Source organism: Paenibacillus sp. FSL H7-0943 (assembly GCF_037963265.1).
GTDB lineage: Bacteria > Bacillota > Bacilli > Paenibacillales > Paenibacillaceae > Paenibacillus_AQ > Paenibacillus_AQ odorifer.
Genome location: NZ_CP150148.1, coordinates 2,306,855 through 2,422,197, shown reverse-complemented (window position 1 = coordinate 2,422,197; position 115,343 = coordinate 2,306,855). Strand labels below are relative to the sequence as shown.

At 44.9% G+C, this 115,343-nt stretch carries 113 protein-coding genes, 1 other RNA gene and 1 riboswitch (1 of these 115 cut by a window edge); of the genes, 33 read left to right on the top strand and 81 right to left on the bottom strand.

Features of this window, described 5'->3' with window-relative positions:
- Window positions 1-1,397 carry the 3' portion of an RsmB/NOP family class I SAM-dependent RNA methyltransferase gene (locus NSQ55_RS10430; RefSeq protein ID WP_339173039.1) on the top strand. The gene continues 4 nt to the left of window position 1, outside the view, so only the last 1,397 of its 1,401 coding nucleotides appear in the window; the start codon falls outside the window, past its left edge; it ends in the stop codon at window positions 1,395-1,397.
- Window positions 1,398-1,509: 112 nt separating this feature from the next.
- Window positions 1,510-1,605: a sporulation protein YjcZ gene (locus tag NSQ55_RS10425; protein WP_081383126.1), complete on the top strand. Its 96-nt coding sequence runs from the start codon at window positions 1,510-1,512 to the stop codon at window positions 1,603-1,605.
- 70 nt (window positions 1,606-1,675) lie between these two features.
- Here NSQ55_RS10425 and NSQ55_RS10420 read toward each other — a convergent pair whose 3' ends face one another.
- The 3 genes from NSQ55_RS10420 to NSQ55_RS10410 are packed head-to-tail and all read right to left on the bottom strand — an operon-like array spanning window position 1,676 to window position 3,888.
- Complete coding sequence (locus NSQ55_RS10420) at window positions 1,676-2,266, bottom strand: class I SAM-dependent methyltransferase (RefSeq protein WP_339173036.1); 591 nt, start codon at window positions 2,264-2,266, stop codon at window positions 1,676-1,678.
- Between the two features lie 15 nt (window positions 2,267-2,281).
- Window positions 2,282-2,923 carry a histidine phosphatase family protein gene (locus NSQ55_RS10415; RefSeq protein WP_339173035.1) on the bottom strand — a complete coding sequence of 214 codons (642 nt, stop codon included), beginning with the start codon at window positions 2,921-2,923 and terminating at the stop codon, window positions 2,282-2,284.
- Between the two features lie 26 nt (window positions 2,924-2,949).
- Window positions 2,950-3,888, bottom strand: a complete 939-nt coding sequence (locus tag NSQ55_RS10410; protein ID WP_339173032.1) for a 2-dehydropantoate 2-reductase N-terminal domain-containing protein — start codon at window positions 3,886-3,888, stop codon at window positions 2,950-2,952.
- A 163-nt stretch (window positions 3,889-4,051) separates the two neighbouring features.
- On the opposite strand from NSQ55_RS10410, the gene NSQ55_RS10405 reads away from it, so the two are divergent.
- Entirely contained in the window at window positions 4,052-4,621 is a 570-nt protein-coding gene (locus NSQ55_RS10405; RefSeq protein ID WP_339173030.1) for a TetR/AcrR family transcriptional regulator, read from the top strand.
- Here the strand turns inward: NSQ55_RS10405 and NSQ55_RS10400 are convergent.
- The 22 genes from NSQ55_RS10400 to NSQ55_RS10295 all read right to left on the bottom strand — a co-directional run bounded on the left by NSQ55_RS10400 (window position 4,612) and on the right by NSQ55_RS10295 (window position 33,226).
- Window positions 4,612-5,610, bottom strand: coding sequence for an ATP-binding cassette domain-containing protein (locus NSQ55_RS10400; RefSeq protein ID WP_339173027.1), 999 nt, complete (start codon window positions 5,608-5,610; stop codon window positions 4,612-4,614). The two genes, NSQ55_RS10405 and NSQ55_RS10400, sit on opposite strands and share 10 nt — an antisense overlap.
- A 34-nt stretch (window positions 5,611-5,644) precedes the next feature.
- Entirely contained in the window at window positions 5,645-6,427 is a 783-nt protein-coding gene (locus tag NSQ55_RS10395; protein ID WP_036689373.1) for an ABC-2 family transporter protein, read from the bottom strand.
- The gene (locus NSQ55_RS10390) at window positions 6,424-7,245 is read right to left on the bottom strand and encodes an ABC-2 family transporter protein (RefSeq protein WP_339173024.1); all 822 of its coding nucleotides are present in this window, start codon (window positions 7,243-7,245) and stop codon (window positions 6,424-6,426) included. The genes NSQ55_RS10395 and NSQ55_RS10390 overlap by 4 nt, the downstream gene beginning before the upstream one ends.
- A 49-nt stretch (window positions 7,246-7,294) precedes the next feature.
- On the bottom strand, window positions 7,295-8,467 hold the full coding sequence (locus NSQ55_RS10385) for a serine hydrolase domain-containing protein (RefSeq protein WP_339173021.1): 1,173 nt from the start codon (window positions 8,465-8,467) through the stop codon (window positions 7,295-7,297).
- Between the two features lie 143 nt (window positions 8,468-8,610).
- Window positions 8,611-9,009: a hypothetical protein gene (locus NSQ55_RS10380; RefSeq protein ID WP_339173019.1), complete on the bottom strand. Its 399-nt coding sequence runs from the start codon at window positions 9,007-9,009 to the stop codon at window positions 8,611-8,613.
- A gap of 167 nt (window positions 9,010-9,176) precedes the next feature.
- Window positions 9,177-10,733: an extracellular solute-binding protein gene (locus tag NSQ55_RS10375; protein WP_339173017.1), complete on the bottom strand. Its 1,557-nt coding sequence runs from the start codon at window positions 10,731-10,733 to the stop codon at window positions 9,177-9,179.
- A gap of 57 nt (window positions 10,734-10,790) precedes the next feature.
- Window positions 10,791-13,085 carry a DUF4962 domain-containing protein gene (locus NSQ55_RS10370; protein WP_339173015.1) on the bottom strand — a complete coding sequence of 765 codons (2,295 nt, stop codon included), beginning with the start codon at window positions 13,083-13,085 and terminating at the stop codon, window positions 10,791-10,793.
- A gap of 2 nt (window positions 13,086-13,087) precedes the next feature.
- Window positions 13,088-15,166: a heparinase II/III family protein gene (locus NSQ55_RS10365; RefSeq protein ID WP_339173012.1), complete on the bottom strand. Its 2,079-nt coding sequence runs from the start codon at window positions 15,164-15,166 to the stop codon at window positions 13,088-13,090.
- On the bottom strand, window positions 15,163-15,924 hold the full coding sequence (locus NSQ55_RS10360; RefSeq protein WP_076304810.1) for a glucose 1-dehydrogenase: 762 nt from the start codon (window positions 15,922-15,924) through the stop codon (window positions 15,163-15,165). Before NSQ55_RS10360 ends, NSQ55_RS10365 begins: the two co-directional genes overlap by 4 nt.
- Before the next feature lie 47 nt (window positions 15,925-15,971).
- The gene (locus NSQ55_RS10355; RefSeq protein ID WP_339173010.1) at window positions 15,972-17,768 is read right to left on the bottom strand and encodes a histidine kinase; all 1,797 of its coding nucleotides are present in this window, start codon (window positions 17,766-17,768) and stop codon (window positions 15,972-15,974) included.
- Entirely contained in the window at window positions 17,768-18,799 is a 1,032-nt protein-coding gene (locus NSQ55_RS10350; protein ID WP_076186675.1) for a response regulator, read from the bottom strand. The genes NSQ55_RS10355 and NSQ55_RS10350 overlap by 1 nt, the downstream gene beginning before the upstream one ends.
- Before the next feature lie 64 nt (window positions 18,800-18,863).
- The gene (locus NSQ55_RS10345; protein ID WP_139329962.1) at window positions 18,864-19,748 is read right to left on the bottom strand and encodes a carbohydrate ABC transporter permease; all 885 of its coding nucleotides are present in this window, start codon (window positions 19,746-19,748) and stop codon (window positions 18,864-18,866) included.
- 21 nt (window positions 19,749-19,769) lie between these two features.
- Window positions 19,770-20,726: an ABC transporter permease subunit gene (locus NSQ55_RS10340; protein ID WP_076130130.1), complete on the bottom strand. Its 957-nt coding sequence runs from the start codon at window positions 20,724-20,726 to the stop codon at window positions 19,770-19,772.
- Window positions 20,716-20,922: a tautomerase family protein gene (locus tag NSQ55_RS10335; RefSeq protein ID WP_076130129.1), complete on the bottom strand. Its 207-nt coding sequence runs from the start codon at window positions 20,920-20,922 to the stop codon at window positions 20,716-20,718. Before NSQ55_RS10335 ends, NSQ55_RS10340 begins: the two co-directional genes overlap by 11 nt.
- A 103-nt stretch (window positions 20,923-21,025) precedes the next feature.
- On the bottom strand, window positions 21,026-25,279 hold the full coding sequence (locus NSQ55_RS10330; protein WP_339173005.1) for an alpha/beta hydrolase fold domain-containing protein: 4,254 nt from the start codon (window positions 25,277-25,279) through the stop codon (window positions 21,026-21,028).
- Window positions 25,280-25,353: 74 nt separating this feature from the next.
- The gene (locus NSQ55_RS10325) at window positions 25,354-26,907 is read right to left on the bottom strand and encodes an extracellular solute-binding protein (RefSeq protein WP_339173002.1); all 1,554 of its coding nucleotides are present in this window, start codon (window positions 26,905-26,907) and stop codon (window positions 25,354-25,356) included.
- Window positions 26,908-26,923: 16 nt separating this feature from the next.
- A complete protein-coding gene (locus NSQ55_RS10320; protein ID WP_339173000.1) occupies window positions 26,924-27,988 on the bottom strand; it encodes a GDSL-type esterase/lipase family protein in 1,065 nt (354 codons plus the stop codon).
- 222 nt (window positions 27,989-28,210) lie between these two features.
- Window positions 28,211-29,620 (bottom strand): extracellular solute-binding protein, encoded by a 1,410-nt coding sequence (locus NSQ55_RS10315; RefSeq protein WP_339172998.1) that lies wholly within the window; start codon window positions 29,618-29,620, stop codon window positions 28,211-28,213.
- A gap of 167 nt (window positions 29,621-29,787) precedes the next feature.
- Window positions 29,788-30,498 carry a Crp/Fnr family transcriptional regulator gene (locus tag NSQ55_RS10310; protein ID WP_051491610.1) on the bottom strand — a complete coding sequence of 237 codons (711 nt, stop codon included), beginning with the start codon at window positions 30,496-30,498 and terminating at the stop codon, window positions 29,788-29,790.
- A gap of 47 nt (window positions 30,499-30,545) precedes the next feature.
- Complete coding sequence (gene rd / locus NSQ55_RS10305) at window positions 30,546-30,728, bottom strand: rubredoxin (RefSeq protein WP_339172993.1); 183 nt, start codon at window positions 30,726-30,728, stop codon at window positions 30,546-30,548.
- A gap of 28 nt (window positions 30,729-30,756) precedes the next feature.
- A complete protein-coding gene (locus tag NSQ55_RS10300) occupies window positions 30,757-31,971 on the bottom strand; it encodes an FAD-dependent oxidoreductase (protein ID WP_076186683.1) in 1,215 nt (404 codons plus the stop codon).
- A 16-nt stretch (window positions 31,972-31,987) separates the two neighbouring features.
- Window positions 31,988-33,226, bottom strand: coding sequence for an FprA family A-type flavoprotein (locus NSQ55_RS10295; protein WP_339172990.1), 1,239 nt, complete (start codon window positions 33,224-33,226; stop codon window positions 31,988-31,990).
- A 269-nt stretch (window positions 33,227-33,495) separates the two neighbouring features.
- Between NSQ55_RS10295 and NSQ55_RS10290 the strand changes: the two genes are divergently transcribed.
- Entirely contained in the window at window positions 33,496-34,512 is a 1,017-nt protein-coding gene (locus NSQ55_RS10290; protein WP_076130122.1) for a CapA family protein, read from the top strand.
- A 78-nt stretch (window positions 34,513-34,590) separates the two neighbouring features.
- Here NSQ55_RS10290 and NSQ55_RS10285 read toward each other — a convergent pair whose 3' ends face one another.
- Together NSQ55_RS10285 and NSQ55_RS10280 are read right to left on the bottom strand one after the other, a co-directional pair.
- Entirely contained in the window at window positions 34,591-35,754 is a 1,164-nt protein-coding gene (locus NSQ55_RS10285) for an NADH-dependent flavin oxidoreductase (protein WP_339172987.1), read from the bottom strand.
- A gap of 112 nt (window positions 35,755-35,866) precedes the next feature.
- Complete coding sequence (locus NSQ55_RS10280; RefSeq protein ID WP_076186691.1) at window positions 35,867-36,715, bottom strand: DUF6612 family protein; 849 nt, start codon at window positions 36,713-36,715, stop codon at window positions 35,867-35,869.
- 117 nt (window positions 36,716-36,832) lie between these two features.
- A riboswitch (cyclic di-GMP riboswitch) is annotated at window positions 36,833-36,924 on the bottom strand.
- Between the two features lie 203 nt (window positions 36,925-37,127).
- On the opposite strand from NSQ55_RS10280, the gene NSQ55_RS10275 reads away from it, so the two are divergent.
- Together NSQ55_RS10275 and NSQ55_RS10270 are read left to right on the top strand one after the other, a co-directional pair.
- Window positions 37,128-37,646, top strand: a complete 519-nt coding sequence (locus NSQ55_RS10275; protein ID WP_076301217.1) for an RNA polymerase sigma factor — start codon at window positions 37,128-37,130, stop codon at window positions 37,644-37,646.
- Entirely contained in the window at window positions 37,630-39,243 is a 1,614-nt protein-coding gene (locus tag NSQ55_RS10270) for a DUF4179 domain-containing protein (RefSeq protein ID WP_339172984.1), read from the top strand. Before NSQ55_RS10275 ends, NSQ55_RS10270 begins: the two co-directional genes overlap by 17 nt.
- Before the next feature lie 152 nt (window positions 39,244-39,395).
- Here NSQ55_RS10270 and NSQ55_RS10265 read toward each other — a convergent pair whose 3' ends face one another.
- From NSQ55_RS10265 to NSQ55_RS10240, 6 genes are all read right to left on the bottom strand, one after another.
- Window positions 39,396-40,196, bottom strand: coding sequence for a Cof-type HAD-IIB family hydrolase (locus NSQ55_RS10265; protein WP_076186697.1), 801 nt, complete (start codon window positions 40,194-40,196; stop codon window positions 39,396-39,398).
- Window positions 40,197-40,457: 261 nt separating this feature from the next.
- Window positions 40,458-41,222 (bottom strand): pseudouridine synthase, encoded by a 765-nt coding sequence (locus NSQ55_RS10260; RefSeq protein ID WP_076186699.1) that lies wholly within the window; start codon window positions 41,220-41,222, stop codon window positions 40,458-40,460.
- Between the two features lie 2 nt (window positions 41,223-41,224).
- Window positions 41,225-42,745 carry an RsmB/NOP family class I SAM-dependent RNA methyltransferase gene (locus tag NSQ55_RS10255; protein ID WP_339172979.1) on the bottom strand — a complete coding sequence of 507 codons (1,521 nt, stop codon included), beginning with the start codon at window positions 42,743-42,745 and terminating at the stop codon, window positions 41,225-41,227.
- Between the two features lie 101 nt (window positions 42,746-42,846).
- Window positions 42,847-43,299 carry a DUF309 domain-containing protein gene (locus NSQ55_RS10250; RefSeq protein ID WP_076130116.1) on the bottom strand — a complete coding sequence of 151 codons (453 nt, stop codon included), beginning with the start codon at window positions 43,297-43,299 and terminating at the stop codon, window positions 42,847-42,849.
- Window positions 43,289-44,101 carry a GTP pyrophosphokinase family protein gene (locus NSQ55_RS10245; protein ID WP_036689325.1) on the bottom strand — a complete coding sequence of 271 codons (813 nt, stop codon included), beginning with the start codon at window positions 44,099-44,101 and terminating at the stop codon, window positions 43,289-43,291. The genes NSQ55_RS10250 and NSQ55_RS10245 overlap by 11 nt, the downstream gene beginning before the upstream one ends.
- Window positions 44,102-44,135: 34 nt before the next feature.
- Window positions 44,136-45,230 carry a quinone-dependent dihydroorotate dehydrogenase gene (locus tag NSQ55_RS10240; protein ID WP_036689322.1) on the bottom strand — a complete coding sequence of 365 codons (1,095 nt, stop codon included), beginning with the start codon at window positions 45,228-45,230 and terminating at the stop codon, window positions 44,136-44,138.
- A gap of 209 nt (window positions 45,231-45,439) precedes the next feature.
- Between NSQ55_RS10240 and NSQ55_RS10235 the strand changes: the two genes are divergently transcribed.
- A complete protein-coding gene (locus tag NSQ55_RS10235; RefSeq protein ID WP_167348489.1) occupies window positions 45,440-45,577 on the top strand; it encodes a hypothetical protein in 138 nt (45 codons plus the stop codon).
- Here the strand turns inward: NSQ55_RS10235 and NSQ55_RS10230 are convergent.
- The 3 genes from NSQ55_RS10230 to NSQ55_RS10220 form a co-directional block, all read right to left on the bottom strand.
- The gene (locus tag NSQ55_RS10230; RefSeq protein ID WP_248549260.1) at window positions 45,574-47,007 is read right to left on the bottom strand and encodes a L,D-transpeptidase; all 1,434 of its coding nucleotides are present in this window, start codon (window positions 47,005-47,007) and stop codon (window positions 45,574-45,576) included. The two genes, NSQ55_RS10235 and NSQ55_RS10230, sit on opposite strands and share 4 nt — an antisense overlap.
- A 134-nt stretch (window positions 47,008-47,141) precedes the next feature.
- The gene (locus tag NSQ55_RS10225) at window positions 47,142-47,384 is read right to left on the bottom strand and encodes a ferredoxin (RefSeq protein WP_036689316.1); all 243 of its coding nucleotides are present in this window, start codon (window positions 47,382-47,384) and stop codon (window positions 47,142-47,144) included.
- Between the two features lie 161 nt (window positions 47,385-47,545).
- Window positions 47,546-48,838 (bottom strand): DNA polymerase IV, encoded by a 1,293-nt coding sequence (locus NSQ55_RS10220; RefSeq protein WP_076130151.1) that lies wholly within the window; start codon window positions 48,836-48,838, stop codon window positions 47,546-47,548.
- A 156-nt stretch (window positions 48,839-48,994) separates the two neighbouring features.
- On the opposite strand from NSQ55_RS10220, the gene cimA reads away from it, so the two are divergent.
- On the top strand, window positions 48,995-50,614 hold the full coding sequence (cimA, locus tag NSQ55_RS10215; RefSeq protein WP_339172973.1) for a citramalate synthase: 1,620 nt from the start codon (window positions 48,995-48,997) through the stop codon (window positions 50,612-50,614).
- A gap of 590 nt (window positions 50,615-51,204) precedes the next feature.
- On the opposite strand, the gene NSQ55_RS10210 is transcribed toward cimA, so the two are convergent.
- Window positions 51,205-51,768 (bottom strand): TlpA disulfide reductase family protein, encoded by a 564-nt coding sequence (locus tag NSQ55_RS10210; RefSeq protein ID WP_076191350.1) that lies wholly within the window; start codon window positions 51,766-51,768, stop codon window positions 51,205-51,207.
- Between the two features lie 160 nt (window positions 51,769-51,928).
- Between NSQ55_RS10210 and NSQ55_RS10205 the strand changes: the two genes are divergently transcribed.
- On the top strand, window positions 51,929-52,408 hold the full coding sequence (locus tag NSQ55_RS10205; RefSeq protein ID WP_076125127.1) for a M67 family metallopeptidase: 480 nt from the start codon (window positions 51,929-51,931) through the stop codon (window positions 52,406-52,408).
- Here the strand turns inward: NSQ55_RS10205 and NSQ55_RS10200 are convergent.
- From NSQ55_RS10200 to NSQ55_RS10190, 3 genes are read right to left on the bottom strand one after another with little or no spacing between them, the layout of a single operon-like run.
- On the bottom strand, window positions 52,390-53,139 hold the full coding sequence (locus NSQ55_RS10200; protein ID WP_339172969.1) for an exonuclease domain-containing protein: 750 nt from the start codon (window positions 53,137-53,139) through the stop codon (window positions 52,390-52,392). The two genes, NSQ55_RS10205 and NSQ55_RS10200, sit on opposite strands and share 19 nt — an antisense overlap.
- Window positions 53,136-54,209 (bottom strand): DUF294 nucleotidyltransferase-like domain-containing protein, encoded by a 1,074-nt coding sequence (locus NSQ55_RS10195; protein ID WP_076125162.1) that lies wholly within the window; start codon window positions 54,207-54,209, stop codon window positions 53,136-53,138. The genes NSQ55_RS10200 and NSQ55_RS10195 overlap by 4 nt, the downstream gene beginning before the upstream one ends.
- Before the next feature lie 39 nt (window positions 54,210-54,248).
- Entirely contained in the window at window positions 54,249-55,643 is a 1,395-nt protein-coding gene (locus tag NSQ55_RS10190; RefSeq protein ID WP_339172966.1) for an ammonium transporter, read from the bottom strand.
- Between the two features lie 548 nt (window positions 55,644-56,191).
- Between NSQ55_RS10190 and NSQ55_RS10185 the strand changes: the two genes are divergently transcribed.
- Window positions 56,192-56,623, top strand: a complete 432-nt coding sequence (locus NSQ55_RS10185; protein WP_036689305.1) for a MerR family transcriptional regulator — start codon at window positions 56,192-56,194, stop codon at window positions 56,621-56,623.
- 35 nt (window positions 56,624-56,658) lie between these two features.
- On the top strand, window positions 56,659-57,330 hold the full coding sequence (locus NSQ55_RS10180) for a zinc metallopeptidase (protein ID WP_076125126.1): 672 nt from the start codon (window positions 56,659-56,661) through the stop codon (window positions 57,328-57,330).
- A 36-nt stretch (window positions 57,331-57,366) separates the two neighbouring features.
- On the opposite strand, the gene NSQ55_RS10175 is transcribed toward NSQ55_RS10180, so the two are convergent.
- Both NSQ55_RS10175 and NSQ55_RS10170 read right to left on the bottom strand, forming a co-directional pair.
- Complete coding sequence (locus tag NSQ55_RS10175) at window positions 57,367-58,281, bottom strand: LysR family transcriptional regulator (protein ID WP_076125124.1); 915 nt, start codon at window positions 58,279-58,281, stop codon at window positions 57,367-57,369.
- A 4-nt stretch (window positions 58,282-58,285) separates the two neighbouring features.
- Complete coding sequence (locus NSQ55_RS10170; protein ID WP_076125160.1) at window positions 58,286-58,921, bottom strand: rhomboid family intramembrane serine protease; 636 nt, start codon at window positions 58,919-58,921, stop codon at window positions 58,286-58,288.
- A gap of 117 nt (window positions 58,922-59,038) precedes the next feature.
- Here NSQ55_RS10170 and tpx point away from each other — a divergent pair, with 117 nt between their 5' ends.
- On the top strand, window positions 59,039-59,557 hold the full coding sequence (gene tpx, locus NSQ55_RS10165; RefSeq protein ID WP_076125122.1) for a thiol peroxidase: 519 nt from the start codon (window positions 59,039-59,041) through the stop codon (window positions 59,555-59,557).
- 189 nt (window positions 59,558-59,746) lie between these two features.
- On the opposite strand, the gene NSQ55_RS10160 is transcribed toward tpx, so the two are convergent.
- The 3 genes from NSQ55_RS10160 to NSQ55_RS10150 form a co-directional block, all read right to left on the bottom strand.
- Entirely contained in the window at window positions 59,747-60,136 is a 390-nt protein-coding gene (locus tag NSQ55_RS10160; RefSeq protein WP_036689295.1) for a DUF1499 domain-containing protein, read from the bottom strand.
- A gap of 159 nt (window positions 60,137-60,295) precedes the next feature.
- A non-coding RNA gene (ssrS, locus tag NSQ55_RS10155) (6S RNA) lies at window positions 60,296-60,487 on the bottom strand.
- A 104-nt stretch (window positions 60,488-60,591) separates the two neighbouring features.
- Complete coding sequence (locus NSQ55_RS10150) at window positions 60,592-61,428, bottom strand: DUF624 domain-containing protein (RefSeq protein ID WP_076125120.1); 837 nt, start codon at window positions 61,426-61,428, stop codon at window positions 60,592-60,594.
- A gap of 186 nt (window positions 61,429-61,614) precedes the next feature.
- Between NSQ55_RS10150 and NSQ55_RS10145 the strand changes: the two genes are divergently transcribed.
- Window positions 61,615-61,713, top strand: coding sequence for a hypothetical protein (locus NSQ55_RS10145; protein WP_036689290.1), 99 nt, complete (start codon window positions 61,615-61,617; stop codon window positions 61,711-61,713).
- 127 nt (window positions 61,714-61,840) lie between these two features.
- On the opposite strand, the gene NSQ55_RS10140 is transcribed toward NSQ55_RS10145, so the two are convergent.
- Entirely contained in the window at window positions 61,841-63,493 is a 1,653-nt protein-coding gene (locus NSQ55_RS10140) for a DEAD/DEAH box helicase (protein WP_036689288.1), read from the bottom strand.
- A 335-nt stretch (window positions 63,494-63,828) separates the two neighbouring features.
- On the opposite strand from NSQ55_RS10140, the gene NSQ55_RS10135 reads away from it, so the two are divergent.
- The 4 genes from NSQ55_RS10135 to NSQ55_RS10120 all read left to right on the top strand — a co-directional run bounded on the left by NSQ55_RS10135 (window position 63,829) and on the right by NSQ55_RS10120 (window position 67,983).
- On the top strand, window positions 63,829-64,662 hold the full coding sequence (locus NSQ55_RS10135; protein ID WP_036689285.1) for a YitT family protein: 834 nt from the start codon (window positions 63,829-63,831) through the stop codon (window positions 64,660-64,662).
- 180 nt (window positions 64,663-64,842) lie between these two features.
- A complete protein-coding gene (locus NSQ55_RS10130) occupies window positions 64,843-65,031 on the top strand; it encodes a hypothetical protein (RefSeq protein WP_036689649.1) in 189 nt (62 codons plus the stop codon).
- Window positions 65,032-65,262: 231 nt separating this feature from the next.
- On the top strand, window positions 65,263-66,474 hold the full coding sequence (locus NSQ55_RS10125; protein WP_076125118.1) for a putative glycoside hydrolase: 1,212 nt from the start codon (window positions 65,263-65,265) through the stop codon (window positions 66,472-66,474).
- Window positions 66,475-66,609: 135 nt separating this feature from the next.
- On the top strand, window positions 66,610-67,983 hold the full coding sequence (locus NSQ55_RS10120) for an MATE family efflux transporter (RefSeq protein ID WP_076301223.1): 1,374 nt from the start codon (window positions 66,610-66,612) through the stop codon (window positions 67,981-67,983).
- A 71-nt stretch (window positions 67,984-68,054) separates the two neighbouring features.
- Here the strand turns inward: NSQ55_RS10120 and pfkA are convergent, their stop codons facing one another.
- Together pfkA and NSQ55_RS10110 are read right to left on the bottom strand one after the other, a co-directional pair.
- A complete protein-coding gene (gene pfkA / locus NSQ55_RS10115; RefSeq protein ID WP_036689277.1) occupies window positions 68,055-69,026 on the bottom strand; it encodes a 6-phosphofructokinase in 972 nt (323 codons plus the stop codon).
- A gap of 66 nt (window positions 69,027-69,092) precedes the next feature.
- On the bottom strand, window positions 69,093-70,175 hold the full coding sequence (locus NSQ55_RS10110; RefSeq protein WP_036689648.1) for a tetraprenyl-beta-curcumene synthase family protein: 1,083 nt from the start codon (window positions 70,173-70,175) through the stop codon (window positions 69,093-69,095).
- Window positions 70,176-70,368: 193 nt separating this feature from the next.
- Between NSQ55_RS10110 and NSQ55_RS10105 the strand changes: the two genes are divergently transcribed.
- Window positions 70,369-71,619 carry an MFS transporter gene (locus tag NSQ55_RS10105; RefSeq protein ID WP_076125115.1) on the top strand — a complete coding sequence of 417 codons (1,251 nt, stop codon included), beginning with the start codon at window positions 70,369-70,371 and terminating at the stop codon, window positions 71,617-71,619.
- 214 nt (window positions 71,620-71,833) lie between these two features.
- Here the strand turns inward: NSQ55_RS10105 and NSQ55_RS10100 are convergent, their stop codons facing one another.
- Window positions 71,834-72,031, bottom strand: coding sequence for a cold shock domain-containing protein (locus NSQ55_RS10100; protein ID WP_036689272.1), 198 nt, complete (start codon window positions 72,029-72,031; stop codon window positions 71,834-71,836).
- A gap of 173 nt (window positions 72,032-72,204) precedes the next feature.
- Between NSQ55_RS10100 and NSQ55_RS10095 the strand changes: the two genes are divergently transcribed.
- From NSQ55_RS10095 to NSQ55_RS10070, 6 genes are all read left to right on the top strand, one after another.
- Window positions 72,205-72,438 carry a hypothetical protein gene (locus tag NSQ55_RS10095; RefSeq protein ID WP_036689271.1) on the top strand — a complete coding sequence of 78 codons (234 nt, stop codon included), beginning with the start codon at window positions 72,205-72,207 and terminating at the stop codon, window positions 72,436-72,438.
- Window positions 72,439-72,444: 6 nt separating this feature from the next.
- On the top strand, window positions 72,445-72,615 hold the full coding sequence (locus NSQ55_RS10090; RefSeq protein WP_036689267.1) for a hypothetical protein: 171 nt from the start codon (window positions 72,445-72,447) through the stop codon (window positions 72,613-72,615).
- A gap of 212 nt (window positions 72,616-72,827) precedes the next feature.
- Window positions 72,828-74,618, top strand: a complete 1,791-nt coding sequence (gene pepF / locus NSQ55_RS10085; RefSeq protein WP_076125113.1) for an oligoendopeptidase F — start codon at window positions 72,828-72,830, stop codon at window positions 74,616-74,618.
- Window positions 74,619-74,706: 88 nt separating this feature from the next.
- On the top strand, window positions 74,707-75,018 hold the full coding sequence (locus NSQ55_RS10080; protein WP_042126298.1) for a lipopolysaccharide assembly protein LapA domain-containing protein: 312 nt from the start codon (window positions 74,707-74,709) through the stop codon (window positions 75,016-75,018).
- Between the two features lie 2 nt (window positions 75,019-75,020).
- A complete protein-coding gene (locus tag NSQ55_RS10075) occupies window positions 75,021-76,061 on the top strand; it encodes a M42 family metallopeptidase (RefSeq protein ID WP_076184364.1) in 1,041 nt (346 codons plus the stop codon).
- Window positions 76,062-76,137: 76 nt separating this feature from the next.
- Window positions 76,138-76,875 carry a hypothetical protein gene (locus NSQ55_RS10070; protein WP_254857037.1) on the top strand — a complete coding sequence of 246 codons (738 nt, stop codon included), beginning with the start codon at window positions 76,138-76,140 and terminating at the stop codon, window positions 76,873-76,875.
- A gap of 354 nt (window positions 76,876-77,229) precedes the next feature.
- On the opposite strand, the gene NSQ55_RS10065 is transcribed toward NSQ55_RS10070, so the two are convergent.
- The 10 genes from NSQ55_RS10065 to hemE all read right to left on the bottom strand — a co-directional run bounded on the left by NSQ55_RS10065 (window position 77,230) and on the right by hemE (window position 87,686).
- A complete protein-coding gene (locus tag NSQ55_RS10065) occupies window positions 77,230-77,715 on the bottom strand; it encodes a tetratricopeptide repeat protein (protein WP_256716069.1) in 486 nt (161 codons plus the stop codon).
- A 42-nt stretch (window positions 77,716-77,757) separates the two neighbouring features.
- On the bottom strand, window positions 77,758-79,692 hold the full coding sequence (locus NSQ55_RS10060) for an ABC-F family ATP-binding cassette domain-containing protein (RefSeq protein WP_036689259.1): 1,935 nt from the start codon (window positions 79,690-79,692) through the stop codon (window positions 77,758-77,760).
- 87 nt (window positions 79,693-79,779) lie between these two features.
- The gene (locus tag NSQ55_RS10055; RefSeq protein WP_076098408.1) at window positions 79,780-80,349 is read right to left on the bottom strand and encodes a TetR/AcrR family transcriptional regulator; all 570 of its coding nucleotides are present in this window, start codon (window positions 80,347-80,349) and stop codon (window positions 79,780-79,782) included.
- 44 nt (window positions 80,350-80,393) lie between these two features.
- Window positions 80,394-81,197, bottom strand: coding sequence for a DUF92 domain-containing protein (locus NSQ55_RS10050; protein WP_076184351.1), 804 nt, complete (start codon window positions 81,195-81,197; stop codon window positions 80,394-80,396).
- 22 nt (window positions 81,198-81,219) lie between these two features.
- Window positions 81,220-81,843 (bottom strand): fumarylacetoacetate hydrolase family protein, encoded by a 624-nt coding sequence (locus tag NSQ55_RS10045; protein WP_339172941.1) that lies wholly within the window; start codon window positions 81,841-81,843, stop codon window positions 81,220-81,222.
- Between the two features lie 36 nt (window positions 81,844-81,879).
- The gene (locus NSQ55_RS10040; protein ID WP_254847631.1) at window positions 81,880-82,614 is read right to left on the bottom strand and encodes a glycerophosphodiester phosphodiesterase family protein; all 735 of its coding nucleotides are present in this window, start codon (window positions 82,612-82,614) and stop codon (window positions 81,880-81,882) included.
- An 18-nt stretch (window positions 82,615-82,632) separates the two neighbouring features.
- Entirely contained in the window at window positions 82,633-84,030 is a 1,398-nt protein-coding gene (locus NSQ55_RS10035; protein WP_339172936.1) for a CapA family protein, read from the bottom strand.
- Window positions 84,031-84,192: 162 nt separating this feature from the next.
- On the bottom strand, window positions 84,193-85,617 hold the full coding sequence (gene hemG / locus NSQ55_RS10030; RefSeq protein ID WP_339172934.1) for a protoporphyrinogen oxidase: 1,425 nt from the start codon (window positions 85,615-85,617) through the stop codon (window positions 84,193-84,195).
- Complete coding sequence (hemH, locus tag NSQ55_RS10025) at window positions 85,614-86,570, bottom strand: ferrochelatase (protein WP_076125099.1); 957 nt, start codon at window positions 86,568-86,570, stop codon at window positions 85,614-85,616. The genes hemG and hemH overlap by 4 nt, the downstream gene beginning before the upstream one ends.
- Window positions 86,571-86,624: 54 nt before the next feature.
- Window positions 86,625-87,686, bottom strand: coding sequence for a uroporphyrinogen decarboxylase (gene hemE / locus NSQ55_RS10020; protein WP_076125097.1), 1,062 nt, complete (start codon window positions 87,684-87,686; stop codon window positions 86,625-86,627).
- A 232-nt stretch (window positions 87,687-87,918) separates the two neighbouring features.
- Here hemE and NSQ55_RS10015 point away from each other — a divergent pair, with 232 nt between their 5' ends.
- Window positions 87,919-89,139 (top strand): MFS transporter, encoded by a 1,221-nt coding sequence (locus NSQ55_RS10015; protein ID WP_038569803.1) that lies wholly within the window; start codon window positions 87,919-87,921, stop codon window positions 89,137-89,139.
- Between the two features lie 4 nt (window positions 89,140-89,143).
- Here the strand turns inward: NSQ55_RS10015 and NSQ55_RS10010 are convergent, their stop codons facing one another.
- Window positions 89,144-89,773, bottom strand: coding sequence for an O-methyltransferase (locus NSQ55_RS10010; protein WP_076191324.1), 630 nt, complete (start codon window positions 89,771-89,773; stop codon window positions 89,144-89,146).
- A 202-nt stretch (window positions 89,774-89,975) separates the two neighbouring features.
- On the opposite strand from NSQ55_RS10010, the gene NSQ55_RS10005 reads away from it, so the two are divergent.
- The 3 genes from NSQ55_RS10005 to NSQ55_RS09995 all read left to right on the top strand — a co-directional run bounded on the left by NSQ55_RS10005 (window position 89,976) and on the right by NSQ55_RS09995 (window position 93,918).
- Entirely contained in the window at window positions 89,976-91,115 is a 1,140-nt protein-coding gene (locus NSQ55_RS10005; RefSeq protein WP_036689227.1) for a class I SAM-dependent RNA methyltransferase, read from the top strand.
- Window positions 91,116-91,320: 205 nt separating this feature from the next.
- Window positions 91,321-93,360 (top strand): LTA synthase family protein, encoded by a 2,040-nt coding sequence (locus NSQ55_RS10000; protein ID WP_339172929.1) that lies wholly within the window; start codon window positions 91,321-91,323, stop codon window positions 93,358-93,360.
- A gap of 393 nt (window positions 93,361-93,753) precedes the next feature.
- The gene (locus NSQ55_RS09995; protein ID WP_175617317.1) at window positions 93,754-93,918 is read left to right on the top strand and encodes a hypothetical protein; all 165 of its coding nucleotides are present in this window, start codon (window positions 93,754-93,756) and stop codon (window positions 93,916-93,918) included.
- A gap of 13 nt (window positions 93,919-93,931) precedes the next feature.
- On the opposite strand, the gene NSQ55_RS09990 is transcribed toward NSQ55_RS09995, so the two are convergent.
- The 9 genes from NSQ55_RS09990 to NSQ55_RS09950 all read right to left on the bottom strand — a co-directional run bounded on the left by NSQ55_RS09990 (window position 93,932) and on the right by NSQ55_RS09950 (window position 99,818).
- Complete coding sequence (locus NSQ55_RS09990) at window positions 93,932-94,171, bottom strand: DUF1450 domain-containing protein (RefSeq protein WP_036689224.1); 240 nt, start codon at window positions 94,169-94,171, stop codon at window positions 93,932-93,934.
- Between the two features lie 41 nt (window positions 94,172-94,212).
- Window positions 94,213-94,515 (bottom strand): heme biosynthesis protein HemY, encoded by a 303-nt coding sequence (locus NSQ55_RS09985; protein ID WP_036689223.1) that lies wholly within the window; start codon window positions 94,513-94,515, stop codon window positions 94,213-94,215.
- Between the two features lie 121 nt (window positions 94,516-94,636).
- The gene (locus NSQ55_RS09980; RefSeq protein ID WP_076125091.1) at window positions 94,637-94,891 is read right to left on the bottom strand and encodes a hypothetical protein; all 255 of its coding nucleotides are present in this window, start codon (window positions 94,889-94,891) and stop codon (window positions 94,637-94,639) included.
- Window positions 94,892-95,001: 110 nt separating this feature from the next.
- Window positions 95,002-96,210 (bottom strand): M14 family metallopeptidase, encoded by a 1,209-nt coding sequence (locus tag NSQ55_RS09975; RefSeq protein ID WP_076305914.1) that lies wholly within the window; start codon window positions 96,208-96,210, stop codon window positions 95,002-95,004.
- A gap of 305 nt (window positions 96,211-96,515) precedes the next feature.
- Window positions 96,516-97,322 carry a glutamate racemase gene (gene racE, locus NSQ55_RS09970; protein WP_036689641.1) on the bottom strand — a complete coding sequence of 269 codons (807 nt, stop codon included), beginning with the start codon at window positions 97,320-97,322 and terminating at the stop codon, window positions 96,516-96,518.
- A 255-nt stretch (window positions 97,323-97,577) separates the two neighbouring features.
- Window positions 97,578-98,057, bottom strand: coding sequence for a YtxH domain-containing protein (locus NSQ55_RS09965; RefSeq protein WP_339172923.1), 480 nt, complete (start codon window positions 98,055-98,057; stop codon window positions 97,578-97,580).
- Between the two features lie 101 nt (window positions 98,058-98,158).
- Window positions 98,159-98,824 (bottom strand): metalloregulator ArsR/SmtB family transcription factor, encoded by a 666-nt coding sequence (locus tag NSQ55_RS09960; RefSeq protein WP_076184345.1) that lies wholly within the window; start codon window positions 98,822-98,824, stop codon window positions 98,159-98,161.
- 58 nt (window positions 98,825-98,882) lie between these two features.
- Window positions 98,883-99,323 (bottom strand): HepT-like ribonuclease domain-containing protein, encoded by a 441-nt coding sequence (locus tag NSQ55_RS09955; RefSeq protein WP_076125085.1) that lies wholly within the window; start codon window positions 99,321-99,323, stop codon window positions 98,883-98,885.
- A 207-nt stretch (window positions 99,324-99,530) separates the two neighbouring features.
- Window positions 99,531-99,818 carry a Dabb family protein gene (locus NSQ55_RS09950; protein WP_036689213.1) on the bottom strand — a complete coding sequence of 96 codons (288 nt, stop codon included), beginning with the start codon at window positions 99,816-99,818 and terminating at the stop codon, window positions 99,531-99,533.
- Window positions 99,819-99,982: 164 nt separating this feature from the next.
- On the opposite strand from NSQ55_RS09950, the gene NSQ55_RS09945 reads away from it, so the two are divergent.
- Together NSQ55_RS09945 and NSQ55_RS09940 are read left to right on the top strand one after the other, a co-directional pair.
- On the top strand, window positions 99,983-100,567 hold the full coding sequence (locus NSQ55_RS09945; protein WP_036679391.1) for a helix-turn-helix transcriptional regulator: 585 nt from the start codon (window positions 99,983-99,985) through the stop codon (window positions 100,565-100,567).
- 151 nt (window positions 100,568-100,718) lie between these two features.
- On the top strand, window positions 100,719-101,522 hold the full coding sequence (locus NSQ55_RS09940; protein WP_339172918.1) for an MBL fold metallo-hydrolase: 804 nt from the start codon (window positions 100,719-100,721) through the stop codon (window positions 101,520-101,522).
- Between the two features lie 112 nt (window positions 101,523-101,634).
- On the opposite strand, the gene NSQ55_RS09935 is transcribed toward NSQ55_RS09940, so the two are convergent.
- The 10 genes from NSQ55_RS09935 to rpmG all read right to left on the bottom strand — a co-directional run bounded on the left by NSQ55_RS09935 (window position 101,635) and on the right by rpmG (window position 108,476).
- Window positions 101,635-102,270 (bottom strand): class I SAM-dependent methyltransferase, encoded by a 636-nt coding sequence (locus NSQ55_RS09935; RefSeq protein WP_076125081.1) that lies wholly within the window; start codon window positions 102,268-102,270, stop codon window positions 101,635-101,637.
- A 3-nt stretch (window positions 102,271-102,273) separates the two neighbouring features.
- On the bottom strand, window positions 102,274-102,639 hold the full coding sequence (locus tag NSQ55_RS09930; RefSeq protein WP_339172916.1) for a hypothetical protein: 366 nt from the start codon (window positions 102,637-102,639) through the stop codon (window positions 102,274-102,276).
- Window positions 102,640-102,655: 16 nt separating this feature from the next.
- Window positions 102,656-103,426, bottom strand: a complete 771-nt coding sequence (locus NSQ55_RS09925) for a GNAT family N-acetyltransferase (protein WP_081390515.1) — start codon at window positions 103,424-103,426, stop codon at window positions 102,656-102,658.
- Complete coding sequence (locus NSQ55_RS09920; protein ID WP_081383129.1) at window positions 103,404-103,838, bottom strand: DUF6157 family protein; 435 nt, start codon at window positions 103,836-103,838, stop codon at window positions 103,404-103,406. Before NSQ55_RS09920 ends, NSQ55_RS09925 begins: the two co-directional genes overlap by 23 nt.
- Before the next feature lie 149 nt (window positions 103,839-103,987).
- On the bottom strand, window positions 103,988-104,257 hold the full coding sequence (gene rpsN, locus NSQ55_RS09915) for a 30S ribosomal protein S14 (RefSeq protein ID WP_038569786.1): 270 nt from the start codon (window positions 104,255-104,257) through the stop codon (window positions 103,988-103,990).
- 26 nt (window positions 104,258-104,283) lie between these two features.
- Window positions 104,284-105,342 carry a metal ABC transporter substrate-binding protein gene (locus NSQ55_RS09910; protein ID WP_339172911.1) on the bottom strand — a complete coding sequence of 353 codons (1,059 nt, stop codon included), beginning with the start codon at window positions 105,340-105,342 and terminating at the stop codon, window positions 104,284-104,286.
- Window positions 105,332-106,198: a metal ABC transporter permease gene (locus tag NSQ55_RS09905; protein ID WP_339172908.1), complete on the bottom strand. Its 867-nt coding sequence runs from the start codon at window positions 106,196-106,198 to the stop codon at window positions 105,332-105,334. Before NSQ55_RS09905 ends, NSQ55_RS09910 begins: the two co-directional genes overlap by 11 nt.
- On the bottom strand, window positions 106,144-106,851 hold the full coding sequence (locus NSQ55_RS09900; protein WP_339174472.1) for a metal ABC transporter ATP-binding protein: 708 nt from the start codon (window positions 106,849-106,851) through the stop codon (window positions 106,144-106,146). The genes NSQ55_RS09905 and NSQ55_RS09900 overlap by 55 nt, the downstream gene beginning before the upstream one ends.
- Window positions 106,852-107,069: 218 nt before the next feature.
- Window positions 107,070-108,278 (bottom strand): GTP-binding protein, encoded by a 1,209-nt coding sequence (locus NSQ55_RS09895; RefSeq protein WP_076125069.1) that lies wholly within the window; start codon window positions 108,276-108,278, stop codon window positions 107,070-107,072.
- Between the two features lie 48 nt (window positions 108,279-108,326).
- Entirely contained in the window at window positions 108,327-108,476 is a 150-nt protein-coding gene (rpmG, locus tag NSQ55_RS09890; RefSeq protein ID WP_076098468.1) for a 50S ribosomal protein L33, read from the bottom strand.
- A 203-nt stretch (window positions 108,477-108,679) separates the two neighbouring features.
- Here rpmG and NSQ55_RS09885 point away from each other — a divergent pair, with 203 nt between their 5' ends.
- The 3 genes from NSQ55_RS09885 to NSQ55_RS09875 are packed head-to-tail and all read left to right on the top strand — an operon-like array spanning window position 108,680 to window position 111,620.
- Entirely contained in the window at window positions 108,680-109,708 is a 1,029-nt protein-coding gene (locus NSQ55_RS09885; RefSeq protein WP_036679372.1) for a GTP-binding protein, read from the top strand.
- Entirely contained in the window at window positions 109,705-110,694 is a 990-nt protein-coding gene (locus tag NSQ55_RS09880; RefSeq protein WP_339174469.1) for a permease, read from the top strand. Before NSQ55_RS09885 ends, NSQ55_RS09880 begins: the two co-directional genes overlap by 4 nt.
- A 50-nt stretch (window positions 110,695-110,744) precedes the next feature.
- On the top strand, window positions 110,745-111,620 hold the full coding sequence (locus tag NSQ55_RS09875) for a TIGR03943 family protein (RefSeq protein WP_339172903.1): 876 nt from the start codon (window positions 110,745-110,747) through the stop codon (window positions 111,618-111,620).
- Here the strand turns inward: NSQ55_RS09875 and NSQ55_RS09870 are convergent.
- Both NSQ55_RS09870 and NSQ55_RS09865 read right to left on the bottom strand, forming a co-directional pair.
- The gene (locus tag NSQ55_RS09870; protein ID WP_339172900.1) at window positions 111,613-112,098 is read right to left on the bottom strand and encodes a NusG domain II-containing protein; all 486 of its coding nucleotides are present in this window, start codon (window positions 112,096-112,098) and stop codon (window positions 111,613-111,615) included. The two genes, NSQ55_RS09875 and NSQ55_RS09870, sit on opposite strands and share 8 nt — an antisense overlap.
- Window positions 112,095-115,199, bottom strand: a complete 3,105-nt coding sequence (locus tag NSQ55_RS09865; RefSeq protein WP_339172897.1) for a PAS domain S-box protein — start codon at window positions 115,197-115,199, stop codon at window positions 112,095-112,097. The genes NSQ55_RS09870 and NSQ55_RS09865 overlap by 4 nt, the downstream gene beginning before the upstream one ends.
- Window positions 115,200-115,343: the final 144 nt, after the last annotated feature.

The following is a 115,343-nucleotide window of genomic DNA, read 5'->3' as shown; positions in this document are numbered from 1 at the left end:
AGGAAGAACAGCTGCCTGCCTCTTACACCGCATCTATTAAAGAAATGCTGGGGCAAGAGGCAGATGCTTTTCTAGAAAGTTATTCAGCACCACGAACTCAAGGACTGCGCTTTAATCCGCTAAAAAGCACCTCAGCCATAGGCCAAGTTGCGGTGGACCGTACAGTCTCACAATTTAATTTGAAGCCTATCCCATGGTGCCAGGGCGGGTTTTATTATGATGAGCCCGCTCGACCAGGCAGACATCCTTACCATGCAGCTGGACTATATTATATTCAGGAGCCTTCCGCAATGTCCGCAGCTGAACTGCTGGCACCTGAACCCGGTGAAACCGTCCTCGATCTTGCAGCAGCCCCTGGAGGTAAAACTACGCATATCGCTGGTTTAATGCAGGGACAAGGCCTCTTAATCTCTAATGAAATCCATCCGGAACGCGCAAAAATTCTAGCAGAGAACGTTGAACGTCTGGGCATTAAGAATACCCTCGTAACCTGTGCAACACCAGAACAGCTATCTGCGCGTTTCCCGCAAGCTTTTGACCGAATTATGCTGGATGCTCCTTGTTCTGGAGAAGGCATGTTCCGAAAAGATCCAAAAGCCATTCAAGAATGGTCTCCTGCTCATGTAGTTATGTGCGCAGCGAGACAATGGGATATCCTGCAAGACGCCTACATTATGCTTAAACCAGGGGGTACTTTAGCTTACTCTACCTGCACCTTTAACCGTCAAGAGAATGAAGAAACCATTGCTCGATTGACGGCTAGTTACCCCGATATGGAACTACTCACCTGCAAACGCCTTTGGCCGCATTTAGAAAAGGGCGAAGGTCACTTTGTTGCACTCCTGCGTAAGCAAATTGACACTGTATCCGTGAATGACGATGCCAACCGCAACGCCAAAAAACGCCGAAGCAAAAACAACCCAAAAACTAATTCTTCTGTACGTGATGCCTACCAGCTTTTTCAAGACTGGGCTGCGGTAGAACTGCCTGGTCTTTCATGCCAAGGTGTACCCCTGCTCTTCGGTGAATCTCTTTATTTGCTGCCAGAATCCTTTAATGGCAACCTCCATACCGGGCTGCTGGACGGACTGCGTATTCCACGAGCTGGACTACATATTGCCCATTTGAAGAAAAATCGGATTGAACCTGCTCATGCATTAGCTATGGCACTTCAGCCCCTACAAGCATCACGAAGCTTTGATCTCAGCAGTGAGGGCCCGGAAATACATGCTTGGCTCCGCGGTGAAAGCCTGCCTGTCCCCAGCGAATTACATGGATGGACGCTTGTAACTTTAGATGGTTTGCCAATTAGTTGGGGCAAGGCGAGTTTAGGCCAGCTTAAAAATCATCTCCCTAAAGGATTACGTATCCTAAAAGCCCATATTGACGAGCAATAGGCCATAGACCAGTGCAACAGGCCCTCTTCGGCATATGATGTCATTATCTCAGAAAGCTGCGACACCAGTCACAGCAATTGAGAAGAAGACATAAGTTGAGGAGGAATAAATCATGGGTGAATTTCAAGGAGGAGCTTTCACTTCGACCGGAGCGATTTTGGTACTTTTCATCTTGCTGGTCATCATTTCCCGTTCGTTGTTTGTTTAAAACCTTCCCGGCTTAATTAGCTGGTGAAACGAAGCGGCTGTGTCGTCCTTTTTTGGGCGGTGCGGCCGCTTTATTTCTTTCCGACATAACATCTCCATTTGTTATTCTCGTGAATATTTACCGTCTGAAAGCCCGATTTCCATAATAACTGCTCCATCTCTTCGTTCTTAGTGAATTGCTTCATATGATAATTGATTTTATAGATCTCAGAAATAATAACAAATGTACCGCCTGCTATCAGCACCCTAAATGCTTCACTTATATCTTGTTCGAGGTCCGGCCAGAAATAATGCGTCTGAATCGCTGTGATCGTCCCAAAAAATCCATCGTTGTACGGTAACGCCGACACATCTCCCTGACTAATCTTCACCTTACCTGCGGCAACAGCCTTATTGTTTTTTTGATTGGATGTCTCCACAGCTTGCTGAGAATAATCTATGCCGTAGATTTCCTGATATTTATTATGTTTTGCAAGCATATGTATAGTTTGACCGCCACCACAGCCTATGTCCAAAATAGGTGCGTTGTTCATCACTTCTATTTTTTTAAGCCCCCACGTTGTTATGCTGGAATGTGCCTGGTTCATGATCTTGATCATGATATTCCCCACGAATCCTCTCGGGTTCTTGGCTTGATCGATCAGTGCATTCAATAATCCCATATTTGTACCTCCCAATCAATTGGACAAACCAGCAGCCTGATCACTTGATATATGTTCCGTAAGATTTTCAGCTGTAACTACCCACTTATCTACTTGATACTCTATTTTATGAATACTTGTATATGAAGTCGGGAAATGGTCATTCTTATTGGTCCACGTTAGCCCTTTTAAAATATGATAAATAATATTAATTACGCCACCATGCGTAACCACAATTACATTTTCTTTTGGATCAGTACTCTCCAGTTCATTACATAGTTTTGAGAAACTTGTATTAATTCGCGTAAAAAAATCCTGTGGGCTCTCTCCTCCTGGAAATCTCTCATCCATTCTTAATTCTGAGAAATAGAGACCCGGGTATCGTTCATTTGCAATTTCATGGGGCATTCCAGCGATTACACCATTATTCGTTTCTCTCCAAGACTGACTGCTTTCAACAGGCAAGCTTAGCGCTCTGGCGATCTCATTTGCTGTATCTAACGCACGCTGCAAATCACTACTAAGGATACGAGTGATGTTAAAGCTAGACTGATTTTCCTTAAGATAACAACCAAGTCGTTCGGCTTGTCTATAGCCCTCTACTACAAGCCCACGTTGACTCCAACCCCCACGATAGCCTTCATCATCTATTCCATGCCGTATAAAATATATAGCCATCGATTGTACACCTCCAAAAAAGATTGTTATACATTTGCATTAAACTTCGAGATCGCTTGTTTTTGAAGTTGATCCCAATGGGGCGTCGCAATGTTTGCTTGTTGTTTCAACTTATCAAACGAATTAAACAAAGCAGCAATTTCGCTGAAAGAACCATCTACAAATTTCATAAAGGGTAATTTATGAATTATTTTCAGACCATAGTATACACCCTGTTTATGTTTTCGAATAAAGTCAACTTGCCCTGCTGGAGTGATCGTATAATCTAGCTTCTCCATCATTTGAAACCCTTCGTCCATTACTGAAATGGCTTGTTTTAATAGCTTCTTATCTTTAGATACCTTTTTCAAATCCCCGTCATGAAGATAATTAAGGGAGTTCAAAGCCACTATAGGCACGATATGACTTTTGAGCCAAGCATCCATATCCTCATGATAAGTTAGCTTATACTTAGCGTTCTCAAACGCTTTTTCCAGTAAGTGTTTTATTGGGATCTCACCGTCAAGACTGCCAAGTACCATTTGCCCACCTGCATGTATTTTGATAACTCGACCGCTCGCTTCACGAATTCCTGCGCTAAGCTGAAATCCAAAGAGTATATTTTTTCTTACATCGCTCATTTCCTGAAGATCCTTTTGCATTTCTTGAGCATCGCCATTATTACCCACAAGTATTATATTCTGACTCTGATTTTTAGCTAAAATAGGTAATACGGCCGGAAAATCATTGTATTTCATAACAACAAAAATAAGATCATAGTGATCATCCGGTTGAAGCTCTGAGATGACTTTTACAGAATCCATAGTGTTTTTACATTGAAAATAATGGCGAAGTACAAGACCGTCTTTCGTCAATTGCTCTGCACGCTTCCCTCTGGCAAGCACTGTGACATCGTTTCCCCCACGCACCAGGACATGTGCAAGATAGCTGCCTAAAACTCCCGCTCCGAAAACTAATATTCTCATATTTAACTCCTCTATCCCTTTTTAGACATTTGTTGAATTTCGATCATCTGTTCGATAAAATCAGATTATCACATCTCCGGTAGGGTTCAATCGTTAGTTTGATCGGTTTTGTTGATTTTTCAACAAAATACAATACATTGTTTAATAAAAAGGGAGTATTACCATGGATAGAAGAATTAAAAAAAACCAAACAGCCATCATGAATGCATTAATTCAACTAATGGCTGAAAAAGATTTTGAAAAAATAACGATTAACGAAATCGCAGAGCGCGCTGATGTAAACCGCGGAACGATTTATTCCCATTATGTGGATAAATATGATCTGATGGATAAATGCCTGGCGGCTCAGCTCCAGCAACTAATCGAAAGCTGCTCCGCAGTGGAGGATGAAACCGAACCCAATCCCTCTAAGGCATCATTACTCCGCACGCTGGAACAATTGGAGGAGAATGCTCTCTTTTATAAGACTTTATTAAGAAACAAAGCTTTGCTCTCCTTTAGAAACCAATTACAAGATATGATAAATAATCAAATCAAAACACAATTCTTAGAAAACAATTTAAACCTAGATAAGTTAAGTAAGGATATATCCGTACAATTTTTGAGTTCGGCGACTGTCGGAGTGATTGAATGGTGGTTTACCCATAGTAATCCTTGTTCTGCAAAAGAAATTACTGAAAAGTTATGGTCAATGCTAGATCTGAATCTGCAAATGATCCATTCTCAAGCTTGAAAATGTTCTCCCATATCCATCTCATAAATGGAGCTGATGATTTTTTCAATGGGAATCTCCTTAATAGATATATCAAGGATCTCTACCTTTTCGCTAAGAATATGCAGAAACTCACCCATTTTACATTGCTCGGTATCGATCAGCAGCTCCACTTCGTAATCCGATATTCTTTCCGATATCAGAGTTCCAGGCAGATCAATATCTCCAATAGTTGTGGCGGCTGAAAGCCTGACTACTTTTTTGGCGCCCAGATGCAGTCGAAGTTCAGAGAACTTGTCGTCATATACTTTTTTCCCTTGATGAATTATAAGTACTCTTTGAACCAAACGCTCTACATCTTCCAAGTCATGTGTTGTCAGAATAAATGTGGTGCCTTCCTGATTCATTTGCTTAATGAATTCTCTGATTCTTTGTTTAGCTATCACATCCAGCCCGATCGTCGGCTCATCCAAAAAAACCACAGGTGGTGAATGAAGCATCGCCATAATAAACTCGCATTTCATTCGTTCTCCCAGGGAAAGGGTTCGTGTGGGTTTAGTAATAATATCGCCAATCTCAAACATGTTTACAAATCGGTCTAGTCTTGTACGAAAGTCGTTCGTAGGAATATCATAGATTTCCTTGTTCATATAAAAGCTATCCAATGGGGGAATGTCCCATATTAACTGCGATTTCTGTCCGAACAATACCCCGATTTGTTTTACATATTGATTTTTCTGCTTATGAGGGTTGTACCCTAGAACATTTATTTCGCCCGATGTAGGATAGAGAACGCCTGTCAGCATTTTAATAGTCGTAGATTTCCCCGCACCGTTTGGACCCAGAATCCCAATGATTTCTCCTTTTCCAACACTGAACGAAAGATCTTCTACAGAGGTAATGATCGATTTTTCACGGTGAAACAGACTTTTAAATACACTTTTTGCATCTTGTCCACGGTGATAGGTTTCATATTGCTTGGTTAAGTTCTTGACGGTAATAATGTCCAAGTGAAATTCTCCTTCTTAGAGCTAAACTAATCTTTTATCCTCCGGCGCTTTTGTAACTGCGAAGCATGTATGTATAGAGCCAAATTCCGAAGGCAGCAAATAACACACAAGGGATAATCGCTATAAAAAAATAGGGTTCCCATCGGCCAATCAGTGTAGATGCTGGAAAGTAAGCAATCATGGAAACCGGAAACAGAAAAGAACTCACGGCTACGACTGCTTTAGGAAAAATCGTCCCTGGATAACGTCCAAAAGACTTAATGCTCTCAAACATCTCCGGCAAGCGGGAATTCGCTACCCATTTGAAGGAAATCGCTGCCACAATAAGCGCCACGCCGAACATAACAAGCAGCCCTGCGCCAAACAACAACAGGAACAATAACCAAGAGCCGATGGTCATCCCATCGATTCCGCTAAGTGCGTATACGAACATGATTACTCCTCCACCTAAAAGCCCGATACTTTCGAACTCAAAAGATCTGGCCAACAGCAGAAAAAGGCTCGAGGTCGGTTTAATTAATACCACTTCCAAAGTCCCTTCTACAACATGAGACATCGTATTCCACATAATTCCGTTAAAAAAAATCCCGGCACAAGCCGTAGACAGAATAAAAACGGATTGAATCAACAGCGCCTCTTTAAAGGTCCAACCTGCAAATGAAGCATTCGAATTATAAATGAATACCGTTACTAGAGGAAACAGCACATTCCCTATGAGCATGATAAGACTATTAAGAATAAAATTAACACGATAAGTGATAGCAGAAGCAATATTCGCCTTCATGCAGGTTTTATATATTTGATACATACGTTTCATGCGCCCACCCCCGTAAAATGCTTAAGCGACACCGCATACAGCACCCGGCAGATAACTCCGGCAATAATTACCGCTATGAGCTGCAGCAATAACACTTGAGGAATAGGTAAGGTTATATCCGCTAAAGTATAGCTACCTGTATAGACCATTGCGGGAAGAAAGGCCGTGTATTGAAAGGGTAAGAAAAAGGACGCCATTTGTAAGGATTTTGGGAAAAATACTAATGGAATCAGCGATCCTGAAAATATCCCTTCGCAAAGATTAAAAAAATTACGAATACTAGAGGATTGCTCCATCCAAAAGGCGACCATTCCAATACTATAATGAATGAAAAAATTCATCATAAACGCCATAGCTATCGAAAGAATCGCGTATAGTAAATTTGCGGGTAAGACATCAATATGAAAAATAAAGAAAAAGATCATAAAGCAGGGTAAAAATTCAAATAAAAGCCCAAGTACCCTATGCCCTGCCTTCTGAGACAAAGCAAAGAACATATGATTTAGCGGTCTTAACGAAAACGTAATGAATTTCCCGGTACGAATAAGCATTTGTAAATTCCAATCGGCAAAATCCATCGTCAAATAGTTGATCAACATCGTAGCACAAAAATAGGAAAGCATTTGGGAGAGAGACATCCCGTTGATGTAAGATTCCCCGCTATAAACAGCACTCCATATATAATACTGCACTAAAAAGTACACTGGGCCAACAAAAATAGAAACCATCGAATGCGTCCTGTACGCACTCCATTCCTTATAAGTAACAAAAGCAACCGCCCTCATAATGCGAAAGCGGTGCTTTATCATCTCAAACATAAGTCACATCCTGCCTATCTATAGATATCACATAAAAAAAGTCTTTTTCTTATTCGAGTCCGGACCAGATCACATTGTGGGTGCCAAATACCGCTCTACCGTCCCATACCCCTTTGTGAAAAGGAAGATACCAAACGGCAATCAGCTTTTCAACCGGGTCAACGAATAAGGCACAGGCCCCAGCCCCTTCGTGAAAAAAAGTGCCTTCAGAGTAAGAAGTACTCACATTATAGCGAAGGTCTGGTCCCAGTCCGTATGGTCGATCCGCTCCTGCATCTCCCCATGCGTAGTTTGGAATTTTCTCAGAATTAAACCGCTTGGTCATTCTTTGTACAGCCATTCGGCTTAAGATATGACTCCCTTCGTATTGCCCTTGATTAAGCAGCATAATTCCGAACTTTTGCAGATCAGCAACTGTGGAATATAACCCACCACCAGTTTCCGGAACGTTGATTTCTTCCTCAGACCTTTGTCCCGCATCCGTAATTTCCCCGTTTTGCAGCTTCTGAAGATATTCCTTAGCCCTTTCCGAACGAATGGCGATCCTACCAGCTTTTTCTGCTGGTATATCAAAGAAGGTATCTTTCATGCCTAACGGTTTTACAATGTGGTCCATTATGTATTTTTCTGCAAAAACACCCGTTATTTTCTCGATAATTGCACCCAAGATCGCGTATCCAAACGATGAATACATCCATTGAGTCCCTACCGGAAAATGAATCCCTTTAGATAGACCGGCTTTAATCCAGTTTTCTTTTCCAAGCTCTGATTCAAAAATATACCACCATGCACTTTTATAGTAAGTATCACTTATAGTGCCAGGATCAGGAGCGATGCCAGAGGTATGAGTCAGTAAATGTGCAATGGTAATCGGCTTAAAAGGGTCGGCATCAAACTCTGGAAGAATAGAACTCACAGGCTGCCCCATAAAAATCTTACCATTATCCGCAAGCTGCCAAATCGCTGTCGCCGTAAACAGCTTCGTAATTGAAGCAACACGAAAAATTGTATCCGTTTTCATTTCCTGGGTGCTTTCTTCTTCGTAACTGAAACGTCCTCCGGCAGCACTAGCAAAGATTTTCCCGTAACGACTTAGAGAATAAATATAACCATCGACTACTTTTTTATCACAGAGATCCTCATAAAAATGATTAACTACCTCTAAACGGTCCTCCCTGTAATTCACTTCGTTCAGCTTGCTAAGCTCTGTGGATGATAACATTATTCGCACTCCCCCTTATTATTCAATAAAATACATGATGCATAAATATCTTGCAATAAAACCCAAATAATTGAAAGGGTGATTTTACATATAACTATTTTATACTGCTCCAATAATTCTGTAACAGTAATGCTGTAATCTCGTTAACGGTTTGTCGTTAGAGATTTAACTAGTGCCATTCCACTAACCAGACCAAATACTATTCCATCATGTATGGTTGCGAATTTGTAGATCTCCATATTCGAAATGTTAAAATACATTACTAAAGTTGGATACATAAGCAGAAGAAAACTTGGAAGAAACACAATAAACAACAGAAGCCAATTAACAACAAAAGCTTTAGGTAATCCTTCTAATAATGCCAGATAGATTCCATAGACAAACGGGACAATAGCCGTGATCCATACAGTATTTTCTAATTGATAGTTCTTTTGTGCCTCTTCAGTGTAATGACTAATTAGCGAGTTTCCATAATGTAATAAGAGCGCCCCCACTATGATCCAGACAAGATAATATAAAAGTTTTGAATTCCGCATCTTCATGAAATCACTCCATTTCTTTTTATATAGTTCATTAGAATTAGAATGTCTCCATTTAACTTACCATATAATCCATACTTTGGATATTACATTAAAGTAAACTGGCCCTAACTAAAAAGGCTACCTCTCGGCAGCCCTTAATTGAATTCCAACTCCCCTGAAGGATAAGTTTATCTGCGAGGCATGGTGACGCCAGCTTTGTTATTATATTTTTCCGTAGCTTCCTTGATGACATCGTTGCCGCCCTTAGAAAGCCACTCTTCCACAACCTTCGGCCAGTCGCTGATAGGTTCCTTGCCATATACCATCTTTACCATGTGCGTCAGCAGTACCGGAGGAGCCGTGTCCGAGTTAGGTGCAATGTCTGGATTCTTCACCAAGGCATCTAGCCGCGGATCGAACTGAATTCCGTCACGGCCTTCGTTAGCCAGAATAGTATCGTATACATTGATCAAGCTTCTGCCTTCTTCTGTCATGTTAAGGACACCCTTATTATAAGTAGTATCCTGCACCATCCAGAGGAATGACTGGCGGTAGCGCTCCTCATCTATAGCGGCGGAATCCGCAGGAGAAGTGTATACGATTTTGCCGTTCTCTTCCTTATAGGTTTCGTCCTTAATCCCAAAGGTAAAGAAGGTTTCTGCCTCTTCGCTCAGCATCCAGTCAAAAAATTTCACGATATCCGTAGCATTCTTCGTACCTTCCTTTATAAAGTAGGTGCGCGTGGCGGAGCCGTACAAGTAGGAGCCTCCTTTTCCATCAGGTCCCACTGGCGAAGGAATAATCTCCAGCTTGGCGGATGGCGTCGTAGCCTTCAGTTGCTGCTCCCACTGCAGAAGCTCGTTGGCATTCATCGTCCACATGCCCGCTTTGCCTGAGAGAATCGCATTTTTGTAGTTGGTCGGGTTAATGGTGGCAAATTCCTTGTTGATCAAACCCTCTGTATACATGGTGTTGTAGGTTTGTAACGCCTTCATCATATTTTCGCTATCCATAAACTTCGGCTGAACCTGGCCGTTTACTTCCTCGAACATAGTCAGATACGGAAAAACATCATAAGCGCCAAAGAAAGCATCCGCATATTTGAAGTCTTGACGGCCCATGTACGGGTTCTCTATCCCCAGCTTTTTGAAGGCACGCAACACAGTCAAGTACTCATCGACCGTTTTTGGAACCTGCAAGCCGGTTTGATCCAGCAGGTCCTTGCGAATCCAAGTCGCCCGGCGGGAGGGATTGGATAGAAACTCCGGTATTGCATAAATTTTTCCTTGATAGGTGACGTTCTCCCAAGCTTCCTTTGGGATTACTTTCAAAAGGTTCTGGCCGTTTTGCTGCAGCAGATCATCCAAGGGCATGAACACACCAGCTTCAACAGAACCAGCCATCTCCTTGCCATTTACGCCGCCCGAACCTTGAACGACATCCGGTATATCATTAGTAGCGAACATCTGCACCATTTTCTGCTCGAACTCTTTATGAGGAACCAACACAATATCCAAGTCTGTGTTTGTCATCTCCTCCAGCTTTTTCACCCATTTGTCCTTATTCAAGTCGGGTGATTTCTCAACATAGTTAAAAGCCAGCGTCCGCATCGAGATCGAGAATTCAGTTTTCTGCGGCGTATTTGATGCGCCTCCGGCAGTCTCTTCTTTGTCCTTGTTCGAGCAACCTGCAATAACGGTAGCAACCATTACGATAGCCAGACAGATGCCAATCCATTTTTTCATAATATAACCCTCTCCTTGTACAATGGGGTGTATACGTAAAATGAAGATATCTTAAGACTAATAAGCTTTTGGGATCTCAACCCGGTGGGTAATCCCCTGATTCGTAAAGTAGACATGAACCCCATGGTCCTGATCGTCCATAAAGTACGATACGTAATCCCGGCTTCCTGCTTTTTGGGGAATCAGAAGAGTGACGATCCGATGGCTTACGGCCTCTTGAGTAGAGGCAGTCAAATGCCAATGCTCGGGCAGCCCTTCCCATTCTTTCGGATCTACATCTGTAAATTGATTGCTTTGACTGAGTGTCATTTCTCCCGAGGAACTATAGACAAATCTGCCCTCCAACTGAGCTTTTTTACCATGTACTTTAAAAGATTGATCCTTCAGCTTCATGGGATACAGCGTATGAAACAGCCATTCCAATTTTCCCGGACGTTCCAGCTCGACACTGTCTGTGATAACGAAGTAAGCGCTATCAAAGAAAAATATTTCCCGCACATACCGCTTGATATAGGGCACATTCTCGCGGTAGGCTTCGGTGGCATCCATTTGCGTGTAGTTGATTCCGGGCGTACTATACGCCTTCAACACCTTGCCGTAGGCTGCCATGTTCTTCGACTTGTCCGTGCCAGCATATTGGCCTTTGCCGTCAATAAGAATTGCGTTCTTGGAGCGGGTCTGCCTGCGCCACTGCATATGCATCGTACTGTTGAATGCAACGTAATAGCCGCTTTCAATAGCCAAGGGCTCGCCGAAGGCATGCAGCAGGAAGGCGTTTTGATCCCCATGGCTATGGCTCACAGAGCCGTAACGGCTGCTCTTGGTCAACAGCATGATATGTTCCTGCGGATCCTCCATCCGATGATGCATGGCCACCCATCCCACATCCTGAAACCACTTCAGAGGTTCTGCAGCCACCGGTGGCTCTGAAGAAATCTGCGGATAATCTGTGCGATAAACCATCTCATCGAACCGGAAATCCCACCAGCCGTAGTTATAGAAGATCATCTGGGTGTCAGGGTTCAGTTCCTTAGTTTGCTCAAAATACCATTGGTACTGGCCATTCCCGGTTAAACCGGCGAATTGGCGGATATTGAAGCCCGTTTTGAGATTGACCGGATCTCCCAGTGACGATTGATCGCCGAAGCTGGCCCTCATGGTATCCGGACTGAAGCAATAGAGCGGAAAGTCACCTGTTTTGCGAAAGAAAGGACGGTCATAGAAATTGATTGCCATGTATTTGCGAATTAGATTGAGCGCCTCCGTAACGAATGCCATCTGAGTGGTCCAATACATCGGACCTTCTGCCCACCCGCCATCTTTGCCACCCCATGGGGTATACATGGCGGAGAAGTACTCCAGCGTATAATCAAGCCATTCCTGCGCCTTCTCCTCCTCACCCAACATGGAAATACAACAGGGTACGAGTACAGAGGATAAAGAGCGGATCGCATGGCTGTCATAAGGAACTTGATGGATGCGGGAGCGTTCGATGACATGGAATGCGATCTGCCCGGTTCTTCGCAGTAGCGCCTGCCTTACCTTAAGGCGTTCTTCTTCCGTCAGAGAGCCGTGAAGCCAATCATAGCCCCATGCCAACGCTCCGGCTATGCGAAAGGAACATTCATCGTTGTAATCCCGGCTGGTGGTACCATCTGTGTTCCAGCTTGCAGCATGAAGCAGCCACTCTTTAGCTTTGGCGATAAGCGCCTCGTCCTCCAACACAACTCCAGCTATAGCAAGATGCCGGATAGCATAGAAGACTTCCTGGCAGTCCATATACATCTGCCGCCAAAGTGTGGCGACACGCTTATTATCTGGATACGGTGCAGGCTCGGGAATAAGCTCGCGCTTTGTCCAAGGTAGAACGGAATGCTTCAGGAAGTCTTCCCAGCCAGTTGAAATCGGGTCTTGGCGGACAACTTCCCGGTAAGACGGAAGTTGCTCCGATTGAAGCCAAAGCCGCGGATGGTTGGCGGAAGCAGCTGAATATCGTTCTGTACGGGAAGGCAGTGGCGTTAGCGGCAATTCATCCTCCACCACAAAAGCTCTTACTTTACTCCACTCGGAACGGATATCATTCTCCCCGATAAGACTGTATCGCCAATAATACGAGCCGGGCGCCAACGGCTTATCCGGGGTAAACAAATTATAGGGAATTCTACTGTAGGTCAACGTATCTTCAGACTCAAATTCAGTTTTTGAGGAGATCTGCAGCTCATACATGCTCTCTTCCAGACAAGCAGGCATCCAAGTAAACCGCGGAGGATTCTCTCCAACATCTATATGTTCATCTGGCCCATACGACAGGTCGAGTACGCCGCTGGTAGGTTGAAATAAAGGTTCTAACATCTCTACTCCTCCGTATTCCGGGACTTTTCCTGAATCAGTCCCGCTTTAGGGTCAAGGCAATACACCACTGCTTGCCCAGTTGTTGCTATTTGGATTTGGGGCGGTTCGCCCACCTGACTGACTAGCTTCAGTACAGCAGGTTCGTGACCGTCCCGATAAACCGTAATAAAATCAACCGACGGGCCTTTGTGCCGAAGCATAATGCCTCGTAGCAATCTACTCGGGTCTTCGGCATTACCCGGTGTGCGGATTTCATACATAGTGGAGCCGGGCGCCAGTAGAGTACTCGTAGATAGTTCATACTCCCGGCAGGTGCTCTCTCCATCATAACGGATATTCCACTCCGTATTTAACGGACAGTCCGTCTCATTTTTCATTGCGGACAGTACTTCTACTGAGCCATAACCCGCTTCCAGTCCAAGGACTGCCGGAGAATCCTTCTGGACACGGTGAGGGTCGAACGGTAACAGCAAATGTCCCGTCGGATGAAACCATAAGTCTACTTCCTGACTCCGCTCCGTTACTTGCTCAACATGAAACCAATCCAGCAGCCAACCGTCGGCCAATACAAGATGCCGCTCTAGAACAGCTCCTTCATAGGCGCCGTCTGAACGAATCCATAAGTACGTAGCGTTGCCTTCCTGGCGAAATTGACAGCAGCTTCCGGTATGTGGAGCTTGGGAACGACCTCCGATGGTGACCGTGTTATGGCTCGCAGTTTCGGAATACCATTCCTTGCGCAAAACAGATCCATAAGGAACCATACCCAGCTCGGGAGCAACCTCGCCCCATCGGTGCATAATCGTGATATGAAGCTTGTCGAAATGTCCATGTGATCCGCCATGCTCTCCGAAATCCGCCAGCACGGACAGCGGATTGCCCGGGTGGCGGAGCACGGCGAATCCGGAATCCGGCAGTAGGACAGAGTCTCTCACCCTGTAACTGGTCTGAAGTTCCTTACTCTCACCTGCTAGATACAGCACTACCTCCAGACCAGTCCTTAATTCCTGCCCGTATAGATATCTATAAGCATTCGCCAGTATTGGCTGGAGACTCGGGTCTTTGTAAACCGCAATACCTATTTCAAATACTTCAGCAATTTCTCGGGCGAAAGGAACGCGCGCATAAGGACCATCATGCACGGCTGGAAGCTCCCCGTTATCGCCGCTAAGCTCTGCCAGCAACTGAAACATGCCACGGATGGATTGTCCCTGTTCTCCTTTGGCAGCATAGAGGTCAACCCCGAAGCGCCCGTACATCTCGGCTGCTATGAGATAAGCCCGCAATACAAAAATATGGTAGTACGTGCTGCCTTCAAATTCAAAGCCATCTGGCTTCACGCCAATGGACAGATGATGATAGAATCCGCCTTCTCCCTCCAGCAAAGAAGCAAGCTTTTCTCTGGTACCTTTGGCGGCATATACACAAGCCAGGCTAGCATTCAGCCATGCGGTATAATTGTTCTCTGCATTCTTCTTCTCGTAAATGAGGATGTGGCGGTATTGCTCCATACTCTCCTCCAGCATCGTGAAGAACACTTGCAGCTTTACCTCTTCCTCCCCAGTGAACGTTACTCCATGATCCACAAGCAGCAGATAGGCCCGAATAAGCGTAGTGGACCAGATAGCCTCTGTCAGCGCCTGATGAAAGGCACGGCCACTAAGCATCCAGGGTTGAGCATCGGGATGAACCGGATACAAAGGAAACTGCTCCGCATAACCGACAAGAATCTTCCGGGCTAAGCTGCTGTAGAATTCTTCTCCGTCTGCGGCGAATACCACGGCAGCTTGCAGGGCGTATCGCGCCATTGCCTGATGCCGGTATACCAGCCATGCTCCCCGGTAGGGCTCACCTTCCAGCTTGCAGCCCTTCGGGCAAGAAAAGACAACCGCATCTTGCTCCATAACATCGAAGATTAGCTCAGTATGATGCTGGGGACATACATATTGGTGCCACCAGCCACCAGGTTCTGTCGGGAGCAGAATCTCTTCTCTCCGGAAGGGATCCAGCTCCATTTTCAATTTATCCACCTCAAGACCAACCCAGGAAAAAGTATCTGCTTTCTCCTTAAGGTTCATCATCGCATGAACAAGCCTCCGTTAATTTCAATAATTTCGCCTGTCAGATAATCCGACAGCTCTGAAGCGAGGAAGAGTGCCACATTGCTCACATCCTGTGGAGCACCTTCCCGGCCCAGCGGAATCTTCGCAATCGTTGCCTGTCTTGCCGCATCCGCAGTAAAGGTAGCATGGAAAGCGGTCTGACCGATAAATCCAGGAGAGATAGCGTTTACATTAATCCCGTGAGGACTCAGCTCCTTGGCAAGTCCCTTGGTATAAGACCATACCGCAGCTTTGCCCGCTGCATAAATGGAAGCGCCCGGTCCGCCGCCGTCATGGGCCGCAAGGGAAGATACATTGATGATTTTACCGCTTTTCTTGGCAATCATTCCTGCGGATACGGCTTTGCAGGCAAACACGCATGATTTAAAATTAACGTCCATCACCTTGTTGTAATGCTCTTCGTTCATTTCAGTAGTGGGAACCCGATTGATCATGCCGCCTGCATTGTTGACGAGAATATCGATGGTTCCGCCGAAATGCTCCTCTATTTCCTTCACCATATTGTCCAGTTGACCAGGACTTGTTGCGTCTGCCTGAAAAGCATAAGCTTCTCCTCCGGCCTGACGGATCGCGTCCACCGTCTCCTCCGCAGAACCGAACAAATAGTTTACCGCCACTTTGGCGCCGGAAGCAGCCAAAGTCTCCAAGATTTGTCGGCCTATCCCTGCATTGGACCCTGTAACAAGCGCAATTTTACCAGTCAAATCAATTTTCATTGCCTATTTCCTCCTAATAGTAATTTTTTCTGAAAACATCTTTTTCCTCACTCCGCAGGCATGGATAAGATCAACCGGGTTCCCTCATTCTCCACGCTTTCGACACTTAATCCGTATTGTTCACCGAACACCATTTGAATTCTCCGGTGCACGTTCATGAGCCCGATTCCACCTCTATGATAGAGGGAGTCTCCTTCCGTATCCGCCAGCTGATTCAGATTCAGCCTCTCACGAAGCTTATCAAGCCGTTCGCGGGACATCCCTGCGCCGTTATCCTCTACAAGAACTAGAAAACGATCTCCCTCTTTTCTGGCGTCGATTCTAATATAGTGCTTGTCTTCAATTCCCTCGGGAAACGCATGCTGAAAAATATTTTCGATCAAGGGCTGAAGTGTAAGCCTGACCATCTTAGCCAGTAGCAGCGTCGGCGGAATCACTACGTCAATTTCGAACTCCCTGCCGATCCGGTGCTTGAGAATCGTCATGTAGCTCAGTACATGATTAAGCTCATTGGCAATCGTAATTTCCTCCAGATTAGTTTGGATGGAGTAGCGAAGCATGAATGCCATGGCCTCCACTATTTCTGTGATTTCATCCGAATCCTGAACGACCGCGTAACATTTGATAGTCTCTAATGTGTTATATAGATAGTGCGGATTAATCTGCAGCTGGAGTGCCTGGAATTCAGCTTGATGACGCTCCAGAGCCTCCTTCTGGGTGGTAAGCTCTGCTTCGTATACCCGCTCAATCATTTCGGACAGCCGGGTCACCATGAGATTGTAGCTGCGCATCAATCCCCCCAGTTCATCCTGACGGCCGTTCATCTCAAGCCTGCGCCACTTGCCTTTTTCCGTCTCCCTCATGCCCTCCTTAAGAATCAGGATGGGCTTCGTGATGGATCGTCCGAACCAGGCTGCAAGTAGCAGTGTGCCGACAAGCGTGAGAACTCCCACCACCAGCGTGGTCGTACGAATGGTAGAAATAGGCTTGCGCAGCTCACCAACGGGTATGGATACTACAAGCTGCCATTTGGAATATTCGGATTTTCTCGACACGAACAAATACTCTTTCCCGTCTACTTTTTCCACCACAGAGTCATTTGGGTGTTGAAATACGTTCTGAATGTGCTCAGCAGATAACCCAGGGTGGTTATTATTCCCTTCCGCCCGGTAAAGGAGCTTGCCGAATTCGTCCATGATAAAATAGGACCCGCCCTGTCCCAGATCAAGAGGTTCCCATATACGGGCCAGATCCTCTGCCTTGAATTCAATGGCGACTATACCTTTGGGACGATAGGAAGAGACCCCTCTGATTCGGCGGACCATCGTAATAATGTTCTTATCCCCTTCATTCATCACATTCGTGTTGAGAATGGTGATGCGGCCGCTTTCCGGCGTATGTTCGCTTAAGAAACGGTAGCGTTCCTGAGGATGAAACTGCAGGCTATGTGCCTGATAGGAGTTATCATCGCTAATGGCCTTGCCGTGTTCACCGATGACGTACATCAGATTAATCTGGGGATACAGAATAAACAAAGAACGAAACAAATACTTCTGAATGTCATTCGTATATTGATAGTAGGAGAAGCTATCCTCCGGGTCCATATCCAAGAACTCCTTGACTTGATTGTAGGACAGGATGGAATCGCTAGCCTTTTCATAATTTTGCAAATACAGATCCGTTTGATAAGACGCACTTCTGATGACTTGAGCAATGGACTTCTCAGAAGACTTATCCAGCTCAGCCGAAGCCTGAAAATAAGAGATAAATCCAACCATGGACAAGGATAGAAGAATGACGGTCAGAAAGGAGGCAAACAGCTTGTTCGACAGACTCTTTCTCATCAATCGATCCCCAGCTGGTTGCGGTACTCAGAAGGAGCCAGCCCGGTGAACTTTTTGAACGTCTTCGTAAAATGAGGATGGTCTGCATACCCGACTTCATAGGAAATATCGGTGATCCGATAGCTTGCATCGGCAAGTAATCTTTTGGCCTTCTCCATCCTGCGTTTTATGCGGTAATGTACAAAGGTCTCTCCTGTTGAGTGCTTAAACATCTGGCTGAAATAAGAGGCATTTAGCCCAAGCACTTCCGCCACTTCTTCCAGCGATACTTCCTGGGCGAGATGCTTTTCAATAAATGCTTTAGCTTCCTCTATCGGATCCTTCGCTTTACCCTTGCGCTTTCTACGAAGCTCTTCCAATATAGCTGCTGACGCTTCTGCGAAGCAGTGAAATAACTGCTCAGGTCCAGCTGCTGCGGACAAGTCTAACACGCTTTTACCGGGTGTAACTGAATTGACAAGCAGCTTCTTCACGAGTAAAGCATAGCCCTCTTCCAGAAGCTCTTTTTGCTGAATTCGGCTCATCTTACGCTGGAGGAAGTCAGTTTCCCATTCCTTCAGTACAAGGTACAGCCTTTCTTTATCCAAGGTCCAGATGGCATCATCCATACGCACGACCCATTCATCGAGCTTAGCGACAGAGACAAAACTCTCTAACTTCTCTCTATGCGCTTCCAGTTTGGCGATCACATTTTGAAGGTTCCCTTTGCTCACGGGTTTCAGGAGATATTCTTTCACTCCATAGGACACGCATTGGCGGGCGTATTCAAAATCCCCATAACCCGAGATGACAACAGTCTGAATATCCGTCTCCATCTCCGACAGCCGCCGGCACAGCTCCAGTCCGTCTACCTTGGGCATACGGATATCTGTAAAAAGAAAATCCGGCTGCTCCTCCATAATGAGCTGGATTGCCTCCTCGCCATTCTGGGCCAGCTTAATGTTATACGGATGCTCGCCGCATTGCTGGATCATGATAGAAAGTCCCTTTCGAATCATGGGCTCGTCGTCTACGATTAATACACATCTCATCCATGGATACCACCTTCCGATTCGTCTCGCTTAACGCGTTCCTATTCTACCACACTATGATAGATCAGGATTTGACGGATCCGACCATCATTCCTTTAACGAAATGGCGTTGAAGAAACGGATAAATCATGATAATCGGAATAGTAGCGACAATGATAACAGCCATTTTGATGCCCTCAGGTGAGGTGTGGGCCAAAGAGCTATAAACTGAGGAAGCCGGATCAATGCTGATATCGTCCGTCTCGAAGAGCTTCTTCAACATCACTTGCAGAGGCCATAATGACGGCTTGTTGATATAATACAGAGCGCTCATGTACGTATTCCAGTGCCCGACGGCGTAAAAAATCCCCAATGAGGCCATTACCGGTTTGGACAACGGCAGTACCATATTGACTATGATCCGCAGCTCGCCACACCCATCGATTCTGGAGGAATCTATCAGCTCCTGAGGCAGCTGCATAAAGAAGCTTCTCATCACGAAAAAGTTAAATGCGCTGATGGCCCCCGGAATCATAAGTGCCCATAAGGAGTTCATAAGCCCCAAATTTTTGATCAGGATAAAGTTTGGAATAAGAGGGGCACTGAATACCATAGTGAACAATACCATCATGACGATGTATTTACGTCCTACGAATTCCGGCCGGGACACCGGATAAGCGAGAGAAGCTGTCGCAATCAGATTAATGGCGGTGCCCAGTACCGTAATATAGACGGAGACACCGAACGCCCGCCAAATGGAATGATCGCTGAAAACGTACTGATAATTGATCGCGGTAAATTCCTTTGGCAGCAAGCCTACCCTGCCATTAATAATTGCTTCAGAGCTGCTAAAGGACTGGGCAATCACATTCAGAAACGGCAGAAACATAGCCAAAGCGAGAGCGGTCAGAAACAAAAGATTGAACACATTAAATAGATTCTGGCCGCGAGTATAGCGTACTCTCATCATCCCTACCTCCATAAAGAGCGATTAATACAGCGATTCACCGGTTGTTTTTTTGCTCAAAATGTTGCCGATGAGCACCAGAATGAGTCCAACTACCGACTTGAATAGCCCCACTGCTGTTGTATAGCTGTATTGCTGAGACAGCAGCCCCGCCTTATAGATATAAGTGTCCAGAATCTCCCCGTTCCCGGTATTAAGCGCGTTCAGGAATACCCATACCCGCTCGAAGCCAAGATCAAGAAATCTCCCGATATGGAGAAGGAACAAAATCATAATCGTCGGTATAAGAGACGGCAGTGTAATGGCTAAGGTTTGTTTCCAGCGCCCGGCTCCGTCTACTTCAGCAGCCTCATAAAGATCTGGGTTTATTCCTGCCAACGCGGCCAGATAAATGATCGTACCGTACCCGGAATCCCTCCAGATACCGGAACTGATCAAAATCGTGCGAATGTATGAATTTTCACCAAGAAAATAAATCGGTTCAAAGCCGAAAGCTTGTAAAGCCTGATTCACAATTCCTGTTCCTGGGGAGAGGATACCCAAGGCGATACCGCTGACAATTACCCAAGACAGGAAATGGGGCATATAAACCACCGTTTGCAAAAACCGTTTGTAAAACACAAGCCGAATTTCATTCAGCAGAAGCGCAAGCAATATTGGAGCCGGAAAGGCGAATATAAGATCATACAAGCCTAGCAGAATTGTATTGCTCAAGATTCTTCCGAAATCCTGGTATTGGAACATCGTCCTAAAGTGCTCGAGTCCCACCCATTCACTGCCTGTAAAGCCTTTAAAAATATTGTAGTTCTGAAACGCAATAACTGAACCAGCCAACGGCAAGTACTTGAAAATAATAAAATACAAGATCCCGGGAATCGCAATCACATAGAGTGCTCTGAATTTCCACATGTTTAAAAGCAAGGACCTTTTCGTGTCGGCTTTGTAGTTAATAAGGTCAACCCCAGTTAACTTAGCTTTCATAACCGTTTCCTATAGGTCCTGTTTTCAGCAGGTTCGCCGGAGCATTCTCATCCAGGGGAATTTCTTGAAATTCGACGGTAATAAATCGTTCCTCCCGTTCAATAATTCGGGATAACTCCCGCGTGAATACGGTGACTATCTCCTCCTTCTGCTCACTCGTTCGGCCTTCGTACATCCTAATCTCAATATGTGGCATCGGCTTTCCTCCATTTCCTTAAATAGTGAATGAATCTAACCTCATTCTACCTACAATAAAGCGCTTGCAATATGGAGTTTCTATGAGTGAGCTTGTGTTTTCTTTAGGGTATAATCGGTAACGGCCAACCCTCTACTACTACATGATCATTTTTGAAATAATTGCAACTTATACTGTCAATAAGATTCCCCTGCAGGATGATCCCTTTTCCAGCAAGAAGTCGAATACCGTTCGTATTGCCAATCAGCGAATTTTCGATCAATTGAACGTCCTGCGGGTCGCCCGCTCCGATATCATTTGCTTTGCTGTCGCCGGGATCATGCTCAAGGGATACAGCCCAATAATTCGACGCGGTATTGTTGCGAATGATATTTTCCTTAATGATAGTACCTGGCCCGTTTAAAATCTGAATGCCCTTGGCGTCCTCTATATGCGTTGTATTCTCAATCACATTTCGCTCAATGACTGTATCCGGGGTGCCCATAGTTACATTGATTCCTTCTCTTGTATTACGAATCGTATTGTCATGAATATAGTTGCGCGGTCCTGACTTACTGTGATTGCTGGGTGCTGTACCCCCGGTGTTTCCCAGCCCGATCGCCGCACCGTAGGGAATGTCAATAATCACATTGCCGTATATCTCGTTCAAATATTCGAGTTCTCCATGCAGATCGATGGCATCCAGCTTTGTATTCATAAACTGATTGTTTCGCAGGACATTGTTATGGGCAACAAATTGGATCAGCGCCCCATGCCGCAAATAAGGGCCTTCGAAATGGGAGTCCTCCACAACATTCCAAACCGTGTCGTTCTCATACCCGTTGCGATCCTGTTTGGCCATGCCTTGAATCGACACACCATAGCCAGCACCGCCCGGACCTACATCTGTCGCATTTCGGAACGTGCTGCGGCGTACGACAATATCACGGCTGTTGTCGATACGCACACCCATACGTGAATACTTCTCTACAGTAACCCCATCAACCGTGATGTTGTATGACGGAACCTCACCAAAGTTTGCGATGATAATCATGCTGTCGGGACCACCGGCGTCCGGGTTGTTCACTTTATGGTCCGTCGTGTAGACACCGTTCCAGGTAGAAGTCAATGTGAGATTAGATATGGACAGATCATGCTGTCCGGATACTTTCATCAGGGCGCTGTTTTTTACCTTATTGAGAGATGTCTTGAGGATGGTTGTTGATTGATCCTCACCGCGAAGGTTTACTCCTGACTTGAGCTTCAAATTGACAAGAGTATCCAATGTTGAGTTCAAATTATAAACCCCAGACGGCAAATAGACCTCATCGCCGGGCTCAGCACTGTTTATGGCAGCTTGTATAGCAATACCGTCATCTGTGTCGTTATCGGCGAGATCAGCATTATAGTCCAGCACGTTCAAGATGCGCCCAGTGGTTGTAGGTGAGGAATGAACCGGATGCACCGTACCCTCAGGTTCGGTTAATCCGGGAGCTTTGAATGGGATCGGTTCCCGGGGGGGATTAGGCGTGTAGTTCGGGATGCTGGCTACAGGTGTATGGCCATTTGCGAACGGCGCATAGATGTTTATCTCCGATAAACTTGTAAACGCGCTGCCATCAGAATTCCCAAGACCTACGATACGCACATATCTGGCTTCTGTGTCAGGAAAATCAAAAGGTTGCATCTCTATGGTTCTGTACATGCTTGCACCAGTCCATATGGTAGTCCAAGCCAAACCGTCATTTGAAGTTTCGATACTCAATTGAGCCGTACGCGTGTCACCTTTATAAACGGCAATACCTAAATAACTGATCTGCTTCCGTTCGCCTAAATCGTATTGGATCCACGGGCTGTTACCTGCGGCGGACCAACGGGTGAACAAGTTATTATCGATGGTATTCGTTGCGATATTGCCATCGCTGTCGCTGGCTGTCACGTTTGCAATCGCGTAAGGAATGATGGGTTCTGTAAGCGTTGACCGGGTAAAAGAAAGCGGTACGGATGTATTGCCCGACTGATCCACCGCTTCAACCTTAAAACTGTACGCCGTGCTAGGGCTAAGCCCGACGGCTGTATACGTTGCATCGGTAACATTGGATAACAGGGTGCTATCCCGGTATACGCGATAGGAGCCGATACCTTGATTATCGCTGGCGGCCGGCCAAGAAAGTTGAATGAACTCTGTACCTATATTGACAGCTTTCAGAGAACTTCCATCCGGCCAGGAAGGTTTCTCATGGTCGCTTGAAGGTGCAACCGCTTCTTGAACAACCAGCTGTGGACGGGGGTTGCTGTTGCCATTAGCTTCTTTCGAATAGACATTGAGGGAAATTCCAGTGCTTGCCGCATCACCAAGCAGAAAAGCGATATTACCGCCCGATGCGGACAATCTTTCTCTGACAAACTCGGACACATCGATGCTGTAAACCTGTGGAGCTCCTGATTTGTCTGCCGTTACGGTAAATTTCCCACTTAACGAAGCAATGGTCAGATCCGTGACAGGCGCATTGCTCCAAGTCAGCTCCGATTCAGTCCAATTTGTATCCTTTAGGCCGAATAACGAAAGTTCGAGGTCCGCATTGGATGAACCCTTTTTGGCAGCAACATTAAAAATATACCTGTTTGCAGGATTGCTATATAAAGAGACATCAAATTTAAAATACACATATTTCTTGTTCTCGGCGCCAGAAGAAATACTGAACAATCCATTGCTGCTGCCCGTCGCGCTATTGAAGTTTACAGTGGGCTTGCTGCTGTCGATGACTGCATCGTCGCTCGGTGCCAGAATGGCTAGATCGCGATATACAACCTCATCATCAGGTGTTGTTGCCGTTCGATTCTTTACATATTGATCCATAAAAGCCCAAGCCTCGGCGCTTGCTTGCTCAGCCGCTTCGCCTATAAAACCGTGACCTTGTTTAGGTACAATTTTGACATCGACCACTTTCACGCCTGCATCCTTCAATTGATTGGAGAACGTAATACTGTCCGTATATGGGATCGTCGCATCCACATCCCCATGGCGGATGAAAAAAGGCGGATCGTCCGGTGACGCATAAGTGCCAGGCATGGCCAACCTTGCCTGGTCTGGCACAGAGAACGCGTCGTTCCCGCCTAAAAGCGCTTTTACAGATTTATAGCTATTAGCGAAGTTTGTTGTAAAATCCGCTGGACCGTAGAGATCGACAACGGCTTGCACTTGATCAGAATATTGCTGCCAACCGCCATTCCCAGCCAAATCCGGAACATTTACGGTATGTCCTGTATCCAATGTGATTGTCTCGCCTGACTTAATGTTCCCAGTCGTACCGAGCAGTGAGGCCAGATGCCCCCCTGACGACGAACCCCATACACCGATCCGACTCGGGTCCAGATGGTATTCTGCCGCATGCGCGCGCAAGTAACGAATAGCAAGCTTCACATCCTGAATTTGCGCCGGGAATGGCGCTTCCGGGGTTAAGCGGTAATCCAGCGATACTCCGATATATCCTCGCTTGGTTACATAGTTGCAGATACTGGCAAGGGCTTGCTTCCGGTCTCCGTGATTCCAACCTCCGCCATGAATGTATACCATCACTGGCACGGGTGCTTGAGGCAGGATCTTGGGTACGGCAATCGAAGTATAAATCGGCCGCGTTCCAGCATTCCCAATCAGCACATCTTCATACAGCTTAACGCCTTCAGGAACCACAAACGGCTTAGGTTCAGCCGGTGTAGGGATTGGCACCGGTGTCTCTGCGGGTGGTATTCCGGGAATCGTTTGAGCTTTGAGGGCGACACTATCGATGTACATATTCGCGCTCATAAGCTCCCCCACACGAACCCGGATTTTGACGTTCGGGTTGTTGTCAGCTCCGCTGCCCAAGTTTTGGACTTTGAGTTGGTTCGGCTCACTGTTCTTTTGTTCCAGCGTTCCTGGGGGCAGCTTAAATTCCTCCAGCGTTGTCCAATTTATCCCTCCGTCACTTGACCATTCTACGATGACGCTTCCTCCGATGTAGGAGGATGCCCGTGTATAATAACTCAATTGAAGATTGCGGTACCCCGTCGAATTCACTGGCAGCGCCAATGCATCCTTGCCATCGATTTTCATCAGATTCGGTACGGACGGGGCCGTGGACGAAACCGAAGTTTTCACCATACTGTTTCCTTCGCCTTCCTGCAGCCAAGGCCCCGGAATGGCAATACCACCGGTAGATCCAAAATTGTCAGGGTCATCGAAGTTTTCCTCGTAGAGCGTAACATAGTCATCGGTTATTCCGTCTGCATAAACTTCAGTAAGCGCTTGCATTTCCAAAGGCGAATATAACAAAGCCAAAGACAACAGTACTCTAATGCCCACTCGAAAAGCTTTCCTATATAGTCCGTTTCTCAAATAAATTCCTCCTTGACATGGTATAGGTAATCACAAGCATTATGGAGTTCAAACCTCTTGTGAGATGCAGCTTATTAATGTCGGGACAAAATCACACCGTCGTTATTGTTATAACGTTCTGTTGCTTCCTTGACGACGTCACTTCCCCCCTTCTGCAGCCATTCCTCCACCACCTTCGGATAGTCGGAAATCGGCTTTTTGCCGTATACCATATTGATCACATGCGTCAATATAACTGGTGGCAATTTATCTCCACCTGGGGTGATGTCCGGGTTTTTCTGATAGCCTTTTACTTGCGGTTCAAATTGAATCCCGTCGCGTCCCTCATTCGCAAGTACTGTGTCGTAGAGCTTCATCAAATCTTTTCCTTCGGGTGTGAGACTAAGCGCACCTTTATTGTAGGTAGTATCCTGTACGAACCACAGCAGGATTTGACGGAACGTTTCTTCATCAACTTCATCAGCTGTTTTCGGTCTGTTATAGTTAATATTTCCGTTCTCTACAGTGTAGTTTTCCCCTTCAATTCCGAAGGTAAAAAACTTCTCCGCTTCGTCACTAACCATCCAGTTGAAAAACTTGACGATCCCGGCAGGGTCTTTCGCATTCTTGTTAATTAAATACGCTCGCGGCACCGTACCGACAAGACGAAGTCCCCCCTTACCGTCTGGCCCTGTGGGCGAGGCAATCAGCTTCATTTTACCAGTAGGTACCTGTTCTCTTAGCTGCTGATCCCATTGGATCAACAGGTTCGCATTCATGTTCCAGATGCCCGCCTTGCCTGCAAGAATATCGTTCTTAAATTTCGTGGGATTAATTGTGACGAATTCCTTGTTGATCAGTCCTTCGTCGAACATTGTCTTGTACGTTTGGATCGTCTTTTGCATATTTTTGATATTCATAAATTTCGGGACAATTTGATCCCCTTGTTTCATAAAGAAATTAGCAAAGGTATCGTAAGATCCGAAGAACATATCCGAATATACAAAGTCCTCCCGGCCCATATAAGGATTCTCCACACCCAGCTTCTTAAAAGCACGCATGACATTCAGGAAGTCATCTACTGTTTTAGGCTCTGGCAGCCCTGTTTGTTCCAAAAGATCCGCACGAATCCAAGTTGCCCGGCGTGACGGATTGGACAGCCATTCCGGAATCGCATAGATATTACCTTTCGCATCGGTCTCCTTCTCCCATGCCTCCTTCGGAACTTTCTTGAGAAGATCCTGCCCATACTGCTCAAGCAATTCATTTAGGGGCATGAATACTCCGGCTTCCACGGAACCTGCCAACTGAGGGTTCGTCAGCCCAGAGCTTGCTTGCACGACATCCGGAATGTCGTTGATCGCGAACATTTGAATCATTTGCGAATCAAAATTTTTCTGCTGCATCAAACGGATGTTAAGAACTGTATTTGTAAGGTCCTCCAGCTTTTTGACCCATTTGTCATCATTAATATTCGGATGATTGTCTGCATACGAAATGTCTCCGCTCCGGAACGATATGGAGAAAGCAGTGGTTTTTTCCGGACTCTCCCCTGCTTGTTCTTCTCCCCCCTTATTAGAAGAGGAACATCCATTCATAGAGACGGCTAATAATGAAACTCCCACCATGGTAAGCATCCAACGCTTCATTTCCATCAACTCCCTATTATAAAATTGGGGACACTTCAGTAGAATGACTAGAAGTTCGGAGGGGTTCGATCATGGGCCGCAACAGCTTGGCTAAATGCTCGCTCATTAGCGTGTGTCCATAATCGGAAGGATGAATCAGATCGGAGGTCAGCGAGGTAAGATCGCGCATGACTGATGCGCCATCCAGCAGATGTAGTTGTGGATGTTTATTGCTTTCACAGTAACGAAGCAGCACTTCGTTAAAAACCGCCTCTTGGACATGAAGAAGATGGCCTGTATCAAGAAAATACGTTGCACGATTCGGATAAATCGTAGTAACGAACACAGGTTTGTCAGGATGATTTTTGATAACCCGGTCCAGCATGTAAGACACTCTACGCTTGAATTCCTCGGGAGACACTACAGCACGCATATTGACACCAAGTTCCAGAAACAGAAAATTCCAATCCTCACGTTCAGCCAGATGATCGGCAACTACGTCCTCGCAATAACAAGATCCGCTAAGCGCAAGATTTAGCACATCCACACCAAGTCTGCGCGCTGTCTGCTGTAAGTAACCATTGAAATGATGCGTGGATCCCGCGCTCTGGCTGATGGAAGATCCATAGGCGAGCATCGTAAGCTTCGGTACCTCTTCCGGTCTAGGCGCACGTACTTCACAACCAAAAGCATCCACGTCGTAGAAAACAGCTCCGAAACGATCAAAATGCAAACGCCATACGTTAGAGGAAAATCCAGACTGATTCAGCCGCTTACTTGATACCTCTGTAAAACGTTCCGGCTCCTCCAAGTGCAGAGTGGTTACCGTACCCGCCTGCAGAAAATGCTGAGAATGAAAAAAATCCCCTCTGCATACCACAACGCGGCCGTTACTATCATTCGATCCGACAGTGACCCTAACATGCTTGGATTCGGTGACAAACCGCAATTCGCAGCCGTTCGATTGTATAGCTTTGGTTCTTCCTTTCTCTGACAAGCCATTGCGCACATGCTGTGGAAAACGCTGGAGATGCAATCCAGATTGATAGGGTTTATGAACCAGCTCCGAAACATTGTGAAAATAAACGCCTTCCTTTTCCATCTTTGCAGCTACACCACCTTAATAAAATCGAGTTCGCGTTAACTCATATCTGACTTCTATTGCATCATATAATAACAACAAAAGCATAGTCAACAAGTTTTTATGTTTATTATGAGTCATATATGAGTCAACTCTTGTGCAACAAACAAATACTTCAACATAACAAAAAGCACAGATTCAGAATTGAACCTGTGCCGGGATTTTCACATAAACTTTCAGTCTTCAAGAGTGCTGAGTCTCCTGAATTACCGCATTCAATATTTCCTCAAGTCTGCGGCATAACTCGTCGTTGTCCAGTAGACCTGAAACAAACATCATGATATCACGTTGAATCTCTTTCAACTGGAGGTTGCTTAAACCCAGCTCTGTAACCAGACGATAGGTAGGGAAGATCTCACGGTAAAGCTGAAAACGGGCCGGACGATACCCCACTTCCTCACCTTCCCAATCCATCACCAAACGGTTGGCTGCAATATTCAGTGTTTTGCGCCTAATGATCAGTTGCGCCTCGTGTGAGGTGAGAAAATCAACGAGTAGCATGGATGCATCCTTGTTCTGTGATTTGCTGTTAACCGCCAGTCCATTTATAATCAGCAGCGTATCAGCATTTTGCAGCCGCGGCAATGGAGCAATATCGAATGCCAAATCGGATTGACGCAATTGATTCAAGAAGTAATAGGTCGTCATTATCATGGACACTTTGCCTTGCAAGAACAAGGCTTCCGCATCCGCATCGCTCTCAGACAATACAGCTGGAAATACATCTTTCATGCCTATCAGCTTTCGGATGGTTCCTAAACTGTCGAGTAGCTTTGAGCCGCTGAACCGGTATTTCCCTTCGTCATCCTGTTCTGCCGCAAACGTTGTGCCGCTTTGAAGCAGGAACAACGGCCACCGGTTACGAGAAGGCAAATAAAAATAAAAACCGTACCAGTCTTGACCTTCTGCTACCTTTCGACCATTAGCAAACAAATCGTCCCAGGTCCAGCTACTGTCTGGTGGTGATACGCCGGCTTCCTTAAAGTGCTGTTTATTATAACAAAGCACGACTGGAGAATAAATGAAGGGGCGAACGCGATTACGGTCACCATACCGGAACGGGTCGGAAAGAAAACGATACGTGTCCGGCTGTTCCTCCATCGGCTCCAGCAGCTCCGTACAGCCTTGCTCCAAAAAATCCTGATAATTGTTATTATTCATCAGTACGACATCCATGATTTCCGACTGCAAATATTCCTTCAAAGATGTCGAGTAGTTTCCTGAAGACAACTCGAGCGGCTGAACGTCGATATGCGGATAGCGTTTACCGAACTCATTCAGTAGCTCTTGCATCTCTACAAGCTTGGGGATGGTGTTCACATATCCGAACTTGATCGTCGTTCTGCCTTCCTCTACCGGAGGAATTACCCGATTGCCAACACGCGGAATTTTCTCAATTAAGCCTTCATCCACCAGCACCTTAAGCCCGTTGCGCACAGAAGCGTTACTAAGTCCGAAGCGCACCTCTAAGTCGCTTTCTGAAGGAAGATAACTGCCGATCGCTATACTTCCCGAATGAATTTCATGTCGCAAGGTTTGAATCATTTCCTCTAGCCTGATACGGAAAAATTTTCTGCTATTCCTTTTCTGCATTGGGTTTCCTCGCCATCTTCCGATTAATCGAGCCCATAGGGACAAGTTTATATAGTATTCATCATACTGAAATCCTTTGGGAACGACAAGTATCGGAGTCTGGCCCCATATAGCGTATGTTCTGCACCCACGGTGTCATACAGATCGGTCAATACACCGTAATCCTCTTAATACCCCATATAACTCTCCAAACCGGCTGGATCTATAATGAGCATTTGCTTGTTTCCGATTAGCTCAATAAGACCTGAATCTTCAAACCTTGAGAATTTTCTGCTAATAGTTTCGCGGGTGACCCCAACATAACTGGCCAGCTCTTCACGAGACAACGGAAGGTCAATATGAATATGAGTGCCACGCTGCTTACCATATTTGTCGCTGAGTTCCATGATCATATAAGCAATTCGTATTTCGGGATCTTTGGTCGCCAGGCTTTGCGCCAGATTTTCCGTATGGGCTAGTCTTTTGGTCACACTCTTCAGTAGCCTGAGCGAAATATCCGGATTATCCCTCATCAGCTGCTCCATATCCGTTCGGGTCAGCATGCAAATGTTTGTGTCTTTCAGAGCATAAGCACTGAAGTTACTCAGCTCATCGCTGTTAAAAATGCTCAGTTCTCCGAAAAAGTCTCCATTCGTCAAGATGTGCAAAATTTGTTCCTTGCCCTCAGGAGTTGTTTTGGATAATTTAACATGCCCTCGCTGAATAATGTACAGCGTATCTGACGGCGCCCCTTCCAGAATTAAAGGTTGACCTTTAGTAAACTTACGATGCTTGATCATAGCGCTGATCCGGGAGAGATCGTCATCGCTTAACGCAGCAAAAATAGGCACCTTGCGGGTACAAGGTTCAGCAGCGTATTGGCAAGAATACTCCTTCATAACTGTCCCCCCTGTTGTTCATTTTTTTGTACAACTCCTACTTTCCTTTAGGATACAGAAGTTTTTTTGTTTTCAACCGGCGCAAAATGACTGGTATCTTCACCGCATACCGGACAGACCCAATCTTCAGGCAAGTCTTCAAATGCAGTGCCTGCAACAACATCCTCATCGGGATCGCCTAATGCCGGATCATAGATATAACCACAGGGTAGACAAATGTATTTTTTCATCTTTATCATCTCCTAAAAAGTTAATAGTTTAGTTCAACCTGGTTTGTACTTCAGCCATAATCTCCTCGATGCTACTCCCGTTAACATCGATCCCCTCAAGGGAGATGCCATACTCAACAGCGGTTTTATACCCCAGAGAAGCAGCTGCACCTTGCCAGGATATCGCACCGATCATTGTGTTATCTTTCACATAGATACGCGTATACGCCCCATTGTCATCTCCGCTTACCGCCGTATCGCAACACTGTTCATCCACGTTGCCTATCGAAAATAAAGAGATACCAAAGGCGGTAAACAAGGTAACCGGAACAGCTCTACGATACGCCGTCAGATTGGCGACCATATTACTGCCGGCAATCCTGCCCTGCTCAATCGCTCCGCCCCACAGTCCTTCCACATGCCCGTTAATTTCAGCCACATCTCCGGCTGCATACACATGCGGATCATTTGTTTGCATTTGTTCATTTACGATAATGCCCTGCCGGACTTGAATATTCGAGCCACTTACCAGTTTCGTATTCGGTACAATACCAATAGAGTAGACTACATGGTCACAGGAAAAATGAGATTGGTCGTGCAGCGTAATTCCGGTAACATACTCAGTTCCTGTTATAGACGCTACATCAGCTCGAAGAATAACCTTCACACCTGCTTGTTCAAGGTTCTCTTTAAGGAGCTGTGAGGATTTCTCATCAAGCTGTCTGCCCATCAACCGGTGAAAAGCTTCGATCACCGTTACCTGATATCCAGCTTCATGCAGCGCCCAAGCGGTTTCGATTCCCTGCACTCCCCCACCGATTACGGCTACATGGCTGCCATCCTGCAGGTTTTCTTTCAATCTGTCCGCGTCGTTCATATCCCGGAGGGTATGAACATTGTTCAGGGCGAAGCCCTCAAGGGAGAGTGCACGATTCTTCGCTCCCATACACAATAAAAGCTTATGATAAGAAACACTCTGCCCATCTTCTGTCACAACTATTTGCCGGTCCGGGTGGACAGAACGGATTCGGGTCGAGGTTTTTACGGAGATACGGTTATCGCGGTACCATTTTTCCTTTTTAATCAGCACCTTCTCACTGTGTAGGTCAGTAAACAGCCCTTTGGTCAGCTTAATCCGGTTATAGGGCAGTTGACTTTCCTCCCCGAGGATCGAAATTTCCGATTCTGCGTCTTGATCACGGATGGCTTTGGCGGCATGGACGGCGGCTACTCCTCCGCCAACAATAACGTAATGTTTTGTCATCCTATGTTCCTCCTCCCTAAAATGAACTCAGCAGCAAATCCGAAACAAATTCAGCCGCATTTTTAATTTTTTGAACTTTCTCTGGCTCTTTCGGGGAAAATCTGATTCGTACAGGGAACTCTACATGTGTCATCCCCGTGGTTTTAATAACCTCAGATGTGCTTTGCACCGTCATGTTTGTTCCATTCAGATAATCCTGAATGACTTCAATGGCTTCACCACTCCAGCCGTAGGAGCCAAAGGCTGCAGCAAGTTTACCTTCCAGATTCATATTGTGCAATTCTTTCAGAATGTTCTCCAGGTTCCCAATCATGTCCGCGTATTTAGTGGAGCTGCCAATAAAGACCGCGTCCGCTGACGTTATGCTGTTCAGAATATCAGTGGCACTACTTTTATCTGCATCCCAGACCTCTGTCTCTATATTATTTTCCTGCAAGCAATCCTGTATGATTTTGGCCATCTTCTTGGTACTGTTTTTGATGGTGGTATATACGATGGTTGCCTTTTTTCCTTGCGTCGTTTCACGGCTCAATGTGGCGTACATCCCGATATATTTACGTATGTCCTTCCGGATCACAAATCCATGGGAAGGAGCGATCATCCGGATCTCAAGATCCTTAACAGCCTCTAACAGGGTTCTTACATATCTTCTGTGAGGATGAATAATTGCTGCGTAATAGCCCTCGAAATCTTCCGTAATATCAAACCCGGCTTCATCGCTGAATAGATTCTCCACCGCAACATGCGTGCTGAAAATATCACAAGGAAATAAGATTTGATCTTCGATACAATAGGTGATCATCGTTTCTGCGGTATGGAGATACGGTGTTTCTTTAAACAGCAGCGTTTTCCCGCCAATATCCAGCTTATCTCCGTCTTTAACCACCAGGAAGTTCCGGCTATGAAGCTTGTACATTTCCTGCAATTCGGGAACAGCAATCTCGGTGCATACGATCGTGGCATTTGCAGCCTTGGCAGCGAGAGCTGCCAGTCCACCAGAGTGATCAGGCTCTGTATGATTAATTACAATGTAATGGATATCTAGAAGATCAATTATTTCACCCAGACACTCGGCATATTCACGTCCGAATTCCATATCTACGGTATCAATGACAGTTGGCTTACCTGTTTTTAATAAATAAGAATTATAGGTAGTTCCTTTTGCCAGAATCAGGCGGTGAAATGGAACCTGGCGGTTATCGATTTTGCCTATCCAGTAAGTATCCTCGGCGATTTTTTTGAATTGTGTACTCATTTCTTTAACCTCCAATGTTTGATTGATAATGTTTATCAACAACCTTATTTTATTATGGCTGCCAAACAAAAAAGAGGATTTGAATCAAATTATAAAAGTTTGATAAAAATGAATACCTTAAATTTAGACGATCTAAATAAAGTGATTATGCGTTGAGTCACATTTTAAATAAAAAGCCACACAAATGTTTGCACTTCGCCTTAAAGAAAGAATAACCCATAACAACTTTATGCCATATCCTAATGAAAATAATAAAAAGGTGGATATCCATGACTGAAATACAAATAGCTGCTGTGGGAGATCTAATGGTCAAACGTTATATTATTTCGGATGCTAAACAGCCTGACGGAACCTATTCGTTCAGCCCCCTGTTTGCAAAAGTAGCTCCTTATCTGAAACAGGCTGATTTGACGATTGGCAATCTCGAAACCACCTTTGCTGGAAGTGGCCCCGAATGCCGGAAAAGTCCCCGATCAGGCGGTCCGATATTCAAATGTCCAGACGAACTGGCCCCTGCACTTAAGGAAGCCGGATTCGACGTATTAGTAACGGCCAACAATCATTGCATGGATTATGGTGCCCCGGGTCTGGTTCGGACGTTACGAGTTCTGGACCGTAATGGAATCGACCACACGGGAACAGCTAAATCATTAGAAGAATCCAAGAGAACGCTTATTAAAAACGTCAAAGGAATTACGATTGGCATCCTCTCCTACACAGCAGGAACCAACCGAATTCCTGTACCAGTGAGTAAGCCATGGCTGGTTAACCGGATATCTACGCCCAAGATCATTCGGGAGATTCGAGATTTAAAAAAGAAAGTCGATCTAGTCTTGCTTTATCTGCATTTCGGAAGCGAATATCGTTACACTCCAAACAAGAGGCAAAAAGAGCTGGTCAATCTCTTCTTTAAAAATGGCGCCGACATCATACTGGGGTCTCACCCACATGTTCTTCAACCGTTAGCGCTTCGTGGAAAAAAACAATTCGTTATTTACTCATTGGGGAATTTTGTTTCGACTAAACTAATGAATATTCCTTACACACAAAGCGGTATCATTCTTACGCTTAAAATAAAGAAGGATGAAAAAGGACACACGAGTATAACTAACGTAGGTTACATCCCGACTTGTGTAGATCGAAGAATAAAAAGCGGCAGGAAAATTACAGAGATCATCCCCATCCGCGACGCATTAAAGAGAAGCGACACCGACATAAAAACAGAACGGCGAAATCTCATGAATCGAATGTTGAAACATACGACAACAATCTTAAAGAGGGAATAGAGTCGTTACAGAAAAATAACGTTCCGCGGAATTTACCGCGGAACGTTATAGATTTAGACCTCAAAACTGTGTTTGGGTTTAGCGTAAACGATCAGGCATCATTAATTTAAGGAATTCTAGAATACCATTCTCTACTACAAGTTCTTCTCTATCTTGATCAGCAAGTACTCTTCTGATGAGATCTTCTTTACCCTCCAGTACTTTACTTGTCCAATGAGGATCAATGATAAGAGACCGTCCTACTGCTACTAATTCAGCATTTGTCAACGTGTCCTCTGCGTCCTGTTTGGTACGGATATCTCCTACCCCAATTAAAGGTATACGGCCATTGATTTTCTCATGCACATATTGCAGGATTGATTTTTCTTTAAAATCTTCTGATGCAGATACTTTCTTGAAGTCCCCTAATGAAATATGCAGATAATCCAGCTTTTTATCAGCTAATTTATCAATGAGATAAAAGGTATCGGTGATTTTAATTCCAGGCTCTTCATATTCTTCTGGAGAAAAACGATACCCGACAATAAAATCCTTAACCTTTGAATTGTCAACGACAGCAATAACTGCATCCACTAATTGGTTAATGAAATTAAATCTTTTCTCTAAGCTTCCTCCCCATTGATCTTCACGACGGTTGGAGTGTGGAGAGAAGAATTGTTGGATTAAATATGTGTTTGCTCCATGAATTTCTACCCCGTCAAATCCAGCTTGAATAGCACGTTGAGTCGCTTTTTTAAAATCCTCAATTACACCGAAAATTTCATCTTCTGTTAATGCTCTTGGAATTTCTGCATTCGGGCGTTCGGCAGCAATGGCGCTGGAGGAGACGGGTTGTACGCCACGCAATATTTTTGAATCTGTCATTCTTCCTGCATGGAATAGCTGTAAAATAGCCTTTGTTCCATTTCGTTTAATAGTAGATGCTAATCGGCTGAGGCTAGGAATAAATTCATCGGAGGAAACACTAAGTTCACCTTCCCATCCTTTTCCACCCTCTTGTACATTTGCTGCCGCAGTGATGACCGCACCTACTTCGCCCGTTCTTAGCGAATAGTATTTCAATTCATCTTGTGTTACTACACCGTCATAAAAGCTCATTCGAGTGGTCATTGGAGCCATAACCACTCGGTTTTTTAATGTCAGCCCTCTGCGAAAAGTTAATGCTGTGTCTAGTGCTATCATCTTTTTCCCAACTTTCATTAAATTATATTTAGATAAATTATTATATACATGCGCATACATATAAATTACAGCAATGATTTATTCTTGTCAACTAATAAAGAACTGCTGTTGGATACAACAAAAAGCGCTGTTCCGCTGAACAGCGCTTTTCGCTCGTTATGAATCGTCCTTATTATTCTAGTTCGGCCGGTTTTACAATGGCTGCACCTTTATTATTTTTGGAATATTTAGCTTCGATTTTCGTGGTGTATGTATCTTTGGCTCCATCACTTACCAGCACATAACTCAGATCGACTGTCAGCTTTTCCGTTTGCCAGGTCTTAGTATTGACGAATAATTTCCACGTTACGCTTTTGGGTTGAACTGTCTCTCCATCCCAAAGGTTCTCCTGGTCATAGAGTTTGATTATCCCCTTAGCTGCTGTCGGATCGGTTACCGTGAATTGTAAGACTGTTTGTGCGCCAGCAGTGCTGACTTTCATGGATTTTTTATAACTTTTGACCGAATCAAGCATGGAAACAGGATCGTATTGGCCTTTAGAGTAAAAGGCATCCCATTCCGTTTTCTCCAGTCCAAGCCAATATTGTGCATCAGGATCGATTGGCTCCCCGTCATCGTCGTAACCTTCATCTTCAGATTCATCGATCAGTTCACTTCCGTCTACAAGATAGTAAAACTCCTTGTCATTGGCATATAGACTGTACGATGTTTCTAAAAGACTACTAGCGACAGTGCCTGCTGCGGCAAAATTCGGCAGACGGTTGATATCCAGCTTCAGAGTGTTGGTGTTGCTGATACGCACCCCGCCGCTTTGAATATCCTGTTTTTTGGTCACATCCAGATGGAAATTCTTTATTGCTTTGGAGGCTGCCGTTACTTTGCTGATCATCTGATCCGCGGTTACTACTGTTGAGGTAGCTGCTGACACTACTCCTGGATTAGACATCCATCCGATCGTTCCGGACAGCAATAAAGCACCTACTGCCAAACTAGTACCTATTGTTTTGAAAAAACTGTTCATGTACTTCCCCTTTCGGCCCCTTGCGATAATGTAACGCCGTATAGGTCGAAATAATAAAAGAGCTCAAAATAGACTACATATTCTTAGAGCTATCCTTTATGCTTCATAAGACATCCCTATGGCGGCCTGGCGATCATTTCCTTCTGTCGAAAGGTTTTAGACCCATGGCTTTGTGTCATCATCTTTCGATGATTTTACCTTTAACGCGGACATTCAATTAGTTTTAATAGATTACGGACGCATGTCCCACCGCTAATTTTATCATGGTTATAATTACCTGTAAACGACTTATCTTCCATTCGAATTCGCTATGATACTCAGAAGAAATACTACAATCAAAATGAAAAATGAACGATTACATACGCTTATAAGTCTTATTAATGAGAACAGCAAAGACAGGGGGTGCAGCAAAATGAGTGACCGGGAAATTTTCGAGCTCTATAAAGAACAAGTATATTATTTTTGTTACTACTTAATGAAAAATCAGGCAGATGCGGAGGATATTTCCCAAGAGGTATTTGTAAAAGTTATCTTAGCGGATAAGTCGAAGGTAAGAAACTTGAAAGCTTGGATTTTACGAATTGCTTCGAATGAGTGCAACAGTGTGATCAAAAGGCGTAAGACGGGGTGGATGAAAGAAGTACGTAATTATTTACTATCCAGGTCTGAGGAATCAAACCCTGTAGAAAAACGTTTGGATCGACAGGAAACTAAAAAAGAATTACAAGGGTTATACAGTCAGCTTCCCGACAAAATCAGAATGGTAGTAGTCCTTCGTTTTATAAACGAATTGACTGTACCCGAGATCTCTAAAGTTATGAGCATACCCGAAGGAACTGTAAAATCCAGACTGAACAAGGGACTTAAAATACTAAATAGAATGGGTGGAACCCAACTAAAGGAGCTGAATAGTAATGAGTCTGTATATTGAAAAAGATAAACATATTCCCCGACCGGATTATGATTTGATGTGGACTGCCATAGAACAAGAAGCTTATAAACGTCAAAGAAATCTGCATGCCTCCCAGAATACTCCTAGGTCTAATAAAAAGGTTATTCCTATCAGTATTGTCTTCTCTTGCCTCTTACTTGTAGCCATTCCTGTATTCGCTAGTATGACGATTAATTGGGATAAAATTGGTGGTCGAAGTGTGAGCAATGCATTAAATAACGGCATCGGTCAACAGTATAATCTTCAAACTTCCAGTTCAGGAGTAACAATGAATTTGAACGGTGTTGTAACTGATGGAGAAAAAATGAAAATGCTGTTATCACTTGATACTAAATCTGATCTATCCAAATATACTGGATTTGCTACAGAGGAAAACATCATGACTAATGAATCCGGTGCCAAGGCAAAGGTATACGGTTATTTAGAATACGATCCTGAAAGCCAGAAACTCATTGGAGTATATGAGACACCTGATACATTAAAGGATGATAAAAAGGACTACAGGTTTGAAGCACGGAATCTCATTTTTTACCGTGATCAGAATATTCCCTTACAATCTAATCATCAAGCAGGGGATACTATCGATACTGGAGTTAAGCAATATCCAAGCATTCAAATCGAATCCGTTCGACATGTTTCCAATCAAACCATTATCCGTTACAAAGTCGCTGCATCACCATCTGACTTAGGACGGGGTAATCCACATTTGGTAGTTAGTACTGGTGGTCAAAAGAATGAAGCAATTCCAACCATCATGCCTAACGAAGGATCGGATTTATTTATTGAACAGGTTTTCAATATAACTGAATCAGATTGGAAGGAAGCTAGTCTTCATTTTAGTTACATTGAAGAAGCGAAACGATTTTCAGGTACGTGGAAGTTCGATTTTAAAGCAGATGGACAAAAAGCAAGTGAGGCGATTTACACTAAGAAACTGTATAACAGTCCTGAATTTCAAGAAAAGACCGGCATAACCTTAGATCAGCTAGTGGTTACCCCTTTGGATATCCAAATTCTAATAGATGAAAATGATTCGCTTAAAAAAGGAATTGTCCACTATAATACCGCTCAGTTGGTTATAGGTGATCAAACAATCACTGGGGGTTGGAATTTGAAAGGAGATCATTCCGAAAGCTACCAGCATTTATTTCAATTCGAATCTCCGGAATGGTATAACGACTGGTCCGATGTTCCAATGAAACTTATATTAAAGGATGCTGTCATTGAGAAACGTGATACTACTAAGAATTGGATCACTATAAACAAACCTAAAGAAGAAAAGCAGTTCACTTCACTTGATGTCGATGGGTTAAAAATTGAATTCACTTACTATACTGAGGGCGAAAATTTGATTGTCGAATCAACATCCAAATCTTCTGGCTTCAAAAGCGTTAACCAAACTACGTTACGGATTAATGGCAAAGAAGTGGTGCCTGAAATTACACCTAAGGGCATGATATCTACAGGAACTAATATTGATAGCTACAAAGATATCCCTTTCGACGAAAAAATCGAACTGAACCCTGGTATCTATAAATATAGCGATCCTAGCCGGAACGAGGAAATTAAACTTTAATACAGGAAGTTAATCTATGTCCCGCCCTTTCTAGTTAATCCTAAGGGCGGGTTATTTATGGATAAAATCATTTCTGTTTATGTATCTCTTTTATTTCCTTCACCACAAAAAAAGCATAGAACGGACTCAAGTCCGCTTTATGCTTTCCATTATTAAGATAAACAATATTTAACCAGCGCATCTCGCACACCATGCTCGTTGTTAGACCCCGTGACAGCATTCGCTGCCGCTTTGACCTCAACCGGAGAATTATCCATCGCAACGCCCATACCCGCGTATGTAAGCATAGAAATATCATTAAAATAATTACCGATCGAAAGAACTTCCTCTTGCGGAATTCCCAGCTTCACAGCCAGATTCTTTAAGGCGTTGCCCTTGGAGGCTTCCGGATGCATCAAATCAACGAAAAATTCACCACTGCGCAAAATATTGTACTCATGGGTCCAAGTGCGCCATTCACGTTCAGCTTCGTCAAGGATTTCTGATTGTGTAAATACAGTAAACTTAACAACCGGTTCACGGAAATCTTCCCATGCTGGCAGTGTAGCCGGCACGATACGGAAGTGTTCATACATATAATTGGCTTCTTTGGTCAGGTTTTCTACATTATCTACATACATATCAAAAGCCGTATTCACATCATAATGAATATCATGCTTTCTACAATAATCAATATAAGGGTCAAGACCACGAGCATCCATACCGTATTGATGCAGCACTTCCCGATCTTTCACACGAACCGTTGCAGCTCCGTTATGACCCAGCACATAACCAGACAACCCCATTTCCTCCATAAAAGGAATCGAGTTCTGCGGACTGCGGCCGGTACATAACACGATTTGTCCTCCAAGACGTGTAACCTCAGCAATGGCTTCTTTATTCTCAGTGCTCAAGTGGTGATCATCATTCAACAGTGTACCATCTACATCTAGTGCAATCAGTTTGTATCTCATACTCCCACCATCCTTGTCTTTCTTTTTCTATATATATTGAACCTGGCTATTTGAGTTAAGTTTCAGTCGCAACTGCGGTGAATATTTGGACTTCCAGCCGCTGTTGTTTCCAGATTTCTTGATTTATACCGTTTACTAGTGGTTGAAATCCGGAAACAAAGGCGGCCGCTATCGCTCTTACAGTTCCAAATTTCCCCTCCGCCACTCCATTCCCTTATCCCAAGTTTCCAAATTCAATTTACATACCATTTTTTCTCTATATTATTGTTCTAATGCTTCTGTACTTAAGAGTGCCAGTTCCTCTAGCGTAAGTTCACGACTAGCTCCCAGTGGCAGGCTTTCGTCCAGCTTCAATTCTCCCATAGATACTCGTTTCAGAAAAGTGACTTTTTTGCCGACAGCTTGGAACATTCGCTTCACCTGGTGAAACTTTCCTTCTGTGATGATCAGCGAAATATGTGAGATTACTTTACTGCCGCGTTCTCTTCCCAATATAGTTAGCTGTGCAGGTAAAGTAACATATCCATCTTCCAGCTCGACACCTGCCGCAAAAGCCGCTACATCGTCTGCATCTACGTCTCCCTCAACTGTAGCTTCATACGTCTTAGGGACATGCTTGCGTGGCGATAGTAGCTCGTGAGCAAGCTTTCCATCATTGGTGAGCAGAAGCAGCCCTACTGTGTCCTTATCTAACCTTCCTACAGGAAAAGGTTCAAACTGTACATATTCCTGCTTTAAAAGATCCAGAACGGTCCGATCCCGCTTGTCCTCTGTTGCCGACAGAACTCCCGGTGGCTTATTCATCATAAGATAAATAAATTCACGATAGGTAACAAGCTCGCCGCCAACCACAATTTTATCGTGATAAGGGTCTACATGAAATCCACTATCCTTGACGACTGCACCATTCACGGTAATTAAACCTTGCTTGGCTTGTTTACGAATATCGCTGCGTGATCCTACCCCCATATGGGACAATACTTTATCTAAACGCTGCTTTTTTGCAGTTTTCCCTGATAGGCTCATTCTTACATCCACCTCCAGCCTGCGGGATATTCATTCTTGAGCACACCGTCCTGCCACTTCCCCCAGCCTGCACTATAACCATCTATGCAGACCAGTACGTATCCTTTTTGGGTAGTTCCTATTTTAATAGAGAGACGTTCTTGACTAATCAACAATGTCTCTCCTTTAAGATAGGAAATAGCTTCATTACTCGTACTGGAAAGTGAGACACTTCGGCAGCTCTCTTCAGGGTGTAACGCGGTAGCCATTGGATGTCCTGGGATAAATCTGCCGTTACGGACATGTCCTACATACCATCCTGGACGAATCGCCTTTAATCCATTTAATCTTTCCTTAGGTAGTGGGGAGATGTACAGATGATCACCGAAGAAAATCGGATACCCTTTTGGCTCCCAGCCAAGCTGGTCTTTTATAAAATCTCCATATGCAGCCAAGGCTTGCTCTTCTCCTGAACCTTGACGGCCACGTTCAGCGCCAGCAGCAGATTTATTAGAGAACTTACCTTCTTTCCCTCGTCTGGCTTCTGGTTTGTTTGCGGATTTAATATGAGCAGTGCCTTTTTTATTCGTATTCCGTGTAACTGCACTCAACTTAACTTCGGCTTGATCACGTTCCTCTGCAGATACCTTTGGCCCCACATGTTGCAGCACAGCCATGAAATGTCCTTCACCTTTTACTTTATGCGGCCATAGTCTTGCTGTCCCTGATAGTTCTCCAAAACCAGGAGCAAATGAGCCAGTGCCTCCAACTGTAATCACCGAAAACTGTGGATGTTCAGAAATAAACTCCGCTATAATTTCTTCATTTTCTTCTGTAGCAAATGTACAGGTTGAATAGACAAGTGTGCCTCCCGGTGCCAACGCTATTGCAGCAGAACGTAAAATATCCCGCTGCATGGCAGCATATTTGGCAGGTGTACCTGAATCCCACTGCTTCACCATGTCTTCATCTTTACGGAACATCCCTTCACCTGAGCAAGGAGCATCAATCAAGATTTTGTCAAAATAAAGCGGGAATGCCGCTGCAATATGATCTGGACTTTCGTTTAGTACGATACCGTTGCGCACCCCATATAGCTCTAGATTTTTGGCTAAGGCTTTCGTGCGTTCTGGATGAAGATCATTGGTAACCAACAAGCCTTCTCCTGAGAGCTTGGCAGAAATCTGTGTGGATTTGCCCCCAGGTGCAGCGCATAAATCAAGGACACGATCTCCTGGCTGTACATCAAGCAGTTCCACAGGTGCCATAGCGCTTGGCTCTTGAATGTAATACAATCCCGCGTGATAATGTGGATGTTTACCTGGTCTGGCCCCATCCTCTGTATAGAATCCGGTTGGACACCACGGAATGGGTTCCAGCTCTAAAGTGGAAAGAGCTTGCAATTTCTCCACTGAAATTTTCAAGGTATTAACACGAACGCCTCCGTTAGGGGTCTCCTTGTACGAATCCGCAAATTGATTATAATCCGTTCCCAGCAAGTCCATCATACGCTCGCTGAAAGAACTGGGCAGTTGTGCCGCCATGATGCCGTCCTCCTGATAGTACTGCTAAAATTTAGGTGTTTAAAGATTCAAGGAACACCCTTACGGGTGTCCCTTTGGCAATACTCATTTATAGAGGATCATTATTTACGATGAGAAGAGGTCGGTCTTTGAGGACCTCGTCGTTGAGGATTATTCGGTGTGATCACCTCAGCCGCAGAGTTCACTTCATCCGCTAGACCTTGATCAATGATTTCTATAGTCAGATCATAATAAGAAAATGGCTGCTGCTCACACGACTCCATGCGGCGAACATAATCCTTCACTTCCACCACTAGCTTAGCCAAATTAATGCCGAGTGTCACTGCTGAATATTCTTCCAGCTTGGCAGCAGCCCCGCTTAGCATAATCGTTGCACCACGCATATTATTATTGCGGCAATGGTACAACCCAACAGCTACTTGGAGAAGTGCTTTGTACAATGGGTCGCGTTGCTTGGCAAGCCATAGCTCTTCGAGCACCTCGTGACATTCGAAATAATCCCGGTCACGATTAAAGTACACTAGATACGCCAAGTACAACGGATCATAAGCCATCCGGCAAACTATCCTTTTTAGCTGCGGAGAGAAGTCCCCGTACATGATCCAGAAGCTCCTTCATCGCTTCCATGTCCTGAGCCTGCCATATTTCGTTAAATCGAGCCTGAGTATCTATAGCCTCATTCACCAAATGATAGAAATACAATTGATGAATAGATTTGAGAATTTGAGTCGTCATATTCGAGTTTTCCTCGAAGGTCTTTTGTGCTTCCAGGATTTCATCACGAATACTGGACATTTCGCTGTCCAAGATGGAGGCTGCTTCAGCTGCGGTTTTCAGGCGCACTCGCATTTCATCCGGTAAGCTTTCCCGATATTTATAATTCAGAGAGTGCTCTATGGTTGCCCAGAAATTCATAGCTAGTGTACGAATTTGGATCTCTGCGAGCACTATTTTTTGTCCCAGAGCTGTCTGCACAGGATATTTAATAATCATATGAAAGCTGCGATACCCGCTCTCTTTATAATTGGTGATGTAATCCTTCTCATACAGGACTTCAAGATCCTTACGAGCCCGGATATATTCGGCCACTCTGCGGATATCCTCCACGAACTGGCACATAATCCGGATCCCGGCTATATCTTCAATGCCTGTCTCCAGATCCTCCATCTTCACATTCAGGCGCTTAGCCTTCTCCAAAATGCTTGACAGCCGCTTTACACGACCAGTTACGAATTCAATCGGCGTGTATTCCTCTCTTTTCTTCAACTCCGAACGCATTGTTTTGAATTTAACTTTCAATTCTTCCACAGTCTGTTCATATGGAAGCAAAAAAGTTCCCCAGTCCCTGCCGTCCATCGCCTTCGTCCTCCTGTCCTTTCGACTCCTTCAATCAGTGATGATCAGCACCCACTGCTTCAGAGATATGACTGAATCCGTCCCGCCGTAAGAGCTGCCGTAATCCGGCATGCAGCCTGCGGTTAACCTCCGGTCCTTCGTAGATGAGTGCTGTATAAATTTCGACCAGACTTGCGCCTGCTCTTATCTTGTCATACGCATCCTGACTGGTGAATATGCCCCCTGAACCTATGATCGGCATCTTCCCTTCAGTCTGGCGATAAATCCTACGAATGATTTCCGTTGACCGGTCACGAAGTGGCTTACCGCTTAATCCACCTGTCTCATTAGCCTTTTCATGACTAAGTCCATCCCGGTTCAATGTAGTATTCGTAGCAATAATACCATCCATACCAGCTTCTGTCAGTGATTGAACCATATACTCCAATTCAGAGTCACTTACATCTGGAGCAATCTTAACCAACAAGCTCTTATTCATGCCGGTGGCTTTACGCTGAATCTCCATTTCTTCCTTTACTTGTGCTAGCAGGAACGCTAATTCGCTGCCATGCTGGAGACTGCGCAGCCCCGGTGTATTTGGTGAGCTGATATTGACCACAAAAAAATCACCGTACGGATAAAGCGTACGGATACACTGACGATAATCTTCATGAGCCGCTTCATTACTAGTTATTTTATTCCGTCCAATATTTACTGCTATTGGAACTCTGCGATTTTTTAATTTTTTTAGACGCTCTGCCATAGCGTCAGCCCCTTCGTTATTGAAGCCCATACGATTGATCAGAGCTTCATCAGAGGGAAGACGGAACAAACGCGGGCTATCATTTCCCGGTTGACCCTTAGGGGTAACCGTCCCCACTTCCATAAATCCGAATCCGATCGAAGAGAATCCAGAAACAGCCTCGGCATTCTTATCCAAGCCTGCTGCCAGTCCAACTGGAGTCGGAAAATGTATGCCAAACAGATCAACTGCTAAATCTGCCGTTTCAGGAACGCCATACATTAAACGCAATGCCGCGCTTCCCCCTGGAACTGACGATGATTTATCCAATCCACCTATGACGAGATGGTGAGCCTTCTCAGGGTCCAGCTTAAAGAAAATTGGTTTACCAAAATTACGATACAACACCGTTCTCGCTCCTTAAGGGGTACTTCACTAATCCACGTGTCTACCCGATTCTGTAGGTTTCTTCTTAATTTTAGCCTTTTCTTGAACAAAAGAAAAGCATTTTACCCTGTAAGTGTGCAGAGAGCTTAACCCAAAGTATAGTAATTTTCTTGTAAACGCATTACAATATAGGGGTAATCAGCGATTAAGAGAGAAAGAAGGTATGCTGGATGTCAACTAAACGTAAACCACCAACTTTGCAGCAAAAGAAAGAAGAAGTTAATCGTAAAGCGCTAATGTGGATCGGCGTAAGTTTAACTTTACTAATTCTTCTCATCATCGTTCTGTTTATAGTTGCCGGGAACTAATTCAGCCAGTGGTATACTTTGTGGGGGTTGGTCTGATCATATGGAGCAGCAGGGTTGAAGCGTTTCGCCGGCAGCAGCTGCTTGTCAGGCAGAACCCCTTTACTAATCACCACTTTTGTTCCTTTTGGAATCATAGCGAATAGTTCTTCCACATCTTCTCGACTCATCCGAATACAGCCAAGGGATTCATCCTTGCCGATACTTTCTGGCTCATTGGTGCCATGAATAGCATAATTACTATCTGAAAGTTGTAGTCCGCGGCTTCCGAACTCCCCATTATCATGACCGTTTGGATTGACCACTTTATCTGTAATGATGAAGTTGCCTTCCGGGGTCTTGTCTCCCCCAAGCCCTACCTCATAATTTCGTAGAATAACAGAGCCGCTGACTACTGCCAAGCGGTGTTTTTGTTTATCCACAATCACTCTAAGCGGCTGGTCAAAAAAAGGAACGCCCTTTCCACTACTTCCACTCTCGCTTAACGCCGTCGGTATGCCCATTCCCGCCTCAGCAGTTGAGCTTGGAGGCTCACCCGCAACTTCCGGTGTACCCAGTGCCTTAGCAGTTGCTATTTCCTTAAGAGATTTGAACTCACGTTTCATAACTGGTGTCGTCCCGCCAATCCAATTTTCCGGAAAAGGTCTGGTCAATTCCGCCAGAGAAGCCGGAAGCTTGCCTTTATGATTCTGATAAGACCTCATTGCACTCCATAATGTAGCTAGCTCCTCTTGATCCCCCTGCCACTTAGCTGCATCCACCGCAAGTTCCCCTTGCTCTGGCGGTTCGCATGCACATGCCGCTGGATCATAGGATTGGTATACCAACCGTCCGTTCCCATTCTTCTGCAGTGTGGAATTAAGCGGAAGCTTCTCTTTCCACAGCAGCCACTTCCCTTCCCGCTCCATGCCCAAAATAGCAGCTTGAAACGGTTCCTCGCGCATTAGCATAGTTGCCATCAGCTTCCCTGACGAAGCCGAAGCTCCACTCTCTTGCGCTGTATACATCATTTTTCGTGCCTCTAGAACGGGTTCCTTCTTAACATCTTTTTGGTCAAGCGGATCTTTGACTTCAGAAGCAACCGTGTCTTGGACCATTTCCTGATCTTCCGCAATATCTAGACCCGGAGCCACAGCCGATGGCACCATAACCAGTAATAGAAGCATCAGCCCAAGCATAATGTAGCGGAATCTTTGCTGCCTTCGGTCCCGCTGGCGGCTTGCCTGAAGCAGCCCTTCCTCATATTCCCGTAGCGTTTCCGCAGGCACCTTACTATGCTCGAAAGCTTCATATACTTCTCCAGCCTGATTGAAGCAATAGTTAGCTTTCCCCTGTTGACCGTTCTTATAGTATTCCTTACCCAGCAAGTACCATGCCATCTTATTGTCTGGATGCATCTGTACATATGCTTTGAGGTGCTGAGAATTTTTCATCGGAACCTCCGAAATTTTATAATTCCTTCCTACATTAATATCGGTCAGACATCGCAAAAAAGACATCCCTAGCTGAACAAAAGTTCGCGAGAGATGTCTTTATGTTGTGCTAGAAGTTACAAAATCCCGGCTAATTAGCCCTCTTTGTTAAAAGGCTCATCCGCAATTTTAATAGAGTCGGTTGGGCATCCATCACAAGAATCCTGGAGATCATCAAACAAATCATCCGGAATCGCTGTGATGCCGTGGTTTCCGTCATTTTCATAAATAACTTCTGCCAAACCTTCGTCATCGTAATCAAAAATATCAGGAGCCGTTGCGCCACATGCACCGCAAGCGATACAAGTGTCTTTTTCGACCCAAGTGTACTTAGCCATTTTATCTCTGCCTCCCGTTGAACAATACAGCGCTGTTGTACCAGCGTCTTATATTTTCTCATATTAATATAAAAAGAATACAATTTCAATCGATTTTCAATACGTTTGCATTTCTGACGCATTCTACGGCATCTATTTTGACATGTCATAGAATGTTCTTGTTACTCTTTATCAGACTCGACAGATAGAAGATTATCCTTTTGCAACGAAGTGCCACGTTCTTTATGATTGCGGAGCCTTGCAGAGTGAGAATCGCTTAACATCCCGGCGGTCAACACTGCATTTTCACCGAATTTATTACGTAGCATGTCCATAGTCTTGTTAAGAGACTCTTTCTTAGGCTGACGTTCGTAATCGAACAAATCAAGCTGAATGGCAGAATCCTCTTTAGCAATCAAGCCCTGCAGGGTCACACCCAGCAGCCGCACAGGCTTCTCCCCATTCCAATGACGAACATATAGATCGCAGACGGACTTGTAGATATCCTCCCCGCTCTCCGAAGGAGCCTCTAGCTGACGCGAACGGGTTATGGTCTTCATATCGGGTGTCCGAATGGTCAGCTGCACCCCTGAGGCAACAAGACCTTGCTTACGCAAGCGCCGGGCTACCTGATCACTTAAATTCAACAAAATCGGTCGTACCTCAGCAAGACCTATGACATCCCGCGGCAATGTTGTGGTGTGTCCAATCGACTTACTCTGCTCCCGCTCAGGATTAACGATCCCATGATCAATACCGTTGCCAGCACGCTTTAGCCATGAGCCCATAACTCCGAAATTCTCAACCAGCATATTTTCATCAGCCGCTGCTAATTGACCAATACTGTAAATGCCCAGTTTGCGGAGCTTTTCTGCTGTTTTTCCACCAATGCCGAACATTTCGTTACAAGGCTTGTCCCATAAAATCTTAGGCACATCCCGCAGTCGCAGCACTGAAATACCGTTTGGCTTTTTTAAATCGGAAGCCATCTTCGCAAGCAGCTTATTGGGAGCGATCCCCACTGAGCATGGCAAGCCCAATTCTTCCATTATACGGCGCTGAATCGTCTCCGCTATTTCCATGGGTGTACCGAATTGTCTGGAGCCAGTTATATCAAGGTAACATTCATCGATGGACACTGCTTCCAGTAACGGAGTATAGCTATATGCAATCTGCATAAAAGCATTAGAATATTTGCGGTATAAATGGAAGTCCGGTTTAATAACGATAAGCGATGGACAAATACGAAGCGCCTTCTGAACCTGCATTCCCGTCGAAATCCCCATTCTGCGGGCGACGTAGGAACAAGTCACTATGATCCCTTTCCGCAATTCAACACTACCCGCAACCGCAGTAGCTTTGCCTCTATATTGGTCAGGGTCCTCTGCCTCATGCACAGAGCAGTAAAAAGCATTCATATCAACATGCAGGATAACCCTGCCACTCGTTGGATAATACTGATCAACATTCTGCACAATATCTACCTTCTTATCCTCAGGTTTTCTATTGTCCAACTTAGAATAACTCTCCGCTGCGGTTAGGTCAACTTAAGAGGCTGTAAAGTTCTTTGTTACATTCCCGCGTAAAAATGCTATAATATATAAATTCATTTCCCTATAAGGAGGACTCTCATGTCTAAGTCCATCTCCATCTTCGATACTACATTACGCGACGGCACCCAAGGTGAAGGCATCAGTCTGTCGGCTGACGACAAGCTGAAGATTGCCAAGAAACTCGATGATCTGGGTGTGCACTATATTGAAGGTGGCATCCCGGGAAGCAACAATAAAGACATTGAATTTTTCAAAAGAGTCAAGGAGCTTCATCTGAACGCCAAAATTACAGCGTTCGGCAGCACTCGGCGGAAGAATTCCTTGGCCGAAAACGATGACAATTTAAAACGTATGATTGACGCAGGGGTTCCTGCTGCTACACTCGTCGGAAAATCTTGGGATTTCCATGTACACACTGCATTACAGACTACGCTTGAGGAGAATCTCGCCATGATCGGCGACTCCATATCCTACTTGAAACACCAAGGCCTTGAAGTGATTTTTGATGCCGAGCATTTCTTCGACGGATACAAGAATAATCCTGAATATGCAGCAGCTGTTCTGTCCAAAGCCCGGGAAGCCGGAGCAGATTGGCTTGTAATGTGCGATACCAACGGTGGGACCTTACCTTACGAAATTCATGAGATTGTTACCGCTCTAAATCAACAATTGCCCGGAGCCAATCTCGGAATTCACACTCACAATGACTGTGAGCTAGCGGTTGCCAATGCACTTAGCGCCATCGGAGCTGGAGCACGGCAAGTACAAGGTACCATTAATGGTTACGGTGAACGGTGTGGTAACGCCAACCTATGTTCTATTATTCCTACACTACAGATCAAAATGGGTTATCACTGTATTCCAGGCGATTCATTATCGCAGATTACCAACACTGCCCGCTATATTAGTGAAGTGGCTAATGTTAATCTGCCGGTAAATCAGCCTTATGTCGGAAATGCAGCTTTCGCACACAAAGGTGGAATCCATGTCTCCGCCATCATGCGTGATTCACGGACCTATGAACATATCGCTCCTGAGCTTGTCGGGAACAAGCAGCGTGTGCTGGTCTCCGAACTTGCCGGACAGAGCAATGTACTCTCCAAAGCACAGGACATGGGTTTAAATCTGGATCCAAGCAGCGAGCAGGCTCGCCGGGTGATCGAGAAGATTAAAACGATGGAACATCAAGGTTATCAATTTGAAGGTGCCGATGCCTCACTGGAGCTACTCCTTCGGGAAGCTACCGGCGAGATGAATGAAACCTTTACCTTTGAATCCTTCAAGATGTTAGTTGAGAAAACCGCAGAACATCCAGTAGTATCTGAAGCGTTCGTGAAGCTGAAAGTTGGCAGTGAGAATCTTTATACCGCTGCTGAAGGTAACGGTCCAGTCAACGCACTCGATAACGCGCTTCGTAAAGCATTACAGACCTATTTCCCACAATTAAAGGAAATGCATCTATCCGACTATAAAGTCCGTGTAATAGATGAACAGGATCAGACTGCAGCGAAGGTAAGGGTATTGATTGAATCCAAGAACTTCACAGACACCTGGAGTACGGTTGGTGTCTCCAGTAACGTAATTGAAGCCAGCTGGGAGGCTCTTGTTGACAGTATGCGCTACGCGCTTCTCAATGAGCTCTCATTGGAGAATGAGAAGACGACCAGCAGTGAACCTAGAGGCCTGGTCAATCATTAATTGATCACTTATAGAATTTTGTAAGACAAAAAAGAAGCTTCCCAAAAGTAGAATTCTACTTATAGGGCAGCTTCTTTTTATTAAATAGGCTGTATAACGGACTATTGCTTTAGCCCATAGACTTTGGGTGGTGGGCGGTGAGCAATGGGCAGTGTGCGGTGCGGGATGCGCAGGGGCGAGTGCGGGGTGCGGGTGCGGTAGAGTAATTAGGGAAAAACTCCCTGAAAATAGCCGATATTCGCTATAAATGAACAGAACCAGGGAATTCCTCCCTAAAAATCAGGGTGATTTCATTATTTCCCACCAAAACAGCTAGATTAGAGGGATATTTTCCCTAATTATTCGTTGAATGACCCGAGATCTCGAAATAATAGGGAGAAATTCCCCAATTGTTCTAACTCGGCTTCCTTCGGGGTTCAAACCATTTCTGCTCCACGGTATAGTGAAATTAATGCTTGGGGTCAACTAAAGCAAATCGTGGCTGACCAAAAACGCAGATCAGCGATCCTCCAAAAAGAAGAATCGCTGATCTGTAGACTTTTGCTGTTTGGAGAAAAAAGCAGATCTGTCTCCACATGGGACAGCCTGCTTCATGATTCGGTAAGCTTGATTATTTTCTCCTCCAACTCTTCAGGGCTAAGAATACCTAGAATAATCTCAGAGATCACTCCATTCTTATCAATGAGCACATTGGTGGGAAAAACAGCTCCATTATATTTGCTGTACACCTCATCTTTTACATCAAACATAACCGGAAACACAAGACCGTATTTCTTGATAAAACGTTCAGCATTGGGTTTATAATCCTGACTGCTCACATTAATACCGTAGATATCTAGAACATCCTTATACTTAGTGGCCATGGTATTAAGTTCAGGAGCTTCCTGCTGGCAGGGATCACACCATGAAGCCCAGAAATTAAGGATTACCGCTTTATCTCTGGGGCCATCAACAACATAGGTAGTCCCATCTGTTCCCTGAAGTGAAAACGAAGGTGCACGCAGTCCAGCCTTAGGTCCGCTCTTCATCGGCAGCTCATTTTGTTGCGCAAGCACAGCTTCTGCTTTTGGCTCACGATTATACCACACCGCAAACACAGCAACACATACAACTATGAGTAATACTGTTATATTTAATTTATTACTTGCTTTCATAGTCATCTGTTCCTTTACGATTGGAATAGTTTTCTACTATTGTACCCTCAATAGGTTAAATTTCAAACCATCCATTTTTTACACAATAATATATACTTTTATAATAAAAAAGAGGGTTTCGTCTGCGACGAAACCCTAATGAAGAGAGAGGGGTGAACAAATGGCAGCATTCCAGGGAAATGTCCAGCCTATTAGACTGAAATATTCCGTACAGCAAGCACTGGGGAAGCACCTGCTGTCCTGTTATCCGCATGAAGCATGCGGAGTCCTGCTGGGTGCTGCCGCAGCGGGTGGCATGCTCATAGATACTTACGTACCCTTGCGCAACGTAGCGCCAGACCCGCTGCACACCTTTACTCCCCACCCTGAAGAGTGGATTAATGCACTGTACAATGAACCAACTATCATCGGACTATTTCATTCCCACCCACATTCAGCACCTATCCCTTCAGTTGCCGATTATAAAGGACTAACAGCACTAGGACCTGAGTTTGCGCTTTATCTTATAGGTTCTCCCAACACCAAAGATAGCGGCAATCCCATTCTGAACGGATTTTATATTGAGCGTTTGCCTGATGACCGCGGCGGTAATTTGTTCCGGGGTTTATCTCAAGCCCCGCTTCACGTTCTACTTAAATAAGCATAAAGCTCACCCAAGGTATCCACTTGGCCGCGCTCCGAAATTTCCCGCAGGTAGATCACCCACAGCTGTGCTGTCATCTTTGCGTCTTCCAAGGCATGATGACGGCCATGAATCGGAATTTCATGTACATATAGCAGCTCATCCAGCGAATAATTACTTCGCTGTGGCTCAAGCCATCGCGCTAACATCATCGTGTCCAGCACACGGTGTGTTAGCTGAACTTTAGAGGTTTTCCATAAAGCAGCATTAAGAAAAGCCTTATCATGTGAGCTTGCATGTGCAACCAGCACATTCTGACCTACAAAGGACATAAAATTATGAAGGCCATCCATTAAGGAGGGAGCGGATTGTGTCATTTCTTCCGTAATCCCAGTCAGCCTTGTAATATCCTCCGGAATAGCCGTCTGACAGTTCACCAGTGTATAAAAGCATTCCTCTTCTTTGATCTGCTCTCCAACAACCTTGACGGCTCCGAAAGACATAATCTCATCCCCATGCTGATGGGAAAAGCCTGTAGTCTCTAGATCAAAGATCACTGTCTCTAATTCAGACAATGGGGTATGCAGCACCTCAGGCCGCCGTTTCTCTCGCATCAAAGATCTAATAAAGGCCATTTGCTGCGCAGTCTGTTGTGCAGTTTCTCCACCTCTCATCGAAGCAATTGCCGAGGGCATTCCACCTTGTCTTAGATTACTCCAGAATCCTCCGCTTTTGTTCGGCTCCCTCATGACCGCCACCTTTCCGCTGAGCGGAGCTGACGCTGCAGCGCCCGATGAAGGCGTCTGACAAGCAGCAGGCTTTCACGCAGCTCAGACAGCAGCTGCTTATTCTTCAATTCACTCTCAGCTACATAATCACTGCTGATTAACAATCCATCCTGAACACTATATGGCGTGTTCACTCGCAACCGCATTGCTAATAAGAAAGCTCTGCGGATATCCTCTAAATGTTGATATTTCCCAAGCCTATCAAGCGCTTCAATCCGCTCTAATGTCGAGCCAGCTCTAATGCCATGTAGTAATGACAACCGTCTAACAATGTTCACTAACGGAATATAGACCCCATACTTAACATCAAATCCGCCTGCATAATCACCAAACCGTTCTGTTAACACCTGTCCCAGTAAATTCAAAGTCGCTTTGTGGCGTACTGTATTGCGAAGAACAGCATTAGACAGCTGCTCATTTTCCTCAAAGCCTTCATAGAAAGCTTCTTGCCACTTCGCTGATAACTTCACGCTTCCTGCCACATGACGCATATCAGAAGAGATAATAAGATACCGGATCGGCTCCCATTCCAACTGAGTTCTCCAGCTATCAAGCTGCTCTATCCATTCAGATAATGTCTTACGCCACATGACTTGGGAGCACATTACCTTCCCCGCACATTTCTCATATCCTACTTCTTCAAGCATATCGGATAACAAAGTTCCGAAAAATTCGAAATAGCGATTTTTTTCCCCATCAGGCTCTCCTTCGACTATCAGGCCATTATCCTGATCGCTCCAAAGCGTTGCCTCCTGCCTCCCACTGCTGCCAAACACAATAAAGGAATAAGCACAGGGAGGCGGGCCATAGCCCGCCTCTTTCATCTGCGCCTCACATATGAGTACTGCGGTTTGGGCAATAAGATCATGCATAGTATTCACACGGAACATCCATTCCTCTATAGGAATAACATTCAACTGTTCGAGAAGTACTTTTTGACAGGCAACACGCCTCTCCCTAAGCTCCTCTGACGAACCGGCCAATACGATGGTCCTAAAGCTTTCTTCATTATACTCATCTGTTAACTCCATCGATGCCACACGGTCCGCCTCCCTGTCCGAGTTGAAATGTTATTGTTTAAGGGTTTTGGATTCCGAATCTGCGATCAATTTCATTTGCTCAGGGTATCCGTAAGTACCATGCTCACTGATATCCAGACCCATTAATTCTTCTTCTTCTGTAACGCGAAGTCCGATAGTTACCTTTATTACATACAAGATGATGAAAGAAAGAACGGCTACGAAAACAAATGTTCCAACCACACCAAGCACTTGAACCCCTAGTTGATGGAAACCGCCACCGTAGAACAACCCAGCTTCACCTACCAAGCCGCCTTTAGTAATAAGCTCAGGTACAGCGAACAGACCCGTTGAAACTGCACCCCACATTCCCGCAATACCATGCACCGAGAAAGCATAGATTGGATCATCAAGCCCTGCACGTTCCAGCCATTGGGAAGTCATGAATGTAAAAGCACCGGCTACAAAACCAATAATGATTGCTGCCCATGGATCAACGAAAGCACACGCTCCTGTGATAGCAACCAATGCAGCCAGAACACCATTCAGCATTGCTGGAATATCAGACTTACCAAAGTACAACCAAGAAGCAATCAATGCTGCCAAACCACCTGCTGCTGCTGCGATGTTCGTTGTTAGGGCTACGTGACCGAAGAAACCGCCCATTGGGGACAAAGCACTACCTGGATTGAATCCGAACCAACCAAACCAGAGGATAATAACACCGAGTACAGTAAATACTTGGTTATGACCTGGAATGATCACGGGTTTACCTTCTTTATTAAACTTACCAAGCCGAGGCTTAAGCAATATGGTTGCTACGACTGCTGCCGTTGCACCTGTAAGATGGACAACCGTGGAACCTGCATAATCTTGCATACCCAGCTCAGCCAACCAGCCACCGCCCCATACCCAGTGAGCTACAACTGGATAAATTACGACGGAGAACAAAATTCCGAAAATGATATACACACTTAGCTTCGCACGTTCTGCCATACCACCAGATACGATAGCCAAGGAAACTGCTGCAAAGGCCATTTGGAATAAGAATTTAACATTTAAAGTAACATCAGAAAATGCAAGTGATTCAAAAGAAGCTGCGGTTGAATCTCCTCCGTACAAGAAGCCTGTAGTACCGAAGAAGCCATTGCCGTTACCGAAACCAAGTCCAAAGCCGATAGCCCAGAAGCAAAGACTTGCGATAGCCAGAGTAAGTACTGTCTTACCTGCTACGTGCCCTGCATTCTTCATCCGAACCGAACCCGCTTCGAGCATTGCAAACCCTGCTTGCATAAAGAATACTAAAATGAATGCCAGGAAGGTAAACGCTGTGTCCAATCCGACTTGTAAGTCAACGTTCGTCGGACCGTCCGCTGCAAAAGCACTTACCGGATAAATCATCAGTGTAATCATGGCCAGTAACATCATCAACCATTTCTTTTTCATTTTTACCCCACTCCCCAATGTTATATTTTCTAACAAAGCGTGAAACTCTTAATGTCATTATAATCAGAAGTCAGGTAAATTGACAAGACTATTTTAGGAATGTTTTTATTTTATTTTATTTGAGCACACGAAATTTTCACAGTACTAATGGACTAGAGGTCCTAAAGGCCTGATTCTAGCTGCATTTTCATTAAAATAACTACGCGCACAACCTCATTTATATTACCTGATAATTGAACGCATCTTTTACCAAAACCACAAAATACATAACATTTAATGTTATGTATTGGGGTAACTTATAGTTTTCAACCCCAATCATTCTTCAAATTTGATATCCCTTTGAGTTTGAGTGTATTGTATAGAAACTACAGATCACCGTTCATGAATTAACCCTTCTTTACTGCATATACTTTATGAAAGTATGACGTTTGACTGTATGGTTTCCAGTTTGTTATCATTACAGATAGCATAAGAAACCATCAATTTAGGAGATGACCGCCACTTATCGGCAGTCGTATTCAATTAGTGAGGCGAGATTAAATGGGGATATGATTTTGTATCGAATTGGAGAATTAGCTAAGGCTGCTCACATTAGTGAACGAACTATTGATTATTACACGAAACTGGGATTAATCTCCCCGGAATCTAGAAGCACCAAAAATTATCGGCTATACAGCCATGAAACCTTGGCTGCTTTAGAACGTATTACTCAATTAAAGCATGACAAGTATTCATTGGAAGAAATCAAATCTATGCTAGGCAAATGGAACGAGGCAACACCAGAAACTGACGTCTCTGATAAATTAGTTGAGTTAGAGCAGCAAATGCAGCGGCTAGAACGGGAAGTAAAAGCCCTTGAACCTCTTATTAGTGGTTTGAAGCCAGGACAGGCCAGTCGCGTACTTTCAAATCTGCTCCCTCAGGGATTAGCCTGCATGGAAGCGATCCGGCTATTGCTTACGCAAGGACCGCCAATGTAAATACCATATTTACAATACAGTGGAGGAATGCATCTATGTTTATGTACCTATTAGTAATTATTGCTTTTCTTTTCTCATTGTGGGCACAGTTTAGAGTCAAAGGAACCTTCAGCAAGTGGTCAAAGGTAGCTAATTCGAACGGCCTGACTGGATATGAAGCCGCGAGACGTATGCTCGATGCTAATGGCTTACACGATGTTCCGATTGAACCTGTAAGAGGCACACTCTCAGACCATTATGACCCCATCCACAGAGTTGTACGCTTATCAGAGCCTGTGTATTATGAAAGTTCCATCTCTGCAATTTCTGTCGCTTGTCACGAAGTAGGCCACGCGATTCAGCATAAAGTAAGTTATCCTATGTTGACACTTCGTCACCGGATGTTCCCGGTAGTTAATTTCGCATCAGGCATCGCGCCTTTCATGCTGATGGCAGGTTTCATCTTCGGTTACTTTAATCTTATAGGCTTGGGTATCATTTTCTTCTCAGCAGCTGTTGCATTCCAGCTCGTAACGCTGCCTGTAGAATTCAACGCCAGTAACCGGGCTCGTCAGGTCATGGTAGAACAAGGTTTCATCCGCAACGAAGAAGAACGTGGAGTAGCAAAGGTTCTCAACGCCGCTGCATTAACTTATGTTGCCGCTGCTCTAGTATCCTTGCTTGAATTGCTTCGCTTGATCACCGTCTTTTTAGGCAACCGCGACTAATATCGCATACCTCTAAACAACAAAAACCCCGGAAGGCTAAGAGCCGACCGGGGTATTATTTTGCCTAGCTTTAAAGTAGGAGATTAAAAAAGTCCGAAAGGAACGTGCCACCAGCGGTAATTTACTATCTGTACGGTAGATCAAGCCAACCGTTCTCGTCACCGCAGGCTCCACAACCTTCACCTGGGCTGGTTGAAGAGGATTCGTCTGATAGAACGCCATCTCCGGAAGCAAGCTTACACCCATCCCTGCGGCCACCAAACCACGAATGGTATCGGTCTCTCCGCCTTCAAAAGCAATCTGCGGTTGGAATCCCGCCTGCAAGCAAGCTTGCCAAACGATAGGTCTCAACGAATAGCCTTGGCTGAATAGAACAAACTTCTCTTTTTGCAGCTGTTCCAACCGGATTTCAGATTCTCCTGCCAGCCGGTGATTCTGAGGAAGAATCGCAAACAACTCTTCAGTCATTACAATATCCCCCGAAACATGCTCATCATTCTCCGGAAAAGGCGAAATGAAAGTTAAATCCACTTCGCCAGACAATACGTCTTTTATCAAAGAAGGGTAAGATCCTTGTTTAAAACGAAATTTGACATGAGGATAATACTTACGAAAATCTGCAACGATAGTCGGGATGAGATGTGTGCCAAGGCTATGCGGGAATCCAATCCGAATCTCACCACGCTCGGGATCCAGAAATTCATGCACCTCATTTACCGAATGCTCCAGCTCCTTAAGGATACTCTCAACCTTCTTGCAAAAGAGCTGCCCAACAGGGGTAAGCTGCAGATTGCGCCCTTTTTGCATGAATAGATCAACCCCAAGCTCTTGCTCCAGCTGATGAATCTGACGGCTTACCGCAGACTGCGCTACATGAAGCTCTTCTGCCGCTCTTGTTACGTGTTCTTTTTGAGCTACCTTTAAAAAATATTGCAGCTGTCTTAGCTCCACTCCATCATCGCCCCTGTCTTAGGCTTTTTTTGAATATACGAATAATTAGCCCATATACGAAAAAGCCAGAAACCAAACCTCCGAGATGTGCAACCCAATTCACATTCGGTGTAGCAAACGACATAATGATCCCGATCATTAGCAATCCGTATAAAGTCTTACGCGAGCCCTCATCCATCATCGCCCGTTGAATAACGGCAATGTATAAAAATGCACCATAAATGGCGTAGATTGCTCCAGAAGCACCAACCGAAACCGTACCAACCTCTACTACTGAGCGAGCACTAATCGCAATTGTAAGCAGATTTGCCAGAAATCCACCCGCCACATAGAGCAGCGCATAACGCCACCAGCCCAGCAATCGCTCCAGAGGCGGTGCAAACACCAGGAGAGCGAAGCAATTAAAGAACAGATGGGAAAACCCATTATGTAAAAAAATAGCGGCCAGATAGCGCCACAGTTCCTCTTTGTACGGACTTACATCAACTATAGCACCAAAATCAATAAGCGTTTGAATATTTGTTGATCCTCCGTTAATTACCGTCAGGATAAACATGATCACATTGGCCAATATGAGCAGACAGGTTACCGGATAATACCGGACATAACTTTTCCAATTTTCGTACCGAATAAATATCATAACACCCATCCCTTTACATATATATCTTGTCCGGTTGGACATCTTCCTGCTATTAAGATTATAATTTATTGTGGCAGTAAGAATCCAATATTATAATTCGAGGAGGAAAACAAGGATATGACGCAAGAAAAAACAGGCGTAGCTACTTTTAAAGGCAACCCCATCACTCTCGTAGGACCTAAGCTAACAGCTGGTGATCCTGCACCCGATTTTGTTCTGAGCAAGAATCTTCTAGAAGACGTGTCTCTAAGTGATTATGCCGGTAAAATCAAGCTAATCAGTGTTGTCCCTTCTCTTGATACCGGGGTATGTGACGCACAGACCCGCCGGTTCAACAGTGAAGCCGCAGAGCTTGGTGACGATGTGGTAATTCTCACGGTAAGCACGGACCTGCCGTTTGCCCAAGCTCGCTGGTGCGGTGCTGCCGGTATCGATCGAGTAATTACTCTATCCGACCACAAAGCAACCTCATTTGGACAAGCCTATGGTGTGCTGATTAAAGAATTCCGCTTAGATATGCGCTCCATCTTTGTTCTGGATAAGAACGACAAGATCGTATATGTTGAATATTTGAGTGAAATGACCGAGCACCCTAACTATGAAGATGCTATTGCTGCTGTGAAGAAGCTGCTCTAATTCTTTAATCAGTAGCGGTTATTCCAACAATACTTAATTATCTCTGTTAAAAAAGCGGCAGAAGGTCCATCCTTCTCCCGCTTTTTTTGTAATAGAAAGATTTATCGATAACACACTGAGCAGCTCACCGTTTACGTAAACGCATTCATACTATCCCTAAGCAAGAAGGGTTTGACGGGCCTCTAAAAATCAGTCTGCTTTGTATTTTCCTAATTTTTTGTCCAAAGATGCATACAAGCGTTGAATCACACGGTAATTCGCCCCGAGATCACCAAGTGAACCTCTAGATGCAGAATACATGTCTACACCACAACGAACAGGCGTCGTATTTAGCACCGATACCGTAATGTCCAGCGTACGGCCAAATGCCGTTCTTTTCTCAAGAGTAATCTCACCTACAGACTCCACTTCGTGAAGCACCTTAAATCCAGGAACTTTCTTTAAAGTTGATGAAACTTCTTCCCATGCTTTGTCTTTAGTTAGATTGTAATAACGCGTTTTTAATGTCGGATCTTTGGCGCGGTCGCTTGTTCCATCATGACTGCGGAATAAGCCAACCAAGGTTCTTTTTAACGACAAAATTCTTCCCCCTCTACAAATCCCAAGTTCATTATTATAAGTGTAACACTCTTGTCTCAGGAACAAAAGGGTATAACTCACTTTCCCTTTATTCCAGACATACAAAAAAGCGCCCGCTCCCATTATTCACGGGAAACAGGGCGCCTTGGCTTAAACAAGAGAAAACCCGCTTATGCCGTCCGGCTACAGTGTCTTCTGAACCTGCTAGAGCAGGTGGGTGATCGCAGAAAACGTTTTTGAATTCCCCAAGTCATATAGACAGGGCGGTTCAGCTGCGCTTCGTGTAGATCTCCCAAGACATTATCATTGGTTCAAAACAACGAGTAACCGTAACGTACATCGCAGGATTTGTTATTATTATATTGCGTTTTAACGAAAAAGTAAACCTGTATGCGCTTTATTTTTACACAGGAATTAATTACCTGGAAATATCCAACGCTTAATCCAGCATTTTGTTAAATGCGTTTGGTGTCCTTTTCATCAATTTCATCCTCGTAGTCATCGTCATCGTCATCGTCGTCGTATTCATCCGCCCGATTGTTCAATGCTGCTGCTTCTGCTTCTTCCTGCTCTTTTAGTTTCTTCTTTTCTACTTGCAGCTGTAGCTTATTATAAGTAGCGTAGAAGTTAAAGAAGGCCGCCATTGCAATCAACGTTGGAATACAAATGAAATACAGAGCCGGATATCTAAGACCGATATAAACAAGAACCGCGGCTGCAATCAATGTAGAGAACACACGAATTGGGCGTGCTATAGTCAGCAATATAGAATTGGTCATCACTTGCTTGAAGCCCATTTGGTAATGAACCACAATGGAAAAGAAGTTAAACATGGATACCGACAAAAGTATCATCAGCACCAACATCAAAATACCAACAATTCTGAAGTTAGGCATTTGTGTCATGTAAACTGTTACATCAACGTACATAACAACGAACATCAATGTATAGATAACTCCTCCGAGCATACTTTTTACATAGTTCTCTTTATACCCCTGAAAAAATGTACGAAAAGTTCCTACATCCGTATTCCCCATTACCCACTTACGTACTACAGTAAATAAAGCGGCTGAAGCTGGAAACACCGTAAAGGGCGCTAGAATCCCCATTGCCCAGTTCAATGTAATTTGCTCGTTCGCTCCACCTGCGCCTGTCCCTAACATAATCATCTTTAAAACACCAAAAAACAAAAACGGGGCGGAACATAGTGCCCATAAGATATTACTTCCTGCGATACGTGAAATCCATTCTGTGACGCGGTATAAGCCGCCCATTGCTCCTTTAAACTCCAATTCCCTTCCTCCTCTGTCTCTTACATACTACATATCTTAACTATACCTCATTTGACCTCCTCATTTCCATAGCCCAACTTTCTGAATTATAGACTATCGTCTATACGTAAAGCCTTTATAGTCCATATATTAGGATTGTAACCATAAGAAATACCAAAATCCCCACATTCTAAAGGAGGTTATCTCATGTCTACACCTGTTGGCTTCGGCGGTTGGACTTCTACAGGCACGATCCTCGTATTGTTTATCTTGCTCGTTATCATCACTCGTACATTCGGATACTAATATCTCACAAAACAAATTCGCGCCCTACTAAAGACACAACAATTCACCAAACATCCTTATATTTCAGCAAAAAGAAGACGAGAACCGCAATGCGGCATCTCGTCTTCTTTGGTATCTGGACGAAGTATTAATTATCGAAATCTTCACGTTTTGCAGGACGAGTGCTCGTGCTGCTTGGACGAGTGTATGGTTTACGCTCTGCGCTGCGGTTTGCACCACCGTCACGAGCTGGTGCGCCATCACGGTTGCCTTTATAGCCACCGCCATAGCCGCCACTGCCGCTACCGTAGTTGCTGCCACCGCTGCTATAGCCACCACGACTACCGCCACCGTTATTATCACGGTTACCACGGTATCCGCCACCGCTACCGCTGCCACCGGAAGTACCACGGTTTCCGCCATAACCACCATTAGGTTTACGGCCACTGCGAATATCATTTTTGCCACCACGACGTTTAGCACGAATTGGATCTTCAGGAGTCAATTCAATTGCGGAATCCTTCTTGTCGCCAGTGAGAAGCTTCATAGCTGCGGACAACAATTGTACGGAATCATATTGCTCAAGCAATTGAATAGAAATTCCTTTGTACTCGTTCAACTCTCCGCTTTCTACCACTTCAAGCAAACGCTCAGCAGTAACGCGTTGTTTACCTTCAATAGCTTCAGCCATTGTTGGCAAAGGTTTACGAGTAATCCGGTGACGAGTAACACGTTCGATCAAATGCAGGTGATCGATTTCGCGTGGAGTAACGAATGACCAAGCCGTACCTTCTTTACCTGCGCGTCCTGTACGACCAATACGGTGTACATAGCTTTCAGGATCTTGTGGCAAGTCAAAGTTAATTACGTGAGTTACGCCGGATACGTCCAGACCACGTGCCGCTACGTCAGTAGCTACCAGCACGTCAATGCTGCCATCACGGAATTTACGCATTACAGCATCACGTTGGTTCTGTGACAAGTCACCATGCAATCCATCAGCAGAATATCCGCGTTTTTGCAAAGCTTCAGCCAGCTCATCAACCCGGCGCTTAGTACGTCCGAATACGATAGCTAATTCAGGTGATTCCATATCAATCAAACGACTAAGAGCTTCAAACTTTTGACGCTCAGGCACTTCCACATAAGCTTGATCAATCAGTGGGGCACTGATTTGTTTCGGAATAACGGAGACATGTTGCGGGTTGTTAAGAAATTGTTGAGCTAGGCGTTGAATGTTTGGTGGCATTGTAGCAGAGAACAACATGGTTTGACGTTCTACAGGAACGAGCTTCAAGATAGTCTGAATATCTTCCATAAAACCCATATCCAGCATTTCATCTGCTTCATCCAATACAACGGTTTGAACATCATCCAAACGGATCGTTTTACGGTTGATGTGATCGAGCAAACGACCAGGTGTACCAATAATGATTTGTGGTTTCTTTTTCAATCCACGGATTTGACGTCCAATATCCTGTCCGCCATAAATCGCCAACGAGCGAAGACCTTTGAAACGGCTTAGCTTACCAATTTCTTCTGATACTTGGATGGCCAACTCACGAGTTGGTGCCATAATAAGGGCCAAGATTTTTTCGTCTTCACGGTTAATCTTCGAAATGAGGGGGATACCAAAAGCAGCAGTCTTACCTGTACCAGTCTGAGCTTGACCGATCAGATCCGACCCAGTCAATGCTAATGGGATCGACTGTTCCTGTATCGGTGTTGCCTCCTCAAATCCTAACTCTGTGATTGCTTGTAGCACTTTTGGCTCCAAGCCAAATTCTGCGAATGTTTTCAAATTATTCATGCTCCTTCTATACAGTGGACATTCCACATGCTTGTCTGTATTCTTAAGTAGCGGTAAACACATTTATAGGCTGTCCAATCATGCTCTATTTTCTGCATGATATAGCGCTTTTGGGACGAAAAGCCTCCCTAATCATCAGGTACCTTGTTGTACCTGAGCAACTGTAGCTTTACATCCGATGCAATGCAAAAATACCATTGTAACGTTCTACTCAAGAATATCCTATACATTATATCACAAACACATGTGAGAATACCAGTGGGTTCCTTTCTTTTCATTGCTTTCATGTTTTATTTTTTTAAATATATATATAAGGGTGGATTTACTTGTTAAGACAGATTTTGAATTGTTTGGTTGTTTTTTTAGGGGCAGCACTAATCGCCAGTGGATTTAATCTATTTTTAATTCCACACCGTTTACTAAGTGGTGGCGTATCTGGGCTTTCCATGTTAGTGGGTTATTTCACTCCATTAAACATAAGCCTCCTATACTTGCTCTTTAATATTCCTCTGCTGGCTGCAGGCTGGTTCCAGTTAGGCCGGAGATTTATTATTATGAGCATGTTGTCCGTTGTGTTTACAACCTGGTTCTTAACGGTGATTCCTGAGCATCTGGTGGCTACAGATATGCTGCTGTCCTCTGTATTTGGCGGAGTTCTTGTTGGGATTGGCTGTGGTATCTCCTTTCGTGCAGGAGGTTCTTCCGGAGGTTTTGACATCTTGGGTTCAATTATCACTAAATACCGTGATTTCCCGGTCGGTAATGTAGTGGTAAGTTTAAATGGACTAGTTATCCTGGCGGCCGCTTATCTTGACCAGAACTGGAATTTAGCACTTTCATCAATGGTATCTATATATGTAACAGGTAAAGTGTTGGATATGATTCATATCAGCCACTTAAAAGTAACCGTATATATTGTAACAAACCGTACAGATGAATTACTGCAACATCTGATAGGCCTTCAACGAGGTGTCACAAAGATTAAAACAGAAGGCGCTTATTCTCACGTTGAAAAGGACATGCTAATGACGGTAACAACCCGCTACGAACTTGCAGAGCTGCAACGTATCATCCGCACGACAGATCCTCAAGCTTTTGTAAATATTGTTGAAACAGTGGGTGTCATGGGCTCCTTCCGGAAAGACAAAATGAGGAAATAAAAATTCCTAGTATTGGAAAATGCACCAAACTCAGAATTATGATATATTATACACACGCAGAACCCTAACAATTTCATAAAGATTGAGATTTACCCCTCTTTTTTCCAAAGCACTTCGTTTTCCGATGAACACTGAATCTATTCAGAACTATCGAAAAAGGAAAGGGTGATTTTTGTGGAAATGGAAACGGTAAAACTGTCAGCAATCGTCATGAGGTGGTATCCTGATATGATGCCGTTTCTCAAACAGGACGAATTAAATTCAGTAATCGTTCTGCGAGACGGGCTAAGTATTCTGGAACCTGCAGATGCCATGGATATTATCCATTACAGCATCTGTGAACATCAGAATTCTGCGTATCTTCAATGAGCAAGCCGCAAGAGAAGTCTTGATAGTTGCCGCCTTGGGTTCGGCCCTGTTGCCGATTTAAGGCGGCATTTACTTTTTTCATACCGTTTCGAATCCATACATCTCGTTTATAAACAACAAAGGCGGTTTTTTATTCCCAATCTGAGCTAATATTGTTACAACACTGTTCTTTTTGGGAGCAACCGTTCCTATATAATTTAGGGGAAAGTACATAAAGGGAGAGAAAAACGAATGAACATCACCTGGGCTCTACTGATGATGGCCTTGGGAAGCGTAGGCGTACAACAGAACCAACATGACGCTGAAGTGGCGATCGCTTTGAAGTCCGCCATGAATCCCCCCATCATTGCACAACAAAACAACAATTCGAATGTAGCAACTCCAGCTCCAAGCGCTTCACCTGAAGCAACAAACTCAGAAAGTATGTTACACACCGATCCACAGCCAGATGCACCCAAAGTAAAAGGCATTTATGTTACCGCCTACAGTGCTGGTGGGGAACGAATGGAAAAGCTGCTTACATTGCTTGACCAAACCGAACTTAACTCAATGGTTATAGACATTAAGGACGATGCGGGTTATATCACGTATAAGACCGATAATGCCGACCTTCAGAAGCTTGGTAACCCTCAGCCTTTTATTGGAGATATCAGCAAGTTAATGGAACGTTTGAAGAAACATGATGTTTATCCTATCGCCCGGATTGTTGTTTTTAAAGATTCCATTCTTGCCAAGAAGAACCCGCAGATGTCTTTTGTTAATTCTGATGGCACTGTATGGAAGAATAAAGGCGGCGACAGCTTTGTTAATCCTTATAATGAAGATGTTTGGAAATACAATGTGGATATCGCCAAGGAAGCTGTTAAGCTCGGCTTCAAAGAAATTCAGTTCGACTATGTTCGTTTTCCGGAAGGATTCGAAAAACGCGCTGAAACCCTTAAATACACTAAAACCAGTGATTCACGCGTAGAAATTGTATCTAATTTTGTTAAATATGCCAAAGCAGAACTAGCTCCACTTGGTGTCCGTGTGTCCGTAGATATTTTTGGATATGCCGCATCTGCCCCTGCTGAGGGTATCGGCCAAGACTTTGTTAAAATATCCAAGAATGTGGATGTTATCAGTCCAATGGTTTATCCAAGTCACTATTCAACGGGATGGTTTGGCGTGAAAGAGCCCGACTTAGATCCTTACGCTACAATCAAAGGCTCCATGGTTGATACACATAAGAAGCTTGATCCACTGGGCAGCTACAAACCCGTTATTCGGCCTTGGATTCAAGACTTTACAGCAAGCTGGCTCGGAAGTGGTCATTATGTGAAATATGGTAAAAAACAGGTGGAAGATCAAATCCGCGCTTTGAAAGATGAGAATGTGGATGAGTTCCTTCTCTGGAACGCCAACAATCGCTATACAGCCGATGTTGATTACGAAAAACAATGAATACAGCCCTTATTATTTATAGCTGATCTGATATACGTATGCTAAAGACCCGGCGTCTGCCGGGTCTTTTAACGGAAACTTATTGAACTATTTAACCTATTCCATGAAAAATCATAAAGAATGAGGCACAGAATTATGATACAGACCACCTCTTTAAAACAAAAGGCAGGACAATTTTTTCATATTTTATTCCCAATCCTTGTTACACAAATTGCTTTATCCGCGATCACCTTCTTTGATACTAATATGTCCGGTAAATTCGGGACCGTCGATCTGGCAGGAGTTGCGATAGGAACTAGTCTTTGGATTCCAATCCAAACCGGTCTCAGCGGTATTCTTATGGGGATCACACCTATTGTTTCACAGCTCATCGGGAGCAAAAAAGATAAGGATGTCGCCTTTCAAGTCACACAAGGTATTTGGCTGTCACTAATTGTTTCGATCATCGTCTTGCTGATTGGCAGCTTTGCCTTGTCACCTATTCTTAATTTTATGAACTTGGAGCCTGGTGTAAGAGATGTTGCTTTCCGCTTCCTCAGTTCTATTTCGTTCGGAATTATCCCCCTGTTTGGATATACGGTACTTCGTAGCTGTATAGACGCTTTAGGGCAAACACGCGTATCCATGTGTATTACACTAATAGCTTTGCCTGTAAATGTAGGTTTGAACTATTTGCTCATCTTCGGGAACTTCGGATTCCCTCGTCTCGGGGGTGTTGGTGCAGGGGTAGCTTCAGCCATTACCTATTGGGTTATATTTGCCGTTGCTCTATTGTTCATATATCGTTCTCAGGCCTTTGTAAATCTCAGATTATTCCGTAATTTCTACTTCATATCGTTAAACAGCATTAAAGATTTGCTTAAAATCGGAGTACCCATCGGTTTCTCGATTTTTTTCGAAACGGCTGTCTTTTCCGCTGTAACCTTGTTAATGAGCCGATTTGATACCGTAACAATTGCCGCGCATCAGGCAGCAATTAATTTTGCAACAACACTCTATATGATTCCGCTCAGTATTTGCATCAGCCTTACCATCCTCGTCGGCTTCGAGACCGGGTCTGGCAGACAAAAGGATGCACGCCAATATGCCATAATGGGTATCGGGCTGGCGGCAATCCTTTCGCTGGCCACAGCTTTATTACTCTTGTTTGCCGGAAATCATGTAGCTGGTCTATATTCAGATGAACCCGATGTCATCTCGTTGATTCAGCATTTCCTGATCTATGCAATCTTTTTTCAAATCTCAGATGCAATTGCTACACCTACTCAAGGGGCGCTTCGCGGATATAAGGATGTTAACCCAGCCTTTATCATTTGTTTTATTGCCTATTGGGTAATTGGCTTACCTACAGGTTATGTACTTGCAACTTATACAGATCTAGGAGCATTCGGCTACTGGATTGGTCTTATCACCGGTCTTGCCATCGGTGCGACCCTGCTATTGTCTCGGCTTATCAAAGTTCAACGGCGTTATGCCGCACAATACACACAGGAACAACCACAGAGTTAACGATCCATATTACACAAAAAAGGAACAGTGCGCATCTCGCAGCTGTTCCTTTTTATATATAGCGTCGCTAATTATTGGGAAAGACGGGAAGCCAGCTCGTACAGCTCCAGGTCAAAGCCCTTTTTCGTATTTACAACGAGATCAATATCTGTAAGAGTTAATTCACCTTTGATGATACCACAAGCCTTGTCGGATTCACCTTCGATTAGCTTACGTACGGCAAAATCGCCAAGACGGCTAGCCAGATTCCGGTCTCCAGGAGTTGGTGTTCCACCACGTTGGATATGTCCGAGTACAGTAACACGTGCATCCAGAGAAGCATGACGGTCTTTCAGAGCTTGAGCCACATCTTCACCTTTGCCAACGCCTTCGGCAACAATTACGATACTGTGACGTTTACCTCTGATAAAGTTATCGCGCATCCGGTCAGCAACTTCATTCAAATCATACGGCATTTCCGGCACAAGAATTGTTTCTGCTCCGGAAGCCAGTCCAGCATGCAGCGCGATATCGCCACAGTGGCGTCCCATAACCTCTACAATCGAAGAACGTTCATGGGAGGACATAGTGTCACGCAACTTGTTAATAGCGTCTACAACAACGCCAACCGCTGTATCAAACCCGATAGTGTAGTCTGTGAAGGAGATATCGTTATCAATCGTACCTGGCAAAGCCATAGTCTTGATACCAAGTTTACTTAATTTGTTAGCTCCTTTATAAGAACCATCTCCACCGATAACTACTAGACCATCGATACCCAGTTCATTAAGGATATCCGCGCCTTTTTGTTGTCCTTCCGGTTTCGTGAACTCCAGACATCTTGCAGACTGCAGAACAGTACCGCCACGTTGAATAATATCCCCTACACTGCGAAGATCCATTGGGAAAATATCGCGATTCAGCAGACCTTGATAACCACGTTGCACCCCAAATACCTCAATACCGAAATAAAGTGCGCTTCTTACAACCGCACGAACAGCGGCGTTCATTCCCTGTGAATCTCCACCACTAGTCAATACTGCGATTTTTTGAATTTTAGACATTCTGTTGTTCCTCCTTAAAATTGTGCGAAGCCTGATACATCTTATAAAAACAACTTCGCGACATGGTTACAAAAAGCGTTTGCGTATCCAACGGCTGTTAGCGAAGAAGAACAGTCTTGTAAGCGGACTGCCTTTCATCAGGCTTTTAGATACAGAGCGAACTTCCCGCTGTTCGCTAACTTTGGGATCAGATAAATAAAGTGCCAGCAATCCCTCAATCACCATACGATGCATCGAAGACTCTGGAAGATTTCGAACATCCTTACGGGCCCACTCAACCATTGCAGCGATCCGACTCAGCATGGTATCTGTGTCATCATAATAATTGCAGAAATTAAGATCACCGCCTGCTCGGTCCTCTTCCTGATCAATCAGATAATCCAGCATAATGTGCAGACCACATACATGCGGAAAATACGCAGCTCGAATCGAAGCCGCAGAAGCTTGGTTCAGCTTCGGATCACATGCGGAAAGAAATAACATAAATACACCTAGTGTTGATCCCGTTGCAGCCGAAAACTCATTCCATTGCAGATGCGGCGCTCGACTGCCCTGTTCCTCCCACCACTCCTTCAGGGCTGTTTCCCTGAGTTCCGGGCGGATGTGCTTATACACTTGTAAATCTGTATAGAGCACAGCCAGTTCTCGAATCTCCGCTGCAGCAGCGGAATAACCTGGCAACAAAGAAATCATTTCTTGGCATTTACGAACCAGCCTGTACAAATATCCGCCGTCATTCTGTTCACTTCGAAGCGCATAATAATTACCTGGCTCAGCATTTGGATCAATAGCATCCAGCATAGATTGATGCAGCAGCCTGAAATCTGCAGGATCAAGCGAAGTACTGCGATCACATAAGTTGTCCAGATAATCACTGATAGTTTGATAAGCAACAATTAGCGGAATCAGTATATGTTTCATCGATAAATTGCCGGCGGCATAAATACCACCGCCTATGCAATGAAACTCTTTAGTTTCAATGCTGGCAAGTGCTTGCTTCCGGAGCTCGGGATCGGGAATCCCGTTCGCATCTTGGCGCCAGAAATGGAGACATTCTCTCACTTCCGGCAGCACGTACTTATAGACCCTGTTCATAAGTCCCAGTGGACCACGCGGGCTAAGGTAACGGCCTTGCTCTAATTCACTCAATGACAGTGCCTCCACATTGTTGTCTCCTTATCCAAATCACCACTTATTATAATATGATCAGGCGTATTTGTACAAACAACAAAATCACTTTCGTAAAATCATGAAAGATTCAGAAATACAGCAGTTTTTAAAAACATCTCCCCATTGCTTTATGCTATACTAGGCATATTTCAATTTCGGAGGAGTGCAATCCATGTTTTCAAAACGGACCGGCAGCCTTTACAGTGATCAAAACTGGCTGCGTTCCTTTCTCTTTACCATATATGGTACCAGCGTCCTTGTAGTATCCTACTTTCCTTTATTCTACACACATTTAGGGTTTAGCAGTTCTCAGATAGGCTACTTGTATTCCCTCGGCCCCCTTATCTCCATCCTATCCAATCTATTCTGGAGTATGATAAGCGATAAGTTAGGCACCGTTCGAAAGATCATGTTCATACTACTTGCGGGTCAATTAGTAACTGGTCTTCTATTAGCCAGAGCGGCCGAATTTTCATCTGTCATGCTTATTTTGTCCTTCTTCTACTTCTTCTATTACCCAGTTTTTCCGCTTGCCGATACAATGGCTATCAAAGTTGCCGAAAGGCACGGACGGAACTTCATTACCATTCGCGTTTTTGGCTCCTTAGGCTACTCTTTCTTTGCTCTAACCGTTGGCTATGCATTAAGAGCATTGGGCTCTACTTGGAGCTTGACCCTATGTATCATCATCATTATCGCTGCACTTTTAATTACCCTAGGTCTTAAGGATGTTAAGAGACCTGCTGTTATAGAAACAACGAATCAAGATAAGGACACAGCTGAAGCTGATAATAGCAAAAATGGACTTAAAGATATATTGTTGCAAAAAGAGGTGCTGTGGTTCTTCGGCTGTGTGTTTGTACTCGCGTTAGGCCATAGAATGAACGAAGCCTTTCTGACGATCAGTCTAAAACAACTAGGCGCAGGTGAGGAAATCATTGGCTGGGCATTGCTCGCGTCAGCTCTTAGTGAGATCCCTGTATTATTTATCCTCAGCAGATACGGCGACAAATTCAAAGAATTGCCCTTGCTGGCCTTGGGGAGTCTGATGTATGCTCTGCGTTTTCTTTTGATGTCCCTGGCGGATCATCCAGGCTCAATGATTGCCATTCAAGCCATGCACAGTATATCATTTGGTGTTTTTTATGTAACATCTGTCCGTTATATCACCCGGATTATCCCGGATCGCCTTCGGGCAACAGGTCTTGCCATTTTCACCGTCGTTTGGTCAAGTGCCTCTGGGCTGCTTAGCGGTACTTTTGGCGGCATTATTTATCAAGAGGCGGGGCGTTATATTTTTTATATAGTGGCTACGGGTTTCAGCTTGCTTGCTTTTGCAGGGTTTCTGGGACAGCATTTATTGAAATCCAACCTGGAGCCGATCAATTATTTCAGAAAAAAGAACAAAAAAGCCTCCCTATAATTAGGGTTGGTGTTATTCCATAATACAAAAAGGTCGTTTCACTCCCCTTCACTGGAGTGAAACGACCTTTTTCATTTAGGAGAACATCTATAGTGGGCGTAAAAAAACACAGTTCCCGAAAGAACTGTGTTCTGTAAGTTGGTAACCACTCTTGCAAGGGCTTGCCAAGTAAATTATATATTTGTAGCAGACAGCTTAACTGTCCTGCTGTTTCTTATAATTTTACTACGTTTTCAGCTTGCGGTCCGCGACTACCATCAGTGATGTCGAATTCTACTTCTTGACCTTCGTCCAAAGTCTTGAATCCTTCACCTTGAATTGCTGAGAAGTGTACGAATACATCTTCGCCGCCTTCTACTTGAAGAAAACCATAACCTTTTTCTGCGTTAAACCATTTTACTGTACCTTTCAATTGAACAACCTCCTAAAAATAACCGCCATATATGGCGTATAACTATAGTATACTGCAATCTTCTGTTCAAATCAATCAAACCCAACCCTTAATATATGATTTAATTTGCTTTTCCCTTCTCCAGTGCGTTATCATTGAGCCAAAAGCCAAAAATCGCCAGGGTGGTAATGATAATGATCAAAAAACATGAAATATACAAAACAGACAAATGGAATATGATGACGGTAGAAGTTCAAGGCCGCTACATTGTACTCCGCGAAATTTCCGATCAATGGGGAGAAGAAACACATACCTTCCTGAGTCGTCCAGCGATGATGCAATGGGTGAATAACCGCTTCAACAAAGAATCTTATAAAGACAATGAAGAAGAGTACAAAAACATCATTGCAGCTTTCAAACAGGTATAACAGGAAATGAATAACGAAAATCTCACGATTTATGTTGTCCTAGTCCTCTGTCTAGGCGCAGTATTAATTATGACCAAGGATCGTGTCCCGCCGAAACTAAAGCGGGGCATGGCCATGGCTGCGGTCGTAATGATTCTGTTTGCTTTCATCTTTGTTATTTATAGCTTGTTGGCATAACTACCATATAAAGAAGACTAAATATTAATAATCAGGACTTAGCAGGACATAATAAGCTGACTCTACTTTTCAAAGAGGAGGACGTCATGCCTATTACACTCAAGTCCATCCCTCTTCTACTTGTGCTCAGCTTGCTACCGGGTGAAATATCATCCACAGTATTGCCGAGGGAGATTATGCCTACTACATCTCATCATTCTAGGAGGGTTTCTATGGAACAATTATTGAAGAGAAGTGAAGTACCTGCTGAGAATCGTTGGAAGCTTGAAGATATATTTGCCTCTCAGAAGGATTGGGATGCAGAATATGCTGAAGCTAAATCACTGATCAAAAAAGCTGCTGATTTCCAAGGTAAACTTGATTCCGCAGAAGCTGTGAAACAATGTTTTGAGCTGGATGACAAGCTGTCCGTCTCCACTGAGCGACTCTTTGTCTATGCTCATATGCGTCAGGATGAAGACACTGCTAATCCTGAATATCAAGCTTTGTCCTCCAAAGCGAAGAAGCTTGGGATCGAAGCAGGCGAAGCCTTTTCTTTTGTAACCCCAGAAATCTTGGCACTGCCTATTGAGAAGCTGGATCAATTTATTGCTGATCCTGAACTGTCCGCTTACACCTTCACTTTAAAAGAGATGAAACGTGAGAAAGCGCATGTATTGTCCAAGGCTGAGGAAGCTCTGCTTGCCCAAGTTGGAAACCTAGCACAAGCGCCTCAGAATATTTTTAGTATGCTGAACAACGCAGATCTGAAATTCCCTAAGATTAAAGATGAAGATGGCAAAGAGGTCGAGCTGACTCACGGCAACTATATCAAGTTCTTGGAAAGCTCCGATCGCGAGGTTCGCCGAAATGCTTTTAAAGCAGTCTATGACACCTATCGTAAGCAAAAAAACACCATCGCAGCAACGCTTAGCGCCAATGTGAACAAAAACGTCTTTTTCTCACACGTCCGCAAGTATCCATCTGTAATGGAAATGTCTCTTTACGGTGATAACATTCCAAAAGAGGTATACACCAACCTGATCGATACGATTCATGAGAGTCTTCCTTTAATGCACCGTTACATGAAGTTGCGTCAAAAGCTGCTTGGTGTGGATGAGTTACATATGTATGACCTATTTGCACCACTAGTAGATGAATATAAGCTGGATATCACGTACGAAGAAGCGAAGAAAATTACCAAAGAAGGCCTCAAACCGCTGGGTGAAGATTATCTGAATGTGCTGCAAAAAGGCTACGACAATGGCTGGATTGATGTCTATGAGAACGAGAATAAACGCTCTGGAGCTTACAGCTGGGGCCCTTATGGCACACACCCATACGTCCTGCTGAACCATAACGATAATCTGAACAGTATGTTTACTCTGGCACATGAGATGGGTCATGCTCTACACTCTTATTTTTCAGACAACGCTCTGAACTATCGGGATGCACAGTATACCATTTTCCTTGCAGAGGTTGCTTCAACTACCAATGAAGCTTTGCTTATGGATTATCTACTCAAAAAGTCTACAGATCCTAAGGAAAAAATGTATCTGCTCACTTACTATGCCGATCAGTTCCGGACAACGATTTTCCGGCAAACAATGTTCGCAGAATTCGAAAAGATCATTCATCAGCGTGTTGAAGAGGGCGATTCGCTTACCCCACAAGATCTTTCGAGTATCTACTACGACCTGAATGTCAAATACTACGGCAAAGAAATGGTTGTGGATCAGGATATCGAGATGGAATGGGCACGAATTCCGCATTTCTATAACAGCTTCTATGTTTACAAATATGCAACAGGCTTCTCGGCAGCGACTAGCTTTGCCAAACAAATCCTTGAAGAAGGTAAACCGGCGGTAGATCGTTACCTCGGCTTCCTGAAGAGCGGTGGCAGTGATTACTCCATCAATATTTTGTCAAAAGCAGGCGTTGATATGTCGTCTCCTGAGCCGATTCGCGAAGCGATGAGTGTGTTCGAAAGTGTTATCGAGCAAATGGAACAGTTGACCAAATAAGGCAGAGAGCTTAGTATTACATTAATCCCTTGCCCTATCTGGGCAGGGGATTTTATATTGTTATATCCCCCTGAGGAGGAAGAATTCAATGAGAATTCAATGGTCACTAATTGCGGGTCTAATCTTCGCGCTGCTAACCGCCATATTCGCAGTCATCAACGTTGATCCCGTTCAAGTCAATTTCGGTTTTGATGTGGTTAATATACCACTTATACTCGTTATTCTTGGCTGCGCGTTAATTGGCGGAATCATCGTGGGCTCTTACGGCATTTTTCGTCAATACAAACTACAAAAGCAAATTAAAAGCTTAACTGCTGAGCTTACCAAGCTTCGTGATGCCGACACTTCACTGGATTCTTTTAACACAGACAATGATGGCTTAACAGGAGGGCTTAACTAATGATTACCATTCAACCTAATGAAGACTACATACTTTCCATCCTAAAAAAATTACTCGACACCCCCAGCCCAAGCGGTTTCACCGCACAGGTAATGACACTAGTTGCTGAAGAAGCAGCTGCGCTGAACGTACCTTTAAGCTGGAATGAAAAAGGCGGCGTAATTCTTAACGTCCCTGGCCTAGATCCCTCTCGTACTATTGGCATCAGCGCTCACGTGGATACACTTGGTGCCATGGTCCGCTCGATTAAAGCTAATGGTACACTGCGTCTGACCTCTGTGGGTGGCTTCGCCATGCACAGCATTGAGAATGAATACTGCACGATCCATACCCGTAGCGGCAAAACTTATACAGGAACCATCTTAACCAGCCATCCATCTGTTCACGTATATCCAGACGCTCGTGACTTCAAACGATCAGAGGAGAACATGGAAGTACGTATTGATGAGCTGGTATCTTCTAAAGAAGACGTACTCAAGCTTGGCATTTCCGTCGGAGATTTCATTTCTTTCGATGCACGTGCAGTGATTACGCCTAGCGGTTACATTAAATCCCGTCATTTAGATGACAAAGCAAGCGTGGCTGCCCTTCTCGGATTGCTGGAAAGTATTAAACGTGAAGGCTGGAAACCTCTCCACAACCTTTCTTTCCTCATCTCTAACTACGAGGAAGTGGGACATGGTACAGCTTGGATTCCTGGTGAAATCAATGAAATGATTGCCGTCGATATGGGCGCCATGGGTGATGATCTCAGCTGTAAAGAAACCGATGTATCCATCTGTGCTAAAGACTCTTCCGGCCCTTACGATTATGTTATGACAGGTCGTTTGATTGAACTGGCAGAAGCACTAGCAATTCCTTATGCCGTTGATATTTATCCTATGTACGGCTCCGATGCTTCCGCAGCGCTCAGAGGCGGAAACAATATCCGTGCAGCATTGATTGGCCCAGGTGTACATGCCTCTCACTCCATGGAACGTACGCATAAGCAAGCTGTAGTGAACACTGCTAAGCTTCTCGCTGCTTATGTGGGGACAAACTGAGGGTAGCTCTGGCAAGCTGAACCAGCTCTGGAGGCGCAGACAGGGACTTATCGTCTCACTTCTGGTGTTATTGATAGTGGGGTTAGCGCTATCGTTGTTTCTGGTATTTAGAAATCATAAGGAAGATCCCTTTAAAGGTCTTCCTCACGCCTATAGCTTTTTGGAAACAGTGAGTACAGATAACGTGCAGCTCTATATGATGTCACTTTCACCTGAGGATATTAAGCTCAGGGCCGCGGGTGTCCCTTTACGGCAAGTTAATGCATATGGGATTAACGGTGGTTTTTTCTATCAAGATGCGCTTTTATCCATGGCTATCATGAATGATACTCCAGTCAACGGAGCCCAGAAGGGTTATGGGTCTGGCTGGTTCAATGCTAAATACGCACGTGGAACCCTTGTCTGGGATGGTGCCAGCCGTAGCTTCTCCGTACAGGTTGTCTCTTCTGGAGAAGAATTGAAGATTACTGATCGCCAGCATTATTTTGCGCAAGGTGGCATTAGTATGAATCTGGGACACGAAGACTTATGGGAAGCGGCAGTAGCTGAAGAGCATCTTCCTTACGCTGATGAGAAACGCCTGCGCTCAGGCATGGTGTATGACAACACAGGAAAGCTCTGGCTGATTGTTACCCCAACGCTCTCAACAGCGGCAGAGTTCCGTTCAGCGATCCTCCAGACAGTTCCTGCTAAGGGTCTGGAAGGCATCTTCTTGGACGGAGATGGCTCTTCCCAGATGAATGCGAAGGAAATCATTGTACCCGGCGATTCTCGGTCTGTAGTACAAATGATTGCTGTGGACGGAACGAAATAAATAAGTAGAAAAATAAAAGAGTAGAATTCTCCAATTAGTGGAGGATCCTACTCTTTTTTTGTTTATTGGTGGTTCACTTGTTCTTCAACAGACACTGCCGGAATTTCCGGTGGTCATCACTTTCGGCTGGTGCTTACGGACCCAGAAGGCGTTATTCGCAAATTATTAGCCTTTGGAGCATTCTTTCGGACCCAAGCGACGTTATTCACGCAAAAAAGGAACGTATTGGGTGCTTTTAGTGTCAATAGCGACTGTGGTGTCCGTTAACATTCCAAATGGGTTATAATGCTGCGTTTAAGGTCAGCTGTGTCCGGGTAGTGATTTGTAAGAATCACTGTGATTTAAAAGCCAGCCTCAATCCCAGACTTGCTCCAGTTTATCTGAATAATAAGAAATGGCCTTACTGTAACTTCTTATCCCTTCATCCGCAGAGGTTTCTGCCAACAGCTTAAGCAGCAGCTCCATCGCTTGACTATGCTCTCCAAGATTGTGCAAGGTCATGGCTAGGAACGCCGGAAATTCCTTATTCTCCGGGTACTCCTGAACAGCCTGCATCAGAAGACCTTTTGACTTCTCGTATTCTCCGAGTGTCCGGTAGGTGCTGCCCAGTCCCAATAGAGCGCCAACTCTCTGCTCAGAAGGTAATCCTAACGCCAAGCTTTTCTCATAAAAGGGTACTGCCGCCCGCTCCAAACCCAGCACATCATGCGTCCAGGCCAATTGATATAGAAGTTCAGCGTCCCCAGCATTCTGCTCATATAGCTCAAACAGCATCATTTGGGCTTCTTCCGCTTTACCAGCGTTGCGTAGGGCTACGGCAGCTTTAAGTTTATCTTCCACACAGAGCCCTCCCCTATTTTCATTCAAAGCTATCCAACGGGTTTAAGCCTTACCAGCGATTTTCTCCGCAAGCTCGTTCAGATAGGTCCAGCGTTCCATAAGACGCTCCAGCTCTGCTTCGGCTAGGCGTTGCTCCTCTACTAGCTCCTGCAGCCTTCCAGAGTCAGCAAAAGCCGCCTCCATCTGTACACTAATATCCGTCAAACGTTGCTCTGCAAGCTCAATTTGCTCATCAATGCCCTCATATTCACGCTGTTCCTTGAAGCTGAATTTGAGTTTTGTTTTGGGAGCCGTTGAAGCTGCAGGGTTGCTGGCAGTGTCCGCGGCCTCTTTTTGCTTTGAGCTTCCTTCTTTGTTCGGTTCTCCAATGCGTGACGGTACATTTTTGGCCAGCCATTCTTCATATTCCGTATAATCGCCAACGTGAATCCGGATATCGCCATTTTCAAAAGCAATCAGCTTATCTATCGTACGGTCCAAGAAATAACGGTCATGGGATACGGTAAAGACGACACCCGGAAATTCATCCAGATAATCTTCCAAAACAGCCAATGTGCCGATATCCAAATCGTTCGTAGGTTCATCCAAAAGCAATACGTTAGGCGCTCCCATCAATACACGAAGCAGATACAAGCGTCTTTTTTCGCCACCAGACAGCTTGGAGATCGGTGTCCACTGCATCGCAGGAGGGAACAAGAAGCGTTCCAGCATTTGACCAGCCGTAATCACACTGCCGTCTGCTGTCCGTATCACTTCTGCTTCTTCCTTCACGTATTCAATGGCACGCATACTGTCATCCATATCCTGATGCTCTTGTGTAAAGTAACCAAGCTTAACCGTAGCGCCAAGCTGAACTTCACCTTTATCGGGTTGCAGCTGACCTGCAATCATATTTAAGAGTGTGGATTTGCCGCTGCCGTTCGGGCCGACGATGCCCACTCTATCCTGGGGTACAGCGATATAGCTGAGATCTTTGATTAGCTGACGACCATCCAACGCTTTCGACAGGTCATTAATTTCAATGATCTTGCGACCTAAACGTGTAGAAGCCACAGAGATATCCAATGAACCGTTCGAGCTGCTTCCCGTACTCTCTTTCAGCTTCTCGAAGCGGTCGATTCTTGCCTTCTGTTTTGTTGAACGGGCTTTGGCACCGCGACGAATCCAAGCCAGCTCTGTACGCAACAGATTCTTACGCTTCTGTTCGGCAGAGGCTTCTCGTTCTTCTCGATCGGCTTTAAGCTCTAGAAACCGTGAATAGTTAGCTTCATAACGATAAAGCTGGCCACCATCTAGCTCTAGCATGACACTAGCCACACGCTCCAGGAAGTAACGATCATGCGTCACCATCAAAAGAGCGCCGCGCCGTTTCTGCAAATATTGCTCCAACCAAGCCACGGAATCCGTATCAATATGGTTGGTAGGCTCATCAAGAATCAGCAGTTCAGAGGGGGTAATCAGTGCAGCTGCCAGAGCCACACGTTTACGTTGTCCACCAGAAAGTGTGTCCATTAACGCATCAAACTTTAAGATGCCTAGCTTGGTAAGCACGCTTTTGGCTTCACTCTCCAAATGCCATGTTCCCGCAGCGTCGATCGCCTGCCCAATCTTTACTAGTTTTCCTTCCAGTTCAGCATTACCAGGCTGCTGTTCAAGCTGGGACATAGTCTCCATATACTCACGCATGGTAGCAAGGTCTGGATCATCCCCGGCGAACACTTGCTGCAAAACTGTATTCATAGGATCATAAGGAGGATTCTGCGCCAAATATTGTACTCTTACATTATTCCCGATGGCAATTTGTCCACCATCCGGAGTATCCAGACCGGCAATAATCCGTAAAAAGGTTGATTTACCCGTTCCATTCACACCGATTAAGCCAATTTTATCCCGATCGTCCATACCAAATGAAGCGTCGCTAAAGAGTACTTTCTCGCCATAACTCTTGGAAAGATGTTCCACGGTCATAATATTCATGCTATTTCCTCGCTTGCCTTATATTTTCATAAAACCGGCCCGCATCTAACCAATGCTATTTATCCGGTCTATCATCCTATCCAAAATTCAGGTGATCATGGCCCCTCTAATAAAAAGACCAGCAGCGAAATCAGCGCGTTTATACGCGTCCTCCTCCGTAAAAGACGGATCAAATAAAATATCCATCTTCAAACGATCCAGCATCCCTATGTAGGACTGTGCCATAAGCTCAGGCTCGGATGCTCCACCTTCTAATAATACCTTGACCACATCTTGCATGTATTGCTCCATAAATTGAGTCATATACGCCACTAATTCAGGATTATTGTTAGGGGCACGGAAAAAGAGCTTCGTATGCCGCTTGCGTTCATAATAATAATTCAAGTGATGTTTAGCAATGATCGAAAGTTTACCGGCCAAAGTATCACTAGCCTTCAGCCTTTCCTGTAATTGCAGGAGAAACCCCTCACAATCGCGGCGCGTCACTGCCATGAATAATTCTTCCTTGCTCTTGAAGTATAAATAAACGGTGCCCTTTGCTATCCCGGCTTGCTCCGCCACTTCCGACATCTTCGTTTCGTAAAATCCACCTGAACCGAAGAGCTCGTATGCGGCATCCAGAATAGCAGTATGTTTTTGATTGGATGCGCTACTCATCGGTCCCTCCCTAAACTGTGCCGTTCAAAGCTTAAATTCAAATGCTAAATGATCATGCTCAGCAGTAAGGCAGCTGCACCGCCGAGGATAGAGCTGATGGCATTGACTGCGTCATTGCTCATCCACTTCCAGCCTCTTGCGTGTACAGCTGGAGCCCCACAATGCTGTGAACCTTCCACTTCGCGGCCGCATACGGTACAGCGGTTCATCTGCTGCACGGTTGCACCAAGGATAGAGTCGGCAAAGGCGCCGACTAATCCTCCGGCAAGTCCTGCTAGGGTAAGCAGCACGAAAGAGTGATCCGGCATGCCGGATATCATACGCAGCAGCCAAGCTGACGCACCGATGAGTGCACCTCCTGCTGCTGCCGCCAGCGTACCCAAGCTGGATACACCGCCCGAAGCTCCGGCAGGAAGAACTTTACCCGTAAGGACAGAACGAGGCGGTTTCTTGCTCAGTGTTCCGATCTCCGTAGCCCATGTATCCGAGGTTACTGTAGCCATTACACCAATAAATAGGAACCCCCATAGCTCATTCGGGAAGATCGCATTCAGAAAAACCAGAACCATGCCAAGTCCACCGTTAGCAAAAACCTGCCCGGCATCGCGGCGGCCCGTCTTAGCATACGTCAGCTCTAATTCTGCTTTATTATCATGATGAAGTTTGGACAGCAGGCTTGAAGTGATGAAGAAGATCAGCAATATCCCAAACCAAAAAGCATTTCCGGCACCAAAATAAATAGTGCCCATCACTACCGCGGCAATCATGCCAGAGAGACTTAAAGACTGCTTCCAATATGCCGCTCCCGCAACAATCAAAGCGCCTAAAGCGCCAATAACCCACTGCATAGATTCATCTCCAACAGATCTATTAACCGATCAGGCAAGTCCCCATCAGCTTGTCGCCCCAGTACAGCTCGAAAGCGTCGCCAGCTACAGTAGGACCCACGCCTGCCGGAGTACCTGTAAATATCACATCGTCTTTCCCTAACCCGTAGCGCTCGGCGATAAAATCAACAATTTTTTGAAGTGAAAAAATCATGTTTTTAACATTGCCGCGTTGTACTTCCACCCCATTTTTCACCACTGTAAAATCAGTTCCCTCCAGCTCTTCCTTATCTGGAAACGCTATGTAAGGGGTGAGTGGTGCGGCATTTTTAAAGCCTTTAGCTGGCGTCCACGGCAAACCTTTCTTCTGCAGATCATTATGCACATCACGCAGCGTGAAATCCAGTCCCAGTGCCATTACATCTACCAGATCCTCCACGCTCATGCCTGGTGTATAATCACGTGCAATACGCAGTACAAGTTCACCTTCATAATGAATCTGACCCGCATCCTTTGGCAGCTTAATTACTGCTTTATCGAGGGAAACAGCCGCATGTGAGGGCTTCATGAAGATGAGCGGCTCAATGGGCACATTGTTACCCAATTCCTCCGCGTGTAGCTTGTAGTTGCGTCCAACACAATATAGATTATTAACAGCAGCGCACATAAACAGTCAGCTCTCTTTCCCATCGATTTGGATTATTTATACCTTCAGAAAGGTGTCGCCCCATATATCCGGGCGGTTTGTACAGATCATTATATCAGAATGCATGTCGGCTAAGCGACGCATCTCTTTCGCTTTGTTCACAGTCCAAGCCATAATTTCCACCCCACGCTCGGACAAAAGCTTAGCCAGTCTAGGATTCAGACGCGAGAAGCTAATCGAAAGTAAAGAGCAATCCAGTTCATGCAGCCTGCGTGCAGGATTGCCAAATCTGGAATCAAAGATCAATCCGGTACGAAAACGGGGATCAATTTCCTTGACTTTTTTTAATGCTCCAGTATCAAAAGAGGTCAAGATCACGTCGTCCCGCATACCTTTTGCAGAAATAAGATCCGTCACCGTCTTCTCAATGCCAGGATACATATCTCCCACTGTTTTCAGTTCAATATTCAGACGCAATCTTCCAGAGGCTAGTGACAGCACCTCTTCCAAAGAAGGCACCCGCTCGCCCTGAAAAACACGCCCTTTCCAGCTCCCCGCATCCAGACGCCGGATATATTCCCAGTCCATGTTCTTTACTTTGCCATGACCATTGGTCGTCCGGTCCAACGTATAATCATGAATGACAACAGGAACGCCGTCTTTGGAGAGCTGGACATCAATTTCCATCCAGTGCACAAAGGGCATGGCAATCGCCATCCGAATGGCTGCCAATGTATTCTCTGGAGCTTTACCGGAAAACCCTCGATGGGCTACACACAAATTGTTCATCATAAGGACCTCCCAGGAACCCTATTTGGTAACTTGAGTGACTTTACCGTCGCTGCCGATCTTTACCCGTCCTGCGGATAGAGCTTCTACTCTTTTTAACAAGAGCTTTCCATCCACTTCGTTCATTGGCACAGGCTGTGCTAGCTCGGCTTTCATAGGCTTCAGCTTTAAGGAGCATTGACCTTTTACACTACATTCCGCCTGAAAAACCGCAGTTTCCCAAGTGGCAGGCACTGTAGATCTCGTAAAAATAAAATTCCCGGTGCTGTAGGCAATCCATTTGCCCTTGTATGGCTCCACGCCTTGCAACACATGTGGATGGCCGCCAATGACAAGATCGGCTCCTGCATCGATAAATCTATGGCCCAGCGACTGTTGCGTTTTATCATATTGTTCTACCCGTTCTTTACCCCAATGGACCACTACGACCACCAAATCGGCTTTCTTTTTGGCTGCAGCAATAGCCTTCAGTCCTTCTGCACTATCGTATACGGAGGCAAGCCCCGGCTTATTTTTCCCTGCCATCCAATCCGACGCAGGAATCACCCGGGTGAATCCCAGCAAAGCGATCTTAATGCCCTTACGTTCAAAATATTGCGCCGAATATGCTTCTTTACTGTTAAGCCCCGCACCCACATAAGGAATTCCTCTTTCAGCAAGGTGGTTAAGGGTATCCCGCAAGCCTTGCTCTCCTTGATCAAGCGTGTGATTATTCGCCATATTTACTGCGTCCACACCCGCTGACTTAAGCGCATCCAGAGCGAGTGGTGATCCTTTGAATACAAATTGCTTATTAGTGGCACTTACGCCACCTGTGGTCACTGGAGTTTCCAGATTCAAGATCGTAAGATCATCTTTCTTGAACAGACCCTCCAATGCGGCATACGAATAATCATAACCTTTCTTCTCCAGCAGTTCTCCAGCTTTCCCGGAAAATATAACATCTCCACCAAAATTCAAAGTTACCGTCTTACCAGACGCGTTATCATCTGACGGCAGACCAGACACTGCATCATTATTTGCTGCTTCCGAGCTATCCTCATCCTTCGCAGGGGTCGCTGTCGCTTCAGGAGCTTGTGTTTCAATAATCTCTTCGGGCTCCTCCTGCGGTGTAGGCGTTGGCTCTGGAGTTGCCGTAGGAGAAGGGCTTGGCGTCTCTGTAGCTTCAGGCGTTGCAACTGCAACCACCGGAGGTGCTGTCTGAGGCTGATCACTACTCTCTGGTATAGGCGTAGCTGTCGCTTCTGCTACCGGAGGCGGTGAGGCGCTTTTCTTGTCAGGGTCATTCGTAAAGCTATAAGTCAATAACACGGTAATCATCAAAAGAAGACCTGCATTGATCCAAGCCCAGGCCGTTCTGCGCTTGCGTTTGCTCTTATGTTTGTTCTTTTGTCTAGAACGCGATCGCGGCGGATACATGGTTTCTGTGATCTCCTCTACTCTCAAATTGTTTTTATTATAGCATATCTATCACAGCACCCTACAAATAAGAGAGTCGATAGAAATAGAAAATTTTACTAACTAAAGAAAAACAGTGAAGCGCCTCATGCTTCGCTTCACTGTTTTATTTAGTCATCGTACTCACATTTCATTCATTAGCTGTTTAGCAACGCTTTCCGCAATAAGCTTGGACTGCTTGATGCAATCTGGCATTGCTATGCCATTAAATCCGGCGCCAATGACATACACACCAGGAAGCGAAGCCGCTAAATCTTTGCGGAATTCGGTAATATTATCAAGATGTCCTATAGGATACTGCGGCATGGAATGCTCTAAGCGGGTGATTTCCGTAAATATTGGTTTCGCAGTAATGCCCATGATCTCTCGTAAATCTTTAAGCACAAGCTCCGTCAAAGCCTCATCAGGCAGCTGAACATTCTGTTCATCACCAGAACGACCCACATAACAGCGTAAAAGCACCTTATCATCAGGAGCCGTATGCGGCCATTTCGTAGATGTCCATGTGCAGGCAGTAATATTTCGCCCTTCTTTACGAGGCACAAAAAAACCTGATCCATCATATTCGTTAACAATATCCTTTTTGTTAAAAGCCATGACTAGATTCGCTACTGAAACATAATCCACCGCTTCCAGCGCCGTAACCTCCATATGGGGACGAAGTAAGTCAGCAGCCGAAAAGTTAGGCGTAGTGATATATACATCATCCGCAAGCAACCGTTCGCCATTCTCCAGCTCTACCTCATAAATAGAAGGACTCCCAACAGCCTGAATAGAAACTACGTTAGATTCCGTCCGTTGTTCTACATCATGCAGCTCATAAATCAGACTATGCACGAGACTTTGCAGCCCTTTGCGGAACGTCAAGAAGGTACTCTGTGTAGTACCTTCCTGTGCCTTTTTATTCTTTCGCCCTGTGCGCATTCCACGAATAAGACTGCCGTACTGTTGTTCTAATTGTCCAAATTGCGGAAAAGTAGCATGCAGGCTAATTTTTTGTATATCTCCGGCGTACATGCCAGAGAGGAGTGGCTCGGTTAAGTTCTCCAGCACTTCAGACCCTAGACGGCGCTCAATAAGCTCACCAAGCGATTCGTCTTCATCATTACGCCGCGGAGGAAGAATAAAATCCATCATCGCACGTATTTTGCCCCCAAACGAAACTAACCCACTTGATAAAAAAGGTTTCAGTTCGGTAGGGATACCGAGTACAAGACCGTTTGGCAAAGGATTAAGCTTGTCCCGCTGCAAGATATATCGCTTCTTAGCAAGAGGGTTAGTGGATACCAGCTCGTGATCCAATTCCAATTCCTTAGCCAGCTCGCACATCTCCGCCCTTTCCGCCAGAAATGAATCCGGTCCCTTTTCAATCACAAAACCATCGCGATGTAAGGTTTCAATCTTTCCACCGAGGTTTTTCTCTTTCTCAAGCAAGACAATATCAGGCTTAATACCCGCTTCTTTATAAAATTTACGAATATAAAAGGCGGCGCTGAGTCCGCTCAGCCCTCCGCCTATGATAACAATTTTTCTTGTGGGGCCAATCATGATTGAGCGGCCTTCATCTGCTCCAGTCGTTTACGAATTACATCGCTCAATACAGACATATATGCGGGATCACTATTCAGTGAGTCAATCCGCATAAGACGCATATCAAGCTCTGCAGCTACGGCTGTTGCCTCAATATCGAGATCGTACAGTACCTCTAAATGATCGGATACGAATCCGATAGGGGCCACCAATACGTATTCCACCTGTTCTTTACTAAGCTGTTGCAGCGTGTCCAGAATATCTGGACCAAGCCACGGTTCAGCTGTGCGGCCAGCACTTTGCCAAGTAAACTGCCAGTTGGTTACGCCTGCTTGAGCTGCAATTGCCTGCGAAGTTTCCAGCAGCTGATCCCGATATGGATCACCCATAGCCAGAATACGTTCTGGAAGACTATGAGCGCTGAATAATACGCGAATCTCATCACGGGTCGCACCTGCTTCAATATATTGATCCAGCTTCGCCGACACTCTTTGGCTTAACACATCGATCAATTCAGGATGCATATGGTAACTCTCCACAAAACCCATGTCAATCTTGCATGCATCAGCCTTTTCCTGCGCACGCTTGATGTAGCTCCCTACACTCATACTGGAATAGTGTGGCGCCAAAACAATACCCACTGCTTGAGTAATGCCATCCTTCGCCATAGCCTCCACGCCGTCCTCAATAAAGGGACTGGCATGCTTCAAGCCTTGATAGCAGACAAATTCAACATCTGCTCCCGCTTTATCCGCATTTAATGCTGCTTGTAAAGCTTCTACTTGCCGGTCTGTATTCTCCCGCAGTGGGAATACCCCCCCGACGATTGCTTCATAACGGTCGGTTAACTCTTTAAGCTGCTCTGCTGTTGGCGGGTTCCCCCGTCTAATATGCGTGTAATAAGCTTTAACATCTTCTAGGCTCTTAGGAGTGCCATACGACATGACGAGAACACCTATTTTTACTGTCACGGATTCCGTCCCCTTTACAATTTAATAGCGTGGAACAAATAAATTCTTATATTTTTACGAACGTTGCTTAGCCGTTTCTTGTAATACTTCCTGAGAATAAGCGTGAATATACTCCGTCAATTCTCTAAGTTTGTCTAATGAGGCCTCCGGGAATAATCCATGGCCCAGATTGAAGATATAACCTGGCTCAAGCACCCCTTCATCGATCAGTGCTTTCGCGCGTTCTTTCAAGAGGTCCATCGGAGCTGTAAGCAAATATGGATCAAGATTTCCTTGAATCGCAAATTTATTGCCTATTCTGCGTCGGCCTTCAGTCAAGCTAACTCGCCAATCCAGCCCGATTACGTCTGCTTGAAGCTTCGTAAGGCTTGGCAGCAATTCTCCAGAGCTTACGCCAGGAAAGTATATTTTAGGTACATCAAGATCAGATAATTCGGAAAAAATACGAGAAACCGTCGGCAGCACGTACGTTTCAAAATCGCGTGGAGCAAGCGCACCAACCCAACTGTCGAACAATTGGAAGGCTTTGCCTCCACTCCGCACATGACTTCGGAGGTAAGTGATAATCATATCGCCTAGCTTGTCCATCAGCATTTCCCAGACACGGGGTTCACTGTACATTAGCTCTTTCGTACGGATATATCCTTTGGAAGGTCTACCTTCGATCAAATAGCTGGCAATTGTAAACGGCGCGCCTGCAAAAGTGATCAAAGGAACGTCCAGTTCCTTATCCAGAATAGCAATCGTTTCCAAAATGTGGCTCAGATCACCCTCCACATCAATGGGTTTTAGTCTCTCCACATCAGCTGCACTACGGATCGGATTCTCAATCACTGGACCGATATCCTTAACGATATCGAATTTCACTCCGATTGAAGCAACTGGATTCATAATGTCGGAATACAAAATGGCCGCATCCACACCCAGCTTGCGAACGGGCATCATGGTTACTTCTGCCGCCAGCTCAGGCTGCTTGCAGATTTCAAGCAACGAATACTTTTCCTTAATTTTACGGTACTCGGGATCATAACGGCCGGCCTGCCGCATGTACCATACGGGAACGTGCTCCGTGTCCTGCTTTCTGCAGGCGCGGATAAAAGTGTCATTGTAGGTCATGATAAGATCTCCATTATATTTTATTAGATTTTTTTTAATCGGCATATCTACTATTATGCCCTTTTTAAAAGCTTGTAACAACTAATACGAAGGGTTTGGAATGACAATCCTATGACATTACTATGACATGTGTTGCACACATGAAGCTGCAAAAAATGATATACTGATAAAATGGCATTTTTTCCGTGAATCATATATTCTCTGAAATTCTTTGAAAGGATGTGAAAGCACTATGAAGAAATGGGAGACCTGGAAGGTCAACCTCTTAGTGCTTTGGTTCGGGCAATTTTTGGTGAATGCTGGAATGACAATGATTACACCCTTCCTGACCTTGTACCTTGCGAAGGATCTTGGTGTCCAGGGTGAACATGAAATTGGAATCTGGGCGGGACTTATTTTTGCCGCAAACTTCTTAACCTCTTTCATATTCCAGCCATTATGGGGCAAGCTTGCAGACAAATATGGACGCAAAATCATGTTGCTGCGTTCCAGCTTTGGGATGGCTATTGTCATGGTATTAATGGGCTTCGCACAATCCCCTTTACAGCTGCTCCTGCTCCGTCTCTTAAACGGTACAATCTCTGGCTTCAATCCCGCCTCCATCGCACTGGTGTCAGGTACTACCCCCAAAGAACGTATGGGCTTCTCCATGGGATTGATGCAATCAGGATCTGTTGCAGGGACAATTCTAGGGCCACTGATTGGTGGCTTACTTGCCGATTTAATCGGATTTCGGCCGATTTTTTATGTCGTTGGAGCCTTGCTCTTTATCGCCTCTCTGCTGGCATTATTTCTTGTTAAAGAAAAATTCGACCGCGCTGAAGCCGCACAAGAGCCACAGGTTTCTGTACTCGCAGGCTTGAAGGAATTAATCAAAATCCCTCAGCTTCCAGCTCTATTCGGTGTAACCTTTCTGCTGCAATTTGCAATGATTAGTCCTATGGCCTTGTTGCCACTTTATGTAGAAAAATTAAATGGACCCGCTGAGAATATAGCCTTCTTGGCCGGGATGGTCAGTGCGGTTACAGGGATCTCCAATATGCTGGCTTCGCCCTTGCTTGGGAAGCTAAGTGACAAAGTCGGCGCACATCGTATTCTGACCTATGCGTTAATTGGCGCTTCACTCTTCCTAATTCCGCAGGCATTCGTAACTAGCGTCTGGCAGCTGATTATAGTCCGTTTCCTAATGGGAGTCTTCATGGGCGGACTGTTGCCCAGCGTTAATGCGCTTATCCGCTCCTATACCCCTGACGGAAAAGAAAGCCGCGCATTCGGCTTCAACAGCAGTACATTGGCGCTAGGCAATATGCTGGGAGCTATCTTGGGCGGCTTTCTATCAGGTTACATCGGAATTGAGGGGCTTTTCATTATATCCGGCTGCTTGCTGCTGGTTAATACGATTTGGGTTCGATTGAAGCTGTACAAAGTAACAACACCGCGGTTATTTCGCTAATCAGCTATTTGACCATCGCTAGTGCCAGTCCATCATAGGCAGGCAGACATGTACTGATAAGACGTTCATCCGTAGCGATCATCTCATTGAAGTGGCGCACAGCCAGGATGGCAGGACCATTTCTATCTGTATTTAAGGTCCGTCCACGGAGAAAAATATTATCACCCGCAATGATCGCTCCTGGATTGGCCAGCTTGATGGCATATTCCAAGTAGTTAGTGTAGTTCAACTTATCTGCGTCAATGAAAAAGAAATCGAACCTAGCGCCCTCTGCTTCCAGTGCCTTCAGGCTGTCCATTGCGGGTCCTATTCTATACTCCGTAGTATCCCCGAAGCCTGCCAGCTCTAAATTACGGCGGGCAAGCTCGGCATAGTCGGCTCTCAGCTCTAGCGAAGTCAGTGTGCCACTTTCAGAGAAACCGCGGGATAAGCAAATTCCGCTGTAACCGCCAAGTGCGCCAATTTCCAAAATACGCTTAGAGCGAGACAGTCTAACTAGCATGGTGAGCAGTCTTCCGTACCCCGGCTCGACAGACACCGGCGGCATGCCTGCTTGAACGATTGCTTCTTTTACTCGAAGCAGAATTTCGTCCTCTGTATAAAGTTGTTCACTGTATTCTTCTTGCGTAAGCATAAAGATTCTCCTTTGAGGATCCCCCGTTTGCTCATAGTAAGGGATGACGGGGAACATTTTATGATTTATGGAATGCCGGGCATTGTGAAGTGTCCCACATTCCCCTATACTTGTATGGATGCTTTAAAGGACGACAATGTCGTCTCTTCTTATTGTACTGGCTTTTAGTATTTATCTACAAGTTAAACGGAGTTGAGAGTATTTGAGCAAATTACAATTAATCGCTACTGCCCCTATGGGTTTAGAAGCTGTGGTAGCGCGCGAATTAAACGAACTGGGTTATGAGACCAAGGTCGAGAACGGACGAGTATTATTCAGCGGTGATTACATCGATATCTGTCGCTGTAACTTGTGGCTGCGTACATCTGACCGCGTATTGGTTAAAATGGGCCAATTCCCTGCTAAAACCTTTGACGAGTTATTCGAAGGGGTTAAAGCCTTGCCTTGGGAAGATTGGATTCCAGAGAATGGAGAATTCCCGGTTGAAGGACGGTCCCATAAATCACAACTAACGAGTGTACCCGCTTGCCAAGGGATTGTCAAAAAAGCCATCGTCGAGAAGCTGAAGCTTTCGTATCATACAGACTGGTTCCCGGAGAACGGTCCTCGATATGTGATCGAGGTGATTTTATTAAATGATATCGCTTTGATCACATTAGATACCACAGGACCCGCGCTTCACAAACGGGGTTACCGCAGACATGCAACAGAGGCTCCGCTGAAGGAAACAATGGCTGCTGCACTAATCCAGCTTAGCCGCTGGAATGGCCATCGGCCGCTTTTCGATCCATGTTGTGGTTCGGGAACACTGTTAATTGAAGCTGCCATGATCGCTTGGAATATTGCTCCAGGACTACGCCGCTCATTTCCATCTGAACATTGGCCAGTCATCCCCAAACATCTTTGGGAAGAGGCTCGCGAAGAAGCTTTCGATGCTGTGCGCGATGATTATCCTTTGCAATTAACAGGTACGGACATCGATCCAGAAGCGATTGAAATTGCTGAAGCTGCCGCCAAGAGTGCTGGACTGTCCGGAGAAATCACCTTCAAAGTGATGGCTGCTGCCAAAGCAAGACCTGAAGGAGAATATGGTTGTATCATTACCAACCCTCCCTATGGAGAACGGATCAGTAATGACAAAGAAGTGGAAAAGCTGACCCGCCAGTTTGGTGAAATGATGATATATCTGCCAACATGGTCATTTTTTGCGATCAGCCCATACAAGGAATTCGAACAATTTTACGGTCGTAAGGCAGACAAACGCCGCAAACTGTATAACGGACGTATCGAGTGTCAATATTATCAATACTTGGGTCCACTTCCACCTAGAAATCCGAAATAATTAGGATCACCATTGCTTTGAATGCAGAACGGACATCTACCTCGTATGAGGAGGGTGTCCGTTTTTCTCCGAGTATAAGACTGTTTTAGTTTAGCGCCTATAACTTTTCGCTCATATATTTCTATGAGAAACGTTTATCATCTGAAAAAGACAACAACATTGTTTATTCTGGTTTTAATTATTTTCTGTGTTAGGAGGTTTTATAATGTCTGACTTTCCATCAATTCGGAGCAACAGAACCGTAACAAGTACAATAGCTGCCGTGATTCGCTCCCGATATATCGGTTATCTCCTTTTTCTTGGTATCATGCTGGCCAAGTTATTATTTCTGCATAGTGGGCTGCATGCTCCCAATATAGATATGAACCGGCAGGACAATTGGATTGCTGTAGGTTCAGTCATGTTATTGTCTTTTTGGACCCTGTGGCTTCCCCGCCGGGGACAGACGATAGCGTTGTTAAGTATAAACTTGCTTCTGACACTGCTTATTTATTCGGATATCGTCTACTATCGTTATTTTCAGGATTTTATCACGGTACCCGTATTGTTTCAGGCTGGACAGATGGATGCGCTTGGTGGAAGTATCTTCGCTCTACTGCGTCCTTCCGATCTTTATTTGTTCGCTGACTGGCTTCTGCTTATTGCCTATGGAATCGGAATAGGGTTCTACCACCGGAAAACCCATACATACTTGTCTAATGCCGCCCCTCGCCGTTATGGGCAATCTCACTCTTATTCTCAAAACGGTTATTCCCGCCGCTCTTCACGCCTGAGCAGGATGCTAAAAAGAAGCGTGAATGGCATCGTTGCTCTGGCGCTAGGTTGCGCGCTGACCTTTGGCCCTATCCACACCTACGCTACTACCTGGGCTAAAGATCTTTTCACTGGCAACTGGTGGAGTCTGGCGATGTATAACGTAACCGGACTAATCGGTTTTCACGGTTATGATATTTACTTATATGCTAAAGATCATCTAGGTCCGCAGCCCGAGCTTTCGCAAGAAGAAGCCACCTCAATGCAGCTCTGGTTCAATGAACAAAACACTGAGCAAAATGCCAATAATGACAGCTTTGGAAAATACAGCGGAAGCAACATCGTTGTTATTCAAGCTGAAGCTTTTATGAACTTTGTAGTTGGACGCTCAATATCCGGCCAGGAGATCACGCCTAATCTGAACGCTCTAATCAAAGAAAACACCTATTTCAGCAATTACTACCATCAGACCTCACAAGGACGAACTTCCGATGCGGATTTCACGTCCAACGCTTCCCTGTACCCGCTGGTCTCCGGCTCGGTATTTGTCCGTTACCCGGATCATCAGTTTGACACGCTGCCTGCTATTTTGAAATCAAAGGGCTACAGTACCAATGCTTTTCATGCGTACGAAGGCAGCTTCTGGAATCGGCAGATTATGTATAACGCGATGGGTTATGACCATTTTTATAACAAAAAAGACTATACAATAGACGAACCTCTAGGCTGGTCTCTGGGTGACAAATCCTTTTTGCGGCAATCCCTCGATATTATGGACACTTCAGAAACGATACAGCAGCCTTTTTATTCATTTTTGACTACACTATCCAGCCATCATCCTTATTCTCTCCCTGCAGATAAACAAGGGCTTGATACTGGAGAGTTCAAGGGCACGATCTTCGGAGATTATTTGCAGGCTGTTCACTATACGGATGAAGCTTTAGGGGAAATGGTCAAAGAGATGAAGCAGCGTGGGCTGTGGGATAATACCATTGTTGCTTTCTATGGAGATCATGATAATTCGATCCAGGAGACCTCTTATTACGAACAATTTCTCGGCAAAAGCCTTAGCGCACTCGATATGCAGCAAATAATGCATCAGGTACCCTTGCTCATTCATCTGCCAGGCTCTAACGCCTCTGTCCTAGATTCAGCTCCAGCTGGTCAGTTGGATCTTACACCTTCCTTGCTCCATTTGCTGGGGATCTCACGTGATCCTTATTATCTCATGGGCAATAATCTGTTTAGCGGGCATGAGCGTCTTGTAACGCTGCGATCCGGCGCCTATGCCGATGCAAAGCTTTCTTATCTCCCCAGCGAAAATGGGCAATTTGCCAGCGGAACCTGTTATAGTCTCGAAAGCCGGGAAGCCGTTGACGTAGGGGAGTGCAGCATCGGGTATGAGACCAGCAAGCTCCGCCTACAGATCTCCGACGATATCATGAAATATGATGGAATCAAGAAGCTCAAGAACACACAATCTGCACCTTAAGCTTACATCCGGGTAAACGAAGAGACTGCCCAAAAAACTATCGAAAAGGGCTGCTGCGATATCCTCTCTATGTTGGACATTTACCACTTGATCGTTGTTGGAAGCACGTTTGGTTTTCCGACTTAGATACGTAAAGTATCTCACTAACGGACACAGCTGACCCTAAACGCAGCATTATCCGAGATTTGGAATGCTAACGGACTCCAGAGCAGCTATTAGCCTAGAAAACGCCGATATGAGCCTCTTTTTAAGGAATAGCGTCACTGGGGTCCGAAATCTTGCTTTAAAGGCTAAAAACAGGCAAATAACGTCATCTGAGTCCGTAACCCCTGTGGGATGGTTGAATGATAGGATGGTGGGCTCGATGAGACGGTGAGATGGTGGGACGATGAGATGATGAGACGGAGAAATGATGGGATGATGGGCACGATTGAAGTAAGCCGTCAATGGCCAGAAAACGCAGAGCAGCGATCCTCCAAATTAACAGGAGAATCGCTGCTCTGTTTACTTTTACTTATTCTGAGAATGAAGAGGGATCGACCCTATTATCTTAGTTGATAAGAACTCAGTATTATTTCTGAACGGAGGGCTGTTTGATAAAAGCTTCCGCTTTCTTCAACACTTCATCCTCCGTTGGAGCACTCACATAACGACCATTCACATAAACAAAAGCCCGTTTGCCACATGGACCGCAGTACGACTTGCAGCCGACCTTGATCTCGGCATCAGGTGCCATTTTTTGCAGCTTAGGGATAATACTTTTCAACTTCATGAAATTACATTCATCGCACACTTGTATTTCGTTAGCCATGGAGCAACCCTTCTTTGTGTTCGAAATTTACAGGCGAATGTTTAGTGATCGCCGTGATTACCTTTAGAGGGATTCGTAATGACAAAACCTTCTTGTGGAAGATACAAATAATCAACGACCACGCCATCAAGGAGTGGTTGGCTCGGATCAAGAATAACATCGATTTCCTTATCTGTCGATACTACAACATCGTTCTCTTTAGGCGTGTCCAAGTCCAGTCCGTAGTGAGCATGATCACCGTGTGCATGTGTAATTGCTACGCGCAGCTTCAACTCACTGTTTCCTTCCAGCTCCATTTGTTTCTTTATCACTTTAGCCGCATTACGGGTAATTTTGACCTTCATCTATATTCCATCTCCTAGTCCGAAAATTAAATACTCAATTACTTATTTTAAAGGTAAATGACATCTAAAAGCAACTATATTGGCTAATTAGCTCTGAAGTTCTTGTCGAAAATGTGCGGTGCTATCCTTCACCCTGCTGAAGGGTAGGATATTTCCGGCCCATTCGTGACACGAACCAGCCCATTAGCAGCATGGTCACTCCAATATCATCGATCGGAATAAATGGCATGAAGTCCGGCAAGACCCAATAGAGCAATACTGGAATTGTAAATAACAGCTTGTCCCCCATTGCTACTTTAGGGGAGCGGATGTATTGCCAGGAGCTACTGAAGATATGGGACCATTGTTTTAGTGACAGTATTTTTTTCAGTTTCATGGTGACCCTCCTCCCAAGTAAAAAGGATACAGCCGCGGATAACGTGTAGTGACGACAGCGGCCATACCCTATGGTTTATTTTACGCAAGTTTACTGCAAATGTTTCATAATTATTTCACATTGGAAAGGAGCGTTGCTAATATAAGTCCTGTTTCCAGGGCCATATCTTCAAAATCTGCTAGTGGCAGCGGATTTTTGCCAATCCCAAGCTCCACAGTAAATCCAGGTTTGCGGAAGGTCTGAATAAACCAATCCTTATATCCGGCATCACTTCCCGTCAGCTCCACTGCCCGGTAACTGCTCGCAACTGCCAGCTGCGCGGCTAATTCGCGGCTCTCGGGAGGCTCATACCCGCGGTAGTTCCAATAAATCTCTCCTCCTTGGCTATGCAGAGACACTGCAGCTTCGCCAGGCGCTTCCTCAGCCAGGGCTGCCAGAGCAGCTGCTTCAGGCTCACTCAGCGGCTCAGGGCCGCTGTAATCCCGCGGTGAGGGCTGCCTTACTCCCCGACGTTCCCGCTCCTCTTCCCAATGAGCGGGAAATTGATCCCCAAGATCCACACCGCGGATGTTAGCTTTCCAATGCCGGAAGCTGCTTCGTCCACCATTCCATCTCATGAGGTCATCATAAAACGGATGGTCAGGCAAAACCCCTTCCTGAACCAGCTCCACACCATCTGGATTAGCCATAGGCACGACCCATAATGTCCAGTTTTGGAACCAAACCTCAGGGTTATGTCCATTCCATTCCAAGCCTTCAGCATAAGCTGCTGCATACTCCTCTATGAAGGACATCAAGCATGGTGAAGTCAGCCATTCATTGGCATGCAAAGCGGCGTTAACATGCAGATGACGAGGGCCGTTCCCGATCTTGAGTACATGGAGTGGCTTGCCGAGTACGCTCGTGCCTATTGTGGCTGCTTGTATAAACGGGTATTGGACAAGCAAGCCGTCAATGTCACTCTCAACATCAGCCGGACCGTACTCCCCGCGCAGAAACACCACGCGGTCTGGAATCGGGGGTGGAATGACAAGTATTTTTCCAGGTGTACAGCAGCGCCCTGAGGTCACCCCAGGATTAAGCTTCTCCAAATCCTCTAAATTCACATTAAATAATGAGGTTATCCGTTCTGGAGTGTCCCCTTCCTGCACAGCATACCTTTTACGCGGCGAAGATGGCAGAAATAAAACCTGGCCTGGGTATAAATAAGACTGCCTCCCAACCCATGGATTACCTTGAATAACATGCTCAGGAGTTAATCCATGTAGAGCGGCAATTCGGCTTACGGTATCTCCCCTGTTTGCAATATATTGTCGCATTAGGTCTCATCCTCTCGGCCTTAAATTGCTGATACAGCAATACAAAAACAGCGGCATACAGCACTTAACTCTATTGTATGCAAGCGCCACTACCCTGCATGAAGGAGAAATGAATCACAAGAAAAAACAACGTCATCGCCCTTTATAGATGGCAACCATTTCTCATGAAAATAAGGATATTACAGATCCGCAGCGTATAAATGCTTATATTTCAAAAAACAGACTGGGAAATGTGCTTTCCCAGTCTGTTTTTCTTTTTACACTCCCATGGAGTTTGTCCCTATTCAATTCAACATTGCTCCTGCTTATAACGTGGATACTTGCCACACTACTGGAGTACGTCTAATTTGTTCTCCAAGCCAGTCTCGCGCGATGCTTTGAAACATCTCAGCATCACCGCTGCAGAAGAACTGATGAATTGGACTTTCATCGCCGATGGACAGCTTGCCTTTGTCATATAAAATTGTGCTGATCTCACGAGCGGTCTCATCTGCAGAACTGATCAGCTTGACTCCTGATCCCATAGTCTCACCAATGGGTTCTACAAGAAATGGATAATGAGTGCATCCTAAAATTAAAGTATCGATGTTAGTGTCTTTAATGCCTTCGAGTGCCTCTTCTACGATATCGTAACTTTTCTCTGAGCGGAACTTGCCTTGCTCGACAAGTGGGACAAGCGCTGGACAGGCTTGACTTACAACCTCAACAAAAGGGGACAACTGCTTTAATGCGTTAGTATAAGCTCCGCTGTTGATGGTTCCTACCGTACCGATCACGCCGACATGTCCGCTTTTGGTTGCGCTAATTGCTGCGCGGGCTCCGGGATGAATCACCCCAATTACAGGGATGGAGACCTTGGCTGAGATATAATCGAGTGCCGCAGCTGTTGCGGTATTACAAGCGATAACGATCATTTTAGGATTAAACTGGATCAAATAATCTACAATTTGTTCAGTAAACAGTTGTACTTCCTCGGTCGAACGGGGTCCGTACGGAGCTCGGGCAGTATCTCCGAAATAAATGATCTTCTCCCGCGGGAGTTGCCTCATCACTTCTTTGACAACTGTTAACCCTCCCACACCTGAGTCTAATATTGCTATAGCTTGCTGCACGAACACACCGCTTCCTTCTACTTGTTTTGTGTAGCTTATGTAAGGTGAAAACAAAATGTACCTGGCTTTCAGCCCCAATTGCAGATATTACTCCTTTTGCCCTCTTAGTTCAAGACTAGTCTTCTTCCATCATTTAACAAGCGGGTGCAAACTAATTAAAAAAGCCACCCTCCGCCCAATGCGAAAAAGCGGCTCTATTATAAGAGAATGAGTACTCTTTTACCACTGAAACAGAGGATTTAAACCACGGTCCCATTATAGAATTTCTTTATCAACCTTGTCATCTTGAACGACTTCTTCCAGGCTAACTTCTTTGCTTACATCTTCACTTATAGTGGCCTCAACCAACTCAGTTTCCATTTCCAAAGTGGCAGCAGCCTCTTCAGCAGCTTCTACAGCGTCAACTGCTTCTACAGCATCTTCTGTAGCAATACCGCTTACAGTTACTGTGATTTTTTCTTCTTCATCAACAGCATTCGCACATGATTTGCTCCATTCCCGAACTTCATGCACTACATGCCCAATCGAATCTTTTGCTTTGTCATAAATCTCAATGCTCTTGTCTCCGGCTTGAACGGCAATTTCTTGAACCTTCTCAATACCAGCGGCAGTTCCTTCCGCAATATCCTTGCGCAGCTCTTTACCTGGTTTAGGTGCGAACAGCAATGCTGTCACCGATCCAACCACACTGCCGACTAAAGCGCCCCATAATAAGCCTTTGGTGTCCTTTTTCATCGTTTCATCTCTCCTTATAAATTCATTGCTCCCCGCTCTACCGGGCTAATGCCTATATCTGCTATATCATAAGCAGCAGGGGATTGTCTTGTGACTAATTATTATAACTTTTCAGAAGTTTTGTCTGTAACATTTTTGGGTACGATAGCGTAGCGGCAGCAATGTCCGCCCTCTGCCATACATTCATTACGTGTTACCTTAGCATCCAGCAGTTCTTCGAAAAGACTATGCTCACATTGGCAAGCCTTACGATACTGGGTAGCCACTTGGCGAATCGGGCAATTGTACTCCTTTATGACATATGAGCCATCCTCTTCGCGGTTCCATTCTGCCATATATCCACCGGCATTTTGGATGGAAGATAATTCGGCGACGCGTTCTTCCAAATTCCGCCGTTCCATCATCGGAGCATACTGAGCGAGCATTCGGCGGCGGCGTCCTTCAAATAATGTATTAACAGCATCCAGTCCACTGCCGTAATCCAATTCACGCAGAAGCTCCAAAGCCAAGTTGTGATAACTTTTTGGGAAATATTCTTCGGCTCTCTCCGTTAATGAGTACATATGTAAAGGCCGCCCCATCGCTTGCCGGACCACTTTTGTCTTTGCAAGCCCTTCTTGCTCCAGCTGAAGCACATGACGACGGACACCCATCTCTGTAATTCCCAATTCTTCTGCCAGCGCGCCGATGGTCAGTGTTCCTTTCGTCTTCAGGAGCGTCATAATCATTTGTCTTGTCGATCCGTTTTCCTGCCCCATCTTCATCATAAAGGAACCCCTCTCTTTCACGGCTATCGCCTATTCTATGTAATTCTATCCTATGCTATTATAGCGGTACGCTGGCTCCAAGCTCCTGGTCCAAATATTTCCGTACCTCAACGGCAAACTGCTCAAGTACTTCCGAAAGAATGGGGGTAAGTGGATGCAGATCACCTCTCTCCCAAGCATAATAATCCTGAACGAGTGGCTTACGCAGAGCAACTAATTCTATCAATCTCTCATAAATCACACTTTGACCTAGCACTTTCTCTTCATGAATAATAGAAATTATATCCTCATAACTTCCAGCATCACGCATAATAAACCCGTCAATGAGACAGCTACCAACGTCTGTTACAACCTCTATTGCCAGATGGAGGCAGCGTTCCTGTATTAGTCCGGTTAATGTTGTACCATCCCAGGAAGCTGCTACAGTCCGAAGACCAGCGGTAATATCAGGGATTTGAGCAAGAATGGTTTCGATTTGATTGCGGTTGACATAATACACAGCAATACCCCCATGTCTATAATTGTTAGAGAACCGTCCTAATCTCTACTTACCGCGTTTGCCACGGCGTTTCAGCCAGAAGAACATTACGAAACATGCTCCGAGAAAAACGACTAAATAAGTTAACGCTTCCATTGGATACTCAAGCTCACGCATTCCTGTCACCGCTTCCGGTATAAAATGATGATACTATATTCAAGCAGCAGCTTAAATTTCGTAATCTACAGCAATCGAGAGCTCTTTGACTTCATTAATGTGAGCAATAACTTCTTTATGCGCCGGATGAACCTGATACGCCTGTAAATCCTCTAGAGAAGCCACTTCTGTGACTAGAGCAATATCAAAGGAACGATCGGAATGAATGATGTCAGCACCCACCTCGATGGAGAGAAGCTGCGGGATCTTGCCTTCCATATTACGCAGTACTGCTACCGTTGCCGCTACGCTTTCTTCGGACCGATCTTTTAATTTGAAAAACACAATATGTTTGATCATTCTATATCGCTCCCTAATGTAATATTGTAATTAGATATTAAAAATATATCATAAGCGTAGCTGTTCTGAAAGAAACTTAAACGGTGTTGTCAGAAATAGCAGCATTAACCATTGCCGATATACCAGAAAGTGTTGTAGTATATTTTTAAAAAATCGGAGGAATTATGCCTAATAACCAACAAGAAACTCATAATATCCAGGCGTGGTCTCTGATCAATCGCAAATACCTTGGACAAGGCGTTCGAGTCAAAAGATTTCGCCGTCCAAAGCGCAGCCAGATTAGAAACCGTGTGCTGCTTGCTGTATTGATGGCTAAGGATATCAAGCTGTCACGACTCGCAGAAGAGCTTGGTATATCCTCACGCAGTGTAAGCGCTTGGGTATACGAAGGTCGTATCCCTTCCAACAATAACATTGACAAGACCTGCCGCCTATTGGGGTACCCACCCCACATTCTGTTCAATGAAGCATTGATTCGTCAAAGCCCCATTGTATGTCAGCCTACACCTTCACGTTTTATGAAAAGAAGTATTACCAGTTCACCGCGCAGCAATGTTATCCTGACCGGACTTTGTATGGTTTACGATTTCTCAGTAACGGATGTAAGTATCTGGATAGGCGTCCATCCTGGAACATTTCGAAAATGGCTCCACAACAGCCATCTGCCGACCCCTGCTCTGCAGGAAAAAGCCGAAGCTTTCTTTCGGATTCCACGCCATATTCTATTTGCAGACTGCGGAACGCTCTAATACAATCCTCTCACAAAACACGTCTAACACAGCCCTTCTTCAAGAAATCATGAGAAGGGTTATTTGCCATACCTTTTTTTCTTAAAAAGAGGTCATACTACTGTGTGTAAATATATTGTCTAGTACTAAAGAACGGGTCAGGAGGCGCAAGATGAAACTTAACGGAATTCTGTCAAAGGGCTATACCGATACTTGGAAAGTGGCCCCTGGTGTCATTGGACTTCGCACTATGTTTGTAAATGTCGCATTAATTGGCCAGCCCTCTTCGGATTGGGTTCTTGTAGATACTGGTCTTAGCTCATATACAGGCAATATTATTGATTTTGCTACGGAGCATTATGATAAACCTCCGGTGGCAATTATCCTGACGCATGGGCATTTTGACCATATTGGGGGTGTAAAAAGGCTTGTTGAGGAATGGAATGTGCCTGTATATGCTCATCCTCTAGAACTACCTTTTCTGACAGGTAAAGAAGACTACCCTCCAGCCGATCCGGCCGTAGGCGGCGGGCTTATGAGCATGATTTCCCCTTTATTTTCACATCATGGCATTGACCTTGGTTCAGCCGTTCATGCCTTGCCGGAAGACAGGACTGTCCCTGGTGCGAAGGGCTGGGAATGGATCCATACCCCTGGACATAGTCCCGGACATATCTCCCTGTTCAGGCCTGAGGATAGAGTTCTGATCGCAGGTGATACGTTCCTTACGGTCAAACAGGAATCTGTATTTGCAGTGGCTACGCAGCATCAGGTGGTGCATGGCCCACCCTCTTATTTCACGACAGACTGGGAAGCTGCTGAGAAATCGGTCCGTACCCTTGCCTTGCTGAATCCACATCTTGTTCTTTCGGGACATGGAGTACCCATGGAAGGTGAGGAGCTGTCTACTCAGCTTGCTCATTTGTGCAAAAATTTCAAAGAAATGGCGCTACCGGGTCAAGGTAAATTTGTGTAAAAAAGGTACTCCTGATCAGCGCACAGAGGTCTAGGGAAAAAGTCCCTATAATTCATTTGATATAGCCGATTCTACGGATATTCAACGAAATTATAGGGAGTTCCTCCCTAAATTACTTGCTTAGTGCAGATTTACGTGCGACGATATATCTCAGTATGTATTGATGTTTTTTTCCAAGCGGCCCACATAAAGTCTCCACACATGAGCCGGTCGTAATTATTTTCGTACCTGCAAAATGTTGTCTTAAATCTTCTTCACTAAAAAAATGGGCGTATTTTCCCTCTTTGTATTCGTAGGTTCCCGGTTCCAAAAGTGTTCCACAGCCGTTGTTCGCATCCTCATCGGAAAAACTGGTAAAATAGAGCAAGCCATCCGGCCGCAGCTGTTCCAGACAATTAGCTACGAGCCTGCGGCGATCCTCTTCGAGAAATAAATGCAATACGTCATAGCAGTAGACAGCATCAACCTGTACTTCAGAAATAGGATCTAATACAGAACCTGAGATAAAATGGCTCTTGGGATCCCATTCTGCCGCCATCTTTAACGCGTCCTCGCTCAACTCAATGCCTAAGGTCTTAAACTCATCTGAGAACACCTTCGTATTTCTTCCGTATCCCGCACCCGGGACTAAAACTGATTTCACGTTATGTTGCCGGAATATATCCCTTGCTGCCTGAGCTGTAGGACTAGGTTCACTCCCCCAGATCATTCCTTCCTGAGCAAATCTTCGACTCCAGTATTCGGACATAGATTAGACCTTCTTTTTAAATTTATTCGCTAATTTCATCGCAAGGAACTGAGGGATCAGGTTTAGCATACTAAAAAATATAAACGATCCTGTAGGTCCAAGTGGTTTGAAAAACGTCCCGTCCCAACCGCCTTCCCCTGACAAGTTGCTAATAAAATAATAAGAGACAAATGCAGAAGCGATATTCCCAATGACTATAGCAATTATATTATTAGACCATTTTCCCAAAAAAGCTATTAGTAATGTTATGACGATCATCATTAAATAACCAACCATTGAACCATTATTGAAATCTTTATCCATCGCGAAATATACAAATGGAAAACAGTACACAATAATGATCAGGAGATTCAATCCTAATTTTCTCACCGCATCCCCTCCTCAGCTAGTTTTTCACTCTATACCAATACTGATAGATCTCCTTAAAACCCAGCTTGTCATACAAGGCTGAAGCCCCCGTATTCGCTTGCACAACTTGCAGAAAGGAAGTTGTTGCTCCCTTTGCTCTCCCCCAATTAAGCAACGCTAGCAGCAGCTGTTCCGCCATTCCCTTTCTACGATGAGCAGGGGAAGTGACAATATCATACAGACCCAAGTACCCGTTCTGAATCACACCAAGACCGCAGGTGACAGGAACACCATGATTAAACAACAGGACATAACCCTGCTGCAAATGTGATGCAGACAACATTCTAGTTAAGGTTTCCCGGTTCTTATCAGACAAGCCGGTAAGCTCACTGAAGGTGTGCAGCCACTCTTCAGTCAAGCTCTCCTGTATCTGAACCGTATAACGCAGATCGGGGCTCGCTAAGTCCCCCAGATCAAGAAGCCTTACAGATGAAGGCTCGGCAATTGTATAGCCACGCTCTGCAAGAATCTCATCAAGCTTTGGCGGCTGGATGTAGGGGGTTATTTTGAACACGGACTGTAGTCCAGCATGCTCATAATAACGCTCCGCAAGCTTGATTTGTTCTGTGAGTTCAACCTGAGAGCTGTCAGCCCCGTATAATGGATTGACCGAATTGGCCCTTTTTGTATAACCAGCTGCCGAACGTAGAATCCAGCCCTGCAGGAGAACGCTTTGCTCCGCCGGCCAAGTATTAAGTGTGATTTCTTCTATGAATTTATACAGCTTAATCCGCTCCTTTTGAAGCACGTTTGTTACGCATCGCAGGCAGTAATTTCACAGCTCCCTCCCCTTGGGAGGTGAAATAGTCATATTCGGGAGACTCTTTGCCATAGAGAGCTATTTTCCCCTCACCGTTATAATGAACACCCCAACCAAAACGCTTCGGCAACAGTGAAGCCCTTAGACAAGGATGATTTTTGGAAAATAGTTCGTTCCATATTTCTTCCTTACGGGCCAAACGTTCTTCCTGTGGAATTTGTTTATGGCGCACATGAACCTCGTACAGAAGTTCTTCATGATTGTATTTGTAGGGCTCATTGATTAACAGTTCATATTGAATCACATGTGCAGGCGGGAGCGTTCGGCAAGACATCGGAGGAACTCCTATTTCCTCAGGACAGTCCTCTGCTACACGAATAAAAGTATCGGTATAGCTCATTTGCATCCCCTCCATCTTAAATAGAAATATATTCCTTCTATGATAAATCATTTTCCTATTCTAAGCATAGCCGAATTTTCTAAAGCCCATGATGGATGAACAGCAAAAACGGCCAATCCTCTAAACTACGGAGGATTAGCCGTTCTCATTTACCAACTCGACTTGGTAATGCCCGGAATCTGACCTTTATGCGCCAATTCGCGGAATACAATTCGGGAAACATTAAATTTCCGCAAATAGCCTCGAGGTCTGCCAGACACTTGGCATCTATTTTTTTGACGAGTTGCGGAGGAATCACGTGGCAGCTTTTGCAAAGCCATATAGTCCCCCTGTTCCTTTAGTTCTTTTCTTTTAACAGCGTATTTGGCGACTAGTGCTTGTCTCTTCAATTCTTTCACAACTTTAGATTTCTTGGCCATGTTCGTTCTCCTTCCATCCTTTAAATCTACTCGTTCAATGCACTCTTCAAGGCTTCCAGGTTCTGACGCATGATTCCTAAATAATCCAGGTTTTGACTGCGATCTTCCTCTGTTAATCCTTCAATTGGGTTTAGAACGGCTGCTTTGGCACCAATCTCTTTTGCTATTGTGTCTGCCACACTGGAGGATACAAGTGTCTCGAAGAAAATCGTCTTCACTTTATGCTCTTTCGCAAACTCCACAATCTTACTCATATTTGCGGCAGAAGGCTCCTGCTCCGGAGATAGTCCGGCAATCGGGACCTGAGTTAATCCATACTGCTTGGCAAGGTATCCGAAAGCCGCATGCTGAGTAATAAAATCCTTGCGTTTAGTATCCTTAAGACCGTCCTTAAATTCTTGATCCAGTTGCTCCAGCTTAGCTACATAAGCATCTGCATTTGTCTTAAAATCCTCGGCATGTTCAGGTGCGGCAGCAGCTAAAGCTGCTTCAATGTTACGCACTTCTTGAATGGCTAATGTAGGATTGAGCCACACATGCGGATCTAATCCACCGTGATCATGCGAATGCTCTTCATGAGCATGTTCTCCTTCTTCATGAGCATGCTCCTCTTCTTCATGAGCATGCTCTCCTTCTTCATGGTGGTGGTCAGCCTCTTCCTCTTCCGTGCCTTCTATGATGTCCAGACCCTTGCTCGCTTCTACAGTAATTAACGGAGTGCCAGATACACTTTCCAGCACCTGATCTACCCAGCCTTCCATTCCTGCGCCATTATAGATCAGCATATCCGCATCTGAGATTTCTGCCATATCTTTTGCTGTCGGTTCCCAATCATGGGGTTCGATTCCTGCTGGTATGAGTGCTTCCACGTCCGCCAGATCTCCTGCCACATTTTTGGTAAACTCGTAAATAGGATAGAAACTGACTTTAATATTTAATTTAGATGACTCCGGAAGGACAGTAGCTTCTGCGGCTCCAGAAGCATTCGTAGTAGTAGAAGAATTAACAGCATTATTACCGCAACCGGCGGCAATAAGTAACGCGGACAGGGACAAAATGGCTAAATGATGGATTCTAAATTTCATTGAGAGGTGTAACTCCTTTACTGGAAATAGTTTTATGAATTCGCCGACGATTTCTTAGTCGGATCAGCTTCTGTACCAAAATTGCGATTAATAAGAACGATAGCAGTATAAGAGCAATCGTCCCACCAGGCGGTGTATTGATGTAATACGAGGCACTTAGGCCACTAAAAACGCCGAGTAATCCTACGCCGATTGAGATCAATATAGCTGTCGTAAAACCAGACGCTATACGCAAAGCAATCGAAGCTGGCAAAACAATAAGCGCTGAGACTAACAGCACTCCAACAACTGGCATCGCAGCAGCGACTGTCATTCCAGTTAGTACAGCAAACGAAAATGATAACCAGCCCACATGAACTCCACTGATACTAGCGGTCTCTTCATCAAAGGTCAGATTATATAAGGATCTGCGTAACACAATAAAATAGATCAGACCGATTACAGCAACCACAGCGATAATCTTTAGTTGAGTGTCGCTGACCGCAACGATGGAACCAAACAGATAGGAACTGAAGCTTTTACTTAAATTCTGCTTTAAGCTCATAAGTACAACTGCCAATGCTAATCCAGAGGTCATAATAATCGCTACCGGAAGCTCGCTATATGTACGATAAGAACGTCGAAGCTGTTCGATGACAATACCACCGAGAATCGCTACCATGAAGCCACTTAGTGCCGGATTAAGCTGTAGTATTGAGCCTAGTGCTACTCCTGCAAGCGAAACATGAGATAGGGTATCCGCCATTAGGACCTGACGGCGAAGCATGAGATATATCCCGAGTAGCGGACCGATAATGCCAATTAATCCACCGGCCCAAAATGCACGTTGCATGAATTCGTAACTAAACATTGCCAACCCTCATTCTCCTTTCGTTCCAGGCTGATCAACGTATCCAGATAGGAGCTGGTCTCTTCCAGGCCATGCGTCACCATGATTACGGTCCGGCCGTGTTCACTGACATCATGGCGCATCAGCTTATAGAACCCAATACGACTGTCCAGATCCATCCCCGTAGTAGGTTCATCGAGAACCAATATCTGCGGCTGTTGTGCCAATGCTCGAGCGATGCAAATCCGCTGCTTCTGGCCGCCTGACAGTTCTCCTATCTTCCGGTCTCGCAAATGCCACATCTCCACCTGCTTTAAACTTCGCTCAACGATCTCGTCCTGCTCAGGTGTAAAGCGTCTAAATAATCCAAGCCTTGGATAACAACCCGAGCGAACCAGTTCGATCACCTTACTTGGGAACCCTGCGTTAAAAGAAGCTACCTGCTGTGGAACGTAGGCGATAACCATCTTTCCGTTATCTGATAACTCTTTATTCAACTGAACCGTTCCACTCCATGGACGAAGCAGGCCGAGCATTAGCTTCAGCAGGGTAGTTTTAGCAGCACCATTGGGTCCCGTTATACCAATAAACTGTCCGGTATGAATATCTAATGAGATATCATCAAGAACAGGTTCATCCCCATACCCGAACACTACATTCCGCATGGATGATAGGATCATCATGCCTCGCCTCCCTTCTGACTGATATTATGTCCAACCCGGATTAAATCGTAAGTTTTACGATTTAACAAATTTGATAATATCGTAATCATTACGATTTGTAAACCCAAAACTGAAAATTAATCGTAATAATAACTATTAGTCCTTTTTCGAATACAACAAAAATCCGGAATCCCACCTTCTGGATTCCGGATTTCCACCGTTAATTTACTAAGTATCTATTCCTCAGCAGCCGCAAGGAGTTCTTCAACAGGCCACGGAAGTGGATTGTTGAACTTTGTCCAATCCTGCTTCAGCTCCTCCGCTGTCAGCAGACATCTGTCCAATCTGGCTTCGAGTTGTGCCTGATCTATATTTACACCGATAAATACGATTTCATTTATTCTATCGCCCCACTGCTCGTCCCATTTTGCCCGCAGCTCAGGTTCGCTTTCCAGCACCTCCAGCTGCTGATCCTTAGGCATTGTAGCCAACCAGTAACCAGCAGGTCCGAACTGAATGGAAGGTCCTGCCTGACTTACAGTAGCTGCAAGATCACCTTTTGCCGCTACCCATGCCACCCCTTTTGCCCGAACGACCTCTTCCGGCCAGTTGCTAAAGAAAAAACTTAATCTTTGCGGGTGGAACGGTGTTCTCCGGCGATAGACGAAAGAAGAAATCCCGTATTCCTCCGTCTCAGGGGTATGGGTCTCTTTATTCAGCTCCGCGATCCAACCAGAGGATAAGCTTGTTTTCTCAAAATCAAACAATCCGGTATTTAGAATTTCCTTTGGATCTACTACGCCGTTAATTGTACGGATCAGCTTAGCAGACGGCTGAAGCTTACGCAGCACAGCTTCAAGCTTATTGAGTTCATCTTCTTTCAACAGATCGCACTTATTAAGCAGCAAGACATCACAAGTTTCGATCTGATCAATAAGCAGATCCACAATATCGCGGAAATCCCCTTCTCCAGCCGTTTGGTTGCGGTCCATCAGACTATCACCTGAGGAGAAGTCATGCCAGAAACGCCCAGCATCCACAACAGTCACCATCGTGTCTAATTGAGCAAGCGAAGTCAGATCAATATCCAACTCGGGATTGGCATAGGTAAAGGTCTGTGCTACTGGTACTGGTTCGCTAATGCCTGAGGATTCAATCAGGATGTAATCAAATCGCCCTTCCGCAGCCAGTTTTTGTACTTCGACAATCAAATCATCACGAAGTGTACAACAGATGCAACCATTGGACATCTCAACCAATTTCTCTTCAGTCCTGGAAAGCGTATTTCCGGACTTCACCAGATTCGCATCCACATTCACTTCACTCATGTCATTTACAATAACAGCTACTTTAAGACCGTCACGGTTGTGCAGAATATGATTCAACAATGTTGTTTTCCCAGAGCCCAAATATCCACTGAGCACGGTAACAGGGAGCTTTTTCAACTATACCACTCCTATCGTTTATAAAATCAAGATTAAAAACATCCGCCCTTAACGGGTTTCGCGATGTAAGGTTACTCTCTTTAGGCGTGGACAATATTTTTTCATTTCCATACGCCCTGGATGATTTCGTTTATTCTTGGTAGTGGTATAGTTGCGATCTCCTGTCTCCGTACATGCCAGAGTTATGATTACTCTCATCGTTTCCATCTCCTTTTGATTAAATCGTAATAATTACGATTAACACATCGTACACGGTTTATTCACAATCTGTCAACTATGATCTTGTAAAAATTTCAACTCTCTTAATTTTGTGGTCTTTCTGGTGGACAAATTACGTATAGATGGAATTATAAAAAATATGATTCTTGTAATTCCTAGAGAATCAGGCAGGAGTGGAGATCATGAAGATACCAGTAATTATTTTGAGCGGGTTTCTGGGGAGCGGGAAGACAACTCTGCTGTTGTCCCTGCTGAAAGAGAGCAAGGTAAGAGGGCTGAATCCAGGAGTAGTAATGAATGAACTGGGCAAACGAGATGTGGACGGGTATATTTTGCAGGAGCATACCGGTACAGCTGTAACTAAACTGCTGGACGGATGCGTATGTTGTAGCCGTAAAGAGGATTTGGCAGATAGCCTGATGGTGCTGCTGAGAGGACGTCCAGATGCCATTTATATGGAGTTGACCGGCGTCGCCGATCCTGAAGAAATCGCCAAAACGTTGCAGGAAACTCCTCTACAGGATCTGGTGGAGCTGCACTATACCATCACTCTGTTAGATGCGGAAAATGCTCTGGAATATAACAGCAGACTCTCCTCTGACAAACAGCTCGTTCGGACCCTGCGTAAGCAGCTCTCCACAGCTGATCTTATTGTCGTTAATAAAAGTGATCTCGTAGAACCGGAAACCTTATGGCGAATTGAAAAGGGAGTTCGCAAACAAAATACGGAGGCTGAAATTGTGTACACCCATTACAGTGAAATCAACCTGTCTCCGATATTGTCAGGAATTATCCCACGTAAAATCATAGCTCCGGCTCCGCAGCGAGCGCCTCAAACCTTCAAAGGAGCATCACTGAAACAAATGCATTCAGAGCATGGGGGAACCGCTGTAAAAGAGCTGCATGAGGAGCAGCATGCTTCTTTCTCGCAGGTAACAGCCATCACGTTAACCATTCCGCAGGTAAGGACAACTATGCCTTCTAAAGAACGCCTAGAGGCCTTCTTCCAAGAATGGGGTGACAACCTATTACGTGCCAAGGGGCATATTCTTTTGTCCGAACAGGAGCCGGTTCAGCTTGTTCAATATGCGGGGATGCGTACTACCTGGGAAGCCTCTCGTTATCCTGGTATGCCTTATGTAGTGTTCATCGGGATGAATATAGATGAAGAACAGCTGGCAGATCGGTGGTCCGCCTTATTCGAGTTTTGACTACCTTTTCACCATTAAAAATACTGCCGTTGCTCCTCCCGATCTCGTTCCTGATTATCATTGGTTTTTTATGGCTGCCGTATCATCTGGAACTGTTGGATAATGCGTACATCGACACCTTCAAAACCGCTTTTATCGGTATATTGCTGGAAGCCTTGCCGTTTGTATTAGCAGGAGCATTGTTATCTTCACTGCTTCGCGTCTTTATCCCGGATGAAATGATTTCCCGGTGGATTCCGCGGCGACCTCTTCCGGCCATTCTGTTCGCATGTCTGCTCGGAATTATTTTCCCGGTCTGCGAATGTGGAATGATCCCGCTCGTCCGCCGGCTTATCCATAAAGGTATGCCTGTTTACGTGGCTATCGTCTTTATTTTGTCCGGACCGATCCTAAATCCTGTCGTCTATGGGGCGACCATGACAGCATTTCGCAGCCACTCGGAGCTGGCCTATGCCCGTATGGGTCTGGCGTTTGTTGTAGCCTGTCTCATAGGCTTGATAATCTACGCAACGGTCAAAAAATCTCCCATCCGCCTAAATGTTCAGCGTGAAACGGGGGAAGCTCATCACAAAAATTCTCGCGGGGGAAAAATAGCCGCTGTCTTCGTCCATACCTCAGATGAGTTTTTTGAGATGGGGAAATATTTAATTATCGGCTGCTTGTTAACCGCTGGTATTCAGACATTTATGGTTCAAGACAGTCTGGCCGCGATCGGAGCTAAGCCGCTGGGGTCATATTTCTTCATGATGGGACTGGCATTTGTGCTCTCGCTCTGCTCCACCTCAGATGCCTTTGTAGCTTCCACCTTCGTACATTCTTTTCCATCTGGGGCTCTGCTCGCTTTTATGGTATTCGGACCCATGCTGGATTTCAAAAATTCATTGATGTTGCTCTCACTGTTTAAGACCAAATTCGCTCTTTATTTGTTCTTTCTGATCTTCGCAAGCGTGTTTGTTGGGGCGGTATTCATGTCCTTGTGGCTGTAATTCATAGAGGTGGTAAGCTGTTGCTTACAACATGGGTAGGAGGATAGAGCATGAATGACTCTCGTAGCATCCGGTTTCACTATTTGTTAAGGGCGGTCATTCTGCTCGTTTTCGCCCTCTATATCGGGCATCTGGTACAGCAGGACGCTTTGCATTATTATGTAGCTCCTAAACTGGCACGCTGGGTTCAATTATGCCCAATCCCGCTGACACTTATGGCGCTCAGTCTGACCATACAGGCTTTATTTGGCAAAGGTAGTGTTCTCTGTGACTGCGAGCATCGGCTCCCACATTCTTTTTTCAAAAGTACAGCGCTATATGGATTATTCCTTTTTCCATTGCTGCTCGGATTTCTTCTTCCTGATCGCGCATTGGGAAGTATGGCTGCTGCTAAAAAAGGAATCTCCCTATCCTCCTTGCCCACTGAAGCTAAAAATTCCGCGAGATTCGAGTCCATTGATCCTTACCATGAAGAGCTTACCGAGCTGGCCAAGATCCTTTATGCACAACCTGTGGTCCCAGTTTATTCGGCGATTTTCTCCGAAACTTTAGGTGCGCTTGAGCTGTACAAACAACAATTTGCAGGCAAAGAAATTACTATTACCGGCTTTTTATATCGTGATCAAGGTGAACATTCAGAGAATTCTTTTGCCATAGGTAGATTTCTGGTCCAATGCTGTACTGCCGATGCTACACCTTTTGGGATATTAGTGGATTCCGGCAAGCTAAAAAGCCTGCCTACCGATACCTGGATAGAGGTCCGGGGCAAGCTTCAAGTTGTTCCCTATAAAGGTCAAGAAATTATGCAAATTAGTGCAGAGTCTATTACACCTATCAAACAACCCGTAACACCTTACATCTACACCAGTCCTGACTCTATCACCGCATGGAAGGAGCTAGAAGGCTCAACTAAGATTACTAAATAATCGTATCTAGCTCATCCTCATCATTCTCAGACTTATTAGGATTAAATACTTCTACCATAATACGAGCTGGAATACAGATAATTTGCTGTTTGGGTCTTGAGATGAACCCCATTTCCAAAGCAATTCTTAAGGGAGCATCAGAATAGGTCATTTGGATTCCATAATCAAACACCTTTAGCGTATTGTGACCGAATTTCGTTTGAATATCTATAATTTGTTCTTCTTTAGTCAAAGAAACGGTTTTGTACTCTTTACCGTCCACCGTAATTATAGCTTTCAAATCCCCTTGCTGATACTGCTCATTGCTGCTGTCCCACCACTTCATGCCATAAATCAAGCCCGCAGCTAACAAGGCTATCACAATAATTAAAATATCCCCGCGCTTCATTGTTAACAAGGTTAGAATCCTTTCATGACAAATAATATACGTAATGATTACGATTAATATCAATATATTAATCATAATCCTATTTGTCAATGATGCTCACCTAAACGAATTTGGGCAGACCATTCTCTTAATACCCGGTCGAGCTCTTTTATCGAGATGGGTTTAGAAATGAAATCCTGCATTCCAGCACTAAGACACATCATCTTATCTTCATCTCTGGCAAAAGCTGTAGCCGCAATGATAATTGGAGTCAGCCCAAGCTTCTCACGTATGATTCCCGTTGCTTCTATTCCATCCATAATAGGCATTTGAATATCCATAAATACCAGATCATAATGATTGGAAAGCACAGCCCGAACCGCTTCCTCACCATTTAAAGCGATGTCAGGAACATATCCCCTCTTTTTCAGATACGCCTGCATAAGCTGCTGATTCACAGGATGATCTTCAGCAATAAGAATGGACATCGGTCCATACTCACCGGTAGTTAACTCTTTAATAGCAGATTTATCATTTCTGACCACATCTGTTGAGGCGTTGACGGTCACTTTCTGATCCCATTCCTCTTTGGGTAGAGAGACCTCCACTGTAAAATAAAACTCCGAGCCTTCATCCTCACAGCTATTGACACCGATAGATCCGCCAAGAAGCTCGGCCAGCTTTTTACTAATGGCAAGTCCAAGCCCTGTTCCGCCATATTTACGATTGATCGACGGATGCAATTGCGAGAAGGATTGAAATAATAGACCTTGGCTGGAAACTGGAATCCCCAACCCAGTATCTTTTACGACAAATTTCACGATAAGATTTCCGGATGCCTCTGAGGCTTCTAGCATAACAGAGATACTGATTTCACCTGTCTCCGTAAATTTCACTGCGTTCCCAACCAGATTTACGAGAATTTGACGCAATCTCGCCCCATCAGTCATGATGACGGCTGGAAGCTCAGGAGATAACTCGCTAGTAAGTAAAAGCCCTTTTTCCTTAACCTTCGGATAAAACAGTTCACAAACGTTCTGTATCACTTCATGCAAATCCACCATTTGTAGTTCAAGCGTCATCATGCCTGCTTCAATTTTGCTGAAATCCAGCACTTCATTCAGAATATGAAGCAATGCCTCTCCGCTTTTGTTAATGATCTGCGTGTAGTAGCTTTGCTCTTCATCCAGCTCCGTCCCCGATAAAAGATCAGCCATCCCAATAATACCGTTCATAGGCGTACGCAGCTCATGGCTCATGATCGCTAGGAACTCCGATTTTGCCCGGTCCGCTTCCTCGGCAGACTCCTTCGCCCGCACAATCTCCTTCTCCTCCGTGATATCACGAAAGACGACAACCGCCCCAATCCGTTCATCACCATCAAACAGTGGGGTCATTCGATATCTGACTAAAAAGCTTGAACCATCCTGCCTCCAAAACACACCCTCCCTATCTTCAATAGTGAGATTATTGGAGCGCGAAGGAAGCAGCGTCTTCTGAATTCCTGTAAAAGACTCGTTATCCAGCCAGGTTTGGTGAATCGCATGAAATTTGCTGTTTCCCCACTCAGTAGGATCGAAACCCAACATAGTAATGGCTGCTGGATTAATGAACATCGTGTTGCCTTCAAGGTTCATCCCAAATATGCCCTCAGAGACCGAATTCAAGATCAGCGCATACTCGTTACTTAATTTCTGTATTTCTTCAAAATGACGCGTACGTTCCCCAATGTCGCGGGTTACACAGACAAGCTCCTGATTCCCGCAGGTCTCAGAGTAAATATACCGCAGTGTCGTTTCTGTCCAAATACAGGTTCCGTCTTTGCAAATAAACCGGAGAATAACAGGCTCAAGCTTCTTCCCCTCCATACAATTGCTGAGATATGAAGTTAATTTGATTCTGTCCTCCGGATGTATGTAATCAATCCCTCTAGTTCCGCACATTTCTTCTGGTGCATAGCCAAACATAGTCTGGCAGATGGGTGAGGCATACAGATAGGTAAAGCTCCCGTCCGCTGCATTACGTGAAATGAAGTCCATAGAATTTTCTGAGATCAGACGATAGTTCTGCTCACTTTCCCGCAGTTGTTCTTCCATTCGTTGACGTTCGGTGACATCCTGGGCTATCCCGCTGATCTGCAGCAGTCTTCCTTCTTCATCCGTAATCACTTCCCAGTGCGCATCCAGAAATTTCAGCTCTCCATCCGCACTATGAATACGGACCGTTACTTCGCCATTAGTCCCATTCTCCATGGATTGATGTACTAACCGTTCAAGTCTGATGAAATCGTCAGGATCAATGCAAGCAAAAACACGTCTGTAATCAAAATAAGAATGATTGCTCTCATCTTCCAAAAAGCCAAAAATATTACGCATCTCTCTGGAAACCGTCAGCCGTGATTTTGTCATGTCCCATTCCCAGGATCCCATCTTCGCAAGGTGTTGCGCTTTAGCCAGCATATCCTCGTATTTCTTGCGCTGAGTAATATCGCGACCAATGGTTAATATCTGTTTAACGTTCCCCTGCTCATCACGTACCACTTGGGAAGAACTCTCGATCCACAAATAATGTCCATCTTTATGACGGGCTCTACGAGTAAATACGTCCGTATCGGAATATATCTTACCTTGTTCAATCATCTCTAGAGCATCATCTACGTGATAATACTCGGGTCTTTTGGTACCTATCATTTCTTGTGCAGAATAACCTAATAGCAGCTCCACTGAGGGAGATACGTAGTGCAGTGTCCCGTCAGGATCGCCAAAAGAAATCATATCCGGTGTATTTTGCGTAATCAAATTATATAACTGCTCATCTTCATGAATCTTTTGTTCAGCAAGTTTTCGGTCAGTGATATCCGTTAACTCAGAAATCAGGACATAGGGTTCACTGGAGTTCTCCTGATAGATTAAAAATATATGTTGGGCTACCCAGATGATATCGCCATCCTTACGCAAGAACCGCCGTTCTTTCTCCAATGCAGTCCCAGGCTCAGCTAGCAAATCGTTCAGGATAACGGAATGATCGTTATTAGTTTTATCTTCCGGATACACAAGATCCAGATAATTTATATTCAAAAGATCTTCTTCTGCATAACCAAACATTTGGCATAGCGCAAGATTCGATTGTAATAACGTCCCGTCCTTCGGAGAGACTACCGCAATCCCGATAGAAGACCGTAAGTATAGCTGTTTAAAAAGAAAATCAGACACCTGTAAGCCTCCTCTTTTGAAAATGGGGGACTATATTAACAAACTTGTAATAATTTCAGTATACCTTTTTTTCGGTAAATAAGCTTGATAGTTGAGTCCTAAATGATAGACTGGTAACTTTCGCAGTAAAACTCCGCAAAAATA

Excerpts from the sequence above, each read along its gene's own strand:
- NSQ55_RS10340 (WP_076130130.1), bottom strand. The coding sequence starts at position 20,726 with ATGAAAGCTAAGTTAACTGGGGTTGACCTTATTAACTACAAAGCCGAC.
- NSQ55_RS10260 (WP_076186699.1), bottom strand. The coding sequence starts at position 41,222 with ATGAGCCTATCAGGGAAAACTGCAAAAAAGCAGCGTTTAGATAAAGTA.
- NSQ55_RS10125 (WP_076125118.1), top strand. The coding sequence starts at position 65,263 with ATGAACATCACCTGGGCTCTACTGATGATGGCCTTGGGAAGCGTAGGC.
- NSQ55_RS10320 (WP_339173000.1), bottom strand. The coding sequence starts at position 27,988 with ATGGAAAAGGAAGGCGTTTATTTTCACAATGTTTCGGAGCTGGTTCAT.
- NSQ55_RS09940 (WP_339172918.1), top strand. The coding sequence starts at position 100,719 with ATGAAACTTAACGGAATTCTGTCAAAGGGCTATACCGATACTTGGAAA.
- NSQ55_RS10060 (WP_036689259.1), bottom strand. The coding sequence starts at position 79,692 with ATGAATATTATGACCGTGGAACATCTTTCCAAGAGTTATGGCGAGAAA.
- NSQ55_RS09920 (WP_081383129.1), bottom strand. The coding sequence starts at position 103,838 with ATGAGCTATACCGATACTTTTATTCGTGTAGCAGAGGACTGTCCTGAG.
- NSQ55_RS10265 (WP_076186697.1), bottom strand. The coding sequence starts at position 40,196 with ATGAGATACAAACTGATTGCACTAGATGTAGATGGTACACTGTTGAAT.
- NSQ55_RS10335 (WP_076130129.1), bottom strand. The coding sequence starts at position 20,922 with ATGCCACATATTGAGATTAGGATGTACGAAGGCCGAACGAGTGAGCAG.
- tpx (WP_076125122.1), top strand. The coding sequence starts at position 59,039 with ATGACGCAAGAAAAAACAGGCGTAGCTACTTTTAAAGGCAACCCCATC.
- NSQ55_RS10210 (WP_076191350.1), bottom strand. The coding sequence starts at position 51,768 with ATGAAAGCAAGTAATAAATTAAATATAACAGTATTACTCATAGTTGTA.
- NSQ55_RS10315 (WP_339172998.1), bottom strand. The coding sequence starts at position 29,620 with ATGCAGAAAAGGAATAGCAGAAAATTTTTCCGTATCAGGCTAGAGGAA.
- NSQ55_RS10245 (WP_036689325.1), bottom strand. The coding sequence starts at position 44,101 with ATGGACGGCAGGGACTGGGGAACTTTTTTGCTTCCATATGAACAGACT.
- NSQ55_RS10405 (WP_339173030.1), top strand. The coding sequence starts at position 4,052 with ATGGATAGAAGAATTAAAAAAAACCAAACAGCCATCATGAATGCATTA.
- NSQ55_RS09980 (WP_076125091.1), bottom strand. The coding sequence starts at position 94,891 with ATGAAACTGAAAAAAATACTGTCACTAAAACAATGGTCCCATATCTTC.
- NSQ55_RS10255 (WP_339172979.1), bottom strand. The coding sequence starts at position 42,745 with ATGGCGGCACAACTGCCCAGTTCTTTCAGCGAGCGTATGATGGACTTG.
- NSQ55_RS10090 (WP_036689267.1), top strand. The coding sequence starts at position 72,445 with ATGAATAACGAAAATCTCACGATTTATGTTGTCCTAGTCCTCTGTCTA.
- NSQ55_RS10350 (WP_076186675.1), bottom strand. The coding sequence starts at position 18,799 with ATGAGATGTGTATTAATCGTAGACGACGAGCCCATGATTCGAAAGGGA.
- NSQ55_RS10385 (WP_339173021.1), bottom strand. The coding sequence starts at position 8,467 with ATGTTATCATCCACAGAGCTTAGCAAGCTGAACGAAGTGAATTACAGG.
- NSQ55_RS10410 (WP_339173032.1), bottom strand. The coding sequence starts at position 3,888 with ATGAGAATATTAGTTTTCGGAGCGGGAGTTTTAGGCAGCTATCTTGCA.
- NSQ55_RS10035 (WP_339172936.1), bottom strand. The coding sequence starts at position 84,030 with ATGTATCCGCCGCGATCGCGTTCTAGACAAAAGAACAAACATAAGAGC.
- hemG (WP_339172934.1), bottom strand. The coding sequence starts at position 85,617 with ATGATTGGCCCCACAAGAAAAATTGTTATCATAGGCGGAGGGCTGAGC.
- NSQ55_RS10225 (WP_036689316.1), bottom strand. The coding sequence starts at position 47,384 with ATGGCTAAGTACACTTGGGTCGAAAAAGACACTTGTATCGCTTGCGGT.
- pfkA (WP_036689277.1), bottom strand. The coding sequence starts at position 69,026 with ATGTCTAAAATTCAAAAAATCGCAGTATTGACTAGTGGTGGAGATTCA.
- NSQ55_RS10390 (WP_339173024.1), bottom strand. The coding sequence starts at position 7,245 with ATGTTTGAGATGATAAAGCACCGCTTTCGCATTATGAGGGCGGTTGCT.
- NSQ55_RS10045 (WP_339172941.1), bottom strand. The coding sequence starts at position 81,843 with ATGTGCGCTGCTGTTAATAATCTATATTGTGTTGGACGCAACTACAAG.
- NSQ55_RS10325 (WP_339173002.1), bottom strand. The coding sequence starts at position 26,907 with ATGAAGCGTTGGATGCTTACCATGGTGGGAGTTTCATTATTAGCCGTC.
- hemE (WP_076125097.1), bottom strand. The coding sequence starts at position 87,686 with ATGACCTACAATGACACTTTTATCCGCGCCTGCAGAAAGCAGGACACG.
- NSQ55_RS10310 (WP_051491610.1), bottom strand. The coding sequence starts at position 30,498 with ATGAAGGAGTATTCTTGCCAATACGCTGCTGAACCTTGTACCCGCAAG.
- NSQ55_RS10010 (WP_076191324.1), bottom strand. The coding sequence starts at position 89,773 with ATGCTTACGCAAGAAGAATACAGTGAACAACTTTATACAGAGGACGAA.
- NSQ55_RS10180 (WP_076125126.1), top strand. The coding sequence starts at position 56,659 with ATGTTTATGTACCTATTAGTAATTATTGCTTTTCTTTTCTCATTGTGG.
- cimA (WP_339172973.1), top strand. The coding sequence starts at position 48,995 with ATGTCTAAGTCCATCTCCATCTTCGATACTACATTACGCGACGGCACC.
- NSQ55_RS10080 (WP_042126298.1), top strand. The coding sequence starts at position 74,707 with ATGAGAATTCAATGGTCACTAATTGCGGGTCTAATCTTCGCGCTGCTA.
- NSQ55_RS10200 (WP_339172969.1), bottom strand. The coding sequence starts at position 53,139 with ATGAGGGAGCCGAACAAAAGCGGAGGATTCTGGAGTAATCTAAGACAA.
- NSQ55_RS10270 (WP_339172984.1), top strand. The coding sequence starts at position 37,630 with ATGAGTCTGTATATTGAAAAAGATAAACATATTCCCCGACCGGATTAT.
- NSQ55_RS10145 (WP_036689290.1), top strand. The coding sequence starts at position 61,615 with ATGTCTACACCTGTTGGCTTCGGCGGTTGGACTTCTACAGGCACGATC.
- NSQ55_RS09965 (WP_339172923.1), bottom strand. The coding sequence starts at position 98,057 with ATGAAAAAGGACACCAAAGGCTTATTATGGGGCGCTTTAGTCGGCAGT.
- NSQ55_RS10190 (WP_339172966.1), bottom strand. The coding sequence starts at position 55,643 with ATGAAAAAGAAATGGTTGATGATGTTACTGGCCATGATTACACTGATG.
- NSQ55_RS09950 (WP_036689213.1), bottom strand. The coding sequence starts at position 99,818 with ATGATCAAACATATTGTGTTTTTCAAATTAAAAGATCGGTCCGAAGAA.
- NSQ55_RS09875 (WP_339172903.1), top strand. The coding sequence starts at position 110,745 with ATGAATGACTCTCGTAGCATCCGGTTTCACTATTTGTTAAGGGCGGTC.
- NSQ55_RS09990 (WP_036689224.1), bottom strand. The coding sequence starts at position 94,171 with ATGGCTAACGAAATACAAGTGTGCGATGAATGTAATTTCATGAAGTTG.
- rpmG (WP_076098468.1), bottom strand. The coding sequence starts at position 108,476 with ATGAGAGTAATCATAACTCTGGCATGTACGGAGACAGGAGATCGCAAC.
- NSQ55_RS10055 (WP_076098408.1), bottom strand. The coding sequence starts at position 80,349 with ATGAGTAGCGCATCCAATCAAAAACATACTGCTATTCTGGATGCCGCA.
- NSQ55_RS10375 (WP_339173017.1), bottom strand. The coding sequence starts at position 10,733 with ATGAAAAAATGGATTGGCATCTGTCTGGCTATCGTAATGGTTGCTACC.
- rpsN (WP_038569786.1), bottom strand. The coding sequence starts at position 104,257 with ATGGCCAAGAAATCTAAAGTTGTGAAAGAATTGAAGAGACAAGCACTA.
- NSQ55_RS10395 (WP_036689373.1), bottom strand. The coding sequence starts at position 6,427 with ATGAAACGTATGTATCAAATATATAAAACCTGCATGAAGGCGAATATT.
- NSQ55_RS09945 (WP_036679391.1), top strand. The coding sequence starts at position 99,983 with ATGCCTAATAACCAACAAGAAACTCATAATATCCAGGCGTGGTCTCTG.
- NSQ55_RS10300 (WP_076186683.1), bottom strand. The coding sequence starts at position 31,971 with ATGACAAAACATTACGTTATTGTTGGCGGAGGAGTAGCCGCCGTCCAT.
- NSQ55_RS09900 (WP_339174472.1), bottom strand. The coding sequence starts at position 106,851 with ATGATCCTATCATCCATGCGGAATGTAGTGTTCGGGTATGGGGATGAA.
- NSQ55_RS10355 (WP_339173010.1), bottom strand. The coding sequence starts at position 17,768 with ATGAGAAAGAGTCTGTCGAACAAGCTGTTTGCCTCCTTTCTGACCGTC.
- pepF (WP_076125113.1), top strand. The coding sequence starts at position 72,828 with ATGGAACAATTATTGAAGAGAAGTGAAGTACCTGCTGAGAATCGTTGG.
- NSQ55_RS10050 (WP_076184351.1), bottom strand. The coding sequence starts at position 81,197 with ATGCAGTGGGTTATTGGCGCTTTAGGCGCTTTGATTGTTGCGGGAGCG.
- NSQ55_RS09885 (WP_036679372.1), top strand. The coding sequence starts at position 108,680 with ATGAAGATACCAGTAATTATTTTGAGCGGGTTTCTGGGGAGCGGGAAG.
- NSQ55_RS10195 (WP_076125162.1), bottom strand. The coding sequence starts at position 54,209 with ATGGAGTTAACAGATGAGTATAATGAAGAAAGCTTTAGGACCATCGTA.
- NSQ55_RS09960 (WP_076184345.1), bottom strand. The coding sequence starts at position 98,824 with ATGATGAAGATGGGGCAGGAAAACGGATCGACAAGACAAATGATTATG.
- NSQ55_RS10170 (WP_076125160.1), bottom strand. The coding sequence starts at position 58,921 with ATGATATTTATTCGGTACGAAAATTGGAAAAGTTATGTCCGGTATTAT.
- NSQ55_RS09995 (WP_175617317.1), top strand. The coding sequence starts at position 93,754 with ATGATGAGACGGAGAAATGATGGGATGATGGGCACGATTGAAGTAAGC.
- NSQ55_RS10040 (WP_254847631.1), bottom strand. The coding sequence starts at position 82,614 with ATGATGAACAATTTGTGTGTAGCCCATCGAGGGTTTTCCGGTAAAGCT.
- NSQ55_RS10280 (WP_076186691.1), bottom strand. The coding sequence starts at position 36,715 with ATGAACAGTTTTTTCAAAACAATAGGTACTAGTTTGGCAGTAGGTGCT.
- NSQ55_RS10295 (WP_339172990.1), bottom strand. The coding sequence starts at position 33,226 with ATGAGTACACAATTCAAAAAAATCGCCGAGGATACTTACTGGATAGGC.
- NSQ55_RS10000 (WP_339172929.1), top strand. The coding sequence starts at position 91,321 with ATGTCTGACTTTCCATCAATTCGGAGCAACAGAACCGTAACAAGTACA.
- NSQ55_RS10275 (WP_076301217.1), top strand. The coding sequence starts at position 37,128 with ATGAGTGACCGGGAAATTTTCGAGCTCTATAAAGAACAAGTATATTAT.
- NSQ55_RS10420 (WP_339173036.1), bottom strand. The coding sequence starts at position 2,266 with ATGGGATTATTGAATGCACTGATCGATCAAGCCAAGAACCCGAGAGGA.
- NSQ55_RS10380 (WP_339173019.1), bottom strand. The coding sequence starts at position 9,009 with ATGAAGATGCGGAATTCAAAACTTTTATATTATCTTGTCTGGATCATA.
- NSQ55_RS10095 (WP_036689271.1), top strand. The coding sequence starts at position 72,205 with ATGATCAAAAAACATGAAATATACAAAACAGACAAATGGAATATGATG.
- NSQ55_RS10235 (WP_167348489.1), top strand. The coding sequence starts at position 45,440 with ATGTCAACTAAACGTAAACCACCAACTTTGCAGCAAAAGAAAGAAGAA.
- NSQ55_RS09910 (WP_339172911.1), bottom strand. The coding sequence starts at position 105,342 with ATGAAATTTAGAATCCATCATTTAGCCATTTTGTCCCTGTCCGCGTTA.
- NSQ55_RS10365 (WP_339173012.1), bottom strand. The coding sequence starts at position 15,166 with ATGATGAACCTTAAGGAGAAAGCAGATACTTTTTCCTGGGTTGGTCTT.
- NSQ55_RS10015 (WP_038569803.1), top strand. The coding sequence starts at position 87,919 with ATGAAGAAATGGGAGACCTGGAAGGTCAACCTCTTAGTGCTTTGGTTC.
- NSQ55_RS10130 (WP_036689649.1), top strand. The coding sequence starts at position 64,843 with ATGGAAACGGTAAAACTGTCAGCAATCGTCATGAGGTGGTATCCTGAT.
- NSQ55_RS10185 (WP_036689305.1), top strand. The coding sequence starts at position 56,192 with ATGATTTTGTATCGAATTGGAGAATTAGCTAAGGCTGCTCACATTAGT.
- NSQ55_RS10285 (WP_339172987.1), bottom strand. The coding sequence starts at position 35,754 with ATGTATGCGCATGTATATAATAATTTATCTAAATATAATTTAATGAAA.
- NSQ55_RS09975 (WP_076305914.1), bottom strand. The coding sequence starts at position 96,210 with ATGCGACAATATATTGCAAACAGGGGAGATACCGTAAGCCGAATTGCC.
- NSQ55_RS09935 (WP_076125081.1), bottom strand. The coding sequence starts at position 102,270 with ATGTCCGAATACTGGAGTCGAAGATTTGCTCAGGAAGGAATGATCTGG.
- NSQ55_RS10205 (WP_076125127.1), top strand. The coding sequence starts at position 51,929 with ATGGCAGCATTCCAGGGAAATGTCCAGCCTATTAGACTGAAATATTCC.
- NSQ55_RS10360 (WP_076304810.1), bottom strand. The coding sequence starts at position 15,924 with ATGAAAATTGATTTGACTGGTAAAATTGCGCTTGTTACAGGGTCCAAT.
- NSQ55_RS10425 (WP_081383126.1), top strand. The coding sequence starts at position 1,510 with ATGGGTGAATTTCAAGGAGGAGCTTTCACTTCGACCGGAGCGATTTTG.
- NSQ55_RS09985 (WP_036689223.1), bottom strand. The coding sequence starts at position 94,515 with ATGAAGGTCAAAATTACCCGTAATGCGGCTAAAGTGATAAAGAAACAA.
- NSQ55_RS10105 (WP_076125115.1), top strand. The coding sequence starts at position 70,369 with ATGTTTTCAAAACGGACCGGCAGCCTTTACAGTGATCAAAACTGGCTG.
- NSQ55_RS10370 (WP_339173015.1), bottom strand. The coding sequence starts at position 13,085 with ATGTTAGAACCTTTATTTCAACCTACCAGCGGCGTACTCGACCTGTCG.
- NSQ55_RS10345 (WP_139329962.1), bottom strand. The coding sequence starts at position 19,748 with ATGATGAGAGTACGCTATACTCGCGGCCAGAATCTATTTAATGTGTTC.
- NSQ55_RS10290 (WP_076130122.1), top strand. The coding sequence starts at position 33,496 with ATGACTGAAATACAAATAGCTGCTGTGGGAGATCTAATGGTCAAACGT.
- NSQ55_RS10230 (WP_248549260.1), bottom strand. The coding sequence starts at position 47,007 with ATGAAAAATTCTCAGCACCTCAAAGCATATGTACAGATGCATCCAGAC.
- NSQ55_RS10415 (WP_339173035.1), bottom strand. The coding sequence starts at position 2,923 with ATGGCTATATATTTTATACGGCATGGAATAGATGATGAAGGCTATCGT.
- NSQ55_RS10120 (WP_076301223.1), top strand. The coding sequence starts at position 66,610 with ATGATACAGACCACCTCTTTAAAACAAAAGGCAGGACAATTTTTTCAT.
- rd (WP_339172993.1), bottom strand. The coding sequence starts at position 30,728 with ATGAAAAAATACATTTGTCTACCCTGTGGTTATATCTATGATCCGGCA.
- NSQ55_RS10250 (WP_076130116.1), bottom strand. The coding sequence starts at position 43,299 with ATGGCTTATGATCCGTTGTACTTGGCGTATCTAGTGTACTTTAATCGT.